The 115,343-nt window shown below is 43.4% G+C and carries 100 protein-coding genes (2 of these 100 cut by a window edge); 55 read left to right on the plus strand and 45 right to left on the minus strand.

All coding sequences use genetic code 11. The annotated features are described in order from the left end of the window. Positions 1–1,103 carry the 3' portion of a TolC family protein gene (locus KI659_RS03420; RefSeq protein WP_213943925.1) on the plus strand. Its footprint begins 310 nt before the window's first position, so only the last 1,103 of its 1,413 coding nucleotides appear in the window; its start codon lies beyond the left edge, outside the window; the stop codon is at positions 1,101–1,103. A 72-nt stretch (positions 1,104–1,175) separates the two neighbouring features. On the opposite strand, the gene KI659_RS03425 is transcribed toward KI659_RS03420, so the two are convergent. Continuing rightward, complete coding sequence (locus tag KI659_RS03425) at positions 1,176–3,668, minus strand: outer membrane beta-barrel family protein (RefSeq protein ID WP_213943926.1); 2,493 nt, start codon at positions 3,666–3,668, stop codon at positions 1,176–1,178. A gap of 123 nt (positions 3,669–3,791) precedes the next feature. After that, positions 3,792–4,598: a hypothetical protein gene (locus tag KI659_RS03430; RefSeq protein WP_213943927.1), complete on the minus strand. Its 807-nt coding sequence runs from the start codon at positions 4,596–4,598 to the stop codon at positions 3,792–3,794. Between the two features lie 225 nt (positions 4,599–4,823). On the opposite strand from KI659_RS03430, the gene KI659_RS03435 reads away from it, so the two are divergent. Beyond that, positions 4,824–5,693: an SDR family oxidoreductase gene (locus KI659_RS03435; protein WP_213943928.1), complete on the plus strand. Its 870-nt coding sequence runs from the start codon at positions 4,824–4,826 to the stop codon at positions 5,691–5,693. Between the two features lie 51 nt (positions 5,694–5,744). Here the strand turns inward: KI659_RS03435 and KI659_RS03440 are convergent, their stop codons facing one another. The 4 genes from KI659_RS03440 to KI659_RS03455 all read right to left on the minus strand — a co-directional run bounded on the left by KI659_RS03440 (position 5,745) and on the right by KI659_RS03455 (position 8,080). Continuing rightward, positions 5,745–6,257 (minus strand): hypothetical protein, encoded by a 513-nt coding sequence (locus KI659_RS03440; RefSeq protein WP_213943929.1) that lies wholly within the window; start codon positions 6,255–6,257, stop codon positions 5,745–5,747. Between the two features lie 84 nt (positions 6,258–6,341). Continuing rightward, positions 6,342–6,527 (minus strand): CPXCG motif-containing cysteine-rich protein, encoded by a 186-nt coding sequence (locus KI659_RS03445; protein WP_213943930.1) that lies wholly within the window; start codon positions 6,525–6,527, stop codon positions 6,342–6,344. Positions 6,528–6,582: 55 nt separating this feature from the next. Next, entirely contained in the window at positions 6,583–7,002 is a 420-nt protein-coding gene (locus KI659_RS03450) for a DUF2141 domain-containing protein (protein ID WP_213943931.1), read from the minus strand. Between the two features lies 1 nt (position 7,003). Beyond that, positions 7,004–8,080: an AMP-binding protein gene (locus KI659_RS03455; protein ID WP_213943932.1), complete on the minus strand. Its 1,077-nt coding sequence runs from the start codon at positions 8,078–8,080 to the stop codon at positions 7,004–7,006. A 110-nt stretch (positions 8,081–8,190) separates the two neighbouring features. Between KI659_RS03455 and KI659_RS03460 the strand changes: the two genes are divergently transcribed. From KI659_RS03460 to KI659_RS03495, 8 genes are all read left to right on the plus strand, one after another. Further along, positions 8,191–8,577 carry an HYC_CC_PP family protein gene (locus KI659_RS03460; RefSeq protein WP_213943933.1) on the plus strand — a complete coding sequence of 129 codons (387 nt, stop codon included), beginning with the start codon at positions 8,191–8,193 and terminating at the stop codon, positions 8,575–8,577. A 90-nt stretch (positions 8,578–8,667) separates the two neighbouring features. Continuing rightward, positions 8,668–12,531: an efflux RND transporter permease subunit gene (locus KI659_RS03465; protein ID WP_213943934.1), complete on the plus strand. Its 3,864-nt coding sequence runs from the start codon at positions 8,668–8,670 to the stop codon at positions 12,529–12,531. Beyond that, positions 12,531–14,036: a TolC family protein gene (locus KI659_RS03470; protein ID WP_213943935.1), complete on the plus strand. Its 1,506-nt coding sequence runs from the start codon at positions 12,531–12,533 to the stop codon at positions 14,034–14,036. Before KI659_RS03465 ends, KI659_RS03470 begins: the two co-directional genes overlap by 1 nt. Positions 14,037–14,044: 8 nt before the next feature. Further along, positions 14,045–15,811 (plus strand): efflux RND transporter periplasmic adaptor subunit, encoded by a 1,767-nt coding sequence (locus KI659_RS03475; RefSeq protein WP_213943936.1) that lies wholly within the window; start codon positions 14,045–14,047, stop codon positions 15,809–15,811. Positions 15,812–15,840: 29 nt separating this feature from the next. Next, positions 15,841–16,440, plus strand: coding sequence for a DUF3347 domain-containing protein (locus KI659_RS03480; protein ID WP_213943937.1), 600 nt, complete (start codon positions 15,841–15,843; stop codon positions 16,438–16,440). 73 nt (positions 16,441–16,513) lie between these two features. Beyond that, entirely contained in the window at positions 16,514–17,098 is a 585-nt protein-coding gene (locus KI659_RS03485; RefSeq protein ID WP_213943938.1) for a DUF2911 domain-containing protein, read from the plus strand. A 195-nt stretch (positions 17,099–17,293) separates the two neighbouring features. Continuing rightward, complete coding sequence (locus tag KI659_RS03490) at positions 17,294–17,614, plus strand: hypothetical protein (RefSeq protein WP_213943939.1); 321 nt, start codon at positions 17,294–17,296, stop codon at positions 17,612–17,614. Positions 17,615–17,704: 90 nt separating this feature from the next. Then, on the plus strand, positions 17,705–19,147 hold the full coding sequence (locus KI659_RS03495) for a tetratricopeptide repeat-containing sensor histidine kinase (RefSeq protein ID WP_213943940.1): 1,443 nt from the start codon (positions 17,705–17,707) through the stop codon (positions 19,145–19,147). Positions 19,148–19,151: 4 nt separating this feature from the next. Here KI659_RS03495 and KI659_RS03500 read toward each other — a convergent pair whose 3' ends face one another. Together KI659_RS03500 and KI659_RS03505 are read right to left on the minus strand one after the other, a co-directional pair. Further along, positions 19,152–20,447: an acetyl-CoA hydrolase/transferase family protein gene (locus KI659_RS03500; protein ID WP_213943941.1), complete on the minus strand. Its 1,296-nt coding sequence runs from the start codon at positions 20,445–20,447 to the stop codon at positions 19,152–19,154. 26 nt (positions 20,448–20,473) lie between these two features. After that, on the minus strand, positions 20,474–21,580 hold the full coding sequence (locus KI659_RS03505) for a site-2 protease family protein (protein ID WP_213943942.1): 1,107 nt from the start codon (positions 21,578–21,580) through the stop codon (positions 20,474–20,476). Positions 21,581–21,984: 404 nt separating this feature from the next. On the opposite strand from KI659_RS03505, the gene KI659_RS03510 reads away from it, so the two are divergent. From KI659_RS03510 to KI659_RS03530, 5 genes are all read left to right on the plus strand, one after another. Next, entirely contained in the window at positions 21,985–25,365 is a 3,381-nt protein-coding gene (locus tag KI659_RS03510; protein ID WP_213943943.1) for a methylmalonyl-CoA mutase family protein, read from the plus strand. Between the two features lie 82 nt (positions 25,366–25,447). Beyond that, the gene (locus KI659_RS03515) at positions 25,448–25,864 is read left to right on the plus strand and encodes an OsmC family protein (RefSeq protein WP_246535271.1); all 417 of its coding nucleotides are present in this window, start codon (positions 25,448–25,450) and stop codon (positions 25,862–25,864) included. Beyond that, positions 25,861–26,091 carry a hypothetical protein gene (locus tag KI659_RS03520; protein WP_213943944.1) on the plus strand — a complete coding sequence of 77 codons (231 nt, stop codon included), beginning with the start codon at positions 25,861–25,863 and terminating at the stop codon, positions 26,089–26,091. The genes KI659_RS03515 and KI659_RS03520 overlap by 4 nt, the downstream gene beginning before the upstream one ends. 36 nt (positions 26,092–26,127) lie before the next feature. Then, positions 26,128–27,132 (plus strand): cysteine protease, encoded by a 1,005-nt coding sequence (locus KI659_RS03525; RefSeq protein WP_213943945.1) that lies wholly within the window; start codon positions 26,128–26,130, stop codon positions 27,130–27,132. A 131-nt stretch (positions 27,133–27,263) separates the two neighbouring features. After that, a complete protein-coding gene (locus KI659_RS03530; protein WP_246535272.1) occupies positions 27,264–30,005 on the plus strand; it encodes a PAS domain-containing sensor histidine kinase in 2,742 nt (913 codons plus the stop codon). Positions 30,006–30,041: 36 nt separating this feature from the next. On the opposite strand, the gene KI659_RS03535 is transcribed toward KI659_RS03530, so the two are convergent. The 6 genes from KI659_RS03535 to KI659_RS03560 form a co-directional block, all read right to left on the minus strand. Then, positions 30,042–31,361 carry a dihydrolipoamide acetyltransferase family protein gene (locus KI659_RS03535; protein WP_213943946.1) on the minus strand — a complete coding sequence of 440 codons (1,320 nt, stop codon included), beginning with the start codon at positions 31,359–31,361 and terminating at the stop codon, positions 30,042–30,044. Between the two features lie 83 nt (positions 31,362–31,444). Then, a complete protein-coding gene (locus KI659_RS03540) occupies positions 31,445–32,701 on the minus strand; it encodes a competence/damage-inducible protein A (protein WP_213943947.1) in 1,257 nt (418 codons plus the stop codon). Beyond that, a complete protein-coding gene (locus KI659_RS03545; RefSeq protein ID WP_213943948.1) occupies positions 32,698–33,192 on the minus strand; it encodes a dihydrofolate reductase in 495 nt (164 codons plus the stop codon). The genes KI659_RS03540 and KI659_RS03545 overlap by 4 nt, the downstream gene beginning before the upstream one ends. Positions 33,193–33,255: 63 nt before the next feature. Further along, entirely contained in the window at positions 33,256–34,176 is a 921-nt protein-coding gene (fmt, locus tag KI659_RS03550; RefSeq protein ID WP_213943949.1) for a methionyl-tRNA formyltransferase, read from the minus strand. A 120-nt stretch (positions 34,177–34,296) separates the two neighbouring features. Continuing rightward, on the minus strand, positions 34,297–35,490 hold the full coding sequence (locus KI659_RS03555; RefSeq protein WP_213943950.1) for an ATP-binding protein: 1,194 nt from the start codon (positions 35,488–35,490) through the stop codon (positions 34,297–34,299). Between the two features lie 149 nt (positions 35,491–35,639). Next, positions 35,640–36,839, minus strand: coding sequence for an exo-beta-N-acetylmuramidase NamZ family protein (locus tag KI659_RS03560; protein ID WP_213943951.1), 1,200 nt, complete (start codon positions 36,837–36,839; stop codon positions 35,640–35,642). Positions 36,840–36,879: 40 nt separating this feature from the next. Here KI659_RS03560 and KI659_RS03565 point away from each other — a divergent pair, with 40 nt between their 5' ends. Continuing rightward, positions 36,880–38,097, plus strand: a complete 1,218-nt coding sequence (locus tag KI659_RS03565) for an ABC transporter permease (RefSeq protein ID WP_213943952.1) — start codon at positions 36,880–36,882, stop codon at positions 38,095–38,097. A gap of 8 nt (positions 38,098–38,105) precedes the next feature. On the opposite strand, the gene KI659_RS03570 is transcribed toward KI659_RS03565, so the two are convergent. After that, the gene (locus KI659_RS03570) at positions 38,106–38,852 is read right to left on the minus strand and encodes a polyprenol monophosphomannose synthase (protein WP_213943953.1); all 747 of its coding nucleotides are present in this window, start codon (positions 38,850–38,852) and stop codon (positions 38,106–38,108) included. Positions 38,853–38,949: 97 nt separating this feature from the next. On the opposite strand from KI659_RS03570, the gene KI659_RS03575 reads away from it, so the two are divergent. Further along, a complete protein-coding gene (locus KI659_RS03575) occupies positions 38,950–39,840 on the plus strand; it encodes an ATP-grasp domain-containing protein (RefSeq protein WP_246535274.1) in 891 nt (296 codons plus the stop codon). On the opposite strand, the gene KI659_RS03580 is transcribed toward KI659_RS03575, so the two are convergent. The 5 genes from KI659_RS03580 to hisG all read right to left on the minus strand — a co-directional run bounded on the left by KI659_RS03580 (position 39,824) and on the right by hisG (position 45,032). Continuing rightward, positions 39,824–40,618, minus strand: coding sequence for a tetratricopeptide repeat protein (locus tag KI659_RS03580; protein WP_213943954.1), 795 nt, complete (start codon positions 40,616–40,618; stop codon positions 39,824–39,826). The genes KI659_RS03575 and KI659_RS03580 overlap by 17 nt on opposite strands. A 97-nt stretch (positions 40,619–40,715) precedes the next feature. Continuing rightward, complete coding sequence (gene hisB, locus KI659_RS03585; protein ID WP_213943955.1) at positions 40,716–41,810, minus strand: bifunctional histidinol-phosphatase/imidazoleglycerol-phosphate dehydratase HisB; 1,095 nt, start codon at positions 41,808–41,810, stop codon at positions 40,716–40,718. Further along, positions 41,807–42,871 carry a histidinol-phosphate transaminase gene (hisC, locus tag KI659_RS03590; protein WP_213943956.1) on the minus strand — a complete coding sequence of 355 codons (1,065 nt, stop codon included), beginning with the start codon at positions 42,869–42,871 and terminating at the stop codon, positions 41,807–41,809. Before hisC ends, hisB begins: the two co-directional genes overlap by 4 nt. Beyond that, positions 42,868–44,163 carry a histidinol dehydrogenase gene (gene hisD, locus KI659_RS03595; RefSeq protein ID WP_213943957.1) on the minus strand — a complete coding sequence of 432 codons (1,296 nt, stop codon included), beginning with the start codon at positions 44,161–44,163 and terminating at the stop codon, positions 42,868–42,870. The genes hisC and hisD overlap by 4 nt, the downstream gene beginning before the upstream one ends. Positions 44,164–44,171: 8 nt before the next feature. Beyond that, positions 44,172–45,032 carry an ATP phosphoribosyltransferase gene (hisG, locus tag KI659_RS03600; protein WP_213943958.1) on the minus strand — a complete coding sequence of 287 codons (861 nt, stop codon included), beginning with the start codon at positions 45,030–45,032 and terminating at the stop codon, positions 44,172–44,174. 676 nt (positions 45,033–45,708) lie between these two features. On the opposite strand from hisG, the gene KI659_RS03605 reads away from it, so the two are divergent. Genes KI659_RS03605 through KI659_RS03615 form a run of 3 tightly spaced genes read left to right on the plus strand, consistent with a single transcriptional unit; the run spans position 45,709 to position 51,612 of the window. Then, entirely contained in the window at positions 45,709–48,945 is a 3,237-nt protein-coding gene (locus KI659_RS03605) for a SusC/RagA family TonB-linked outer membrane protein (RefSeq protein ID WP_213943959.1), read from the plus strand. Positions 48,946–48,964: 19 nt separating this feature from the next. Continuing rightward, entirely contained in the window at positions 48,965–50,614 is a 1,650-nt protein-coding gene (locus KI659_RS03610; RefSeq protein WP_213943960.1) for a SusD/RagB family nutrient-binding outer membrane lipoprotein, read from the plus strand. 17 nt (positions 50,615–50,631) lie between these two features. After that, positions 50,632–51,612, plus strand: coding sequence for a hypothetical protein (locus KI659_RS03615; RefSeq protein WP_213943961.1), 981 nt, complete (start codon positions 50,632–50,634; stop codon positions 51,610–51,612). A 240-nt stretch (positions 51,613–51,852) separates the two neighbouring features. On the opposite strand, the gene KI659_RS03620 is transcribed toward KI659_RS03615, so the two are convergent. From KI659_RS03620 to KI659_RS03645, 6 genes are all read right to left on the minus strand, one after another. Further along, positions 51,853–52,209 carry a translation initiation factor gene (locus tag KI659_RS03620; RefSeq protein WP_213943962.1) on the minus strand — a complete coding sequence of 119 codons (357 nt, stop codon included), beginning with the start codon at positions 52,207–52,209 and terminating at the stop codon, positions 51,853–51,855. A 39-nt stretch (positions 52,210–52,248) separates the two neighbouring features. Then, a complete protein-coding gene (locus tag KI659_RS03625) occupies positions 52,249–53,103 on the minus strand; it encodes a universal stress protein (protein WP_213943963.1) in 855 nt (284 codons plus the stop codon). Positions 53,104–53,132: 29 nt separating this feature from the next. Then, on the minus strand, positions 53,133–54,053 hold the full coding sequence (locus tag KI659_RS03630) for a 1,4-dihydroxy-2-naphthoate polyprenyltransferase (RefSeq protein WP_213943964.1): 921 nt from the start codon (positions 54,051–54,053) through the stop codon (positions 53,133–53,135). A 135-nt stretch (positions 54,054–54,188) separates the two neighbouring features. Continuing rightward, positions 54,189–54,788, minus strand: a complete 600-nt coding sequence (locus tag KI659_RS03635) for a glutathione peroxidase (protein WP_213943965.1) — start codon at positions 54,786–54,788, stop codon at positions 54,189–54,191. 78 nt (positions 54,789–54,866) lie between these two features. After that, positions 54,867–56,657, minus strand: a complete 1,791-nt coding sequence (gene argS, locus KI659_RS03640) for an arginine--tRNA ligase (protein ID WP_213943966.1) — start codon at positions 56,655–56,657, stop codon at positions 54,867–54,869. 45 nt (positions 56,658–56,702) lie between these two features. Then, positions 56,703–57,653, minus strand: a complete 951-nt coding sequence (locus tag KI659_RS03645; protein ID WP_213943967.1) for an arginase — start codon at positions 57,651–57,653, stop codon at positions 56,703–56,705. 170 nt (positions 57,654–57,823) lie between these two features. On the opposite strand from KI659_RS03645, the gene KI659_RS03650 reads away from it, so the two are divergent. The 5 genes from KI659_RS03650 to KI659_RS03670 all read left to right on the plus strand — a co-directional run bounded on the left by KI659_RS03650 (position 57,824) and on the right by KI659_RS03670 (position 63,505). Beyond that, entirely contained in the window at positions 57,824–58,582 is a 759-nt protein-coding gene (locus tag KI659_RS03650; RefSeq protein WP_213943968.1) for a metallophosphoesterase, read from the plus strand. Positions 58,583–58,797: 215 nt separating this feature from the next. Further along, the gene (locus KI659_RS03655) at positions 58,798–60,186 is read left to right on the plus strand and encodes an arginine decarboxylase (protein WP_213943969.1); all 1,389 of its coding nucleotides are present in this window, start codon (positions 58,798–58,800) and stop codon (positions 60,184–60,186) included. A 333-nt stretch (positions 60,187–60,519) separates the two neighbouring features. Beyond that, positions 60,520–60,771, plus strand: a complete 252-nt coding sequence (locus tag KI659_RS03660) for a hypothetical protein (protein WP_213943970.1) — start codon at positions 60,520–60,522, stop codon at positions 60,769–60,771. A gap of 144 nt (positions 60,772–60,915) precedes the next feature. Continuing rightward, positions 60,916–61,488, plus strand: a complete 573-nt coding sequence (locus tag KI659_RS03665; RefSeq protein ID WP_213943971.1) for a DUF4199 domain-containing protein — start codon at positions 60,916–60,918, stop codon at positions 61,486–61,488. 220 nt (positions 61,489–61,708) lie between these two features. Further along, positions 61,709–63,505, plus strand: a complete 1,797-nt coding sequence (locus KI659_RS03670) for a DUF2207 domain-containing protein (RefSeq protein WP_213943972.1) — start codon at positions 61,709–61,711, stop codon at positions 63,503–63,505. Between the two features lie 20 nt (positions 63,506–63,525). On the opposite strand, the gene KI659_RS03675 is transcribed toward KI659_RS03670, so the two are convergent. Continuing rightward, on the minus strand, positions 63,526–63,891 hold the full coding sequence (locus tag KI659_RS03675) for a DUF2200 domain-containing protein (protein WP_213943973.1): 366 nt from the start codon (positions 63,889–63,891) through the stop codon (positions 63,526–63,528). Positions 63,892–64,019: 128 nt separating this feature from the next. On the opposite strand from KI659_RS03675, the gene KI659_RS03680 reads away from it, so the two are divergent. After that, positions 64,020–64,406 (plus strand): VOC family protein, encoded by a 387-nt coding sequence (locus KI659_RS03680; protein ID WP_213943974.1) that lies wholly within the window; start codon positions 64,020–64,022, stop codon positions 64,404–64,406. Positions 64,407–64,580: 174 nt separating this feature from the next. Next, the gene (locus KI659_RS03685; protein WP_213943975.1) at positions 64,581–65,075 is read left to right on the plus strand and encodes a cupin domain-containing protein; all 495 of its coding nucleotides are present in this window, start codon (positions 64,581–64,583) and stop codon (positions 65,073–65,075) included. Between the two features lie 5 nt (positions 65,076–65,080). Here KI659_RS03685 and KI659_RS03690 read toward each other — a convergent pair whose 3' ends face one another. Continuing rightward, on the minus strand, positions 65,081–66,223 hold the full coding sequence (locus KI659_RS03690) for a sensor histidine kinase (RefSeq protein WP_213943976.1): 1,143 nt from the start codon (positions 66,221–66,223) through the stop codon (positions 65,081–65,083). Positions 66,224–66,483: 260 nt separating this feature from the next. Between KI659_RS03690 and KI659_RS03695 the strand changes: the two genes are divergently transcribed. From KI659_RS03695 to KI659_RS03710, 4 genes are all read left to right on the plus strand, one after another. After that, positions 66,484–66,912, plus strand: a complete 429-nt coding sequence (locus tag KI659_RS03695; protein WP_213943977.1) for a DUF1801 domain-containing protein — start codon at positions 66,484–66,486, stop codon at positions 66,910–66,912. A gap of 463 nt (positions 66,913–67,375) precedes the next feature. Continuing rightward, positions 67,376–67,909 carry an RNA polymerase sigma factor gene (locus KI659_RS03700; RefSeq protein WP_213943978.1) on the plus strand — a complete coding sequence of 178 codons (534 nt, stop codon included), beginning with the start codon at positions 67,376–67,378 and terminating at the stop codon, positions 67,907–67,909. Further along, positions 67,909–68,706 carry an anti-sigma factor gene (locus tag KI659_RS03705; RefSeq protein WP_213943979.1) on the plus strand — a complete coding sequence of 266 codons (798 nt, stop codon included), beginning with the start codon at positions 67,909–67,911 and terminating at the stop codon, positions 68,704–68,706. The genes KI659_RS03700 and KI659_RS03705 overlap by 1 nt, the downstream gene beginning before the upstream one ends. Before the next feature lie 459 nt (positions 68,707–69,165). Then, complete coding sequence (locus KI659_RS03710) at positions 69,166–70,704, plus strand: DUF4394 domain-containing protein (protein ID WP_213943980.1); 1,539 nt, start codon at positions 69,166–69,168, stop codon at positions 70,702–70,704. A 66-nt stretch (positions 70,705–70,770) separates the two neighbouring features. On the opposite strand, the gene KI659_RS03715 is transcribed toward KI659_RS03710, so the two are convergent. The 3 genes from KI659_RS03715 to KI659_RS03725 all read right to left on the minus strand — a co-directional run bounded on the left by KI659_RS03715 (position 70,771) and on the right by KI659_RS03725 (position 72,760). Continuing rightward, a complete protein-coding gene (locus KI659_RS03715; protein WP_213943981.1) occupies positions 70,771–71,286 on the minus strand; it encodes a hypothetical protein in 516 nt (171 codons plus the stop codon). A 104-nt stretch (positions 71,287–71,390) separates the two neighbouring features. Further along, positions 71,391–71,744: a hypothetical protein gene (locus tag KI659_RS03720; protein ID WP_213943982.1), complete on the minus strand. Its 354-nt coding sequence runs from the start codon at positions 71,742–71,744 to the stop codon at positions 71,391–71,393. A 59-nt stretch (positions 71,745–71,803) separates the two neighbouring features. After that, positions 71,804–72,760 (minus strand): calcium/sodium antiporter, encoded by a 957-nt coding sequence (locus tag KI659_RS03725; protein WP_213943983.1) that lies wholly within the window; start codon positions 72,758–72,760, stop codon positions 71,804–71,806. Between the two features lie 617 nt (positions 72,761–73,377). Between KI659_RS03725 and KI659_RS03730 the strand changes: the two genes are divergently transcribed. The 6 genes from KI659_RS03730 (at position 73,378) to wrbA (ending at position 79,162) form a co-directional block, all read left to right on the plus strand. Continuing rightward, a complete protein-coding gene (locus KI659_RS03730) occupies positions 73,378–74,127 on the plus strand; it encodes a hypothetical protein (RefSeq protein ID WP_213943984.1) in 750 nt (249 codons plus the stop codon). Between the two features lie 89 nt (positions 74,128–74,216). Next, positions 74,217–74,756 carry a DUF4136 domain-containing protein gene (locus KI659_RS03735; protein WP_213943985.1) on the plus strand — a complete coding sequence of 180 codons (540 nt, stop codon included), beginning with the start codon at positions 74,217–74,219 and terminating at the stop codon, positions 74,754–74,756. 387 nt (positions 74,757–75,143) lie between these two features. Further along, positions 75,144–77,126 (plus strand): hypothetical protein, encoded by a 1,983-nt coding sequence (locus tag KI659_RS03740; RefSeq protein WP_213943986.1) that lies wholly within the window; start codon positions 75,144–75,146, stop codon positions 77,124–77,126. A gap of 70 nt (positions 77,127–77,196) precedes the next feature. Further along, positions 77,197–77,982: a DUF2490 domain-containing protein gene (locus KI659_RS03745; protein ID WP_213943987.1), complete on the plus strand. Its 786-nt coding sequence runs from the start codon at positions 77,197–77,199 to the stop codon at positions 77,980–77,982. A gap of 26 nt (positions 77,983–78,008) precedes the next feature. Next, complete coding sequence (locus KI659_RS03750) at positions 78,009–78,482, plus strand: hypothetical protein (protein ID WP_213943988.1); 474 nt, start codon at positions 78,009–78,011, stop codon at positions 78,480–78,482. Positions 78,483–78,544: 62 nt separating this feature from the next. Further along, positions 78,545–79,162 carry an NAD(P)H:quinone oxidoreductase gene (gene wrbA, locus KI659_RS03755; RefSeq protein ID WP_213943989.1) on the plus strand — a complete coding sequence of 206 codons (618 nt, stop codon included), beginning with the start codon at positions 78,545–78,547 and terminating at the stop codon, positions 79,160–79,162. Between the two features lie 119 nt (positions 79,163–79,281). On the opposite strand, the gene KI659_RS03760 is transcribed toward wrbA, so the two are convergent. The 7 genes from KI659_RS03760 to accC all read right to left on the minus strand — a co-directional run bounded on the left by KI659_RS03760 (position 79,282) and on the right by accC (position 86,560). Further along, positions 79,282–79,746 (minus strand): hypothetical protein, encoded by a 465-nt coding sequence (locus tag KI659_RS03760; RefSeq protein ID WP_213943990.1) that lies wholly within the window; start codon positions 79,744–79,746, stop codon positions 79,282–79,284. Between the two features lie 73 nt (positions 79,747–79,819). Then, positions 79,820–80,296 (minus strand): IS200/IS605 family transposase, encoded by a 477-nt coding sequence (gene tnpA, locus KI659_RS03765; protein ID WP_213943991.1) that lies wholly within the window; start codon positions 80,294–80,296, stop codon positions 79,820–79,822. Between the two features lie 827 nt (positions 80,297–81,123). Continuing rightward, positions 81,124–82,479, minus strand: coding sequence for a hypothetical protein (locus KI659_RS03770; RefSeq protein WP_213943992.1), 1,356 nt, complete (start codon positions 82,477–82,479; stop codon positions 81,124–81,126). A 93-nt stretch (positions 82,480–82,572) separates the two neighbouring features. Continuing rightward, the gene (locus tag KI659_RS03775) at positions 82,573–83,133 is read right to left on the minus strand and encodes a YdeI/OmpD-associated family protein (RefSeq protein WP_213943993.1); all 561 of its coding nucleotides are present in this window, start codon (positions 83,131–83,133) and stop codon (positions 82,573–82,575) included. A gap of 21 nt (positions 83,134–83,154) precedes the next feature. Further along, positions 83,155–83,736 carry a Maf family nucleotide pyrophosphatase gene (locus KI659_RS03780; RefSeq protein WP_213943994.1) on the minus strand — a complete coding sequence of 194 codons (582 nt, stop codon included), beginning with the start codon at positions 83,734–83,736 and terminating at the stop codon, positions 83,155–83,157. A gap of 3 nt (positions 83,737–83,739) precedes the next feature. Next, the gene (locus KI659_RS03785) at positions 83,740–85,065 is read right to left on the minus strand and encodes a DUF1015 domain-containing protein (protein ID WP_213943995.1); all 1,326 of its coding nucleotides are present in this window, start codon (positions 85,063–85,065) and stop codon (positions 83,740–83,742) included. Next, entirely contained in the window at positions 85,058–86,560 is a 1,503-nt protein-coding gene (gene accC / locus KI659_RS03790; RefSeq protein WP_213943996.1) for an acetyl-CoA carboxylase biotin carboxylase subunit, read from the minus strand. The genes KI659_RS03785 and accC overlap by 8 nt, the downstream gene beginning before the upstream one ends. Positions 86,561–86,735: 175 nt before the next feature. Between accC and KI659_RS03795 the strand changes: the two genes are divergently transcribed. Together KI659_RS03795 and KI659_RS03800 are read left to right on the plus strand one after the other, a co-directional pair. Beyond that, a complete protein-coding gene (locus tag KI659_RS03795) occupies positions 86,736–87,986 on the plus strand; it encodes an aminotransferase class I/II-fold pyridoxal phosphate-dependent enzyme (RefSeq protein WP_213943997.1) in 1,251 nt (416 codons plus the stop codon). Between the two features lie 102 nt (positions 87,987–88,088). Continuing rightward, positions 88,089–88,271, plus strand: coding sequence for a histone H1 (locus KI659_RS03800; RefSeq protein WP_213943998.1), 183 nt, complete (start codon positions 88,089–88,091; stop codon positions 88,269–88,271). Between the two features lie 116 nt (positions 88,272–88,387). Here KI659_RS03800 and dapA read toward each other — a convergent pair whose 3' ends face one another. The 3 genes from dapA to ligA form a co-directional block, all read right to left on the minus strand. Then, positions 88,388–89,248: a 4-hydroxy-tetrahydrodipicolinate synthase gene (dapA, locus tag KI659_RS03805; protein ID WP_213943999.1), complete on the minus strand. Its 861-nt coding sequence runs from the start codon at positions 89,246–89,248 to the stop codon at positions 88,388–88,390. Between the two features lie 65 nt (positions 89,249–89,313). Continuing rightward, the gene (locus KI659_RS03810) at positions 89,314–89,802 is read right to left on the minus strand and encodes a DUF6913 domain-containing protein (protein WP_213944000.1); all 489 of its coding nucleotides are present in this window, start codon (positions 89,800–89,802) and stop codon (positions 89,314–89,316) included. A gap of 145 nt (positions 89,803–89,947) precedes the next feature. Next, entirely contained in the window at positions 89,948–92,401 is a 2,454-nt protein-coding gene (gene ligA, locus KI659_RS03815) for an NAD-dependent DNA ligase LigA (protein ID WP_213944001.1), read from the minus strand. A gap of 219 nt (positions 92,402–92,620) precedes the next feature. On the opposite strand from ligA, the gene KI659_RS03820 reads away from it, so the two are divergent. The 8 genes from KI659_RS03820 to KI659_RS03855 all read left to right on the plus strand — a co-directional run bounded on the left by KI659_RS03820 (position 92,621) and on the right by KI659_RS03855 (position 99,692). Continuing rightward, positions 92,621–93,253: a TetR/AcrR family transcriptional regulator gene (locus KI659_RS03820; protein ID WP_213944002.1), complete on the plus strand. Its 633-nt coding sequence runs from the start codon at positions 92,621–92,623 to the stop codon at positions 93,251–93,253. 311 nt (positions 93,254–93,564) lie between these two features. Then, complete coding sequence (locus KI659_RS03825) at positions 93,565–94,236, plus strand: bifunctional isocitrate dehydrogenase kinase/phosphatase (protein ID WP_213944003.1); 672 nt, start codon at positions 93,565–93,567, stop codon at positions 94,234–94,236. After that, positions 94,233–94,865 carry an NUDIX hydrolase gene (locus KI659_RS03830; protein ID WP_213944004.1) on the plus strand — a complete coding sequence of 211 codons (633 nt, stop codon included), beginning with the start codon at positions 94,233–94,235 and terminating at the stop codon, positions 94,863–94,865. The genes KI659_RS03825 and KI659_RS03830 overlap by 4 nt, the downstream gene beginning before the upstream one ends. A gap of 71 nt (positions 94,866–94,936) precedes the next feature. Continuing rightward, a complete protein-coding gene (locus KI659_RS03835; protein WP_213944005.1) occupies positions 94,937–96,190 on the plus strand; it encodes a DUF819 family protein in 1,254 nt (417 codons plus the stop codon). A 5-nt stretch (positions 96,191–96,195) separates the two neighbouring features. Continuing rightward, positions 96,196–96,432, plus strand: a complete 237-nt coding sequence (locus KI659_RS03840) for a (2Fe-2S) ferredoxin domain-containing protein (protein WP_213944006.1) — start codon at positions 96,196–96,198, stop codon at positions 96,430–96,432. 244 nt (positions 96,433–96,676) lie between these two features. Further along, positions 96,677–97,222, plus strand: a complete 546-nt coding sequence (locus KI659_RS03845) for a cupin domain-containing protein (protein ID WP_213944007.1) — start codon at positions 96,677–96,679, stop codon at positions 97,220–97,222. A 220-nt stretch (positions 97,223–97,442) separates the two neighbouring features. Beyond that, positions 97,443–98,267 carry a hypothetical protein gene (locus KI659_RS03850; RefSeq protein ID WP_213944008.1) on the plus strand — a complete coding sequence of 275 codons (825 nt, stop codon included), beginning with the start codon at positions 97,443–97,445 and terminating at the stop codon, positions 98,265–98,267. Between the two features lie 36 nt (positions 98,268–98,303). Further along, entirely contained in the window at positions 98,304–99,692 is a 1,389-nt protein-coding gene (locus tag KI659_RS03855; protein WP_213944009.1) for an amidohydrolase family protein, read from the plus strand. A 5-nt stretch (positions 99,693–99,697) separates the two neighbouring features. Here KI659_RS03855 and dprA read toward each other — a convergent pair whose 3' ends face one another. From dprA to KI659_RS03870, 3 genes are all read right to left on the minus strand, one after another. Beyond that, entirely contained in the window at positions 99,698–100,816 is a 1,119-nt protein-coding gene (gene dprA, locus KI659_RS03860; protein ID WP_213944010.1) for a DNA-processing protein DprA, read from the minus strand. Next, positions 100,797–101,150 (minus strand): MerR family transcriptional regulator, encoded by a 354-nt coding sequence (locus KI659_RS03865; protein ID WP_213944011.1) that lies wholly within the window; start codon positions 101,148–101,150, stop codon positions 100,797–100,799. The genes dprA and KI659_RS03865 overlap by 20 nt, the downstream gene beginning before the upstream one ends. 260 nt (positions 101,151–101,410) lie before the next feature. After that, a complete protein-coding gene (locus tag KI659_RS03870) occupies positions 101,411–102,388 on the minus strand; it encodes a M23 family metallopeptidase (RefSeq protein ID WP_213944012.1) in 978 nt (325 codons plus the stop codon). A gap of 130 nt (positions 102,389–102,518) precedes the next feature. On the opposite strand from KI659_RS03870, the gene alaS reads away from it, so the two are divergent. The 8 genes from alaS to KI659_RS03910 all read left to right on the plus strand — a co-directional run bounded on the left by alaS (position 102,519) and on the right by KI659_RS03910 (position 114,773). Further along, complete coding sequence (alaS, locus tag KI659_RS03875) at positions 102,519–105,149, plus strand: alanine--tRNA ligase (protein WP_213944013.1); 2,631 nt, start codon at positions 102,519–102,521, stop codon at positions 105,147–105,149. A gap of 75 nt (positions 105,150–105,224) precedes the next feature. Further along, entirely contained in the window at positions 105,225–106,682 is a 1,458-nt protein-coding gene (gene gatB / locus KI659_RS03880) for an Asp-tRNA(Asn)/Glu-tRNA(Gln) amidotransferase subunit GatB (protein WP_213944014.1), read from the plus strand. A 1-nt stretch (position 106,683) separates the two neighbouring features. Next, positions 106,684–107,802 carry a TlpA disulfide reductase family protein gene (locus tag KI659_RS03885; RefSeq protein WP_213944015.1) on the plus strand — a complete coding sequence of 373 codons (1,119 nt, stop codon included), beginning with the start codon at positions 106,684–106,686 and terminating at the stop codon, positions 107,800–107,802. 286 nt (positions 107,803–108,088) lie between these two features. Next, positions 108,089–108,556 carry a nucleoid-structuring protein H-NS gene (locus KI659_RS03890; RefSeq protein ID WP_213944016.1) on the plus strand — a complete coding sequence of 156 codons (468 nt, stop codon included), beginning with the start codon at positions 108,089–108,091 and terminating at the stop codon, positions 108,554–108,556. A gap of 37 nt (positions 108,557–108,593) precedes the next feature. Further along, a complete protein-coding gene (locus KI659_RS03895) occupies positions 108,594–109,172 on the plus strand; it encodes a hypothetical protein (RefSeq protein ID WP_213944017.1) in 579 nt (192 codons plus the stop codon). Beyond that, positions 109,169–110,008: a hypothetical protein gene (locus KI659_RS03900; RefSeq protein WP_213944018.1), complete on the plus strand. Its 840-nt coding sequence runs from the start codon at positions 109,169–109,171 to the stop codon at positions 110,006–110,008. The genes KI659_RS03895 and KI659_RS03900 overlap by 4 nt, the downstream gene beginning before the upstream one ends. Beyond that, on the plus strand, positions 109,995–112,442 hold the full coding sequence (locus KI659_RS03905) for a leucine-rich repeat domain-containing protein (RefSeq protein ID WP_213944019.1): 2,448 nt from the start codon (positions 109,995–109,997) through the stop codon (positions 112,440–112,442). The genes KI659_RS03900 and KI659_RS03905 overlap by 14 nt, the downstream gene beginning before the upstream one ends. 162 nt (positions 112,443–112,604) lie before the next feature. Next, entirely contained in the window at positions 112,605–114,773 is a 2,169-nt protein-coding gene (locus KI659_RS03910; RefSeq protein WP_213944020.1) for a cation:proton antiporter, read from the plus strand. 139 nt (positions 114,774–114,912) lie between these two features. On the opposite strand, the gene KI659_RS03915 is transcribed toward KI659_RS03910, so the two are convergent. Beyond that, positions 114,913–115,343, minus strand: the 3' portion of a protein-coding gene (locus KI659_RS03915) for a Dps family protein (RefSeq protein WP_213944021.1). 61 nt of this gene lie beyond the right edge of the window; 431 of the gene's 492 nt are visible here — the last part of the coding sequence; its start codon lies beyond the right edge, outside the window; the stop codon is at positions 114,913–114,915.

Genomic DNA, 115,343 nt, shown 5'->3' on the forward strand with positions numbered 1-115,343 from the left:
ATACTGGGCAATACCTAAACCCGGAGAGAAGGGTTCCCACAGAAGGCCTGATGACGGTTGGCGCTTCGGTAAATTTGGGCCAAGGCCTGATGATCGATAGCAGAAGAAGGGCACTGCGTCAAGCTGAAATTTACAGAGACGCCACACTTTCTGAGCAGCAATTGATGCTCAATAGACTTTACCTTGATGCTAACCAGGTTTATTGGCGATGGGCGTCTGCATATCAGGATGTGGTGGTGATGCGAGAGGCACTTGAATTGGCAAAAGTTCGGTTTAGAGGAATCCGTGATAGTTTTATATATGGGGATCTTCCTGCTATTGATACCTTGGAAGCCCACACCCAGGTGTTGAACCGTGAATATAGGCTACAGGCCAAGGAGATGGAGTATTTTGAATCCCAGCAGATGTTGGAAATCTACCTTTGGGATGAATATAACGAACCCATGAATTTAGGCAATCAAGTGGTTCCGCAGGACCTTTCCGAGGGAATTGACATTTCATATAGTTTGGAATTGCTTAGGGCAAACCTAAATCGACACCCAGAGCTTCAACTCTTGGATTTTGATCTAGCTTCTTTGGAAGTTGAGCGACGATGGAGGGCTGATCAGCTTAAACCTGTGGCCCAATTGCATTATAATATACTGACCAATACCACGAGCGGTTTCGAAAATAGTAATCATACATTTTTCGAAAACAACTACAAATGGGGGGCCACCGTAAGGATGCCTTTGTTTCTGAGAAGGGAGCGTGGAGCTTTGGGGATAGTCAAGTCCCAAATCAATTTTACCACCCAAGATAGGGACCTGAGATTCGTGAGGTTAAAAGCCAATTTGGAAAGTGAGCTGAACAATATGGAAACCCTGCAAAACCAGTACAGGACCTTCAATGAAAATCTCTTAGGACTTGAGCGGTTGCTAGAAGGTGAGCAGATGAGGTTTGATATGGGGGAAAGCTCCCTATTCCTAATCAATGCCCGTGAAGTGAGCGTGATAGAGGGGCAGCTGATTCTCAATGATGTCATAGCCCGCCGCAATATAGCCCATGCTCGGCTGTTGTTCGCCGCAGGTTTAGGATTTGAACAGGAATTGGAGGAAGAAGAATAATCAATAAACCCAAATATACAAAAAGGCTGTCCCTGAAAAGAGACAGCCTTTATTTTTGGTATCGGTTCTGAATTAATTGTTCATCACCGGGGCGCTGCTTTCGCCTTCTTTCATATCCTCATTGTTGATAGATCTTTTCTTCCGTCTCGACTGCTGAGCTACGTTCATTTTTCCTATTCGGTAAGTGAAATTAACCTTGAAGTTCATATTTCTCATGACCGTGGTGGAGGTTTGGTTGATGGTAGGAGAGTTGATCTCGCTGTTGATCACCATTCCGCGGGTCAGGAAGTTGTCGGCACCAATTCCTATGCTGCCTTTCTTCTCATTGAATTGCTTGTTGAGATTCAAGCCGTAGAAATACATGCCACCCTGATAGCCTTGTAGCTGTACCTGACGGCCCCTCATGAAACCAAAACCTTGCAGCATCCAAGATTCCGCAAAGTTGTAGTTGGCAAACATTCTACCACTTACCACAAAGCCTTCATTGGAGGAATTGTATAGTGGGTCTGGCACATTGTTGTCCAACACCGCATAGAAGGCATCTACACTACCGTTGACAGAGAAGTTTTTAGAGAACTGGAAGTTGGTGAACAGGTTCAAACCGTATGCATCCTCACTACCGATATTTTCAAAAGTGGTCAAGATACCGTTGTTTTCAAGTGGTGTTCTGATGGCTTGGATAGAACCTGTACTCTTTCTCATAAATGCCGACATGTTGATGGTGGCAATTTTATAGAAAGTATTGTAGCCCACTTCAAAGTTGTCCGTGAATTCAGGATCCAGTAGCGGGTTACCCTGAGTTACAAAAAGCGGGTTGGCTGCTTGCAAGTTTGGATTTAAAAACTGCAAGGAAGGCCTTTGAATTCTTCGGTTATAAGCTGCTTTTAGCATGTTGCCGTTTTTCAGCTTTCTGCTAATATTCACACTCGGTACCAATACTCCATAAGAAGGAATTTCCACCTGTTGTTCATCTCTGAAGTCTGCATCAATCACCGTGTACTCATATCTTGTTCCAGCTTTTAGGGTATAATTGTCAAGAAAATTCAAAGTGTAAGACAAATAGGCCGCAGATACATTCTGGTTATAATTGAAGACGTTGTTTAACTGTGCGTTGTCGATTAGTTCATATTCTCCATCGCTACCATCAGCCGTGAAATAACGGAAATCACTGACTACTTGACGCAAAATGTTCTTGGCTCCAAATTCAACAATCTGGTTCTTGTTAATTGGTGTCTGATAGTCAAGCTGAACAGTGAATTCTTGATTGTTCGAGCTGTTTTCGTTGAGTGTCCTGCTGGCAATAAATGCCTGAGTAGGATCGTAGTTCAGATTGATGAAATCATTCACCCTGTTGTTTCTACTGAACAAAGTCATTACACTGAACTCTTTGGAGGGAGTGTCATAAGTTCTGGTATAGTTCAAGCTTGCATCAATCGTGTTGCTTAGGTTATCTATTGAAACCTCTCTAAGAATTGAATTGATTAATTCATCTTCCTGAAAAGTATTGGACAAAAGGTTGTCCTGACGGTTTCTGAAATTGAACATCCCAAAGTTGATAGAAGCTCCAACCCAGTTGTACTTATTGATATCATAATCCCAACCCAGGCTATAGCGGCCCATCAACATGTTTGTTCTGGTATCGGCCGTCTGGTTGGTTCTGGTCATCGGTCCTTCAGGATTGTTGACAAATTGGTCATTGTCAAAGCTTCCCAAAATATTGTAACCAGCTCTACCGAACCCTCCCAAGGAAAAGCCCATTTTGCCTTTTCTGGCGTTGGCGTTGATGCCAAGGTTTGAGCCTCTCACCCCGACACTGCTATTTACGTTCATAGAGGCGCCCTGGAGGTTGTTTTTCTTGGTTACAATATTTATAATACCTCCGGCACCCTCCGCGTCATATTTTGCCGAAGGCGAAGTGATCACTTCCACAGTTTTAATTTGGTCAGCAGGAATCTGCCTCAAGGCATCCGCCACACTGCTGGCAGTGATGGTAGAAGGCTTGTTGTCAATCAAAACCTGAATGTTTTGGCTACCTCTTAGGGAAACATTTCCATCCAAATCCACTGACAACATAGGCACTCTTCTCAACACGTCAGCCGCATCACCACCTACAGTGGTTCTGTCATTTTCGGCGTTGTAGATAGTTCTATCCACTCTTTCCTCAATTAGGTTTCGTTGACCCTGAACCACCACTTCCTGCAAGGCCACAGATTCTTCAGTAAGTTCAAGTTTACCAAGATTCACTGATGGTCTTTCAGATGTGATTTGGATGTTTTCTTTGGAAAGCGTTTGGAAGCCCATGAAGCTAGCTTGGATTTTATAGTTTCCGTTTCCAAAACCGGTGATGAAAAAATAACCCTCATCATCAGCCACTGCACCGGCCTTGTTGTTTCCTTCCGCGTCGAAAAGCACGACGTTGGCATATGAAACAGGCTCTCCCGAACCCTCACTTATCAACTGACCTGATATTTGATAACTGGGTTTGTCTGAGGATTGCTGTGCCGAAGCGCTCCATCCAAAAAATGAGAGGACGGCAAGCAATAATAAATGTTTTCTGATTTTCATGTGTCTTTTGCAAATTATCCTGCAAAAGAACCACAGTGAATTGAAATTAAAAAGTTAAATAAATCTTGAGGCGGAAATAATGGATAGACAGTAAAATTTAGGGATAAATAATCCTTTAGTTTTTTAATTGGCAGTTGTCAAAATAATACGTTGGCCATTGTCCAAAGTGACCTCTGCTTGCTCATCACAGTCGTCTTGGTTTCCATAGGAAATCTGGTGACGAACGGTAAGGCCTTGCTGCCGCTCAATGTTCCAGTTTTCTCTTCCCACAGAAGCCAAGTTTATGCCTTGGGACCAGCATTCTAGAGTTTGGATTTTCTCCTCTGCCACTTGCATGTTAAAAGGTCTTCCGGCCAAGTTTCGGCCCGTAGCTTCCCCTCTGGTTGCGATCTGAGATAGTGTGTCGGTTAGGTAAATCAATTCATGATGAAAGATTAGATTCAACCGTGTGCTGGAGCCAAACGAGTCAAATACCAAAATATCTTCCGAATTTTCGGTGATCAAGGAGCTATCCCGAAGATAGCTCCTTGAGCCCTCAATGGTGTTTTGACGTACTTGGTAATTTTGGTAGGTCAACATGGTGGGCAGGCTATCTTCGGCAAAGCTTATTTCAAAACCACCCCTGCGGGTAGTACCGTCTGGACATTCCTGATTAGTGAAAATCAGTGTCACTTTTCGATCATTTTCTTCTACGTTTATGATCGGGCAACCGGGTAACTGCAAACTATCGGAGGATGCCATTTGAAAATCCTCAAAACCCATCGTGAGGAAATACAGATGCTCATCCAAGGCAGCGGATGCATTGAAAATTTCCTCGGCTTCAAATTCAGGATCAGTCTGAAGTTGGTTGTCAAACTCATCGCTGCAGGCAAACAGCAGGCCTCCGAAAAGGCAGCACCATATTATTAAAAATGGAATTATATTACGCATGTCTGTAACTATGCAAATTCGGTGCAACTTTCTCCTTTTCCCCTTTCGGTTCTCTTTTTTAACATCTTCAACAAAACATAGTCTTTGATTATCAGTAGTTTGTGTTGATGTTATGTATTTGGTTTTGGTTACGGTACATTAACAGTTGGCTAGGGTTGGCAAACAAAGGATCAATTAAGAAGATTAATGCTTATATTCAGTTTTTTAACAATCTAATTTAGAATCATGAAATATACCGAAGGAATGCTCCGGGATGGAGCCATGGAAGGAAAAAACATTTTGATCACTGGGGGAGGCACTGGACTGGGCCGTTCAATGGGTGAGTATTTTTTGAAGTTGGGCGCCAACCTCATCATCACCAGCCGACGACTTGACGTCTTGCAGCAGACCGCCGATGAAATGCAGAATTCCTTTGGAGGAAAGGTGCTTGCCTTGCGCTGTGATGTAAGGGAAATTGAGCAGGTAGAAAAAATGTGGGCCGAGGCCAATGCGGAGTTGGGCCAGATCCATGGGGTGCTCAACAATGCCGCCGGAAATTTCATCAGTCCAACCGAAATGCTTTCAGCAAATGCTTTTCAGACTGTCGTAGACATTGTGCAGAAAGGCACTTCCAATGTTACCTTGACTGCAGGTAAGCATTGGATCAAAAATAAACAACAGGGGACGTTTTTGAATATCGTGACCACATATGCCTGGACCGGCTCAGGCTATGTGGTACCCAGTGCGGTGGCCAAAGCCGGAGTTCTGGCTTTGACAAGATCTCTGGCAGTGGAATGGGCCAAATTCCAGATCCGTTCCAACGCGATAGCTCCGGGACCGTTTCCTACGGAAGGAGCCTGGAGTAGGTTGCTACCTGGGGAGTTGGTCAAGAAATTTGACCCAGCCAAGAAAATACCTGTGGGCAGGGTAGGGGAGCATCAGGAGCTTGCAAATCTTGCGGCCTATCTCATGTCTGATTTCTCAGCTTTTGTCAATGGAGAAGTAGTCACTATTGATGGAGGGGAGTGGCTCAAGGGCGCAGGTGAGTTTAGCCACCTCGATCAGATCCCTAATGAAATGTGGGCCCAGCTTGCCGAAGCACGGAAGAAAAAGTAGAATTAAAGAAAAAGACCGAGCTGGATGCTCGGTCTTTCTTTTTCTTAATAATTAATCCTCTTTAAAAATAGGGGCTTTTTTATAGGGGAGGATTAATGTGTTATTCCAATTGGGAAGCACCTTTGCTAGATTTCTTTCCGTAAGAGATGCTGTCTCGACAAAATACCATTTGCTCTTCCCTTCAGCTGCCACGGCAATCAAAGTGTTTTCAGAGGTCAATCTGCCTCCCTTTACCTTTGTGACTGACTGGTAAGGCACCACTACGTGCCATTCGTCACCGGCTTTCACTTTATCCAAAGGCTCTTTCACAATAAAGTCGCTCAAGCTCATTCCCCTGTTTTTTTGCAGTTCATTCATCTGGAGCAAAACTTTTTTGTAAGCTTCGCGCCCGCCTGCTTGTTCAATGACCTGCGGATAGGTGAAGTCGAGCAATAGTTCGTAATCCTCATTCAAGTTGGCCAAAGCGTATTGATTGGCTGCTTCCCAGATTTCGTCAGGTGACTGGGCTTGTAAGGAACCAAAAATTAGGAGGAAGCTGAATGCGAGAAGTATAAGCTTTTTCATGTTGCGCTGATTTTTGATAACTATTAAAATCAGGCACAAAATTATCAAAATCCAGTTTACTTGTAGCTATATAGTGCTGAAAAATCACTGTTCGATAGACTGTGCAGAGAAAAAGGATAACTCTCCATTTTCTATAAAGAATTTGATCTCAATGGGTTTGCAGCAAATTTCGCAATCCTCAATGTAGGTTTGAGCTGCAATACTGGGGTCAAGCAGCACAGAGATATTTGAAAAGCAATAAGGGCAGGTAAAGAAATGTTCCTCGAGCATCGATGTTCTTTTTTTGGAAAACATCCATGCCGAGGGGATGTTTGATAATCTAGTCTTATTTTTTGAGGCTCATGACGTGAACATCATTCTCATCGTCAACTTTGAAAGCTGCCGAAGAGAAAGAGGGCGGGCCAAATGTACCGCTTGCGTTGTTGGAGAAACCATAGGCTTCCTGGGGAACTCCAAGCAGATTCTTGTTCAGCTTACCGTCCTCGTTTTCATCGTGAAAAGCAGAGATGGCATAGTTGCCGTCGGCCATGTCTTTGAACTGGTAGAGTGCTCTTCCGTGTTGGATTTTCACCACCGCACGGCCCACTGCCTTTTTATCGTTGTCGGGGAATCCGTCAGGGGAATTAAAAAGCAGTATCCGCACTACTCCCTTGTCGTTTTCTAAATTGTCAATAGTGACCGTGAGGTCAGTTTTGGAAGGTCTGATCATGATGAGCAATACCAATAGTACCAGGATGTTTTTCATTTTACGCTAATCGTTCAATAGTTGCTCGCCTATTGATTTTCCCGGATGCTGTCACTGTAAATGGTTCTAGAAAAAAGAACGCTTTCGGAACTGCATACTTGGAAACAAGGGCTTGAATCTGCATTTGCAAATCCCTTGCCTGATTTTCACCGACTTGGCCATTTTCTATGAGCAAACAGACTTTTTGGCCCAGGGTGTCATCGGGAAGCCCAAAAATAAAATAATTTTTTCCAGGAAATGTTTTCTCCAAAACAGGAAGTATTTGATTTTCAATTTCTTCAGGATGAATTTTGACCCCGCCGGAGTTGATTGCAAAATCCGCGCGGCCTATCCAGATAAATTCCTCGTCAGATATAAGTTGCACAATATCATTGGTTTCGAGTCGGTTTTCCCTGCCCATTGGGGAAGATATCACCAATCTGCGGTCTTCAGTTTGACCAAACTTCACACCCGGCAAGGCCTTATACACAGGGGATTGCTGGAGCCCCACTTTGGCCAAAGCTACATGGCTGACCGTCTCAGTCATTCCAAAAGTTTGATAAATGGAATTAGGGTAGGCTGAAGCTCTTTTTCTTAAGATTTCGCTCATGGGAGCGCCGCCTATGATGAGGTAAGTAATGTCACTTAATTTTGAGCTTGTGTCGGCGTTGTTGATCACATTTTCCAGTTGCAACGGAACCATAGCTGAAAAATCAAATCTTGCCTCCCCAATCTCGGCCAAAGGATTGGCGATTGGTTTTAAGAGCATTACATCTGCATCCCATTCCATTCCTCTCACCAGCATCATTTTGCCAGCAATCATTTCCGTGTTCAGGCAGCATAGCAGGCTTGCACCTTTTTGTATATTGAAAAATTGTCCTGTTCCCTTGGCACTCGCTTCCATCTGGATTCTGGCAACGATAATTGTTTTGGGTTTACCCGTAGATCCTGAGGTTTGGAGTTCAAAGGTTTCTTTTCCCAAAAGCCAAGCCTTGCAAAAATCAAGTGATTGTTGAAAATAAGGATCGGTCGACTTATAAGAACCTGTTGCAATGTCAGTAAATGGGATCTTTTCCCCGTTGATTATTAAACTTCCCATGGTCAAATATTACACCCCAAATTTAGGTAAGTCTGGGTCCTATTAAAAATTACCAAAAAAATATAAAGCGAAGTAATCAGCATTTGTTATATTTGTTTCAATAATTTATCATGGACCGCTTCATAAAGATATCGTTTTTAATGATTTACCTGCTCTTCAACGCAGGTTTGAGCTATTCTATGCATTATTGCGGGGAGAAGCTTGAGACGGTAAAAGTGTCCCATGAACATTCAAAGTGCTGTTCGGAACAGGATGTTGATCCCGATTGCTGCCTAGATGTTGATTTTCAGGATCAGCAAAACAGAGATCAGGTGCTCTTGGCTTTGGTGGACTACCAGTTCCAAAAAGTGGACTTTTCCTTTGCCATCTCCGATTTTATCGCATTGCTTCAAAAGCTTTCTGTTGAAATAAAACCCGATAGGGAGGTCTTGGATGAAACGGACTTGTTTGCCTGGAAGACGCCCATTCATATCCAGAACCAGACTTTTTTGATTTAAAAATTGGCTCCCAGCCAATTGTTGACTTATTGTGCCATTTGAATTTATAGGCACTTCCTTACAGATTTCTTCATTTGATCATTCTTATAAATGCTCAATTCTATTATCAAATTCTTTCTCGAGAATAGGCTCGTGACGGTTTTGCTGCTACTTATAATAGTGGCTTGGGGAATTATCGTAGCCCCATTTAGATGGGATACTGGGTTTTTGCCCAGTGATCCGGTGCCCGTAGATGCCATTCCCGACATAGGTGAAAACCAGCAAATTGTCTTCACCGACTGGATGGGCAAATCCCCTCAAGACGTAGAGGACCAGATCACCTATCCGCTCACCACGGCCTTACTGGGCATGCCCGGAGTAAAATCCATCCGGAGTACTTCCATGTTTGGCTTCAGCAGTATTTACCTCATTTTCGAAGAAGATGTGGAGTTTTACTGGAGTCGAAGCCGGATTTTGGAAAAGTTGAACTCTTTGCCAGCTGGGCTTCTTCCAGAAGGGGTACAGCCCCAGTTAGGTCCCGATGCCACGGGATTGGGTCAGGTTTATTTCTATACCCTAGAAGGCCGAGATGAAAAGGGCAATCCGGCAGGAGGCTGGGATCTACATGAATTGAGGACCATCCAGGATTTCTATGTGAAATACGGACTTTCAGGAGCAAAGGGAGTTGCGGAAGTGGCCAGCATAGGTGGACACGTCAAGGAATACCAGGTGGACCTTGACCCCGATGCTATGAAAGCCAACAATGTGTCCATGATGGAAGTAATGGACGCGGTCCGGAAATCCAACCTGGACGTGGGGGCCAATACCATGGAGGTCAACAAGGTGGAGTACATCGTCCGCGGTTTAGGCTATGTGAAGAGCTTGGACGATATTGAGCAGGCGGTTGTGAGAATGAACAACAACGTGCCGCTTCGAATAAAAGACGTTGCAAAAGTTAACATTGGACCCGCCAGTCGGGCAGAGCGTGCCATTTTGGATAAAGGCGGAGCCGAAGCTGTAGGTGGGGTTGTAGTGGCCAGGTACGGTGATAACCCTTTGGCAGTAATAGATGAGGTGAAAAGGAAAATCGATGAGATTTCCCCAGGTCTTCCAAGCAAAACCTTGGAAGATGGCACGGTGTCAAAAGTGACCATAGTCCCTTTTTACGACCGCTCCGGTTTGATCAATGAAACCCTATATACGCTCAATGAAGCGATTAGCCTGCAGATATTGATTACAATCATAGTTATTATTGTGATGGTGGTCAATCTAAGAGCCAGCTTGTTGATCTCTGCATTATTGCCCCTGGCTGTGCTGATGTGTTTCATTATGATGAAATACATGGGGGTAGATGCCAACATCGTGGCCTTGTCCGGTATTGCCATTGCGATTGGGACCATGGTGGATCTGGGGATTATTCTGAGTGAAAATATCCTGAGGCATTTGGGGATTGGGGATACTACCAAATCCAAGCTTACGATTATTTATGAGGCCACTACGGAAGTAGCTTCAGCAATTTTGACCGCTGTGATGACCACCATTGTCAGCTTTTTACCTGTCTTTACTTTGCAGGCGGCAGAAGGTAAGCTATTTGGGCCGTTGGCTTATACCAAGACGTTTGCCTTGGTGGCAGCTTTGATATTTACCTTGGTATTTATGCCAGCCTTTGCCCATTGGTTGTTTGGAGCTCAATTGAAATCCAGAAAAGCCAAAAGAATTGCCAACTTATTGATGACACTGGCAGGGTTGGCTATCTTGTTTGTCTTACCTTGGGCAGGTTTAGTTTTGCTTGCATTGGGGTTAAATAACCTGTTTCATACTTATTATCCTGAGAAGTTCTTTGATGGCAAATTCAAAGATGCCATTACGATTACCATTGTAGTAATTGCAGTATCCTTCCTGCTGGCATTGGAGTGGCGCCCATTGGGTCTATCTCAATCGGCCCTAGTTAACTTTATCTTTATTATAGCAGTGATAGGTTTGATATTGGGCTTATTTAGAATTTTTATCAGATTCTATAAATCTATTCTTATATGGTGCTTGGAATATAAAAAGACTTTCATGGCTTTGCCTTTAACCATAATGCTGCTAGCGTTGCTCATTTGGATGGGATTTGCCAATGTGTTTGCTTTTGTGCCAAGAGCCCTAGATGAAGTAGGGTATAATGTGCGGACGAATAAGGTTTGGTCTTCGATGGCGCATGCATTTCCTGGGATGGGTAAAGAATTTATGCCGGCACTGAATGAAGGCTCATTTTTGCTAATGCCAACTTCCATGCCCCACTCAGGCGTGGAGGCCAATATGGAAATCCTCAAACAGCTGGATATGTTGGTTCAGGCCATTCCAGAGGTAGAGACAGTGGTAGGGAAAGCTGGCCGAGCCGAAAGCCCCCTTGATCCTGCACCAATGTCCATGTATGAAAATGTGATCAACTATAAAACAGAATTCATACAGGATGAGCGGGCCAATAAATTAAGGTTTGCCGTGAATGGTGATGGGCATTTCCTGCTTAACGTGGATGAGCAGGAGTGGTTATTTGACCGTTCGGAGCAAAAGATTTTTGATGGGGAAGAGCGGCCAATGGAGGATAGAAGAGCCAGGGGTGTTCAGCGCAATATCCAACGGTACCTAGTGCCGGATAGCAAAGGGCTTCACTTTAGGCAGTGGCGTGATGAAATTAAGAGTCCAAATGACATCTGGAATGAAATCCAAAGCCGTACATCCAATCTCCCAGGGGTGACATCCGCACCAAAATTACAACCGATCGAAACTAGGTTGGTCATGTTGCAGACTGGAATGCGAGCACCTATGGGAATGAAAGTGTATGGCCCTGATTTGGAGACTATCGAAGCGTTCAGCTTGAGTCTGGAAAATTTATTAAAGGAAGTGCCGTCAGTAAAACCTGCCGCTGTATTTGCGGATAGGTCTCTAGGAAAGCCATATCTAGAGATTAACTTGGATAGGGTAGCCATGGGTAGATATGGGTTGAATGTGTCGGACGTGCAGGAATTTATTGAGATTGCCGTAGGAGGCATGACACTGTCGACCACTGTGGAAGGAAGAGAGCGATATGCCATCCGTGCAAGATTTGCACGTGAATACCGCGATGACCCTGATGCAATTTCCAGACTATTGGTCAACACCCCTTCAGGTGGGCAAATTCCCCTTCAACAGATAGCTGAGGTAACCTACCGACCTGGTCCGATGATGATCCGCGGGGAGGATTCCTTCTTGGTTGGATATGTTTTATTTGACAGACAGGATGGATATGCCGAAGTGACGGTAGTGGAGGATGCAGATAGGTTTATTAAGGAGAAAATAGCCTCTGGAGAGCTTGAGGTGCCGGCTGGGGTAACATATAACTTCAGCGGAAACTATGAAAATCAGGTCAGGGCCGAAAAAAGGTTGGCCATTGTCATTCCATTGTGTTTAACGGTGATTTTCCTTATTCTCTATTTCCAATTCAGATCCACAGCCGTGGCCCTAATGATATTTACAGCTATAGCGATGGCGTTTGCGGGAGGTTTTCTGATGCTTTGGCTGTATGGGCAAACCTGGTTTTTCGATGTCAACCTACTGGGCACCAATTTGCGTGAGCTGTTTCAAATGAGTACGGTCAACTTGAGTGTAGCCGTATGGGTAGGGTTTATCGCTCTTTTTGGGATAGCCACGGATGATGGGGTGGTCATGGGGACTTACCTCACGCAAAGCTTTGAAAGGTCCAAGCCAGAAAATAGAGCTCAGGTGAGAAAAGCAGTAGTAAGTGCGGGCTTAAAACGTATCAGGCCATGTTTGATGACCACTGCTACTACTATTCTGGCTCTATTACCAATCCTTACTTCTACCGGTAGGGGTTCGGATATCATGATCCCTATGGCCATTCCGGCATTTGGGGGGATGAGCGTTGCATTGATTTCATTATTGATCGTTCCGGTGCTTTATGCTTGGAATGAGGAAAGAAAACTTAAGGATTAATGGAAAAAGTCATATCAATTCGTAAGATTCAAATAGCTGGCGCTTCCCTTAAGAAAGCATTTCTTTCGGTAGTTCTAGTATTGCTGGCTGTGCTAGGTCAAGCTCAACAAATAGAGGAATATTTGATCCAGGCTGGGGAAAATAACCCGGAAGTAAGAGCGAATTTCCAGCGGTATCTAGCCAACCTGGAAAGGGTGCCCCAAGTGGGCAGCCTTCCCGATCCAGAGCTTTCCTTGGGCGTATTTCTTCAGCCTATGGAGCGACTGATGGGAAATCAGCGGGCGGACATCAGCATCATGCAGATGTTTCCCTGGTTTGGCATGTTGCGCACCCAAAAAGATGAAGCCAGTTTAATGGCTAATGCTTCCTATGAGCAGTTTCGTGAATCCAAAAACCAGTTGTTCTTCGAAGTGAAGTCCACTTACTATGAGCTTCATCTCTTGCAGAAAGAGATTGAGATTACGGAAGATAACTTGGAAATTCTACGCACCATGGAAAGACTTGCACTTATTCGCTACCGAGGAGGTAATATCGGTGGTGCCACCTCCAGTGCGTCCACTGCCGTAAGGGCGGCTGGTTCCAATGTGAGCAGTCCCCGTAGTAGCGGGATGAGCATGGGTCAAGCTGGGGCAGGTTCATCTGGTGCGGCTGATCGACGAGATATGGGCGGTTCCGGTGGAGGCATGAATGAAATGGGAGGTGGTAGCTCAGGAGGAAAACTTTCCGACGTACTCAGGCTACAGATTCAGATTAGATCCATGGAAAGTCAGCTGGAGACGCTAGCTGATAAAAAGCGGCCACTCATGTTCCGCTTCAACAAGCTTCTGGGAACAGAGTCAACTGCCGAAATCCAACTTGAGCAGGATCTTAGCCCAAGAATTTTAGCCTTTAATGGGGAAAGCTTCATCGACAGTGTTATGCAGGACAATCCCATGTTAAAAATGCTGGAAGCAGAGGCTGAAGTATTTTCAAAGCAGGAACAGATGGCCAAACTGGATGGAAGACCAATGATCGGGGTTGGGGCCAATTATATGGTGTTCTCACCTAGAGCGGAAATGGGTTTTCCAGGAGGTTCAGGATCCATGGAGTACATGCCATCGGGGATGGGCAACAATATGATCATGCCCATGGTGACGCTTTCATTGCCTATCTACAGAAAGAAATACAAGGCCGCTCAGAGCGAAGCCCGGTATAATAGGGAGGCAATTCAATATCAGAAGGAGAATGCTGAGAACGAATTACTTGTTCAGTTAGAAGAGACTATACGGGAAATCAGGGACTCGGAGCGCAAGGTTCTGCTGTTGGATGAGCAAGTAGAGTTGACCCAGCAGGCGCTGGATCTCATGGTGACCGCATATGCAAATGAAGGATCCTCATTCGAGGAGTTGCTTTCCGTTCAGCGGGAGCTTTTGGATTACAGACTTGAATTGATAAGTGCCATTGTGAACCAGCATACGGCCTATGCTATGCTGGACATGCTAGTGGCTAAAGGAATAAGGGAATAATTACCGATATGGAAAATATAAATAGAAAACAGATTCTGATCATTGCCTTGGGTTGCCTCTTTTTTGGGGCGATCATTGGCTGGAGCCTGAGCCCCTCGGGCAATGACCACGAGGGACATGCCCACAGTGGTGATGCAGCGAGTGAATACACCTGCAGCATGCACCCGCAAATCCGGCAAGAGGGGCCGGGTCAATGCCCCCTCTGTGGAATGGACTTGACTCCTGTGGCCTCCAGGAATGGCGGTGCCTCCGATCCAATGGTATTTGAAATGACACCTGAAGCTGTGGCCTTGGCCAATGTGGCCGTAGTTAGGGTTACCGAGGGCGGTACCGCTCAGCAGGTGCGCCTAAGTGGTAAGATCCAGCCGGATGAGCAGCAAGTCAATAGTATTGCCGCTGATTTTTCGGGAAGGATCGATAAGCTTTATGTCAGTTTTACCGGCCAAGAAGTAAGACGGGGAGAAAGGTTGGCGAGTGTTTACTCTCCTGACTTGATAAACGCCCAAAAAGAGCTTCTGGAAGCCAGCCGGATGAAGGAGAGACAGCCGATGCTGTATGAGGCGGCTAGGGAAAAGTTGCGGTTGTGGAGAGTTTCCGATAAGCAAATTGAAGAAATAGAAGCACAGGGAGAAGTGAATAGCACTTTTGAAATCTACGCCAATGCCAGCGGATACGTCACTGCTCGGAATATAGCCGTTGGGGATTTCATTTCCCGAGGAACGGTCCTTTTTGAAATTGTTGATTTGAGCCGAGTTTGGGTTATGCTTGATGCCTACGAGTCAGACCTTGGTTGGCTTAGCAAAGGAAACCAATTGACCTTTACCGTCAATGCAATTCCCGGAAAGGAGTTTAAAGGAACCGTAAATTATATTGACCCCATCATCAACCCTGAAACCCGTACAGTATCAGTGAGGGCAGAGGTCTCTAATCCTGGTCAACAACTAAAACCGGAAATGTTTGTGAATGCCACCGTACATGGTGGACAGCAAGCACAAGGGGAAAGCACCCTAATGATTCCAAGGTCTTCGGTGCTTTGGACGGGCAAAAGATCGGTAGTGTATGTGCAAAGGGGTACTGCTGATGCACCAGCCTTTGAAATGGTAGAAGTGCAATTGGGATCAAGAGTTGGAGACCAATACCAGGTTCTATCCGGCGTAAGCAGCGGGGATAAAATTGTGTCCAATGGGGTATTTGCCATTGGTGCTGCTGCTCAATTGTCGGGCAATTACAGCATGATGGGGAGGCCGGAGGCCAAGACCTTGGAAGTGCCTGATGCTTTTAGAAAGCAGATTGGGGCATTGGTGAATAGTTATTTGGAGCTAAAGGATACTTTGGTAGAAACAGAGCCTGATGCTGCGGCTAAATCCTCCCTTCGTGTCACCCAAGCCTTGGGTGCAGTGGATATGAAGTTGCTCGATGAAAAAGCCCATAATATTTATATGCCGTTGCATAAATCCATGCAGACAAGTTCACAATCAATCGCAGAAAGAAATGATGTGGAATTGCAAAGAGAGGCCTTTGAAATACTTTCAGAGCACCTTATTGAGACTGTGGAATATTTTGGAATAGAGCAAGACAAGCTCTACAAGCAGTTTTGCCCTATGGCATTTGATGATCAAGGTGCTTTCTGGCTTAGTGCCGAGAGCGAGATTAAAAATCCATATTATGGGGACATGATGCTTTCATGTGGGGAAGTGAAGAAAACATATGAAAAAGGTAAGTTGAACTATGCCGACAAGAAGGCTGCTTCAGCAGAAGCCCAACACCACCATTAAATTAATTTTAAACCAATAATTATAAACTCATGAAAAAAGTATTCATCGCCGCAGCCCTAATGGGCTTATTTATCGCTTGTGAAAACAAACCTCAAGAAGATGATCACCAGGGTCATGCTCACCATGATGATGGAAGTTCCCATGTTGCAGCAGAGGATGCTGGAGATGCCACTGAGGTTCACGCAGATTTCGCGATTTCTAAGCATTCAGAAGTTGAGCAGGTAAAAGCGTTTTACTCAGAATACCTAAACCTCAAAAATGCTTTAGTAGCAAATGACAAAGAGGCATCTGATAAGGCAGTTCAAAACCTTCAAGGATTATTGAACAATGACAACTTCAATTCAATGGAGGGGAGAGCTTCGGCAGTCGTATCGCAAATGGGATCAAGCCTGAGAAGCATGGATGGTGAATCAGTAGAAGGAAAAAGAGAAGAGCTTAATACTTTGAGTATGTCTCTGTTCACCATGCTGAAGGCTGCTGACCATGGTGTGGAGAATGCCCACCTGCAATATTGCCCGATGGCATTCAATGACCAAGGAGCCTATTGGGTGAGTGATGTGAAAGAGATCAGAAACCCATATTTTGGTGACAAAATGTTGAAATGTGGTTCTGTAAAAGAATCAATTTAAAGATAAACGGTTGTTTAATTCCCCAAAACCTGACAGGAGACCTAGTGCTCCTGCAGGTTTTTCAATTTAGCATATGAAGAAATTATTTATATACAGCCTAGCCCTTTTGCCTATTCTTTATGGATGTGGACAAGGTGAAAATAAGGAGGGTTCCGCCCATGACCATCATGAGTATGTGGAGGAGATTACAGAGGAGGATTTGAATAGCCCCAAAAGTATCCCTCGTGAAGTACACGGTCAAGTGGGGACTAACCATGTCACAATAAAATACCATTCCCCTGGTGTAAGGGGTAGAACAATCTGGGGTGGCTTGGTGGCTTATAACCAAGTTTGGGTAGCAGGTGCCCACCAGGCCACAAGTGTGGAGTTCTCAATACCGATTGAAGTGGAAGGGCAACAGATTCCAAAAGGAAAATATGCTTTTTTTGCTGTGCCGGGAAAAGAAACTTGGCACTTGATCCTCAATAAAAACTGGGAACAACACTTGACCGATGAATATGCTGAGGAGGATGATCTTGTGAGAATCGAAGTTACTCCTAATCAGGTTTCAACTGTGGAGCGCTTGGAATATGAAATAATTGATGCGCAAGGTGAGGCAGGTGAAATAGTGATGAGATGGGATACCTTGGAGGTTAAATTGCCTTTTACCAATAAATAACGGATAGATTAGTATAATTTGATAAATGGCCTCTTATGGTTTGAATTAGAGCCATTTATCATTTTTTTTTTAAAAGGCTTTGAAATAAAAAAATGCCTATAATTTTACGGATGGAAATCGTTTGCAAAGGAATCCGTATGTATAATGGGTAGGTTGGTTTTTGTTAGAATTGCTTTATTATCAGTCTTTTTAAGCTTGAGCCTGAAATCTGTTGGCTCTGAACAGATAACTTTTGAACAACTGCTTGAAAAAGCCCACGCCTTTCAATATCAGTCTAAAGATTCAGCATTTTATTATATAGAACAAGCCAAAGTTCTTGCGAAAAACATAGGCCACCGAACCTTGAAAGGAAAGGTAGCCAATAGGGAAGGAGCGGTCCACTATGTGGCAGGCAATTACCAGCTTGCTTTGGAGAAGTTCCTTGAGGCTGAAGAGATCTTTAGGGGTTCTAAAGCTTCGCTTGATTACATTTTTGCCCTCAACGGGCGAGGCCTAATCTATTTGGGCCAAAAATAGTACAGGGATGCCATCGAGATTTGGGAAACCACACTGATCCTGAATGAAGACATAAAGGACACTAAGGCCCTTTCCAAAAATCTTTTCAATATGGGAATTGCCTATGCTGAGCTGAAAGAGTTTGACACTGCCTTGGAAAAACTTATCGGTAGTTTGGAAAAGGTGCTCAAGGATCCTTCAGATCATCTTAAATACATGATCCAAAACCGCTTGGCCAAAACCTATTTTGATACCGGCAATATTCCTATGGCTGAGAAATACTATCATCAGGTATTAAAAGATTCGGCCATCATCAACAATTGGGAGAAAACATTTGCTTTTACGGGCTTGGCTGAAGTGAGACAGATGCAGCACAAATATGACGATGCTTTGGTGATGGCTCAGAAAGGGTATGAATACGGGTTGTTTGTAGGCGCCTACTGGGATTTGTGTAGGGTCACCGTGTCCTTGGCCAATATTTATGAAGCCAAAGGTGATTATGAAAATGCCTTGGCCTTTAATAGGCTTCACAAAAGCTATAGCGACAGCCTTTACTCAGAATCGAAGGATCTTCAGATTTCGGCTCTGGAATTAAAGTTAGCCAAGGCCGAAAATGAGGTTTTGCGAACGGAGAAGGATTTGATGGATGACGTTGTGATCCGAAAGAATTTCATCCTGTCTCTACTAGTGATGGTTTTGATGGGCTTTGTTTTTATTGTCTTTATTTATCGGAAAAGTTTAAAGCATAAGGAAGCTTTTAATAAGACCCTCAAAAGAAAAAACAAAGCCATACAGAAGCAGAAAAAGGAGATTTCGACAAAAAACAAATCCTTGAACCAACTGAATGAAGCGAAAACAAGGATTTTCTCAGTGCTGACCCACGACCTTCGCTCTCCGATCAACTCCATCAAGCAACTTTTGGAGCTGCAAAAAGAAGGGGTGTTCACCCAAGAAGAAACCGATCAGGCCTTGGACTTGCTGTATGAACAGATTGTGAAAACGGACCAGATGATGGCTCAATTGCTACAATGGGCTAATCAGCAGCTTGAGGGCGCCAAGGTGAATCAGCGAAAGTTGGATCTGACCCAAGAGATAGAGAATGTTATAGATCTATATGAATTTCAGGCCGGCGCAAAGAAAATCAGCGTGAGGCACGATAAATCTGAGGAGATTCATATCTTATTTGATATAGGTGACCTGAAGATCATCCTTCAAAACTTATTAAACAACGCCATTAAATTTACCCCGGCAGAAGGGCATATTGTCTTTTTCTATTCCTTTGCTGATGGTAATCTGGTAAACCTCCATATTAAAGATTCCGGATTAGGTATGGAGCAGGGTCAGATTGAGTTTTTGAAAGGAAGTGACCTGAAAATGATGGATTCTGTTTTGGGCACTGAAAACGAATCCGGCTCTGGCCTCGGTCTTTTGTTGGTAAAACAATTTATGACCAACAATGGGGCTTCTTTGGAGATCATAAGTAAAAAAGGAGAAGGTACAGAGTTTATCCTGACCTTCTCCTTGGTTGACGAGTCAGTATTACAGGTAAAATAGCAACCTACTGGAAAGCGTATATAAATTGGCCAAATCTTTCATGAATGGCTTTTTCGAGGTCTTCCCTGTGCTCAGGGGCAGCGATTTTCATCAATTCGTAAGCCCTTTGTCTCAAGTTTTTCCCATACAGGTAAGCAACCCCGTACTCGGTGACCACATAATGCATATGTGCCCTTGTGGTCACCACACCCGCGCCTTGCTTGAGGAAAGGGACGATTTTGGATTTGCCGCCTTTGGTGGCCGCATTGAGTGCCATCACAGGTTTTCCACCTTCTGAAAGAGCCGCTCCACGCATGAAATCCATCTGTCCACCTACACCAGAGTAGTGGTAACTTCCAATACTATCAGCACAAACCTGCCCGGTAAGGTCAATTTCAAGACAGCTGTTGATGGAAACCACTTTCGGGTTTTTCCGTATCACTGCGGTATCGTTGACATACGCCGCCTCATGGAAGGTAAATTCAGGGTTGTCATTCACCCTATTGTATAGTTTCTCGGTTCCGATGGCAAAGGAAGTAACTATTTTGCCTGGATGCTTTTTCTTGTATTTGTTGGTAATTGCACCTGTGTCCAAAAGATCAACTACTCCATCCGAAAACATCTCGGTGTGAATGCCCAAGTCCTTGTGAGTAGTGAGTGCCTTTAAAACCGCATCCGGGATGGCGCCGATTCCCATCTGGAGGGTAGAACCGTCCTCAATCAGTTCAGCTATATATTTTCCAATGGTAAGCTCTCTTTCTCCCAACTTCAATCCGTAATTTACTTCAGGTAAGGCCTCGTCTACCTCTACGGCAGCGTGAAATCTACTAAAGTGGATCAAGCCGTCTCCATGCGTTCTGGGCATCCTTTTGTTCACCTGTGCTATGATGATCTTGGCCTTCTCAATTGCAGGTTTCGCAATGTCAACTGAAACTCCCATGGAGCAGTATCCATGTGCATCAGGTGGGGAAACATGCAGTATGGCCACATCAATAGGCAGGATGTCCCTTCTAAACAACAACCCGATTTCACTCAAAAATATTGGTACATATCCTCCTTGTTCGCAATTCACCGCCTGTCTCACATTTTCGGACACGAAAAGAGAGTTAATAAAAAAACTGCCTTTGCAGTCAGGTTGGGCAAGAGGCATTTCTCCCAAGGTGGAGATTGACACCACTTCCACATTTTCCAATTCCTCTTTACGATTGGCTAGGGCTTTTAACATGACAGTCGGTGTCGCCGCACTTCCATGTACAAAAATTCTCTGTTGGCTTTTTACGATTTTGACAGCTTCTTCAGCTGAGGTATAAGAGTAATACATAGGTGATAGTTGATTTAGAATATGAGTTACATTGCGATGTTTTCAGCCTGTTGTTTATTGATTAAGGCAGATTTTACCATGATAAATTCAGAAATGTTTTCTTGGTCCAGCATGCCCAAGAAATGGTGGTTTTCATATACCAGGGCGACTTTTTGGTTTTCGGCGGCCATTTTCTTCATGGCCTCCTCCAGTGGCATGAATATCTCTAGTACCAAAGGCGTCAAATTGGCCACTTTTTCCACCAAGATTTGATCATCGGCCTCATTGAGCCCCTTGATCATCTCCTCCCGGCTCAAGGTCCCCACTGGTTCATCGTCACGCACCACCACAAAATGGGTAGCCTGACCATCCAGAAGTTTTTCAATTGCCTTACTCAAGGGGGCGTCAAAACTTATCACGGGAAACCGACTCATCAGCACATCGCTGACCTTGAAGCCATGTAGCAAAGATTGGTTTTTCGTTTGGGTCACTTCTGCGGATGCTCCAAGGAAGATGAAAATACCAATTAAGACGAGAATGGGGTTGTAGAATAGGCCTAGAAAGACAAAGCCAATAGCCAATATCTGGCCTATGCCTCCAGCGATCTCGGTAGCCCTTACCCTTGGTACCCTGATCGAAAGCAAGGCCCTCAACACCCTGCCGCCATCCATTGGAAATGCCGGTACCATATTGAAGATGGCTAAAAAAAGATTGGCGGTGGCTAGATATAGCCAAATTGTCTGCCCATTTAAGCGTATATCCTCCATTTGGTTCAGGTCGAAGCCTACAAAGCTGATGGCGACAGTCAGCAACAGAAAGATGACGATATTGACTAGTGGACCGGCTATAGCTACCCAAAGCTCCTGCTTGGGGTCTTCTGGGAGTTTTTCCAGCCTCGCCAAGCCTCCAATAGGTAGTAAGATAATATCCCGCGTCTGGATTCCGTATTTCTTAGCAGTGAGGGCATGGCCAAACTCATGGAGAAGCACACAGAAAAAGATAGCCAAAATAAAAGCAATTGTCCAGGCGGTGTCCTCCATTGTCAATCCTGAACGCATGCTGGAGATCAAGATCCAAATCAAAAGCAAGCTGAAAGTCCAGTGGATAAAGACCTTGATGCCGCTATATTTTCCAAGATATAAAGAGAATTTCATGCTCTATTTTTGGCTGTTAAGTCAATGGTTATGTGCCTACTACATGCTGAATGGCAAAATGTTTAATGTCTTGCCCTTTGGATCAATTTACAATTTTTCCTTTGATTTCTCTGCAAAGAACGCCCACCGAGTGTCTTAAAATAATGACCATTGTCAGGTTTTTTGATGATTGTAATTAGGAGATACTTATAATTCTTTATAAATAAACTCCTTTCAATATTTTTAATAAGTAAAAAAAGATAAATAAAAGTATGGTTTTATGGGTTTTGACCATTGTAGAACAAAACAATGTTTTGAGTCAGTAGGGTTTTTGATTTATAGAAATACATATATTTTAGTATATTCGCAATTCCAGAACTTAGAACAGTTCTGCTCGGTTGAAATAGAAGCAAAAACCCAAATATATGTCAGTTAGTCAAACGTTGTACAAGCCAAACAATCATATCAGAATTGTGACGGCTGCATCCCTTTTTGACGGCCATGATGCCGCTATCAACATCATGAGGCGAATCATCCAATCTACCGGCTGTGAAGTGATCCATTTAGGACACAACCGGTCGGTTCAGGAGATTGTGGATTGTGCCATCCAAGAAGACGTGCAGGCCATTGCCATTACATCCTATCAAGGTGGGCACGTCGAGTTTTTCAAATATATGTATGACCTTTTGAAGGAAAAAGGTGCTGGGCATATTAAGCTTTTTGGTGGGGGAGGGGGGACCATCCTTCCGGAAGAAATTAAAGAATTGCATGAATACGGCATTACCAGAATCTATTCTCCTGATGATGGGCGCTCATTAGGCTTGCAAGGGATGATCAATGACTTGGTGAAGTTGGCCGATTTTCCTGTTGGGAAAGATCTTTCCGATGATCACAAGATCACCAGATGCGACAAGCAGTCTATTGCCAAACTGATATCTGCCGCTGAGAATTATCCTGAAGAAACCAAGGGAAAACTTGAGGAGGTAAGAAATACGAGTCATCAATCCAAAACCCCAGTATTGGGGATTACCGGAACAGGTGGCGCCGGTAAGTCCTCTTTGGTGGATGAGTTGGTACGAAGATTTTTGATAGATTTTGAGGATAAAAACATTGCGATCATCTCAGTAGATCCTTCCAAAAGGAAAACCGGTGGAGCACTTCTTGGAGATAGGATCAGAATGAACGCCATCCACCATCCAAGAGTGTATATGCGCTCGTTGGCTACGAGACAGTCCAATCTTGCCCTTTCTAAATATGTGCAGGATGCTGTGGATATTGTGAAAGCTGCGCAATTTGACCTTATCATCCTCGAAACTTCCGGTATTGGCCAGTCTGATACTGAAATTATCGAGCACTCCGACCTTTCCTTATATGTGATGACTCCAGAATACGGGGCGGCCACGCAATTGGAAAAGATCGACATGCTGGATTTTGCAGACATAATCGCTTTGAATAAATTTGACAAGCGTGGTGCACAGGATGCCCTTCGTGATGTCAAAAAACAATATAAGAGGAATCACAACCTCTGGGAAACTGCCGATGAGGATATTCCGGTATTCGGAACCATCGCCTCACAGTTTAACGACCCGGGAATGAACAACCTGTATAAGGCTATCGTTTCAAAAGTAAAAGAGAAGACCTCAGCCGACTTGAATTCCAGCTTTGAGATCACTGGGGAGATGTCTGAAAAGATCTTCATCATCCCTCCGGCTAGAACCCGTTATCTGTCTGAAATTGCGGAAAATAACCGTCAGTATGACAAGTGGGTTGAGGAGCAGAAAGAGGTTGCCCAAAAGCTTTTCAGCCTCAAAAAATCCATCGAAGCGATCAAAGGTGCAGGCGTGGAGGATCAGGACCGTTTGGTGAAGGAGCTGGAAGAAATATACGCCAAGGTTGAACTTGAGCTTGATCCAAAAAATAAGAAATGGCTGGAAGAGTGGGATACCACTGTGGGCAAGTATGGAGAAGATTATTATACCTTTAAAGTAAGGGACAAGGAAATTAAAGTTAAGACTTTTAGCAGCTCGCTGGCCAATACCCGTATTCCAAAAGTAGCCCTTCCAAAGTACGAGGCTTGGGGTGATTTGCTGAAATGGGGATTGAAGGAGAACGTGCCGGGTGAGTTTCCTTACACCGCGGGAGTTTTTCCATTCAAAAGAGAAGGGGAGGACCCAACCAGGATGTTTGCCGGTGAAGGCGGACCTGAGAGAACCAACAAGCGTTTCCATTACGTTTCCAAAGGCATGCCCGCCAAAAGGCTATCCACTGCCTTCGACTCGGTGACGCTGTACGGTGAAGATCCAGATTACAGACCTGATATTTATGGGAAAATAGGTAACTCCGGAGTGAACATTTGTTGCTTGGATGATGCCAAGAAGCTATATTCCGGATTCAATCTGGCAGATCCGATGACTTCTGTCTCAATGACCATCAACGGGCCAGCGGCTACCATGACTGCCTTTTTTATGAACGCTGCTATTGACCAGCAGTGTGAGCTTTATATCAGAGAACACGGGCTGGAAGCAGAAGTCAACCAGAAAATCGATAAAATCTACTCTGAAAAAGGTGTAGAGAGACCTCAATACCATGGTACCATTCCTGAAGGAAACGATGGGCTTGGGCTGATGCTTTTGGGTGTCACTGGTGACCAAGTTTTGCCTGCTGACATTTATCAAAAGATAAAGTTTGATACCATTGCCAAAGTTAGAGGGACTGTTCAGGCTGATATCTTGAAGGAAGATCAGGCCCAAAACACCTGTATCTTCAGCACAGAATTTTCCTTGAGGTTGATGGGGGATGTTCAGCAGTATTTTATTGAAAACAACATCCGGAACTTCTATTCGGTTTCTATTTCCGGCTATCATATCGCAGAAGCAGGTGCCAATCCGATTACACAGTTGGCCCTGACACTTTCCAATGGCTTTACCTATGTGGAGTACTATGTGTCAAGAGGTATGGATATCAACAAGTTTGCGCCAAACCTTTCCTTCTTCTTTTCAAACGGGATTGACCCGGAATATGCGGTAATCGGCCGAGTAGCCAGAAGGGTTTGGGCCAAAGCCATGAAGCTTAAGTATGGCGCCAATGCCAGGTCTCAGATGCTGAAGTACCATATTCAGACTTCCGGTAGATCATTGCATGCCCAGGAGATTGATTTTAATGATATTAGAACTACTCTTCAGGCTCTTTATGCTATATATGACAACTGTAACTCACTTCACACCAATGCCTATGATGAGGCAATTACCACGCCTACAGAAGCCTCTGTAAGAAGAGCTATGGCCATTCAATTGATCATTAACAAAGAACTGGGGCTTGCCAAGAATGAAAATCCAATCCAAGGTGGTTTTATCATTGAAGAGTTGACTGATTTGGTGGAAGAAGCAGTTTATGCTGAATTTGACCGAATCACGGAGCGCGGGGGCGTGTTGGGTGCCATGGAGACTATGTACCAGAGAGGTAAGATCCAGGAGGAAAGCCTTCATTATGAAATGCTGAAGCACACAGGTGAATATCCAATCATTGGTGTAAATACTTTCCTTTCTTCAGATGGTTCGCCTACGGTGACTCCAGGTGAAGTGATCAGAGCCACACAGGAAGAAAAAGAAGCACAGATATCAACCTTGCAAAACCTTCATAAGAAATATGAAACCCTTTCGGGTAAATTGTTGAAAGATTTGCAGAAAGCAGCTGTACAGAATGATAATCTCTTTGATAAGCTTATGGAGGCTGCAAAGCATTGTTCGTTAGGGCAGATTACACATGCCTTGTATGAAGTGGGAGGGCAGTACCGCCGCAATATGTAAAACTTATTTAGTATATTAGCTAAACATTTAGAAATGGGTCGTTCTGGAAATGGCCCATTTCTGTTGGAATAAAATTTCTATCATGTCTAATAAAAGAACAATAAAGATCAGCATGCTGGCTGATCACGAGTATGAAGCCGTAAATGCTTTTGGCAACAAAGTGAGCATTGATATGTATGATGGCGAAGAAAAAAAGCATCAATCCCCTATGGAGCTGTTGCTTTCTGCTCTAGGGAGCTGTGCGGTCGTAGATGCTGTGTCAATGATGAAGAAGAAAAGGAAGGAAGTAGTGGACTTCACAATTGATGTGGAAGGGGAGAGAAATGATGGGATTCCGGCTTTCTATAGAACCATCCATATGCACTTTACTCTGGTCTCTTCTGATGCAAAGGAAGAGGAGTTGGCCAAGGTAATCAAATTATCCGTAGATAAATATTGCTCTGTGGCCTCTTCTCTGAAATCAGAGATCACGTATAGTTCAGAAGTGAAGCGGCCATGAGAATAGTAAAAGAGATGACCGTTAGTGATGTAAGGGTTAGCATCTTTTCTTGGAATAACAAATACCTGCTCAAATTTGAGCAGGGTATGGTTGAGCAAACCTTTAAAGTCAGCGAAACAGATATTTTGGAGGAGTCAGACCTTGATCAGTTTTTGGGAGGGCCGTTTTTTGACGCTGTTCAAAAAAGATTCGAGGAAATGCACCAATCGCTTTATAATCAGTTATAAAATCTTTAATTTTGGCGCTGATTTGATAATTTTAAGATGAAATATAGTTATTTATTGTTGATTTTTGTGGCAATGTTATTCTTCCAATGTGAAGATAAGGTGAGTAAGCGAGATATAGATAACTTTGCCCAAATCGACAGCGTCATTCAGGAAATCGAATCTGAGCTTACCCCACTGGAGACTGAGATTGCAGAGTTAGCAACCTTCACTACTTATTTGTATGAAAACCAAAATGACCTGGTTGACAAAGCAAATAGGAATAAGTTTGCCTTTAGTGACTCTGGGGTTTTTTACAATCCCGACCCACAGGCGGAGGAAAGTGCCGTGTATATCTCCACACTTACCTCCAATAGGCAAGAGGCTATGCGGCAGGCTTATTTCACGGAAAGCCAGGATTCCCTTTTCTCCCGCTTGGTTAATAGCAATCCTATTGTTTCTCAGGTGTTTTATAACACCAAAAACCAATTCTCCAGGGTCTATCCCAATTACAGTGTATTGACCATGGTAGACCCTGATCTTGACCTGACTACCTTCAATTTTTACTATATGGGTGATGAGGTGAGAAATCCCCAAAAGGGGGCTAAATGGCTTGAGGAAGTTTATATTGACCCTGTGGGAAGGGGATGGGTGCTTTCCTTGATTCACCCAGTTTACTACCAAAACAAACTCCAGGGGGTTTTGGGATTTGATATCACCGTAAATAATTTAGTCGGGAATTTTCTGGATAAATCGGCCAAAAATTTGGTAATTGTGGATGCGGGAGGCACTATTATAGCCGGCAAGGCCAACGCCATCGAAGCATTAGATATGCCGCCACTGAAAAATCATACGTATATTCAGACCATCAATACTGATAACTTCCCGGTAGAAGATTTTAACCTATTCAAATCCAAAAACAAAGAAGTCAGAAGGATGATCTCAAGATTTTTGCTTGAAAAAGATAACAGCTTTGAGTTAAGTCTGGATGGTAAAACCAACCAAGTCTACTGTAAAAGGCTCAATATTTTAAACTGGTATATTATTGATATCAATAATTTGTGAAAGGGAGCATTTTAGACCAAAATATTGATCGCCCCCAACGATTTTGGGTGTTGACAGGCTTGTCCCTCGTCTCTGTCCTATTAATTCTATTTTTAGGCTACCTGTTCTATGCTGCCCTTTCCTCAAACCTTTTGGAAACCAAAGAGGAGCTGCTCAAAAAGCAGTCGGAAGTAGCCGCCAACGAGGCACAGCGGAAATTCAATTCCCTTGAAGAGGATATTATTTATTATGCCAGCATTTTGGAAAGCATGCATGGCTCCACAGTGGCCGATGGCGCCAACGAGGTGAGAACGCGGCGGCTACTAAACAATTATTCAAACCTAATTGATCAGCTGGTTATCCAACATCCAACGGTGGATGGCCTCATCATATATTCTACCCAACAGGATAATCATATCACCAGGGAATTGTCCAATGAGGTGTTGAAGTATGACCCCCGGGAAAGCTTTATCATTACCACGCCGGTCCATAAGATTAGGGTGATCGTCAAGGTCAATCTCGAGAATTATTTCCAGAACCACGTTGACAGTTATTATTTGGGAAGTGATGGTTACAAGGCATTATATGCCCAGGACACGTTTCAGATATTGAATGGTCAATCCGAGCAGCATGAAATTAATTATTCGCCATCCCTTGCCCAAAAAATATCCTATGATGTGGTCGCTGGATTAAAAGGAAATTATGAGGGAACAATCATTAAGGACGGCGAGGAAATAAAGGTACTGGCTGCCCAATATCCCTTTAAAATCAGGCAGCTGAATCATCAGTACGCTTTTGTTTTCTTTTTGGAGAAGCGTACCATTGTATCCGGTATCTATGAAGCGTACTTTTACCTCTTTGCACTGTTATTCTTACTATTATGTGTTTTGATGGTCATGCTCTTTAAGTTCTCCAAAGAAACCACCGAAAGCTATCAGCTTCTTAGCAGTACCACTTCTGAACTCAACCAGCTCTTCAGGCAGCAAACCATGTTGCTACAGGAGTCCAATAGCTTTGTGTATTATCATGATGCAAAGGGCAAGATTTTCAAGGTAAGCGAAAATATTGAATCGGTGCTAGGATATACAGAGGAGGACTTCATGGATAATTTCCGAAGAATTTTCCCGCATAACGAACTCCGTCACGTACGTCAAAAAGCCAAAGAGGCAGTTAGAACTCGAAAGGACTATCTGAACTTTGAGTGTGATCTGGTTAAAAAGAATGGGGAAGTTATTCGGACTAAAAACTTCGAAAGATTGTATTACGATGAGGATGGCAAACTGTCAGGTAGTGTAGGTATCTGTACCGATATTACAGAGAAGCACCTTGCCGAGCAGGATATTATCAAGAGTGAAAATACCCTGAGATCGGTATTGGAAAGCATACCGGATATAGTTTTTATTTATGACAATTATGGAGTGTTCCAAGATTATCATGTCAAGGACGCCAGCATGCTGCTGATGCCGCCTGAAGAAGGTTTAGGCAAAACTATTTTGGAAGTGCTTCCAGGGCCATACAATGTTCAAATGATGGAAGCATTGGAGAAAACTGCAGAGACTGGTGAAATGCAAACTCGAGAAATGCAGGTTTATCTTCAAGGCGGCAAGAAGTATTTTGAAATTAGATTCATAAAACTTGATGAGGAAAGGGTGATGTCACTTGGGCGTGATGTGACCAGTCAAAAGCTTCTTGAAAAAGGTTTGCGCGAGGCAAAAGAAGCAGCGGAATCGGCCAGTAGGGCTAAAAGTGACTTCCTTGCCAATATGAGCCATGAAATCAGAACTCCTATGAATGGGCTTTTGGGCATGATTGGATTGTTGGCCAACACCAACCTCTCTCCAGAGCAAAAGCGGTTTATCCAGGTGATTCGGGATTCCGGAGACAGCTTGTTGACCATAATTAAGGATATCCTTGATTACAGTAAAATTGAAGCGGGTAAACTTGAACTCAACCTTACCGACATCAATTTCCGTGAGCAAGTAAATAAGGTGGTCAATATTTTCTCCGCTTTAGTGGCTGAGAAAAAAATCAATCTTAAGCTTGAGATCGAAGAATCTACGCCTAATTGGATTTTGATGGATAGGGACAAGCTATTCCAGATTCTATTCAATCTAGTCGGAAACGCGGTGAAGTTTACTCCAAAGGATGGGGATATTACCATCAAGGTGACCAGTGAGCAGATCCTTAATTCCAACATCATGCTTTACTTCACCGTGAGCGATACGGGGATTGGTATACCAGAGGATAAGATTTCTACCTTGACAGATCCATTTACCCAAGTGGATGGATCGAAAAGCAGGGAATATACTGGCACAGGACTGGGCCTGGCTATTGCCAACAAGCTTATCGAATTGATGGGTGGCAGTCTTCATATAGAAAGTGAGGAAGGCAAAGGTTCCAGTTTCTCCTTTACACTTTTTGTGACCGTGGGCGAAAAGCCAATAGATAAATCCGAGGTGGGAAGCCCTACAGAAGTGAGCTTGCCAGAGGAAAATCTCAGCGCTCTATCGGATAAGTATCCGCTTAAGATCCTAATGGCTGAAGACAATGAAATCAACATTCAGTTCATGTCCATAATTTTTAAACAGATGGGGTATATTCCTGATTTTGCCAAGAATGGGGTGGAAGCTGTGGCCATGTGCAAAAGTAAGCGTTACGACCTGATCTTTATGGATAATCAAATGCCCAAGATGAATGGACTGGAAGCTACAAAAGCCATCCGAGAAATTGAAGGGGACCATAAGCCTACCATTATTGGGTTGTCAGCCAATATATTCAAGGATGAAATTGAAAAAGCATACGAAGCCGGTATGGATGATTACCTGACCAAACCTGTTAAGATTGACCAAATCGCTGAAAGAATCAAAATAAGTTATCAGAATATTTATGGATAAAAAAAAACCGAGATTCAAATCTCGGTTTTTTTATTCTTAAATATTGGTATCTAGATCGAAAGCTTCCAGATAATCTGCTACTCTTCTTACAAATTGTCCCCCCAAAGAGCCATCCACAACTCTGTGGTCATAGGAGTGGGATAGGAACATTTTGTGTCTTACCGCGATCACATCACCAGTTGGGGTTTCTACCACAGCTGGCTTCTTGGTAATCGCTCCTACGGCCAAGATGGCTACTTGAGGCTGCATGATGATAGGCGTACCCATCACATTGCCGAAAGATCCCACGTTGGATACTGTATAGGTGCCACCTGATAGTTCGTCAGGAGAAAGCTTATTGATCCTTGCACGGCCGGCCAGATCGTTAATCTTTTTAGAAAGTCCTGTCAGATTAAGCTGATCGGCATTTCTGATCACCGGCACAATAAGGTTGCCTGATGGAAGGGCTACAGCCACACCAACGTTGATGTTTTTTCTTTTGATGATCTTGTCTCCATCTACGGAAATGTTGATCATAGGGAAATCCTGAATGGCCTTGGCTACCGCCTCAATGAAGAAAGGAGTGAAGGTCAATGGCTCGCCATGCTTTTGCTTGTAGCCGTTTTTTACTTTGTTTCTCCAAAGAACAATGTTGGTAACATCCGCTTCTACAAAGGAAGTAACGTGTGGGGAAATGCGCTTGGAATCCACCATTCTTTCAGCGATCATTTTGCGCATTCTATCCATTTCAATGATTTCATCCCCAGCATTCACACTTACACTAACTTTCGGCGCAGGTGCGGTAGCTTGTTTTGAAGAGGCTGCCTGTTCAGGCTGAGAAGTAGCCTGGGAAGCAGTCCCTCTTTGCTTCACATAAGCGAGCATGTCGTTTTTGGTCACTCTGCCTGATTTGCCAGAGCCCGTGATTGTGGCAAGTTCCGACTTGCTGATACCTTCTTCTTTGGCAATAGAAAGAACAAGAGGGGAATAGAATCTATCGTCGCCTGCACCTGAGTCATCCGGCTGTGCTACGATGGTTGAGGTTTGGCTTGGCGCAGCGGCTAAAAGTTCCTCTTTTTTCTCCTTTGGTGCTGGAGCGGTAGAGGTTACAGGAGCGCCAGTCCCGTTGGATTCGCCTTCTACCTCAATGATGGCAATAGGGGCGCCGACGGCTACTACATCGCCTTCTTTTACTAAAATCTGTTTAAGTGTGCCGGCGTGAGTGGCTGGAACTTCTGTGTCGACCTTATCGGTAGCCACTTCCAGTACGGATTCATCTTGCTCGATAGCATCTCCCTCGCTCTTCAGCCAGGTGAGGATGGTACCCTCAATAATGCTCTCACCCATCTTGGGCATCACCATTTCTACTGTTGCCATATGAAAATTATTTAATTGGGTTTATTTCTGAATTTTAAAATTAAATTTTAATTCCTGCTTTGCAAAATCATTCAGGTAAAAATTCATTCGGTAATTTTATTTATTTCCAATCTTAACAAATTCAAAACCGAAATTCCCGAAAGCTGAATGTTTATCATCCTGTCATCGGTTAATTGAAGTTTCTTCGTCCTGACACCATCCTCTGACGCGCAGGCTATCCAAACGGTTCCAACGGGCTTTTCATCCGATCCGCCACCCGGCCCAGCCACACCACTGCTGGCCAGTCCATAATCAGAACCAAAAGTTTTGCGAACCGCACTGGCCATTTCTATTACCGTTTCTTCACTTACGGCTCCGTGGTCAATTAAGGTATCCTTTTTTACGCCTAAAACCTGTTGTTTAAACTGGTTATGATAAGGTATGATACTGCCGTTAAAATAGGCGCTGGACCCGGCCACGCTAGTGATCAGATGAGAAATATAGCCGCCCGTGCAGCTCTCGGCTAAAGCTACAGTTTTATTTTGACTCCTCAAAAGTTGGCCCACAGCATCTTCCAAACTTGTTTCATCAAAGCCGTAAACATATTTTCCTGCCAAAGGCAAAAGTTTTTCAATTTGCTCTTCGACTTCAACCGTTAATTCTTTGATTTTTTCACCAAAAGCTGTTAGCCGGAGCCTCACCAAGCCAATAGAGGGCAGATAGGCGAGTTTGATGTGTGAAGGGAGAGCGTCTTCCCAATCCCTAATTTTATCCGCCAGCCAGCTTTCCCCGATCCCAACGGTTTTGACCACTTTATGGTAAATCACAGGCAATGAAAAACGCTCTTTCAACTGAGGAAACACAAAGGTTTCCATCAGTTTTTTCATTTCATGTGGTACCCCTGGCATCGACATCCAAAGGGTGTCATTTTCCTCAAACCACATTCCGGGAGCAGTACCCATGGTGTTAGGCACATAGGTGCATTTGGTGGGCAGGTGGGCCTGAAGAATATTTAATTCTGTCAATTCTCGGCCCCTTCTGGCAAAATAGGATTTTACTGCTTCCAATGCTTCAGGGACCAATTGAATGTCACAATCAAAATATTTTGCTAAAAGAGGCTTGGTCAGGTCATCCCTTGTAGGGCCAAGTCCCCCGGTGATCAATACGATGTCTGCCCGTTGCTGTGCGGCTTTGAACGCTTCCAATATGGCAGGTTCATTATCACCCACGGTGGCCCTATGTACCACCCTTACCCCAATATCTGTCAACTGCTGGCTAATCCACAAGCTATTGGTATCCATAATCTGGCCGTAAAGCAACTCATCGCCTATAGCCAGTATTTCAGCTTTTACTTCTCTCATTTTCTTTTATAAAACGCAATGTCAAAAGCATACTCATTCTTGTCATTTTTTTCAAAATGCTCCCGTTTTGTTTCTTGCCATTCCGACCAGTTGATTTCAGGGAAAAAGGTGTCGCCTTCTGGAGTTACTTTAACTTCAGTGATAATCATCTCATCTACGTATGGCAAAGCCATCTTATAAATCTCTCCTCCCCCCGCTATTATGATGGTTTCCAAGTTCAGCTTCTTTCCCAAAGCCAGAGCTTGCTCCAGGTTTTGAACGCAAAAATGCTCGTCTGGAACCGAATAATCTTCATTTCTACTGACTACGATTGAAGTCCTGTTAGGCAAAGGCTTACCCATGGATTCATATGTTTTCCGGCCCATTATGAGGTGCTGGCCGGTCGTGGTCTTTTTAAAATGTTTGAGGTCGTCTGAGAGCTTCCAGACTAAATCATTGTTTTTGCCGATGACATTGTTTTCGGCTTTGGCGACTATAAGTGAGACTTTCAAATTAAAAAGGTGTTTGGTAGTACAAATATTCTTCCTTGGGATTATAGCTTAAATCGCTTCTTCCTACAATTTGTTTCCCCTCAAAAACTCCTCAGTACCCATCCGTTTTTTACCCTGCAATTGCAGTTCTTTAATGGCCAATAGGTTGTCCTGAGAATGGAAGTGGATGTAATTTTTGCCGTCAGAATTTATTTTGCCAGGAGTATTTCCTGACGACTTTTCTATAATCTCGCTAGCAAAAATTTTACAGGTTTTTCCATTTATTTCAGTCCAGGCTGCTGGGTAGGGGCTTAACCCTCTAATGAGGTTGTGGATTTTTTCTGCAGGTTGGTTCCAGTCGATCATGCAGGTCTCCTTGAAGATCTTTGGGGCTTCATGGAGGGCCTTGCTTTCGTCTTGTGGAACAGGCTCAACCGTTCCCTCTTGGATTGCCTCAACGGTTTTTAACACAAGTCTTGAACCCTTTTCCATCAGGCGTTCATAAAGCGTTCCAACATTGTCCTCAGGAAGGATGGTTTCTTTTTCCTGAAAGATAAGGTTCCCTGTGTCGATCTGGTGTTTAAGAAAAAAGGTGGTCACACCGGTTTCCTTTTCACCGTTTATGATCGCCCAATTGATGGGCGCTGCGCCGCGGTAATTGGGAAGCAAAGAAGCGTGAAGGTTGAAAGTGCCCTTTGAAGGCATATTCCAAACTGCTTCAGGCAGCATTCTAAAAGCCACCACAATTTGCAGGTCTGCTTTATATGACCGCAATTCCTCGATAAATTCTGGATCTTTCAGGTTGGTAGGCTGGAGGACGGGTAAATTGTGCTTTAATGCAGCCTCCTTTACAGGAGAGGGTATGAGTTTTTGTCCACGTCCCTTTGGCCTGTCTGGAGCAGTAATGACCGCTACTACATTCCATCCGTTTTCAACCAATATGTCTAAAGAGGGCACGGCAAATTCTGGCGTGCCCATATAAATGATTCGAAGTGTTTTATCCATAATTGTGATCCTGCCAAAAAATTGGCAGGTCTTTTTGCTATCCAATATTACGATTTTTTGGGCATAACGCCCTCCTTGAAATCTTGCGATCTCCAGTCTTTTTTGCCTCTATTTTGATCCTCAATACATAAACCCGAATAACCAAAGCGGTATTTTGTTGCCAATCCCATACTCAATCCCGTCTGCAGCCACGAAGCCTGATTTTGAATTCTTGATTTGCTCTGTGGTCTTCGACTTTCCGCCGATTTCAAAAGTGAACTTTCTGTCCACCATGAAATCCCCTTTATCCATATATTCAACCTCATGAAAGTAATTGACCTGATTGAGGAAAAAGGTTTCCCGAAGATTGCCTTGGTCCGCATTTTCTGGGGCAAAAGCAAACTGGAAATTGGTGTTTTCCAAAAATATTTTATCGGGCTTTTGCAGCTGAGTTATCCCGCGTACGTCCTTGTACAAATTTCGGGTGAGATGGGCTTCCTGCAAGAAGAACAAGTAGCTAATAAAGGTGTTTCGATTGATCCCAATTCTTTGGCTAAGCTTGGTGACATTCGGGATAAAAGGCACTGATTCCGAAATGATCTGCAGCAATTGCTTCAGCTTGGGAATGTAAGCTATATCGACTTTGCGCAACAAGGGCAGTTCGATCTCCAAGGACATGTTGACCACCTCTTCAATCCGCTGATGGTACAAATCAGGCACCTCTTGGAAAAAAGGGTAGTACCCATTGTTTAAATAATCATCAAAATGCTGAAGCGGCTTTATGTCTTTTAGAATACCCCTCGCCAACTCAGAATGATTGTCAAGCAAATCCTTCAATTTAAATATGGGAAGATCTTTTCCCAACTTCAAGTTTAAATACTCCCTAAAAGATAGCCCCTGCATTTGGTAAATGATTGCCCTTCTGCTCAGATCTGCACTTGCATTTAGAATTTCCAGCATAGAGGACCCTGTAAATACAGTTTGGAGTTCAGGGTAATCATCGTAGATATTCTTGATTTCTTGGGACCAATTCGGGTATTTGTGTACTTCGTCCAAAAATAGATGCCTGCCTCCTTTTTTCACAAACTCATCCGCCAAGTCGTATAAGCTATTCTTGGCAAACCATATGTTGTCAAGGCTAACATATAAGGTCGCTCCGTCAAGCGGGAGGTGCATCTTTATGTATTGGAGCATTAAAGTGGTTTTACCGACCCCTCTAGCTCCTTTGATTCCTATTAGCCTAGCCTCCCAATGGATTCTATCCATGGCGCTCCTCAAGAAAGTAGTTTCAGTGGCTTCTATTTTCCTAAAAAATTTTTCGAACAATGGTCCCATGGTCTATTGCTTGTTGCAGTTAGCAAATATAATCAATTATTGCTTATTGTAGTAAGCAGTTTTATTAAATTATGTTTATCGTAATAAGCAATATGTTCTTGGCAAAAAAAAATGGGCTAATATAGCCCATTTTAAATGTTTTGTGATTTTTAGTATATAAGGTACTTTTCCCTTAGTTTTTCATATTCTGCCAAATCCTTGTCCCAAGAAGCTCGAATATCACTCTCTGGCTTTCCTGCAAGAATGTCTTTCCTAAGTTGGTCAGTCCCGGCAAGTTTGTCAAAGAAAGCGTTAAAGAACTTCTCCTTCTTGCCTGATTTTTTATAAGCGTCAAGAAGGTAAGTTAATGTAAACTGGTGGCTCAGATCCTCGTTTCTCAAATCCTTACCATAACAGGTTTTGTCCTGATGGGGAGGGTTTTTGGACATACCAGGGATGCTGGTCGGGGTAAAGCTGAATTCGCCGAAGCTTTCATCAGGGTATCCATAAACCTGAAAAGGGAAGGTTGTACCTCTGCCCAAGCTAATATCAGTCCCTTCAAAATAGCAAAGAGAAGGATATAACCTTATAGAAATATCATTCGGCAAGTTTGGAGATGGCTTCACAGGTAAAGAATAGGGCTGGGAGTGGTCCCAATTTTCAGTTTTAACTATTTTGATGTCAGCTTTTACCTTGTTTTTCAGCCAGCCCTCGCCATTAATCATTTGCGCTAATTCGGCAACTGTCAGTCCATGCACAACAGGAATTGGGTGCATGCCTACAAAGCTGGTAAATCCTTCCTTCAATACTGGACCATCGACATAGTCCCCATTAGGATTTGGCCTGTCCAAAATGATAACGGGAATGTTTTGCTCGGCTGCGGCTTCCATCACGTAATGGAGGGTGCTGATATAGGTGTAGAATCTCACCCCCACATCCTGGAGGTCATAGATCAAGATGTCAATTCCTGATAAGGCTTCTTTGCTGGGTTTTTTATTGTTGCCATAAAGGGAAATTACGGGAAGGCCGGTTTTCTGGTCCACTTCATTTTCCACCTTTTCTCCGGCATCGGCATCACCTCTGAAGCCATGCTCGGGGACATATACTTTCTTAACCTTTTGATTTTCACCCAGAAGAAAATCAACCAAATGAAGGTTGTCTTTTTGAGGTAGAATAGAGGTTTGATTTACCACAAGGCCAATGTTTTTGCCTTCGATCATAGGCAGGTATTCCGAATGCCTGTCGGCGCCGGTGATGGCGGAGGTTTTAGTTTTCTGGGTTTCCTCTTCCTGATAGTTTTCCGCGGGGCTGCAAAATGCCAGGGTATTGGCTAAAAAACCTAGGATTAATATTAATTTCAAATGCTTCATGTTAATTTGCAATGGATTTTAAACAAAATAAAACAACTCCTTGAACCTTTCCTATTTCATTGCCAAAAGAATTAGCTTTAAAAGGACCGGCGGTTTTACGGGTACTATTCACAATATCGCTGTAGCCAGTATATCAATAGGTTTGGCCATTTTGCTGATAGCATTCTTGATTTTGGGTGGTTTTCGGCATGTAATAGCTGAAAAGGTCTTCTCATTTACAGGGCATTATCAGGTGCACCGCTTTTCTGCTGGAAATATCCTAGACGATACTCCCACCTCAAAAAACAGCCAGTTTTACAACAATTATCAGGACATTCCCTACATTTCCCATGTTCAGGAATTTGCCCAAAAACCTGGTCTATTGAAAGGTGATGAGGAGGTAGAAGGCGTTATACTCAAAGGGGTGGGGGAAAGCTATGATGTGGCGACTTTCTCGACATCCCTGAAGGAAGGGCGCTTCATCAATTTTGATGACCAAGCGGCCTCAAACGAAATCCTGATCAGCCGAACTATTTCCAATAAACTCTTACTTGCGGTGGGGGATAAGATTACCATGTATTTTGTACAGGACCCGCCCAGGTTTAGAAGGTTTGAGGTGGTGGGAATTTACGAGACTTTTCTGGAGGACTTTGATGATAGAATCATTATTGGCGACATACAAACTATCCGAAACCTGAATGGCTGGAGTAAGGACAAAGTTGGAGGGTTTGAGGTCTTTATAAACGATCCCAAAAAGATTGATCAATATGCGGATGATTTTTACGACTGGGTGGATTACGACCTCAACGTAGTGAAGGTCACGGATAAATATATTCAGATCTTCGATTGGCTGTTGCTGTTAAACAATAATGTTTACGTCTTTCTGGTTTTGATTCTTTTCGTGGCAGCCTTTAACATGGTTTCCATTCTTTTTATCCTGATTATGGAGAGAACTCAAATGATTGGAATCCTAAAAGCCTTAGGGTCTCGAAATAGACAGATCCGAAGGATTTTTGTGTGGAATGGTATCCGGATAATCGGTAGGGGGATGTTGATCGGTAATTTGGTGGGGTTGGGATTTGGCTTCCTTCAGGACCACTTTCGCCTAATCAAGCTTGACCCTGAAAATTACTACATGGATTATGTGCCGGTGCACTGGGAATGGCCCTATCTAATTGGAATCAATATCCTCATCTTGGTTGTCACTACAGCTGTCTTATTCATTCCGGCAATGATGATTGCAAATGTGAAACCCATTAAGGCGATAAGGTTTGATTAATCGCTGATTTAGGCCGCTCTTCGGTATTTTTTAGGTTTAATAACGCTCTTGACCTTCATATAGATAACGCCCAAAACGGCCTCCTTAAAGATGTTCTTGGACATTTTGGAGGTGCCTTTGGTGCGGTCGGTAAAAATGATGGGGATTTCAATGATCTTGAAACCTAGCTTCCAGGCTGTGAACTTCATTTCAATCTGGAAAGCATACCCTATAAATTTGATCTTATCGAGCTTTATGGTTTCCAGCACCCTTCTGTGGTAACATTTAAAGCCAGCCGTGGTGTCTTTGATAGGGATGCCGGTGATGAATTGCACATATTTGGAGGCGAAAAAGGACATCAATACACGCCCCATGGGCCAGTTGACCACATTGACTCCGGTGATGTATCGTGAGCCGATGGCCATGTCATAGCCATCCTTTGAGCAAGCCTCAAATAACCTCACCAAGTCCTCGGGATTGTGGGAAAAGTCGGCGTCCATCTCAAAAATATATGTATAACCTTTATCAAGGGCATATTTGAAACCTTCGATGTAGGCTGTTCCCAAGCCCAGTTTTTCGCCCCGATTGAGTAAGAAAAGTCTATTCTGATATTTTTCCTGCAATTTTTCCACCTCCCGGGCAGTTCCATCGGGACTCCCATCATCGATAATAAGCACATGAAAATCTCCGGGCAAACTCATCACCTTTTCAATAAGGTCATGGATGTTTTCCATTTCATTATAAGTAGGAATAATTACGAGCTTGCTGTCAGTCATTTTTCACAATTAAAGACCAAAATTATAACTAAATGATAATTTACCCGTTTTTTACGGAAAAAAATACCAAATTTAACCCCCTAAAACTTATGATGACATGTCGGTGAAAATAGGTGTAGTGACTTGCCAATCTTTGGGAAACTATAACAATAATGCGGAAAGCGAGGACGCTATTGTTTCTGAACTTCTTGCTGCCGAAGGATTTGACTTCAAATTTGAGGTCTGGTCTGACCCCGCTGTAAACTGGAATCAATACACCCACCTAGTCGTCAAATCACCTTGGGATTATTTTGACCGATACCTTGAATTTAAAAACTGGTGTGAAAACATGATCGTATCAGGAATTCCTGTTTTCAATGATTTAAAAACAGTTTTGTGGAATTCCGACAAGAAATACCTGCAGGAAATTCAGGGAAAGGGCCATAGGATCATCCCGACTCGTTTTTTAAAGCAAAATCAACCGGTTCACATCGAGCCGATGTTTGATGAGTTTGCCACTGATAACCTTATTTTTAAGCCCTCCATAAGTGGTGGGGCCAAAAATACCCTAAGACTCATCAAGGGCAGCACTCACTCTTTAAGTGATAGTCTAAACGAATTGGTGAAAAATGAAGACTTTTTGCTTCAGCCTTTCATTCCCGAGATAATCGCGGAAGGGGAGTATAGCCTTATTTTTTTCAATGGAAAGTTTTCTCATGCAGTCCTGAAAAGCCCGAAAGAGGGAGATTTTAGAGTACAACATTTCTTTGGAGGTAAAATCAGCAGTATTCAGCCCTCAGATTCGCTTATGGATAGCGCTACAAAAATAGTTGAGGATTTTGCCAAGGACTGCCTATACGCCAGGGTTGACGGTGTTCTGATTGAAGGCGTATTTTATTTGATGGAACTTGAACTTATTGAACCCTATCTGTTTCTTTTCACCCATCCAGAGGCAAAAAAGAATTACATGGCAGCATTGAAGGAAAAATTGGCTATTGGCAGTATTTAGTCAAGTTTTCCTGTGCATACTTGCTCCCGTTTTTGGCTGCCAGTGATAGGTCGGCGCACGCTTTGGAGGGGTTTTGCTTTGCAAGGCAAACTCCCCGCCGGGCCATCGCTTCATAGTGCTTTGGGTTTAATTTAAGCACTTTGTCAAAATCTTCCAATGCCCATTCTTTCATTCCAATAGTCATGTAAGCAAACCCGCGATTATAGAGCCCTTGAATATTTTCGGGCTCCAAGGTCACATACATATTAAAAGCTCCGGCGGTGCCAGCTGGGTCACCAAGTTTTCCCCTAGCAATGCCCTGATAATAATAAACCATCGGTTCTTTGGGCCGGAGGTCTCGGGCTAGCTCCAGAAATTCCTCTGCAGATTTATAATTCTCATTCACAATCATTGCCCTTCCTAATAAAAAAAGGATGTCAAAATCCTCGACATCATGATAAGAAGCAATTAATAGGTGCTTTTCCGCGGTTTTATAATCCTTCAATTTAAAAGCTAAACTACCTAAGCCTGCATGGGCCTGTGCATAGGTAGGTTTTAATTTGATAATGGTTTTGTAATCTTTTGCACTGTTTTCAAAGTCGCCGATTTCCTCATAAGCTCTGGCTCTTAAATGTAAGGCTTTGAGGTCGGTGATATTGAAGAAAAGGCTTTTGTTAAGGCTAGAGATGGCTTTTTCATAATTGCCACTTTGATAATAGGCCTCCCCGCTTTCAAAGGATGAGCCGCATGAACAAAGTGCTAAAGCAAAAATGCAGAATAGGACGGAAAGGTGTTTCATGGCTGTGGTTTTAATCGAAACTAATGAATAAGTTTTTCAATTAAAAGCCTTAACTAAAAAATATTTCTGGGACCCGGCTCATTGGGCCCCAGAAGCTTTATAATACCCCTTTTGTGCTTGGTAGCTGGTCTTTGCTTTTTGGGTCGTAGGCTACAGCCATTTTTATCGCACGGGCTAGGCCCTTGAAGATTGCTTCAATTTTATGGTGCTCATTTTGCCCTTCCGCTTTGATGTTCAAATTGCATTTGGCTGTATCGCTAAAAGACTTGAAGAAATGGAAAAACATTTCCGTTGGCATGTCACCGATTTTTTCCCTTTTAAATTCAGCCTCCCAGACCATCCAAGGTCTTCCTCCGAAATCAATGGCCACTTGAGCTAATACATCATCCATAGGAAGTAGAAATCCATAGCGGTAGATTCCTTTTTTGTTCCCTAATGCTTTGAGATAAGCCTCACCGAGGGCCAAGGCAGTGTCCTCGATAGTATGGTGCTCATCGATATGCAAGTCGCCCTTCACCTTGATCGTGAGGTCAGTGCCTCCATGTTTCCCGAGCTGCTCGAGCATATGGTCAAAAAATGGCAAACCGGTGTCGATATCGCACTTTCCCGTTCCGTCAAGGTTGACTTCTATTTTAATTTCAGTTTCAGAAGTTTTCCTTTCCACTGAAGCTTTTCTGGAAGGATTTTTAAGGAAATTATAAATTTCCTCCCAGGATTTTGTGGATAGGGCGGCAGAGTCGACAGGGTCGCCGATAAAAATCGATTTGGCGCCTAGATTTTCAGCAAGCTTGACATCAGATAGTCTGTCACCGATCACGAAGCTGTTTTCCAGATCGTAGTCACCATTCAGAAAATGTTGCAAAAGGCCAATTCCAGGTTTTCTGGTTGGTAAGTTTTCATGTTCAAACGATCTGTCGATGTGGATTTCCCTGAAGAAAATACCCTCTTGCTCTAATATCCGAAGCATCTTGTTTTGTGCTGGCCAAAAGGTTTCTTCAGGAAAAGAGGACGTTCCCAAACCGTCTTGATTGGTAATCATTACCAGCTCAAATTCGGTGTCGTCCACAATTTTTTTCAAATTGGAAATTACTCCCGGATAAAATTCCAGCAGTTCCAAGCTATCTATTTGAAAGGTAACCGGTGGCTCAATGATAATAGTGCCGTCACGGTCTATAAATAATACTTTTTTCATTTTGTAGTTGGTTTGGTGTACGAGGCAAATGCAGTAAGGAAGGCCTCGTTTTCTTCAGGAGTGCCCACAGAGATTCGTAGGCAGTCTTCGCATAAGGTGACTTTGCTTCTGTCCCGAATGATGATTTTTTCCTCAATCAAATAATGGTAAATTTCCTTGGCTTGTGGGATTTTTACTAGAACGAAATTGGCATCTGAGTGGTAGACTTGGATCACTTCATCCATTTCCTCAAGTTTTCTAACCAGTTCATTTTTTCCTTCCATGATTTTCCCCACCATGCCATACACGGCGTTTGGAAGTGATAGTGCTTCAAGGACTTTTTCCTGAGTCAGACCGCTAATGTTATAGGGCGGTTTGATTAGGTTTAGGATGCTGATGATCTGCGTTGAGGCGAACCCCATTCCGATCCGCAATGCAGCCAGTCCCCAAGCCTTGGAGAAAGTCTGAATGACCACTAGGTTAGGATACTTTTCAAGTTCGGCAACCATGCTGACTTCCGGCGCAAAATCTATATAGGCTTCGTCAACTACTACTATCCCGTTGAAATTTTCCAACACCTGATAGATGTCTTTCTTTTTCATCAAGTTTCCAGTCGGATTATTAGGGCTGCAGATGAAGATCACTTTGGTGAAATCATTTACAGCTTCTAAAATCTTCCGGGGCTGCAGCTGGAAATCTTCGCTTAATGGAACCCGCTTAATCTCCACATCATTTATTGACGCACTTACCTCATACATACCGTAAGTGGGGGGGAGGATGATCATGTTGTCTTTTCCAGGGTTGCAAAATGCGCGCAACAACAAGTCAATGGCTTCATCGCTGCCATTTCCCAAAAATACCTGATCTGGCTTTACCTTTTTGATTTCAGCCAGCTTCTCTTTTATTTCAATTTGATAGGGATCAGGGTATCGGTTAAAGTTTCCCGGAGCTGTGGAGCCATATGGGTTTTCGTTGGCGTCTAGGAATATGCCTTCTTTGCCGGCATACTCGTCCCTTGCTGAGCTATAGGGCTTAAGGCCTGCAATGTGAGGTCTTAAAAGGCTTTTTAAATCAAAACTCATGACTCCTTTTCCTTTAAATATTTCAGGCGTAAACTGACGGCATTTTTGTGGGCTTCCAACAGTTCAGCCCCTGCCATTACTTCTATAGTCGGCCCTAAATTTTGGATGCCATTTGCATTCAACTTCTGATAGGTGATTTTTTTTACAAAACTGTCAAGCGATACGCCGCTAAAGCTTTTGGCGAAACCGTAGGTGGGTAGAGTATGGTTGGTGCCAGAAGCATAATCCCCAGCGGATTCTGGAGTGAAATTACCGATGAAAACAGAACCTGCATTCTTAATCTTCAGGGCAACCTGGTCACTGTTTTCAACTACCAAAATCAAATGCTCAGGAGCATATTCATTGATCAAGGCTAGGGCTTTATCCTCGTTACTCATCACAATAGCTACAGAATTATCAAGTGCTTTTTCTGCAATGGCTTTGCGGGGGAGTTTTTCAAGTTGCTTGTCTACTTCTATGATAGCAGCTTTGGCTACCTTTTCGGTGTTGGCTACCAAAATTACCTGTGAGTCCACACCGTGCTCTGCTTGGGATAATAGGTCGGCCGCCACAAAGGATGGGATAGAAGTTTCATCAGCATACACCAACACTTCCGAAGGTCCAGCTGGCATGTCGATGGCAACGCCCTTTTTGGTGGCCAGTTGCTTTGCAGCGGTCACGTATTGGTTTCCAGGACCGAAAATTTTATCCACCTTGGGGACAGACTCGGTGCCATAAGTCATGGCAGCTATTGCTTGTGCGCCGCCTGCCTTTACGATTTTATCAATACCGATTAGATCCGCTGTATACAATATGGCCGGGTGAATTTTTCCTTCCTTGTTGGGGGGTGTACATAGCACAATTTCCTCACATCCCGCAATATTTGCTGGTACTCCCAGCATTAAAACTGTAGAGAACAAGGGGGCAGTACCTCCTGGGACGTAAAGTCCTACACGCTGAATGGGCACACTTCTTCTCATGCAGGTCACCCCTTCCATGGTCTCCATTTTGAGATCCGGAATTTGTTGTGCCTCGTGAAATTTCTCAATGTTTTCCAGGGCAACCTGAATGGCCTGCTTCAGTTCGGCAGAAACCTTTTCTTTAGCCTGCTCAATTTCCTTGCGACTTACCAAAAGGTCAGTAATCTCTACATGATCATATTCAAATGCAAACTTCTGTAGGGCTTTATCTCCTTGTCGTTTGACTTTGCGCATGATTGGCTTGACCAGCTTTTGGATTTCCTTGGACTTAAAGACAGGCCTTGCGATTTCTTTTTTCCAGTCCTTTTGGGATGGGTTGTTGAGTATTTTCATCTTATGCGTTAAATCACCATTTTTTCAATCGGTACTACCAATATGCCTTGGGCCCCGGCACCCTTCAATTCTTCAATAACTTCCCAAAACTGATCTTCTGGAATTACGGAATGAACCGAGGACCAGCCTTCTTCAGCCAAAGGAAGAATGGTGGGACTTTTCATTCCAGGGATCAAAGCTGTAATTTTTTCAAGCGATTCATTGGGTGCATTCAAAAGCACGTAACGGTTGCTTTTTCCGGTTTGCACGGCATTGATGCGGAAAAGCAACTTCTCAATGATGGCCTGTTTTTCGGCGGTCAGGTCTTTATTACTGATAAGTACTGCCTCTGAGTTGAAGATTTTTTCAACCTCCTTCAACCCGTTCATCATAAGCGTAGAACCCGAACTCACAATATCACAAATTCCCTCAGCCAAACCAATACTAGGGGCGATTTCTACAGAGCCGGATATTTCGTGTATTTCTGCCTGGATGTTATTTTCTGAAAGGTAGTTGCCCAGAATCCTGGGGTAAGAAGTGGCGATGTTCTTTCCGTTAAAGTACTCCAGCCCTGCGTAAGCCTGACTTTTTGGGATGGCGAGGGAAAGGCGGCATTTGGAAAAGCCAAGTTTATGAAGGGTTTTGACCTCTTTGTTTTTCTCCACCAGTTCATTTTCTCCAACAATTCCAATATCTGCTACACCATCGGCCACGTAGCCCGGGATGTCGTCATCGCGTAAAAACAGGAATTCTATGGGGAAATTGGTGGATGGGGATTTTAGCTTTCCGCCACCATTGTAAAACTTAATGCCGCACTCTTTTAGCAGGGCGAGGGAATCTTCACTTAATCTACCGCTTTTTTGGACGGCTATACGAATAATGGTCTCCATAAGGATTTTATCTGATCAATTGTAAAATTGGATTAGGGGGTCTTTTGTTGGAAAGACAAGGGACAAAAGCTAAGCTTAAGCCCACGAAGGGGGCGATATGTAAATAATATTCCTCTTAAGAGGAATGATGGAAGTGATGAACAGGGGCAGTAGCCACTGGAAAAGTGAAAGTGGAAATATGTGTGTCTTTCTTGTTCATCTGTGCCAAAATTAAGGAAGTGATTTGGTTTTTCAAAACGCATAGCGGTTTAGTACATATAAATCTCATAAAATGCCGATTGTTTGTAATTGAAGGCACTTTTTAATTTGAGGATGCTTCTGCTTAATTGATGTATTTAACTTGAAAAATACTATTCCTTAAAATAGGTATCCCCGTATGCGGAGCTAAATTTCCTGATATTGGAATCTTATCTGGAAATTTTATCACTATAAACCCTCAATAAACACCCTCTTGAGAAAAAACCAATTAAATTAAAAATTTACCGTCTATACCTAAATATAGGTTAATAAATAACTATTCAAAGAATAAATATATTTTAACCAATTTTTTACCGTCTGAAATTGTACAAAATATTTAATTTGGTATTAGTTATTTTGCCAGAACTCAAGATGTTAAATTTTGATAAATGCAATAAATAATTTTACTTTATACCATAACTAAACTATAAACAACCTTATGAGAAAAGTTTTACTCTTTGTCCTTGCGTTTCTCGTCATGACCGTCAACGGTCATGTCTTTGCGCAACAGCAGCGGGTAGTTACCGGTACGGTAATATCCGAAGAGGACGGGGAGGGGTTGCCTGGGGCAACTATCCTCGTTAAAGGGACATCGATCGGGACCACCACAGATTTGGATGGTAATTTCTCGATCAATGTTCCGGCTGGCTCCAATGTCCTGATTATCTCATTCGTGGGTTTGACCACCCAAGAGATTCCAATCGGAGACAGGAACAACATTAACATTACCCTTGCTCAGGATGCCGCGCAGCTATCGGAAGTAGTGGTAACGGCCATCGGTATCGAAAGGGATAAAAAAGCCCTCGGCTATGCGGTGACCACTGTGGGGGATGAACTGATCGCCAACAGACCAGAGGCTGACGTTTCTAGGGTATTGCAAGGTAAAGTGGCGGGTGTAAACATCACAGCCACCAACGGAACCTCAGGTGCTGGTACCAACATCATCATCCGGGGTTACTCCTCTGCGACCGGATCCAACCAGCCTCTTTTTGTAGTGGATGGTGTGCCGTTCAACTCTGGAACCAACGCTCAAAATGCCTTCAACCAAGGTGGTGCGACTACATCTTCCAGGTTTTTGGATATAGATCCAAATAACATTGAGAGTGTAAACGTACTGAAAGGTCTTTCTGCAACCGTATTGTACGGTGACCAAGGCCGTAACGGGGTGGTGTTGATTACCACTAAGTCTGGTGCTGCCAAGAGGAGACCTTCTGAAATCACGCTTAACCAAAGCTACTTCTCGAACACGGCGGCTTCCTTGCCTACGTATGGAATGGAGTACGGTAACGGTTTCCAGCAGCAGCCAGGGTTCTTCTTCTCCAACTTTGGACCTAGATTGGATCAAGGCATTACAGTAGCTCACCCAATAGCTGCCTCCTCAGTGGCCAATATCAGAAATGCGTTCCCTCAATTTTTTGATGCGGACGGTAACCCCGTAAGGTATGATTTTAGAGCTTATCCGGATCCAAGTGAAGTTTTCTTTAGAAGAGGTAATGTCCACAACACATCCTTGCAAATGTCCGGTTCTTCTGACCGTACAGGCTTTAATGCAAGTTTTGGTTACACCAATGAAGAAGGTTTCATACCTAACAACACGTTGGAGAAATTCAATTTTGGCTTGGGTGTTTCATCTGCGGTGACTGATAGGATGACGATCAATTCCTCTTTTACTTACGCCATAACAGATGTAAAATCGCCACCTGTGAATGCGGCGTTTGGATCTGGCCCTGATGGTGGTATACCATCCATTTTTGCCCACGTACTTTATACACCGCGTTCAGTGGATTTGGGGGGCTTACCATTTGAGAACCCCTTGGATAGGAGCTCTGTGTACTTCCGCTCTGGTAACGATATCGTAAACCCGCTTTGGGCTGCAGAGTATTATAGAAATACCTCCAGGGTAAACAGGTTCTTCAATTCAACTTCTTTGAACTACGATTTTACAGATGACTTCGCGGTGACCTACCGTATCGGTTTGGATACCTATACTGAAGGTCAAGAAGTGATGCTGAATAGGGGAGGGCCTTCTGACAACGCTAATGTTCAAAATGGTCTTTTCAGAAGTATAGATATCCGTAATACCATTTGGAACCAGGATTTGGTATTTAACTACAATACCAGATTTGGTGATGCTTTTGGTTTCAGTGCCTTGCTAGGTGGTAACTACCGTTACGACGTATACGAGCAGAACGGCATTGCATCTGTAGGCCAGTTGACTTTTGACCTATTCCGTCACACCAACTTCGAAAGTTCCGCTGCTCGAGATCCATTTAGCAACCTTCCTTTGAACTTTACAGAAGAGCAAAGAAGAATGGGAATTTATAGTCAGTTAACCTTAGATTATAATGATTACTTATTCTTAACTGTGCTAGGTAGAAATGACTGGACATCCACTGTGGAGGCACCAAATAGAAGAATCCTTTATCCAGGTGCTTCCCTTTCTTTCCTTCCGACTGATGCCTTTGATATCTCCTCCTCGACTTTGAACAGCTTGAAGTTCAGAATTGGTTATGGGACTTCGGCAGGTTTCCCTGATCCTTATAGAACCAGAACCATCATCGGTCAAAACACCAGAGGTTTTGAGCAGGGGGGGACTTTATTCCCAACACAAGGTTTGGGCACCATATTGGGTAACCCAGAATTGAAGCCTGAGCTTCATGAGGAAGTTGAATTCGGTATCGAGTCGGCTCTATTTGATAACAGATTGAGATTTGACCTTTCCTTGTATCAGAAGAACACGAGAGACTTAATCACTTTTGCTCCAATTGACCCCTCTACTGGATACCTCAATACGGCTTTGAATATCGGTAGAATGCGAAATAGAGGTATCGAATTCCAGGCTACTGCAGTACCATTGCAAACCGCAACTGGTTTCAACTGGGAGTCCATCGTAAACTTTGGTCTGTACAGACCAGTGGTGACTGAGCTTGGTGGAGGTTTGGATGAAATTGTGGTTGCTGGTTTTGCTGACCTTGGAAACTTTGCCATCGAAGGAAGACCATTTAACATCATCAAGGGAACCGGGTTTATCCGTGACCCTGACACAGGTCAGCCGGTAGTACTTCCGACAGGGGATTATGGCACTGCATCAGAACTGGTAGAGTTAGGCGATCCTAACCCAGCTTGGACTGGCTCCTGGATTAATACTTTCCGTTATAAGGGGTTCACTTTGAATGTAATGATGGAATACCGTCATAAAGGGGTAATCATGAGTAATACCGTTACCGCTACCTTGGCGCGTGGGGTGACCAAAGACCCAGTGGTGGATAGAGAAATGACTTTTATCCTTCCAGGAGTGAAACAAGATGGGGTTAACGAAGCGGGAGATCCTAACTATGTCCAAAATGATATCCAGGTGACAGCTTCCAATTATTTCTTCAACAACTACCACACTGGTCCAGACGAAGCCAACGTGTTTGACGGAAGTACGGTACGTTTGAGAGAGCTGTCATTGGGTTATGATTTGCCTGAAACACTCCTTGGTCGTACACCATTCAAGCGCGCATCTTTTGCCATCAGCGGTACCAACCTTTGGTTTAGAGCACTGAATTTTCCACCAAACATGAATTTTGACACGGATGTGTTGGGACTCGGCGTGGGTAACGGTTTAGGGTTTGACTTTGTGACAGGTCCTAGCTCAAGAAGAATCGGTGGTACGCTAACCCTTACTTTCTAACCAGTAAATGAGCATGAATATGAAATCGAAAATACTAAGTTTAGTGATGGCTTTTTCGCTTGTGCTGGTAAGTTCATGCGATCTCGACCTACTCGATGATCCTAACGTACCAACCAGGGAAAATGCCTCCCCGGAATTCCTGCTAAATCAGGTTCAAGTTGATTTTGCAGATTTCTTCAACACTACAGGAAATATAGGCATGAGGCTGACAAGGATGATCAACCAGCCGTCTAATACCTACCAACAGGCCTGGATTCCACAATCCTTCAACCCCATATGGAGTACGGGATATGTGAATGTGTTGAATAACATAGCCCTAATCGAAACGCTAGTGGCCGAAGGTGATGTGCCTAACGAGCGGACTTTGGCTATTGCACAGACGATTAAAGCCTATACATTGATGACTTTGGTTGACCATTTTGGGGAAGTGCCTTGGTCAGAAGCTCTGAGCGATACCAACTTCAGCCCTGTGGCCGACGATGGTGCGTCCGTTTATCAGGCAGCGTTCGATGCCTTGCAGGAAGCTAGAGCTAACTTCACTACAGACCCAGCGCCACCGGTTCAGCCGACAGATTTGTATTACGGTAGAAATTATGCAAGATGGTTGAGGTTGGTAAATACCTTGGAATTGAAGTATCACCTTAACAGAAGGCTGATTGATGCAGCTGGTAGTACAGCAGCCATCAACGCATTGATTGCTGGTGGAGAATTGCTGCAGGAAGGGGATGATTTTTACTTCCAGTATGGCACAAGCTTGAATGACCCTGATAGCAGGCATCCCAGATTTGCTACTGATTATACATCAGGTGGTAACGATTATCAATCCACTTGGTACATGTGGCACTTGACTGAGGAAGGCTTTAAGGGTTTCAATGACCCTCGAATAAGATACTATTTGTATCGTCAGGTAACGGCAAACCCTACTGACCCCGATAAATTAAGATGTATCAGCGAATTGCCACCAGCACACTATTTGGTTGGAGGCTTTCCTTTCTGCCTTCCTGGCAACAGAGGCTATTGGGGTAGAGACCACTTGAATCCTGAGGGTATTCCACCGGATAACTTGGAAAGAACTGTTTGGGGACTCTACCCAGCGGGTGGTAGATTTGACAACAACTCTGCCTCTCCAGTGAACAACCCACTATTGGGTAACCAGGGTGCTGGAATCCAGCCTATCATGCTGTCGGCATTCGTAGACTTCATGTTGGCCGAAGCTGCTCAAACCTTGGGTACTACAGGTGATCCAAGAGAATACTTGACCTCAGCCATTACCAAACATATGAATTTTGTGAGGTCATGGGCTTTGACTACCAATGAGGCTGAGGTGGTGGAGACTTTCCAAACTCCAGAGGCTTTCGCCACGGCAGTTACCAACTATGTGAATTTTGTAGGTGGACAGTTTGACGCCGCTTCCGGTGAAGGAAGAATGAGAGTTATCGGGCGAGAGTACTGGTTGTCCCTATATGGAAACGGCGTGGAGGCCTATAACCTTTACAGAAGAACTGGTCAGCCAGATAACATGCAGCCGGGCTTGCTGCCAAACTTTGGTACATTCCCTCGCTCATTCCTGTATCCGAACAATTATCTGACTACCAATGCCAATGCCTCACAGCGTGCATTTACAGATAAGGTGTTTTGGGATAATAACCCTGATGGCTTCATTGACTAAACTTAAATAGAACAACGATGAAAAAAATATTATATACAAAAGGGTTATTGCTGGCTTTGATAGGAGTGATGGCCTCTTGCGTGGATTTCGTTGACCCCAACATCCCTTATAAGGATTTTGATACGGGGGCGTATCTGCGGACCATTGAAAGAAGCAGCATTACATTCTCCTATGACGACATCAATGATGTATTTGATGCGGCCAACTCCAGTTTCTCTCTGATCCTGGAGGCTGTAGATGCGCAAAATGGAGGGACAGTGGAATCTGTGGAAATCCGTGCTAGGCACAGAAGGCTGATACCGGGTGTAGGATTGGAATATAGACCAGTTTTGGAACAGGAGGATCCTATTGTTAGAACCCTTTCCCAAGCTGACTTTGCTCCTGCTGATGGAACAAGGTTCTTGAGGACTAATTTCACCATTCCTGCAGATGAGGTGTTAAGTGCCTTGGGTATGACTGCGGCGGATGTAAATAGAGGAGATGTGTTTGAGATGAGATTGGTGCTAGTGGACAACCAAGGGCGTCGCTTTTCCAACAACAACAGAAGCTCCGATGTGGCAGGGGGGTTCTTCTATGATTCCCCTTTCCAGTATAACGTAAACGTGGTTTGTCCATCTGATTTGGGCGGTACTTTTGCCTTCACTACTACCAATGCGGTACCAGCTGCGGCGGGATGCGCCCCATCAGTTTCCGGTGAGGTGACCATCACTCCAGTGGCGGGCATTCCTGGTCAATATTCGGTATCGGATGTTTCTTTTGGGGTATTTGCCTGCGCCTATGGCGATACACCTCCAGGTGGATCGGTAAGGCTATCGGATTCTTGTGGATCGTTGAGCTTCACAGGGACGGATAAGTACGGAGATGCATATGATATCGTCTTTGTTAGCAACGACGGCACAAACTTAACCTTTAACTGGACCAACACCTGGGGTGATGGGGGAACTACTACACTCACAGGACCGGAAGGATTCTGGCCAGCTAACTTGAGAACAGACTGAAACTAGTAAACTTTTCTTCTATCAAAAGGCAACTCCACTTGGGGTTGCTTTTTTTTCATGTACCAGGGTACTAAGTACTATGTACTAAGTAAAAAAAAACGCCTTTCTCTGATTAGAAAAAGGCGTTAAAACTATAGGACTGTGCTGGCTATTGTCTTCGGTCTCCCGTCTCCGGTCTTAACCCTATAAACTTTCCGCGCAGCGGAAAAATAAACCATAAACCATAAACCATAAACCAACCTAGCCTCCAGATTTTTTGGCCTTATATCCAGCGTCCTGCAAGACCTGAAGGATTTTGTCCCGATGGTCTCCTTGGATCAAGATCTCACCGTCTTTTACGCTCCCGCCTACACCGCATTTGTTTTTAAGCATTTTGCCCAAATCCTTGAGGTCATCTTCAGAACCCACAAATCCAGCCACCAAACTCACCTGCTTGCCGCCTCGAGATTTCTTGTCCAGCATTACCTTGAGGTTCTGCTGTTGGGGAGGTAAGGTTTCTTCTTCCTCATCACCACCATGGTCAAACTCAAAGTCCTCATTGGTGCTGTACACCATGCCTCCTCTGTCTTTCCAATCGTTCTTTTTTTTCTTACCCATAATCCATGTACTAGGTATCTAAGTACTATTTTCTATGTTTTATTTCCTTTTCCTCATCGTCCATACAGGTCTTCTGGCGTGGTTGACTACGTCTTCGGCGATGCTGCCGGAGATCAGATGCATAAAGCCTGTCCGGCCATGTGTGGCCATGGCGATCATATTAGCGTCGATATCGTCTGCATACTCAATGATGCCTTCTTCTTCAGAAGAGCTGTTGTATATTTCCACTTGAACATTGGAAATCCCCAGCTTTTCCACGAATTTTTTGATCCTGCTTTTCGAATCCCTGCTGTTTTCAAACAGACTAGGGGTGTTTACCTTAACCATACAGATCTCTGCTCCTAGAATAGTCTGGAGATCCTTAAGCTCTGTGATGATATCGGAATCCTCCTCATCGTTGAAATCACTTGCGAAAACAATTTTCTTAATTTCTTCTGCCTTGACAGGGTTCTTTACTGTGATAACTGGGCATTTTGAATGCCTCACCACTTTTTCCGTATTGCTGCCAATCAAGAGTTCCTCAATACCGCTCGAGCCTTTGGATCCCATGATGATCAAATCTGCCTTAACCTCGGTGACCTCATTGCTGATCCCGGCATAGGGGTTTCCAAACATCAAGCGGGTTGAAAATTCAAATGGGGAATTTTTATGCAGGGCCTCAATTTCTGCTATCTGCTTTTTGCGTTTTTCTACCAGCTCAATCATGAAAACGTTATTGAGCTCATTGTCACCCATATTTACTTCCCCCATCGTGTTGAAACTCTGGGTGGTGGGAAGTTCCACTATGTGAAGTAATTTGAGCTTACAGTTGGCTTTGGTGGCAAGCTCTTTGGCTAATTCAAAAGCGTTGATTGCCTCTTGCGAAAAATCGTAGGGTACTAGAATCGTTTTCATTAGGTTGTGTTTAGTGTTACAGCCTTAATTTACAATAATTCTACCAAATTTACCCCAACTCCAAATGCCAAAACCCAAAGTAAGGTAGAAATCGCCATTTTTTTCAAGTAAGGATCCACTTTCTCAGCGCTAGTTTCCCTACTCACCCCGCTGCCCACCTTTAGCATAAATGGCAAAATCACCAATGCGGCTAACCCGCCCCAGGCATTTTCAAGAAAAACGTACAGTATCAAACTCACATTTCCCCCAATTATCAGCATCCAATTATACCGCACTGCTGCCTCACGGCCAATTCTTACAGGAATGGATTTTTTCCCAGCCTGCTTATCGCTTTTGATATCCCGGATGTTGTTGATATTCAATACGGCCGTGCTAAATAGCCCGAGTGAAATAGCCGGAAAAAGTATTGGCAGGTGGATATTAAGCGAATGGAGATAATAGGTGCCCAATACGCCTGTCAATCCGAAAAATAGGAAAACCGAAATGTCGCCTAGTCCGATATAGCCATAGGGATTGGAGCCAGAAGTATAAGTGACAGCCGCAAAAATGGCCAGTAGGCCAAGACCTACAAAGGCTGCTATCAGTAGCCAGCTCGCCAAGGCAACGTAAAGGAGCAAAAGCCCACTTAAAAAAGAAAGCCCAGCAAATAAATACATGGCAACCTTCATTTCAGCCAAGGGGATGATTCCCGATTGGACGGCTCTAATTGGACCTTCCCGGTCGGTACTGTCAGCTCCGTGGACGGAGTCCCCGTAGTCATTGGCCAGATTGGATAAAATTTGAAGTAGGGTAGTGGTAAGGGCCGCCAACACAAATACTTCCCACCTGTAGATACCATAAAAATAAGCCAGAAAACTGGCCATTAAGATGCTGGATAGCGCTAAAGGTAGGGTTCTAAGCCTGAGTGCGTATAGCCAAGCCTCTCTCTTATTGGTTAATTTTACTTCCACTGTAGATTAAGACTTAAACCTGCTAAGTCCATTGTTACAAACTAGACCATACAGGTTTTTGATGATATAGATAAACCTGCCAGATCTATGATTTTACAAGACCCGGCAGGTTTTATTGTTGTTCTTATTTCGCAATTATGCGTCCAAATGCTTGGTGATTTCCTTGTCCATTGGGCTTACGGAGCTTGGATAGAATTCGATCAATTCGCCATTCTCGTCGACAAGGTACTTGCAGAAATTCCAGGATGGCTCTTTATCATTCCAACCATTCATGTCCTTGTCGGAAAGCCATCTATAAAGCGGATGTTTGTCAACACCTTTTACTGACACCTTTTCGAACATTGGGAAAGTAACACCGTAGTTTTCAGTACAAAACGCCTTGATATCCTCTTCCGTGCCTGGTTCCTGACCTCCGAAGTTATTTGCTGGGAATCCTAAAACAAGTAGTTCATCCCCATGCTTCTCATGAAGCTCCTGTAATTCGGCATATTGAGGGGTATAACCACACTTGGATGCAACATTCACAAGCAGTACTTTTTTGCCTTTAAAATCGGCAAAATTTACCTCGTTGCCATCAATGTCGTTCAATTTGAAATCATGAAATTCTTTTGCCATAATCATATCATCTAAACTGACCACCGATGCTTCCACCGTTTCCGCAGTGTCCTCTGCGGTGGAGGTATTCCCCTGACAGCCAAAGGCCAAAAGAGCGAATAGGATAAGTAATTTGTTCATATATTAATCAAGATCCATTCTCGTAAGTATACCATACTATGAGCAGTCTGCTTAGTACATAGTACTTAGTACAGCTTTTTACATCCGATCCGGTACCCTCACACCCAACAACTTCATTCCGGCTTTAAGTGTTTTGGCCACTTGGTTGGAAAGTGCTACTCTGAAAGACTGAACCAGTGCATCTGCCTCATTAAAGATAGGCAATTCGGCATAAAAACGGTTATATTCCTTAGCCAAATCAAACATGTACTGGGCAATGATAGATGGTGCTAGATCTTCTCCAGCCTGTCTGATTTTCTTCTCAAAATCGTTGAGTAAAATAATCAAATCCTGCTCAGAAGTCTCAATTTTTTCCAATTGGGTGAAGTCTGCAGTTTTGAAATCCACCCCGATTTGGTCAGCTTTTCTCAAAATGGCGGAAATCCTTGCATGGCTGTACTGGATGAATGGCCCTGTGTTTCCCTGGAACTCTATCGATTCCTGAGGGTTGAACAGCATGCGCTTTTTGGGATCTACCTTTAACAAGAAGTATTTCAAAGCACCCATTCCAAGGATTTCATACAGCTCTTTGGCCTGTTCATCGGAGAATCCGTCGATTTTGCCAAGCTCCTTGGTATGGCTTTCAGCCGTGTCAATCATTTCCTGCATCAAATCATCCGCATCCACCACAGTGCCCTCTCTCGATTTCATTTTGCCAGTAGGAAGATCCACCATGCCGTAAGATAGGTGATACAAGCCATCACCGTAAGGTCTGCCCAGCTTTCTCATGATTTTGAACAAGACATCAAAATGATAATCTTGCTCATTGCCCACCACATATACCGATTTGTCAAGCGTGAAATCCTTGTATTTCAAATCGGCCGTACCCATATCTTGGGTAATGTATACTGATGTGCCATCTCCTCGAAGAACAAGTTTTTCATCAAGTCCTTCATCGGTCAGGTCTACCCAAACGCTTCCGTTTTCTTTTTTATAGAAAACACCCTTCTTCAAACCTTCTTCTACAATGTCTTTACCCAATAGGTAGGTGTCGGATTCGTAGTAAAACTTGTCGAATAGCACACCCATACGCTTGTAGGTTTCATTGAAGCCCTGGTAAACCCACTGGTTCATCTGCTTCCATAGGTCCACGGTTTCTTTATCTCCCGCTTCCCACTTGCGAAGCATTTCCTGAGCCTCCATCATCCAAGGCGCCATGCTTTTGGCCATATCCTCTGATTGGCCGCTTTCTTTGAGTTCAGCTACCTGTCTTTTATATTCTTGGTCAAAGGCCACATAGTATTTACCCGCCAAGTGGTCCCCTTTGATTCCAGCCGAATCAGGGGTCTCCCCATTGGCAAGATGCTTATAGGCCACCATTGACTTGCAAATGTGGATCCCTCGGTCATTTACCAAGTTGGCCTTAATCACCTCATAGCCATTGGCAGCAAGGATTTTCGAAATGGAAAAGCCTAGAAAGTTATTTCTCAAATGCCCCAAATGAAGGGGTTTGTTGGTATTAGGGCTGCTGTATTCCACCATCACCTTCTGACCATTGGAGGGAAGCTGCCCGATTTTTTCCTTGGTGTAAAGTTTTTGGAACACATCCACCCACAGATTTTCCTCTACCACCAAGTTCAAGAAACCCTTTACCACATTGAAATTTTTCACAGCAGTGCTGTTTTCTTTCAAGTATTGGCCAATCATGGTGCCCGCCTGTTCAGGATTTGTTTTGGTCACTTTCAAGAAAGGGAACATCACAAAAGTGTATGTGCCTTCAAATTCCTTTCGGGTAGGCTGCAGTGATAGGGTGGAAGGTTCTACTTGGTGGTCAAACAATGCCTTGAAGGCAAGGGAAATGTCTTGTAAAATCTGTTCTTGAATTGTCATGGTGATTAATTCCGCTTTCGGTGCGGTGATTATAGCTATAAAAAATTAAAAGTTTTTCTCTAGTGATTTGGTAGTGGCTTCCAATACATCAAATGCATTCTCAGCCATCAGGTTTTCAGAATCCAGGGTTGGGTTTACCTCTACGATTTCCCAACAGCATACGCGCTTATCTTTAATAAGCTCTACATTTAAGGAAATGGCCTCCTCAACATTGATGCCATTGGGAACAGGTGTGCCGGTACCAACGGAAATTGAGCTGTCCATAGAATCCACATCAAAGGAAATGTAGATCTGGTCACAGTCCTTCAGACGTTCCAAGGCCTTTTTGGCAGTTTCTTTTATCCCCAATTTTTTTACCTCATCCGTCTTAATATTTAAGATATGGTGTTTCTTGATCAGGTAGTTTTCAGGCTCCTCGGTATCTCTCACGGAAATGAAGACAATATCTTCAGGGGCGATTTTAGGTTCAGATCCTCCGATGCTTTTGATTTTTTCCCAGTAAGCGATTGTCTCCTCGGAAGGGTCATTCACTTTGCAATCCAGATTGTCAATGCCCATGCACATGGCCAGCGGCATGCCGTGCATGTTGCCCGATGGAGTAGTGTAGGGGGTATGCATGTCGGCGTGGGCGTCAATCCAGATTACGCCCAGGCGTTTTTCAGGTTCGGCAGCCTTGATTCCCATGATTGTGCCCGCTGCTGTGGAGTGGTCTCCAGCCAATACTATTGGGAATTTCTTTTCAGCCCTTAAGGACTTGATGGTTTTATATACGTTGTTCAAAACTTCATGAACCCCATCGATATACCTTGCGTGAGGAAACTTGTTGTTTTTCCAGAGATAATTATTGGCGTCTGGAACATTGATGGGGTCAAACTGGGTGAAAAAATTAGAATGCTTGTCTAGGCTGGCGATTTTCAAGGCATCAATTCCGAGACTTGCGCCTCTGGTTCCTGCTGCGATCTCCGATCTTACCTCAACTAATTTAATGTTACGCATATAAATGGGTTTAAATTCAAATCCTATCCCACAGGGTGGAATATAAGTGCAAAATTAACTAAAATAGTTAGGAAATGCATATGTAATCATGACCTAGAACTATCTTTTTCCCATTTGAGTTATAAGGGTGGAAAACTGATGTTTAACCTTAATTGAAACCACCTATTCTTATGCGGGTCCAATATCTGTCTGATTTACATTTGGAATTTCCGGAAAATAGAGAACATCTTAAACAAAACCCCATCAAGCCACTCGCCGAATATCTAATAATAGCCGGCGACTTGGTGCCTTTTCGGATTATGGATAGGCACACGGATTTTTTTGATTACCTGTCGGATAATTTTGAGCAGGTCTACTGGCTTCCTGGTAACCACGAATATTATCATAATGATCTTTCTCATCGTAGCGGGCAGCTACATGAGCTGATCCGTTCCAATATCCATTTGATCAATAACCGGGTAATCGGCAAAGGCAATGTCAAATTGATTTTTTCGACCATGTGGTCAGCCATAAAACCTCAAAATGCCTTTTATCTTCAGCAAGGTTTGATGGATTTTCAGACAATTAAACTTAACGGAAAGCCTTTTAATGTGGAGGATTTCAATCAGCTCCATACCCAATCCCTGAATTTTATTAAAAAGGAAATTCCGGATGGATACAAGGAAAAAATTGTAGTGGTGACCCACCATGTGCCCACCTTTATCCATTATCCTGAAAAATATAAGACCAATATCCTCAACGAGGGATTTGCTACAGAACTGTTCCCTTGGATCCAGACCCATGGCCCCAATTACTGGATCTACGGCCACCATCATACGAATACGGAAGATTTCCTGATTGGCGACACGCTCATGCTTACCAATCAACTGGGCTATGTGGCCAAAGGGGAACATAAGTGTTTCCAATCGGGTAAGGTGTTGGTGTTGTGAGATTAGTCCACTGATCACAGTCGGTTGTCAGCCGTGGTCAGTGGACCTATATTATTTTGCCCAAATGATAACCGATCTGCTTTCTTTTTTATTTATTTTGTGCCCCGATTGGCCGGATAAGTTTAGATGCTGGTCAGTTGGATAATTTCTGTATGGTATTTGTGGGCCTAAAGGCTTTCAATCCCGTCCAAACTTTCAAATCATAAACACTGATAATGAACAAATACAAAGACCTCATCCAACAAACCTTCGATTTTCCCACCAAGGAATTTAAAGTAGAGGACAACAAGCTATTCTTCAATGGTGTAAACCTGATGGACATCATCGAGGAATATGGAACGCCCCTCAAGCTCACCTACCTGCCGAAAATCAGCGAAAACATACAGAACGCCAAGACAATTTTTAACAATGCGATCAAGGCCCATGACTATCAGGGAACCTATACGTATTGTTATTGCACAAAGTCTTCCCACTTTAGCTTTGTGATGGATGAGGCGCTTAAAAATGATATTCATATCGAAACCTCCTCATCCTTTGATATTCCGATCATTCGCAACCTGTTTGAAAGAGGGAAAATCACAAAAGAAACCTTCATTGTATGTAATGGATTCAAAAGACAGCTTTACCGTGAATTGATCACCGGACTGCTCAATGACGGATTTGTAAACTGTATTCCGGTCTTGGATAACCTGACGGAAATTGATTACTACTTGGAGCATGTCAAGGTGCCATTTAAGGTGGGGATCAGGATCGCTTCTGATGAGGAACCTAAATTTGGTTTTTATACTTCCCGATTGGGCGTTAGGTACGCGGATATCATCAAGCTGTATGAAGAAAAAATTAAGGGCAACCCCAATGTAAGCCTAAAGATGCTTCACTTCTTCATCAACTCAGGTATCAAGGATACGGCTTATTACTGGTCGGAATTGACGCGATTTATCCAGAAATATGTGGACTTAAGAAAAGTGGCACCAGAACTCGATACCATGGATATTGGGGGTGGTTTTCCAATCAAGACCAATGTGTTTTTCGACTATGATTACCAATATATGGCAGATCAGATTGTGAAAAATATTAAATGGATGTGTGCTAAAAACAACACGGTTGAACCAAATATTTTTACCGAGTTTGGTAGCTACACAGTAGGGGAGAGCGGTGCGGTTCTTTATTCCATATTGGATGAAAAGCTGCAGAACGACAAGGAGTTATGGTATATGATCGATGGATCATTCATCACGCAGCTGCCCGATAGTTGGGGACTTGACCAAAAATATATCATGTTGGCAGTGAATAACTGGGATGAGGAATACCACAATATCTCGCTTGGTGGGTTAACCTGTGACAGTATGGACTATTATAATAGTGAAGCCCACCAGTTCAATATCTACCTGCCCAAAATCGAGCAGGGCCGTAAGCAATACATAGGTTTCTTCCACACCGGTGCTTATCAGGAATCCCTGGGTGGCTACGGTGGAATCCAGCATTGCCTAATCCCGGCTCCGAAACATGTGCTGATTCAGCGAGATGAAAATGGCAATATTACCCATGAGCTTTTCGCTGAGGAGCAGACTAGCGATTCGATGTTGAAGACTTTGGGGTATTAATGTACTAGGTACTATGTACTAGGTACTATGTACTAGGTACTATGTACTATGTACTATGTACTAGGTATCATGTACTAAGTGCTAGGTATTAAGTAAATTATCGTGGTACTTGGTGTGCTTGGTACCAAGTACCACGTACCAAGTATACCGGCAATTGGGGTTTGATTTTAGTCTTTAGGCTAGGATATAATCCTACTGATTTAGGCCTGCGGCCTAAAAGAGAGCGTATGTTGCCCATGTATAGAGGCTGCTGCCGTGTGGGTTCGCCACAAATACTTGGTGCCTGGTACTCTTTGTACGTGGTACCCAAACTTTTACCCAACTAAAAACAAAATGTTCGACAGCCCCGACTATCCAAAACCCCTTGCTGAATCAGATTTTGAAAATTGGCTCGAAGAAGGCCGTAACAGCCCGATGCCCTATAGCTATTTGCTGATCGTGTGGGATGAGCTGGAGGCAAGATACATTCCTGTCTATGTAGAAAGTAGGGAGGAACTTCAAAGTTATCCGAAATATGGCAGCTCACCCGAAAGGCAGTCATTGATTGCAGCTTACGATATTTATTCGGAAAGCAAGGTTGGTTGATAAAGAGGTAAGAGGAAAACGGTAGGCTCTCATTACCTATTTTCCATCTCCCGTCTCCGCTCTTCCGTCTTTTTTTTATTCTCCTAAATGTTGCATTAAAAAAAAAAGTTTTATTTATTTAACATGTTTTAAAACTTTTACACAATGGAACAGATAAAGACAGTTAATGAATTGGAAGAGACTTCTTCACTTTCTCAGTCGGCTATTAGAGCAGGCGTTATTTTAGGTTTGATCAGCACATCCCTCACCTTCTTGCTATATTTCGTAGATTATACCCTACTTGCAGCCAGTTGGATGGGGTTGGTGAGCATGGCCTTGATGATCGGTGTGGTAATCTATTTTGGGTTTGATTATCGGAAAGAAATTGGAGGGTTCATTAGCTTTGGAAAAGCGTTTCAGTTTTCTTTCATTGCTTTGGTAATGAGTTCTCTTATTGCCTCTATTGGAAGTTTGCTGCTCTTCAATGTGGTAGACCCCAACCTGCCTGTAGCGCTTGGCGATGTGCAGTTTGAAAATGCCCTTGCCATGATGGAGCGCTTTGGTGCCGCGGGAGCTATGAACGGTGATCAGATGGATGAAATGAGAAATGGCTTATATGATAATTACAGTGTCATGGGGGTAATTAAAAGCTTTGGTGTGCTTATCATCATTTCCGCCGTTCTTTCTTTGATTATAGGAGCTGTCATAAAAAAGCGTGATAAGTCATTAGATATGTGATTTTTGTGATGATGGCAGGACGGAAGACCGAAGACCGAAGATGCCGGCAATTCTAGCATCAGACCAAAATATTGGTAATTTTCCCTCATGTCGGTGCGATTGCGGAATTACAGATAAATAAATAAGAAAAAGAAAAAGGCCCAGAATCGGGCCTTTTTTTTATGGGTGCAGGACTATTTACGATTATACTTTATATCATTGAATGAGTTATATTTAAATTATGATGCGTAGAATAACAGTGTTTATGTTGCTTTTGACCTGCCTGTCAATAGCAAAAGTTCATGCGAAAAAAAGCTATAAAATCGACCATGTAAGAATCGAGGCTGTTGTTTTTCCGGATGGTGAGGTTCAGGTGGTAGAAAAGCGGGCTTACAATTTTAAGGGCAAGTTTTCTTACGCGTTCAGGAATTTTCCCCATCAGGAAAACGTCACCTTCGCGGATTTTGAGGTCATGGAAGGCGAGGTGCAATTTCCATTCTCAGGAGAGGAGGAAGAAGGATTTGCGGTGCTATTGGACAAGAAAAATCACCAGGAGTTGGGCTGGGCCTTTGATGCACGGGACGAAATTAGGGAGTTTACCATCGCCTATACCGTCAATGGGCTGGTCGAGAGGTATGAAGATGTAGCGGTGCTTTACTATAAATTCATAGATAGCCAATGGGATGTGCGGCAGGAGAACGTATCGGTCACTATTCGGTTTAAAGGTAAAGGTGATGAAGAAGGAGAGGTGCTGCACTGGCTCCATGGCCCTGCGCAGGCCTTTTCAGAAATGCAGGATGATGGTGCCATCAAACTTGAAAGCAATTTTTTGACGAAAAAGGACATGCTTGAGGTTCGGGTTCTTTACCCTGAAGCTTGGTTTGAGGAAGTTCCCCAGCGATCCGGTATGGTGGCTGTTGATATTAAGACTGAAGAGCAGAAATGGGCCGAGGAGGCTAACGCAAAAAGGCTGGCCGCTAAGGAAAGGGAAGCATTTTTTGCTGATATATATGCAAAAGCCCCATTTATCGCGATGGGTCTATTTCTTGTAGGATTTGGGTTTGCCCTTTTTATATACCGAAAATTCCGCCCAGAGTACCCTAAAGCGGAGTCTAGCCAATCCATAGAAAACCGGCCTCCTTCCAATCTTCACCCGGCCTTTGTTAACTACCTGCTATATGGGTACCTAATCGGCAGGGAATTGACTGCAGTGCTTTATCAACTTGCGTATAAAAAAATGTTAAGGTTGGAAGACAGAAATGAAGATGGGAAAAACAGCAATAAAAAACTGTTTTGGATATTGGACCGGGAAAGGTTCAAAGGTGATGAAAATACACTGTATCCTTTTGAACACTTAGTCATCCATCAAATTTTCACAAAGATTTCCAAAGGTGCCAATGAAGTCAGCTTTTACGAGATGCAAAAGGCCAAACACAATTGGGCTTCCTTCATGGCAAAGTTTAACAAAGCAGTTGCGGAGGAGGGCAAAGGCTTGGATATTTGGAATGCCAGAAGTATCATTGGAATGTATTGGATGGTTGGGCTGTCAATTTTCATGTTTTGCACGTTTGCCTTGGGATTGGCTTTTATTAAAGAATGGTCTCTCCTCTTGGTGCCCTTGCTGGTAATTTTGATAGTGTTGTGCATCCGCCTTCCTAGGAGACAACCTAAGTATCAGCAGGAATATTTCAGGTGGCTGAGCTATCGGAAATATCTCAAATCAGCCTTGAGGAGGAAAAGTGATGAGAAGTTGGATTATGAGCTTCTGAATGAGCATTTAATTTATGGGACCACCCTGGGGTTGACCAAAAGTAATATTGATAAGCTGCTCACGAATGTTCCAAATGGAAATTATTCCCACTACCTTTTCTGGTATGTGGTACTTTTTAACAATGGATCGGCCCCATCTTCCAAAACCATTTCCAATATGGTGAGCAATTTGTCCATAAGTCCCATGAGTTCGGGAGGCGGAACAGGTGGTGGAGCATCTTTTGGCGGTGGAGGAGGCGTGTCGGCCGGTGGAGGCGGGGCCAGATAAAAAGCATAATAAAACTGTCCTTATTGGCCACGTATGATTTTCTCCATTTTCCTTCCTTTGGCCAGCTCATCCACCAGTTTGTCGAGATACCTTACCTGTCGGGTAAGGGGAGTTTCGATGTCCTCAATTCTGTAGCCACAGATCACACCAGTGATAAGGTTGGCATTGGGGTGGAGTCTGGCTTGTTGGAAGAAAGTCTCAAATGTAGCTTTCTCATTGATGAGGTCCTGCAGCTTTTTGTCATCAAAGCCAGTCAGCCACTCAATTACCTGGTGGAGCTCTTCCTTTGACCTGCCTTTCTTTTCCACTTTGGTAAGATAATGCGGGTACACGGAGGCAAATGTCATTTTTGCCATACGCTCGTCATGTTCCGGTGTAGTGATCATATCAAAATAAGGTTAAGCTTTCTGTAATTTACGTTTTTTGAAATAAATATCCGAAGCAGGATGAGGAATTAGAGGAATGTCATGCCCTGTCTTTGTAGATTTGCCATGAAATTATAAATAAAGCTAAGATGAAACTGTATAGAATTATATTTCCTGTCAATGATATTGAAAAAGCAACCGAGTTTTATACTGGGGTTTTCGACCAGCAGGGAGAAAGGGTGTCTCAAGGCAGACATTATTTTGACCTGGAAGGGACAATACTGGCCTTGTATGACCCCATTGCGGATGGTGATGGGGTGGAAAAACCATGGTCTTTTCATGAAAATCAATACATCTACATCTCCACGGATCAGATAGAGCTCGTGCATCAAAAGTTTTTAAATGATCTGAACGTAAAATATGTAGATGAAAATATAGAAATTATGCCGTGGGGAGAAAGGATGTTTTATGCCAATGATCCCTTTGGAAACCCCGTTTGTTTCGTGGATAGCCAAACTGTTTTTACCGGTAGATGAATGAGGTCTTTCGGAAAACAGGTGTGCATATATCATTTATTGCATTTTTAATCAGTTTTGGGTATAGTTTATGCTGAGGTTAAAAATAGTATGGGCAATGTTATCAATCATAAAGAAGGTCACTCTATAACTTTTCTGAAAACATCAGGAGAGACACTAGGGGAGTACACTAAAATGAGAGTGAAACTGTACCCCAACTCAGACAACCCACTACACTTTCACAAAAGTTACACCCAGGAAGTAAAAGCTACAGATGGAACGGTATGCATCAAACTTAAGGGAGGGGAAAGGACTTTTTTGAAGAGTGGAGATTCTTTCTTGGTTGAAAAGTCAATACCCCATGCCGTAATTAACCCCAGTCAGGTACCCATAGAGTACGAAATCACTTGTCGTCCCGGACAGGCTAATATCGAGAAAGGATATAGGCTGAAATTCGAACTTGAAAATCAAGATATTAAACCGACGCTGCTTGATGATTGGCTGTTGATGGATCTACGCGGTACCTATCCCATTGGTTTTCGTTACAAGGTTTTTGCTAAACTTAAAACAATCTTCTTGTTCAAGTGGATGCTTTACAAGCGTCTTGACCAATTGGAGAAAAAAGTACGCCCCCAATTCAACACCTTTCATGAAAGCCAGGCAAGCACTGGGGATTTGGAAAGCGGATGAGGGATTTAAGACCGTATGTGTTGTTTGGAGGAGCTGTAATCCATTGCTATCTCAGGTAAGGTAAAATAAAAGCTGCTTCCATTGCCATAACGTGTATTTACCCCAATCTTACCTTGGTGGATTTCCACGATTTTTTTGCAAATGGTCATGCCAAGCCCAGCCCCCAAGGTGCCGGAATTGTCCACCTGAAACATGAATTCAAAAATTTTGTCGGCCTCAGTTTTTTCAATGCCCTTGCCGTTGTCCATCACATTGATCAGTGTCATTCCATGGTCCGACTTTTGAGCAAATATCTTAACCACAGGAACGGCAGCAGACCTGAATTTCATCGTGTTACTGAGTAAATGGTAGAAAAGTAAGTGCAATTGCTTCCGGTTGCCGTACACGGTAGGGAGTTCGGCAACATTCACGGTGGCTTGATGCATTTCGAGCTTTGAATTCATATCTCTAACCACCTTATGAACCAATTCCTGCAAGCTTATTTTCTCCATTCTTGGTGCAGTGTCCAAGTGGTAGTATGTTGAAAAATCCTGAATCATCCTGTTGGAAACTCTGCTTAAGTTCTTGATTTTGTTAGCCAGGTATTGCCCCTCATTGCGGAAAAGTGCTTCACGATGCAGCAATTCTATTTCTTCCTCCAACTCCGCGATCCTTGGATGTAACCCGACTTCCTGACTAAAGACAAACTTTTCAAACTCCTCAAGTTTTTTGCTTAAGGTTCCATTGAAAATACTTAATCCCTCCATCTCAAAATCAAACCCCTTTTTTATATTTACGGGAGCGGTTTGATCCAGTAAGCTGAAAAAATAGAGGTGTTCTCCAGTGGTGAAATCTTGAATAACTTGTCCGCTAATACTACACTCTGTGCCTGTACCATTGGCGGTAAAACAAAGATAGGCTTCTTTGATGCTGCCTTGGGCTTTTAAAAGGGGAAGATAGTGGTTGGTCAAAAACACCTGTGCAGCCCGATCCACCAAATCATCTAAAAAGAGCCCCTGTATAAAGTCTTTAGGCCTGTGCAGCCAGTTGGCAAAGGTTTCGTTTACCGACTTGATCTGCCTATTGAAATTACAAACCATGTAGCCACAGGGTGCATGGTCGTAAAGTAATTTTTGATCGAAAATATTGACGCTTTGTTCCAATCTCATTTAATTCTGATGATCTAAATATGCCAGATCTAACCGAAATGCTTTTGGTAGTCACACCTAGCAGACTTACAAAAATAAATAGATTCAATTTTAAGTTAAAATAGTTATATTTATATTTTTATCTGCTTAACATTTTAGCTTATTTTGGACCACTTTCTCAAAATGTGTTTAACGTGAATTGCCTATGCTTACACGGGTTTTTAGGGTTCTGATCCACTGACACTATAACTTTATGTATATTTAATCTAAAACACTAAAGAATGGCTGAGATCAAAACCAAGCAAACAGATGCAGATGTGCTGGAATTTATAGAAACTTTTGCGAATACTGAGCAAAAGAAGCGCGACAGTTATGACCTGATCCAAGTCATGAGCGAATGCTCGGGCTTTGAACCCAAAATGTGGGGCCCCACTATTATAGGGTTTGGTAAATATCACTACAAATCCGACCGAAGTAGACAAGAGGGAGATTGGCCTCTAGTGGCTTTTTCCCCACGAAAAGCTGCCATCTCTTTATATGTATATATGGGAGGGGAGCAACAAAATGAGTTGCTCAAAAATCTAGGGAAGTACAAAATGGGTAAGTCTTGTATCTACATCAAAAAGCTGTCAGACATAAATGTGGAGGTTTTGAAAAAATTGATGTTGACTACTATGCAAATGTTGGAGTCAAAATATGGAGTTGGTTAAACCAAGCCATTGACCAAAAAAAAAAGCTACGCAGTAAACACCGCGTAGCTTTTTGCATTAACAATAAACCCAAAATAACCTAGCTGTAGGAGAAGGATTCGAACCTCCACAGGGCTGTTAGGCATGACTTGAGCTCTAAGTCTGCTTTATCCTATCATCTAAGACGACCTCCCTACCCCCGAGACAGGAGGGCTTGTCTGCCAGTTCCAACACCCTACAGTGTGAAATTGAACTTTCAATACGATAAAGGTAATGAAATAATGTTTTTGTTGTCAAGTTTTTAATGTAAAATATTTAAAATTATTTTATTTGTAATAAGATTAGGGGTTTGGTATAGAATCAGCATTTCGTTTTTTGAGGATTATAAGGTCTCGAGAAGAAAATTATAATGGTTTACAGTTACATGGTTGAACAATTTGTGGAGATATTGCTTTTAAGGAAAGTACTTTTTAAATTCAACTAATTGCAGGAAAAGCAAATCATCTCGGGACTCAAAGCACGTAACAAGGCTGCCGTGGACTATCTCTATGAGAAATATTCCAGGGCTCTTTTTGCTGTGGTGTCTAGAATAATCCTGGATAGGGATCTTGCTGAGGAGGTGTTTCATGATGCTTTTGTCAAAATAGTGGGAAAGATCCATACCTACCAGGAGGATAAGGGATCTCTATACACATGGATGGCCAACGTTTGCCGAAATGCCGCCATTGATAAAACAAGGTCCAAAGATTTTTCTAAGACTGGGCAAACCAACAATATCGACGATCATATATCAGCCCTTGAGGGGCAATCTGATACCAGTGATTATGTGGAGGGAATCGGTGTGAGAGAGCTTATTACAGAACTCAGCGATGACCAGAGATTTATAATAGACTGCATTTATTTTAAGGGCTATTCCCATAGCGAAATTGCCGAAGAGTTCAACATACCTCTTGGTACCGTAAAGTCTAGAGTGAGGGCTTCCTTTGCTGTGCTAAAGAAAAAAATGGAGAAAATATAGTGGATATTAAAGGCTACATATCGTCAGGCATACTTGAACTTTACCTCTTGGGTGAGCTTTCAGAAATGGAGCGCCGGGAAGTGGAGAACATGGCTGCGCAATATCCAGAGATTAAAGAGGAGCTCCGGCAGCTGGAGTCTGCTATGTTTGCTTTTGATAATAAAACCGGTGTTGAGCCTTCACAGCTTACCAAGCAGAAGATTTATAAAGATTTGGGATTTGAATCTCCCAAAGGTTCGATGAAGACCTTAGATACCCCTCAAGACAAGGAAACCTCCCGGTGGAAAAGTTTTGCTATTGCTGCTGGCTTGGCGGCTGTGCTCGCTTCCGTTTTTGCCATTTATTTTGCCAACAGATACTATGCTACTCAGGAAGAGTACAGGGTCTTGGTTTTGGAGAGGTCTGTGCTGGCAGAGGAAGTAGAAATCAACCGGGCCAGATATGAACAGATGGAAGAGTTTTTAGCGGGAGATTTTGACCGTATACCACTGGAAGGGGATGCCTTCGAAATCCAACAGGATGCCCAAGTGGATATCTTCTGGGATAGAAGTGAAGCACGTGTCTTAGCTTCCGTCCGAAATCTCGGCGTGTTGGATCCTGACCAAGACTATCAACTTTGGGCTATTGGAGAAGATGGGCCTGTGGGTATAGGTTTGATTAATGCCACACAGATTGGATTGCTTCAACAAATGGATGCCGTGACCGCAGCAGGTGCTTTTGCCATCACCATAGAGCCGAAAGGTGGAAGTGAAACTCCTACGCTTGAGAAACTGGTAGTCTTGGGTGAGGTAGTTTAAATAAGGCTAACATAATTTTTTTGATTCTATTATCCTATATATAATGCTATTATATACCGCTATACAATCTTCTTATCAAAATTTATTAAATTTTTTTGGATCAAGTAGATCCAGTTCCACCTCTTGCCTCGTATATCTCCCAAACGACTTAACATCATAATTTATTTATTATTCTTTATTCGGTTGAGGTGGTTGATTTTTTCAAAGGGATGCCCAAAATGGGGCGTCCCCTTTGAAAAAATGGTATTCAGCTTCGGTTATGTGTCTTCCATCTTCCGTCTTCGTTCTTCCTACCTAACAACCAAGGATACGAGGATATTGGTGATAAAGCTGAAAATAAATTGAAATTATATGAGGTTTTAGCAAACATAGGTATTCAACAAACTGTTGGGAGATCTATTGCTAAAATTTTAATTATTAACTTATTAATTATTATTTAATCTAACTAAACCACTTATTATGAAAAAACCATTTAATTACAATGCTTTAATAGCCCTAGTCTGCGGAGCAGTACTTTGGAGCTGTACAGATGAGATCGATTCCCCTCCGGGAATGGATGGGGATCATGACAATGATACGGCAATGCCGGGTGATGCCCCGGAAATTGCGTTTACGGCTCTTTCCAGCGACAATCAGCTGGTATGGTTCCAGGCACGTGATCTTTCGAGTCCTTTAAATACGGTATCCATTACCGGGCTTGAAGATGGAGATGAGATTGTCAGCATTGACTACAGACCTGCGACAGGCCAACTTTACGGCTTGGGGTCTTCCAGTAGACTTTATATCATCAATGAAAACAGCGGAGAGGCTACCGCCCTTGGTGACGGACCTTTCTCACCTGCATTGGAAGGTGAAAACGCCTCCCTTGACTTCAACCCGACGGTGGATAGAATCAGAGTGGTGACCAATTCTGGCCAAAATCTCAGACTTCACCCTGAACTTGGGACTGTTGTAGCTGAAGATGGGGCCATATCAGGGGGTGATAACCCTATGATCGGAGCTGTAGCCTATACCAACAGCATGGCTGGAGCAGAGTCAACAGAATTATTTGACATTGATTTTAGCACCAATAAACTATATGTCCAGGACCCGCCTAATGACGGAGGACTCAGAGAAATCGGCGACTTAGGCGTAGATTTTAACGGTACTGGTAACTTTGACATCAGTCCCGACAATTCCGCAGCATTGGCGGTGGTTTACAATGAGCAGCGAAACAATCTCTATACGATCAACCTTACCACGGGTGCGGCACAGAATGTAGGCGAATTTAGCCATTCTATCATTGGTATCGCTATCAAAACCAACCCTATAGCTTTTGCCACTTCTCCGGACAACAGGCTGTACAGATTCAATCCACTATCTCCTTCTGATAATTATGTGGACTTGGATGGTCTTGGTACTGGTGAAACGGTAGTAGGCCTTGATTTCAGACCTGCCAATGGTCAATTGTATGCCATTACATCCGAAAGCAGATTAATGACAGTAAATACCGCCAATGGTGAGCTTATGGAAGTGGGTACGCTATCCCCTTACCTTGATGGAACTTCATTTGGCTTTGACTTTAACCCAACAGTGGATAGAATCAGGTTGGTCAGCAATACGGGACAGAATCTAAGACTACACCCTGATGAGGGTACTGTTGTGGAAGTGGATGGGGACCTTAATCCAGGTAGTCCATATGTGAATGCTGCGGCTTACACTAACAATATCCCGACTGCTACTGAGACCATGTTGTTTGTTTTGGATAGTGAAACCAACGCATTGTATACGCAAGATCCGCCAAATGACGGTGTGTTAAATATGGTGGGTGAACTTGGCATCGCATTTACCTCTGAAAATGGCTTTGATATAGGAGGAACGTCAGATAACGCTTATGCACTTTTGGAAGTTGACGGAGCAATGGGCGTCTACCAGATTGACCTTTCCTCAGGTGAAGCGAGTAAAGTTTCAGACTTCAATATTTCGGCTACGGCCATGGCTCTAGGATTAGGGTTCTAAAAATAAGGTGTTTGCTTTAGTATAATTGAAAAACCATCCCGATACATACGGGATGGTTTTTTTAGTTTAGACCTCCATTTCGCTTTTTTCCCTTTGAGCCAAAATCCCCTCAACCTTCTGTTTCCATTTGTTGACCAGCTCAAATTCATTCTGAAGGCTGATGAATTTTTCACTGGAAAAGAAGGTGAGATTAATTGGCGTTTTGCCCGGCATATTAGGAATGAAACTCAACTGTAAATCCGTAATAATGCTGGATCCTCCATTTTGGGATGATTTTAGTTTTGAAACCTGCACATCCACGCGTTCGACTTGTTCTAAGTCAATAGTGATAACTTCTGGATTTCCATCCTTTTCCATATAAATCAATTGGGAAGCGGAATTATCCAATCCGATCCCATAGGTAAATCTCCAAGTGTCAAGTTCGTCGAGGTTGAGCCCTTTTCCCGCAGCATAGTGCCGCAGCAAGCTTTTGGTAGCCTTACGTTTTTTTCCGGCTTTTATGGCATAGTACACTATCGGTAGTGCAAACACCACCATTAAGATCAGGGAGGTAATTAACCCTGAGATATTGATGTCGATCATAATATTTGAGGTAGGCGACCGCAGTGCCCGTTTTTTCGTGCTTGCGGTCAGATTAGAAATAAAAGGAATGCCCAATCAGGGCTAGTCAAAAGTTTAAAAATATCCTACCAGAAATAGTCAAACGGAAAGATGAGTTCTTTGATGTTAAACACTATCCAGATATTATTCTGGATAGTTTGAAGGGTGATTGCCGATTGGGAATGGAAGCTTTGAAGTGCTTTGGAACTGGCAAAGAAGCCAGGTTCCAGATTTACTTCTCCCTGGGAGGGCAGAGGTTCCGAAGAAGCTGAAGAAGCCAGGAACTGCCAGTTCCCCAAGGCATCCAGTTGCTCTTCCAACTGAAAATTGGAGTCAGACTTAACAGAGGGGGCCTCGGCAAAGCAAAAGGGCAATCCTACTGTCAGGTAGAATGCAATGGCCAAAAGGCCCCTGGATATGCTTTGCTTATGTTTTCTCACTTCCTTCTAAGGCTGATAAGTTTCTAACGTAGTTGGAGAATTATTGGTTTGCCATCCTCTTATTTAAATATCAGAAAAAGGATATACCCTACATACACCGCAAGCAATAACCCTCCTTTAAACCTTCCCAAGGTATGGGTTTTATTTAAAATTAAGAAAACCCACAGGATCAAGCAGGCCAAAAAGTTGGCCGCAAGATCAAAATAATAGGCCTGGCTAAAGGGTAGGGGATTTACCAGTGCACTGGCCCCCAAAATGAGGAGGGTATTGAAGATATTGGAACCTACCACATTGCCGATGGCAATGTCGCTCTGTTTTTTGTAAGCGGCAACGGCCGAAGTGGCAAGTTCCGGCAGGGAAGTACCCACCGCCACCACCGTAAGCCCGACTAGGGCCTCGCTCATCCCCATCCGCATGGCAAACTCTACGGCTCCATCCACAATCCATTTCCCACCTAAAACCAATCCTGCTAATCCTATTATTACCAGACCAACGGCCTTAGGGAAAGATGCCGCCGGTACACTTTCCGAATCAAAAGCATCGTACTCCTTAAGGGGGATCCTGAAAGTATATACCAGAAAGCCGAGGAAAAAGGCCAGCAGAATCAACCCATCCCAGATTGATAGGCCTGTAAAGATATAATTTCCCCAAATATGGTCACTTACCAAAAATATCAAGAGCGTTGCGACGAAAAGGGCAAAAGGGATTTCCTTTTTTACCGTGGATCCCATTGCTTTTAAAGGATAGATGATGGCCGATACGCCCAAAATCAGAAAAACGTTGGCAATGTTGCTGCCCAAAATATTCCCTATGGCAATATCGGTATTGCCCGTGTATGCGGCATAAATGTTCACCGTAAACTCCGGGGCAGAGGTCCCGAAAGCCACTATGGTAAGTCCAATTACAAGAGGGGTGACCCTTAAGCGGTAGGCAATCATACTCGCCCCCGTCACCAGCCATTCCGCCCCTTTCAGAAGGAGAATCAAGCCCAGAGCAGAGAATATGTATAATATCATAAAGAAGGTATGAGGAATTAAAGACTTTAACTCGATATATGGAGTATAGGTTTGGTTTAGGTGTTTAGTCGTTCCGACTCGCATAGCTGCGCTTAATGCGAGTCGGAACTGTTTAGGAGTTTAGGATTAATTACCTGGTTGTCCCAAGGCAGAGCAAAGGGGCTGTGAAAGTAGAGGCTGTACCTCTATGCTGAGCAAAATCCCACCTCAAAGATGAAAAGAAGCGCAAAGAAGGGGGATGTCTGAGTCTGGGATTATTCAGGCTGGCAAGTACCACACTTTCCCCCAGCTTCACAGACTGTGTGAAAACTGTTTGCTTTATTTTATTGGGAGGTGGTGTATTTAGAGATTAAGACAGGTATGTATAAGATAGTAAGTAGGTGTTAAACCAATGAGGTTAATTTATAGAGGAGGACTAGATGATCACTAGCTTTCCTGTAAGCATGGCCTGCGTATTATTTGCGTATTACTTTGCTTTATCTTGCGTATTACTTGCCTTTGATATACTTGTATTTCAATATTTTATTTATATTAGCTTGATATATAAAGGTTTGTGTAGTGTATAGTGGCGGTTAAAACAGGTTTTTTTTAAGGATTTCATATAAATTACATCTTTTATGAGCAAAGCAGACAGTTCGGGTGATTTTTTGGGACGGAATGGAGATTACATTTATTATAAGGTAAATGGAGAGCTAAGGAAAAGAAAGGCTCCAGGGAAGTCATTTTCAAAGAAGGTTAAAAAAGCTTCTGAATTCTCAGAATTCAGGCAATATGGAAAAATAAAAGGGAAGTCTTCCTCTTTAGGCAAAATGATCAGAAAAAGCCTGATAGGTATTGAAAGGGGGTTCTTTGATCATAAGACCCATTTTAGGCTTTCCGGAGTGATACATCAAGGGATGCTGGGTGATAAAGAGCGTTTTATGTCTGGGAAGCCATTTATATTCCAGCATGCCAAATATTTGGCCGGGTTCAAATTTCACGAGGGAATGAATTTATCAGTGTATTTTTCTGATCCGGAATTTGTAAAGGAGGATGGAAGAAATAAGATCAAGTTTGAATTTATAGAGGAGAAGTTGTCTAATCTGTATGACTATATAGGTGTCAGCGTTTTAGTTGGTGGATATGATTTTAACAAGGTGGAAGGAGAATTACTGGGGGAGTCCAGTGCCATTCTTCATATAAAGAATCGACAAAGTGGTTTCTCGCTAGATTTGCCAACAATTGACCTTAATCCGGGCTTGATTTATTTGGTGATGCTAAAGATTGAACCTTATCAACTGGTCAACGGCAAATATGTGAGACTTTACAATAGGCAATACCAATACCTTGAAATTATAGATGTATTTAAAATGCGGTCGCTCAAGTAAGAGTTTGGGATACATGAAATGGGACATCCCCCAATCCATAACCGACCAAAGATAATCCCGTAGACTATAATATACCAACATAGCTTATCATGTATCGATTCGGTCTTATAGTATGCGTAGCTTTATTGTTTTCCTGTAGAACGGCCCAGGTGGAGGTGCTGGATCGGCATCAGGACTTTTCGCTAGTGCAATATTCCAGTTTTAGATTTATAGAGAACGATGGTGAGGCCTTCAGCAGGGATTATAGGGAAAAGATCAATTTTTTAAAGGATCAGATAGTGCGACAAATGGAAGCCAGGGGACTTACACATGACCGCGAAAACCCGGAATTGTTGGTCAACATCGGTATTGCCGTGGAGGACCGGGTGCAGACCCGTCAAACCGGCTTGGTCACCGATCCGGGAACTTTTAACTATATAGGACAGCGGAGGTACACCTGGAAGAGCGAAACCGTAGAAGTAGGCCGGTATCAGCAAGGCACCATGACCATACATCTCGTTGACCCAGTAATGGGGGAGGCCGTCTGGATGGGGACGGTGGAGAAGGTTTTGCCCCGCGGCGCAGGGCATCTTCAGGAGACTGTGATCAGGGGAGTGGAGAAGCTGTTTAAGCAAATTGATAGGGACTAATTTATTTCTTAAAACTGCATTTAAATGAGCATTTATTTACTCACTTTGTGGAAAAAATCACCATCATGCGTTTATTTTGCGATTTTGGGTACGGTATTTGAAATTGAATTGGGTTGCTATATTCATTAATTTCGAAAAAATCTACTCAACTGGTCTTAAGCTTTAAGAGTGAAAGGGTTGGGGGAGTTGTCGGCAGAAATTTAGGGCAATGAGATGTAGCATAGATACCTTCATTTAATCGAGATATGTGGGAATTGTTTTTTAACAGGATAAATTGGCTTATTTTTGGATAAATGTTTTGGAAATATTTTCAGTTTTATTTCCAACATTTTTTTATGATCTCGGCTTTCACTTTAGTACACGTATTTGGAAATAATTAACGTTTGGATGAATAGTTTTATGTTTAGGTTACTTAAAGCAAGCCTCAGCTTGTTTTTTATTTTGGTCATCTCACACCACCTTACTGCACAGCAGCGGGACCGCTACGAGGGTGAATACACCTATAATAACGAAGACGGTACGGCTGTTTTTTCATTTTATGAAGGCAGGGATGGGGAGATTATCATTGATGGCAGTTTTAATTTTTCGAAAAGAACCATTGATACCGTGGACCGCACGGTTCTGAATAAGTTAAACGTTATAGGACGTTACATAGAAAACCAAAAGGATGGGGTATGGCGCTACGACAATGAAACGCACCGTGTGGAATTGCGTGACGTAGTGGATTTTGAAGTGATCACTGACCTGGAAAGTGAGGATTATGAACTTACGGCAGAATACCAAAAAGGCATCCTTCAAGGGACTTGGCAATACCGCGAAAACAAATTTGAAAGAAATAGGATCGAACCACTTTTTAGATCTGAGCCTTTCACTTTCCAAAACAACAAAATTGTTGGCAATATCAGTTTTGAACAGTTTGGCGATTACTTGTCTTACAACATCAATGGCCGCCTAAACAACCAAGGTGTTATGGTAGGGGAGTGGGAATTTACCTACATGGAAGATACGGTATATGTAAGGGAAACCCGTCGATATGAAGACGGATTTTTGCTTGGTATCCGAAGAACCAATATTGATACCCGTGAGGTGATTCAGGAAGTTATTTATTATGACATCATTAATAGGCTAGATAGAATCAATCAAGGAGAAGAAACCGAAATTGGCATTGCTGAGGAAAGATTCGGACTTGAGTTTAGCGACGGTTACCGCGAGGGTTTTCAGGAAATGCAGGGACAGGCTTTGGGCAATGAGTTTCTGCGCCATGTACTTTCTCGAATCCTCCAATATGATGAAGGATTTGTCAATGAAGATGGAGAATTAATTCAATATCCCATTCATACCAGAAGATTTGAATACCCAGTTTCTAAAGAAGATAGGAATAATATTGGCGAGATAGGGGAGGTGTTTGAAAACCTCCGTGAAGAAATTGAAGGGTTTTCGACCATGAATGCCTTAGCTATTAATAGATTTAGGGACGATTCTTTGGCATTTGCCTATGAATATTATCAGAGAAGGGATTCAACTCTCAATCAACTTGAACCCATCGTTGAAATGTTGACCTCTGATCAAATCAGGTTTATCAACCAAGAAAACTTCACCAGAGAAGGCTTACCTTTCTTGCTAGAAAGTGATACAATCCGATATGATTACAGTGAGGAAGTCAGGGAGAAAGTAGTAGAGTATAGTTATGAAGAAGATGCCTCTCTTACCTCACGGGTGTTAAGTTATATCCAGCAGGAATTGGAGAAGTCAAGCCAAATAGGTGGCTATATCACCAGTGAACTTGAAGTTTTGGAACAGACGGATGATTTGGCTACTCTGGAAGCAAGAATTTTGGAGAGAAAGGCTGAGGTGGATTCCATCTACCTTAACCATGAAGCTATTTCAGACAGGGATCTTCAAATGTTTGAAAGTGTTTACAGCAATATCTTGCAATCAGAATTTAACAGGATGAGCCAATCCTACTCCGAATTGGATACTTACTTGGATAGGATGCAAAAAGGAGAAGTAATCCTGGATTTGATTAATGAAATGCAGGAGCAGTTTGATCGATTGGCAGCCGTCTACCCGACCATTGCAGATATCGATGAACTATATCAAGAAGAAACCTTTAATCCCTTTACCTATACTAGATATAATGTAAGAGCGAAAGAGCGCTTGTTTGACAATGGAGGAATGGTGTTGTTTATCCATTACGTGAGGCAGCTTGAGCAAGAAGAGGACTATACCCAGATCAAGTCCCACCTTGACAATATAGAAAGGCTGCAGGAAAGGCTGATAGAGCTTAGAGACCAAGATACGCGTAGAATTGAGCGTAGATTGGGCAGAAGAACCTCTATTAATAGAATCGAAGCCGCTCTGGATCTTTAAAAAACACACAATGCAATTAGAAACTTATTTTAAAAGGAGCCTTTTAGTTCTCGTTTTAAGTATCATTACTATGTCTTTATATGCTCAGGAGCAGCCACCGGCGATGCCGGCTCCTGAGCCTTTTATCCCCAGCGAACGTACCAACTTGGCCCCCACCACAGAGTCTTGGAACGGTTTGTACGTGAAATTGAGGCTTGCAGACCGCTGGTTTTGGTATCAGGAGAACCATTACAGAAGGAGAAACAGTATCGATAACAGGGCGGATTTTGTAGGCCGTATGAGTCAACTGTATAACCGATTTGGGTTTACCTATTTGGTCAATGAGAATTTCGAAGTAACATTCGGTCCGACCATGGTGTGGAACTTTACCCCTGAGCCTGGAAACCCCAATTACGTAGAATCTACCCTTGAACCCCGTTTTTGGCACCAGTGGTTGCTTATCCAGCCCTTCGGCAGGGTTAAGCTATTTCATCAGTTCCGTTTTGAGCACAGGTTTAAAAGAGACAATGATTTTGGGGCCGAATATCAATATACCGATCGATACAGGTATAAGGTTTATGCCTACATTCCGATTAACAAGCCTAGAATGGGAAATAGAACGTTTTTCTTCTCACCCTCCAATGAGATTTTCTTTGAAACGGGGTCCCACATCACCAACATTTTAGAGGAAAACAGGATTTACACCGCTGTCGGATATACGCTCAATAACTTTATGTTTTTTGGTGGGCACATGTGGACGTATGGCCCTACCAATATTCCAGCAACATATAGAAATAGACATATCATCCGACTGAATTTATTTTATACGCTCGACTTTAGAGATAGAAGAAACTTAAGAAGATCACTAGCCAGGTAATGAAGAATTTAATGAATGCAAACTCGATGAAAAAAGCTGCGCTTGGAATATTGTTTCTGCTATTGACGGTCTCTTTTGGCTATGCTCAGGGGCAAGGGGAGGTGAGAGGTTATTATGGGAATCTATATGGATTTAATAGTAACCTTTTTGGCCAAACTTTAGGCGGGGAATATTTTGTAATCGACCGGGTTTCTGTTGCTCCTGCAATTGGGATCTTTTTCCCGGCCACAGGTAAAGCCAGTAATTTGGAGATAGATGCGAGGTATTATGTGCTTGATCAAACCCACCAGGTTTACGGTACTTTTGGTCTTAATTACCGCCGCAGAAGACTTGAGTTTGCACTGCCGGAAAATGAGTTGGTGACCAATACCGGGATCAATATTGGAGTAGGGTACGGGTATAAGGTAAGTGAAGAATTTATATTGGGTTCTGAAATAAAATATCAGCCCCATGTGAATGATACTATGCTGAGAATAGGACTTTTCTATTTAATTAATTAAAGAAAACAATCCTGATAATTATATGTTGTAACATTGAATTTTTAACCCTAAAAATCATAGTTATGACACAAGTAAAAGTAGCCGTAATTTATTATACCAGCACCGGAGCCAACCATAAAATGGCCCAATGGGCCAAGATGGGTGCCGAAGAAGCAGGTGCTGAGGTGCGCTTGTTAAAAGTAAAAGAAACCGCCCCCCAATCGGCCATTGATGCCAACGAAGCCTGGAAGAAAACCCATCAAGAGCTTCAGCATGAAACCGAAGCGACCATGGATGACTTGGAGTGGGCTGATGTAATCATATTTAGTGTGCCTACCAGGTATGGTAATGCAGCTGGGCAGTTCCAAGCCTATATTGACCAGACTGGAGGCCTGTGGGCTAATGGCAAAACTGTCAACAAGGTAGTCTCTGCCATGAGTTCTGCCATGAATCCCCACGGTGGTCAGGAATCCACCATACAGTCCATATATAAAACCATGTGCCACTGGGGCGCCATCATCGTGCCTCCGGGATACTCTGATGAGTCCGTCTTTGGAGCAGGAGGTAACCCATACGGTGCTTCTGCGACCGTCAGCCAAAGTGGTGAAATCACAACCGAAAACCTTCAAGCCGCCGTTGTTCACCAAGCCAAACGAACCGTTGAGGTCGGCAATTGGGTGAAAGCCGGAATGGGAGGTTAAGGTTTATTGTTCCGCCTAGGCGGAACGTTTATTGTTTAAAAATAGGGGCAATTGAATATCAATTGCCCCTATTTTTTTTCCTTAAGCCTTAAACCTCAAACTTCAAACTTCAAACCAACTCAAAGTCCGCCGGGGACGTTAGGATCGGTGGACCCCAGGTATCCGATGCTTAGGTGATTTTGTAGGCTGTCCTGGCTTTCATGTACCAATACCAACCCATCCAGACTTAGCCACTCTTCAATGCTTGTTTGCAGGCCATTGATTTGCGTGACGTTGGTTTCGCTTCTACCTTCCCCGTCTATTGGGTTCAACTCGATCACATCTGGCCAGTCTAGATGCTCGGAGGCATTGTTAATTGATAAGGGGTAGCTTCTGCCTGCTTCGGTACCCTGAAGCTGGACGGTGATATAAATATCTCTAATGAGGTCATTGTTAATGGTAACAGTTCCTGATACCCCTGAGTCATCCACGGGCACCATATCATAGGAGACTTCAAACTGCTCTGGAGCGGGATCATCATCGGTCTCACAGGCTGAAAAAATAAACAAAGCTAAAAGCAAACTAAGCGGATACAGACTTTTCATAAAATTAATCTAACATGGTGATTATTCATCTATTCAACTTGTATGCTAGATTAATGTTCTGATGAAAGGAGATTTAGACTTGTATGTCTTCAAGTGGGGGATGGAAGAGGTAGTTTTGGTCATATTCTACTTTGTATTTTTGTAGCATGTAGCGGTATTCATTGATAAAAGTTTGAGATTGGTGGTGTGCTTCTTGGTTTTTGATGTACCTGTAGACTTTTTCCACTTGACCATGACTGTAAGAAAAGGCCGAAAAACCGTTTTGCCATTCGAATCTTGTTTGGAGGTAACTTGTTTCATTCAGCCATTTTGAGGATTTGGATTTCACTGACTGCATGACGTCTGAGAGACAATGTACAGGCTTAAAGCCAAAAAGGCAATGGACATGGTCTGATACCCCATTGACGATATAGGTCTTGCAGTCGGTTTCATTGATAAGATTACCAATTACCCCGAAAAGCTCCTGCCTCCAAGCCTTGTCCAGCATGGAGCTGCGATACTTCACCGCAAAAACTGTCTGTACCACAAGGGAAGTATATGTGTTAGCCATAAATAAAAAAGTTGAGAAGTTTACTTAAAAAGTATTGATCAAATTTAGAACAAATGATGGTAAAATCCTTGATCCTCAGTCTAATTAGTCGTTTAATTTTGTATGGCTGTATATGATTTGATTACCTGGGTTGTTGTAGCCTTATAGGGCTCTGCTAGGAGCGGCCGATGTACTGGCCCTTTGGTTCACCCCAGGGATCGCAGAGCGGGAAGGGGTTTTATAGTCCCATGGGGACGGCCGATATGTGCACGTTTCTATATGGCTCGTCCCTCTGGGACTCCGTGTGGTGTTGTGATGGTTTGAATCCCCAGGTTGTCACCTGGGGTTATTATATCGGTCGTCCCTCTGGGACTGCTAGTTGCGGATGGTTGCTTAGGGAAATGGCTGGCTTCTTAGAGAACCGCTATTCTTCCGATGATGGGATGAGTAAGGTGCGCCATGAGAGGACGTGCTGCATCAAAGCTCCGCTAGGAGCGGTCGATGTACTGGCCCTGGGGTTCACCCCAGGGATCGCAGAGCGGGAAGGGGTTTTATAGTCCCATGGGGACGGCCGATGTGTGCACGCTTCTATATGGGCTCGTCCCTCTGGGACTCCGTGTGGTGTTGTGTGGGTTTGATTCCCCAGGGTGTCACCTGGGGTTAGTATATGGGTCGTCCCTCTGGGACTCCGGGTGGTGTTGTGTTGGTTTGAATCCCCAGGTTGTCACCGGGGGGTATTATATGGGTCGTCCCTCTGGGACTCCGTGTGGTGTTGTGTTGGTTTGATTCCCCAGGTTGTCACCTGGGGTTATTATATGGGTCGTCCCGCTGGGACTGGGAGTTGCGGTTTAATCAATCGAAGCCTCATATTCCACTTCGCCGTTGAGGCGGTGTTTGAACATGATTTGGTTGATGCTTTTGAGCTCTGAGTTGACGTTGTTGCCTTTTTCCTGGAGCTTTATGAGGTTGTCGCGGTAGGCTTGGAAGGATTTTTTGGCGTTTTCTTTGTCATTTTGGCGAAGGTAGAGGAGACCGGCTTCTTTGTCGATTTCAATCATAGGGGTGATGGCCAGCTTTTGGGCCTCTTTAAGGTAACCCAGCGCCAGGTTGTTTCCTTCTTCGGTATTGATGGTTTTCCGATAGACTTTGGAAAGTAGCAAGAAGTCTTCCTCTGTAGCCAGATGATTTACATACAGCCGGTCAACCAAACTCAAAGCATAATCATAATTTTTCAAATGGTACTCCTGCCATGCCGTATAGGAAATGGCTCCCGAAATATTTGCCAAAAACGCTTCCTTTTCATTATCAAACTTTCCAGGGTGCTGCTGCAGATATTGATCGGCAATCGAGGAAGCCAGTTGATATTGCTCACTGGAATACTTGGCCCCTATGCTCTGCAAGATGCTTCCGGAAATAAACTGTGCGGAAATGCCCATATCTAAGGCATCATAGGCATCAAAATAGGTTCCATACCGATTGTTGGTATAGGCCATGGTCGCCGCCGAGGCCACGGTAAACAAGTTGCCCCACATATTGGCGCGCCTTTCTGCTCTAATGGCTTTTTTCGTGTTCAGTAAATTATGTTCCAAAACCACATTTGACACCCGCTCAGTCAACAATTTAACCAATTGCTCCTCATTTTCCATTTGGGCCAATTCTGCTGTCGTCAACACGATCATGCCATTGTCAAAGGAAAAAGATTCCGGGGTAGTAGATTTGACGACGACTACACTAAGGTTTCTGTTTCGGTGCTTGATCAAATCCTCCGGGAATACATTGTAGACAATTTGATACAGGTAGTCTGTCAGCATATCATCCTCAAAGAGCATGTCGTTCTTTTTGGCATTCGAATAATATTCAATGGCGTCCTCATTGAGCTCATCGCGCAGGTCCCGGTCCCAACCATCCTTTTTGATATCAGCGGCCCGGTTAGCAAACCACACCGACTCCCAATAATTAAAAGAGGTAGGCAGAAGCTCTACGCGGTCTTGACTCACGAAATGAAAAACCTGGTTTTCCCCCTGGATGAAATACTGATACTTCTTTTTGTTCATTTCCTTCATGCCGTAAACCGGGATGGTATCGCCGGTACGATAAGGCAGGACTTCTCCTTTTACAATTCCCCAGGCTGCTAATTGGGCTATGGAAGTTTGGGGTTGTGAAACAAGAACAACAATAAGGAGGGAAAATAACAATCTTTTCATATGAGGAAGGATTAGTTGATGGGCTAATATAAGAAAAATGTACTAGGTACACGGTACTATATACTAAGTATTTTAAATCAGTAGACTAAAATCTTACTTTTTGTATTTATCATGCAAGCCTTCCCCTCTCAAGACCAAAGGCTGCATCTTTTCGATGCGGGAAAGCTGGGTGGCTTCCCTTTTGGCTGATGTGATGTGTTCGATATACTCTTTTTGCTTTCCTGGTGTTAAGGCAAAAAAAGCATTTTTAAAATCAGGGTTCTTTTCAAATGCATCCTCCAAAATTGCGGGGAGATCAACTTTGCTGTTTTTCTCTGGCTTCCATGTTTTCCCCATTTTTGCGTTTTGGATTGCTTCCAATACATATTCTCTTACCTTATCAACATCAATTTCTTTGGCAGCGTAAAATTTCCAATGCCGCAAAGCTTTTGTCTTCCCCTCTTGGGAATTGCCCAACACCCCTAGGGGATCAGTTAAAAATACGCCATCGTAAAACCAAATAGATACATAGTTTTTGAATGCGCCAACACTGATTACATTGATATTATTGATCACATACACATCAGCTCCCCATTTGGTTGTTCTTTCAAGCTCCGTTTCTTCTATGATGGATTTTAGCAGGTCGACTTCGGCATTCCAGGCTTCGTTTTTCATTAGGCAAAACAGTTTAATAATTTAATTCGAATCCCAATTCTTTAGCTCTTTATAAACCTTGTGCACAGGAAGGCCCATTACCGTGTAAAAACTGCCGATGATCTTGTCCACCCCCACATAGCCAATCCATTCCTGGATACCGTAGGCACCGGCCTTATCAAAGGGTTTGTAGCGCTCAATGTAATACTGGATTTCAGCATCGTTGATTTCTGCAAAATGGACCTGGGTGACATCATCAAAGCTGATGGTTTTATGAGAGTCCATCATGCAGACGCCAGTGATTACCTTGTGAATTCGGCCTGAGAGGTTGCGTAGCATTTGGTGGGCATCTTCCTTTGTGGCAGGCTTTTCCAGGATTTTATGATCGGTAATCACTACGGTGTCAGAAGTAATAATCAAGTCCTCCTCCTTTAAACTGGAGCGGAAAGCCTCTGCTTTTTTTCTAGCCAGGTATTCGGCCACCTTTTCATGAGGCAGCTCGGGAGGATAGGACTCATCCGTGTCCTTGCTTTTTACCTGAAAGGCAATATCCAACCCCTTAAGAAGTTCTTGCCTTCTGGGAGATTTGGACGCCAGGATTACATTTTTTTCCAAGATCAACATGGCCTAGTGACTGCTGATGGTGTTGACGTGATTTTCAAAAAGCTCATAAGGAAACTCGAAATCATCCTGTAGGACGGATCCAAAGATCAATCCCGACAAAGCCTTAGGATAAAAATAAGTGGATTTCTGAGGCATAACCGACCCGCTTTCACACACTGCGATTACCTCCTTCATGGAGATTTCCTTGGTGATCACTGCGAAGTTGGCTTCTCCCTTCGAAACCTTTAAATGGCACCGGCTTAAGTTGCGCTCATAGTCGATGTTGTCTGAGAAGCGCTGTTTTTCCATGGGTATTCCCAAAATCCTTTCAATGAAAAAGTAGTGCAATATGGAAAGGTCCAAATGCTTCACCGCATCGGGAAGGTTGTGGTTAAATTCCATGAATTTTTCCGGCTTTAGGCGGATTTTATAGGCGGATTCTGGGAAAATGAGCCCGAATGCCCATTGTTTGTGCAGAATCAGCTCTTCGATTTCCTGGGGGTCATTGAGGGTTTTGATGATGAAGTCGTTTTCCAAGCGGGAAAGAATTTCTTCCTCCGAGATCTTGAGATTTTGAAATACCCGGTGCGTTGGCAAGATCCTTAAATCTTTGGTTTCCGCATTTGTAAGGTACATCATATGATAATTGTAAGCCTCTTTGCCGGTGTGAGCCGGGTTGTTGGCCATCATCTCCTTGCGATAGGAGAGGGCACCTTCATAGCGGTGGTGTCCATCGGCAAGTATGATTTTCTTATCCCGAAGGGTCTGAAGAAATTCCGAAATAATTCGCGCATCATGGATAACGCCCAGCTTTTCCCTTACCCCCTGATAATCCTCAATATCATAAAGCGGGTCGGCTACGGCCTGATCCATGTATTTTTCCAACACATGGTCTGGATCCCGATAAAGGCCATGCGTGGGGCTGGATTGAAAGCCAGTCTCTTTTAACAACTCAATTCGGTCATTGACGGCCTTTGCAATGGTGTTCTCATGACGGAGAATTACATTCTCATCCCAATCGTATGCCTTGACGTTGATTATAAACCCCTTTCGGCACATGTCCCGGTCCTGTCCAGGCAGTCGAAAGTATTGGTAATACACATAAATGCCCGGGATGCGGTCCTGTTGGATCACACCGGTGCTTTTCCATACCTCCAATGTGGCCTTGGCCTGCTGGGCCGGGTTTTCACCTTTGGGTACAGATAGGTGTATGCTGTTATGAGGGTTTTTGTATAAAGCCTCCCTTTGCTTGGGCGATACCACATCAAATAGGGGAGAAGAGAGCTCCTCTATCTGCGAACTCAATCCGGGGTTATACCGCCAAGCTTTAATAGGTAGGATTTCAGCCATGTTTTAGTCTGTTTTTCCAATTGGAGGTCACACTTCCCGTGCCGCTCTCCGCAATTTGGTGTTTGGGTTTCTGTTGTTCCAATAAGAATACACCGGCCGCTGCCAATATTTTCTGTTCTTCGGAGGTGAACTCTTCATCAAGAATCTCCGGGGAGAAATGCTTTTCCACAAACTTGGTGTCAAAATCCCCGCTGGTAAAAGCCTGGTGCTGCAACACAAACTTGCAGAATGGCAAGGTGGTTTCGATCCCTGTGATTTGGTATTCATCTATTGCCCTTACCATTCTCTCGATTGCCTTCTCCCTGGTTTCCCCATGGGTAACCAATTTGGCTATCATTGGGTCATAATAGATGGGGATATCCATGCCCTGCTCAAACCCATCATCTACCCTGATTCCAGGGCCTTGTGGTCTTTTGTAGGTTATCAGCTTTCCGATATCTGGGAGGAAATTGTTTTTTGGATCTTCCGCATACACCCTCACTTCCACAGAATGCCCGTTGATCTTGAGCTCATCCTGCTGAAAGGATATGGGCTGGCCTTCGGCAATGTGGATCTGCTCCTTCACCAAGTCGATGCCGGTAATGAGTTCCGTTACGGGGTGCTCCACCTGCAGTCGGGTGTTCATTTCCAGGAAATAAAAGTTGAGGTTTTCATCCACGATAAATTCCACGGTGCCTGCACCATAATAATTACAGGCTTTTGCCACACCGATCGCCGCCTCGCCCATGGCTTGGCGCTTTTCTTCGGTGATGACCGCGGACGGGGCCTCTTCTATGACCTTCTGGTGGCGGCGCTGCACGGAGCATTCACGCTCAAAAAGGTGGACTACGTTGCCAAGTTGATCTCCCAAAACCTGAATCTCAATGTGTCTTGGGGAAGTGATAAATTTCTCTATAAATACGGCACCATCACCAAAGGCGGAAACAGCCTCGGAAATAGCCCTTTGCATCTGCTCTTCAAACTCTTCTTCGTTTTCAACCACTCTCATACCTTTTCCGCCTCCACCAGCACTGGCTTTGATCAGGATTGGGTACCCGATTTCGGCGGCAGTTTTCTTGGCTTCCGGTATGTCGTCAATGGCTTCTTCGGTACCCGGTACCATGGGGATGTCATACTTGCTAACGGCCTGCTTGGCAGCCAGCTTGCTTCCCATTACTTCGATTGCTTCGGGAGAGGGGCCTATAAAAATTAGGCCTGCGTCCGTCACTTTCTTGGCAAACTGGGCATTTTCGGATAAAAAGCCGTATCCGGGATGGATGGCGTCCACATTTAATTCCTTACAGACCTCAATAATCTTGTCGCCTAAGAGGTAGGATTGGGCCGATGGGGCAGGGCCCAGGCATACGGCTTCGTCGGCATATCTTACGTGCAGGGCGTTTCGATCGGCTTCGCTATAGACGGCAACGGTCTTGATGCCCATCTCGCGGGCAGTCCTCATTACCCTTAAACTTATTTCCCCTCTGTTGGCTACTAAAATTTTATTGATTTTTCTCATGTATGGGTAGGCTTAAACTAAGAATCACACGAATTAAGCAAATAAATATGAGCTTTTGAAAGAATATTTGATTTGTAGGCTTTTTTTTGTTGTAACAGTCAAAATGTATTAGTTTTGGGCGTTTGTGGGCGTTGTAAAGCCAGCAAGGAGTTATTACCTAAACCTTTTAAAAGCTTTGGATATATTTGAGAAATTAAATACCAATCTTGGCCCATTGGGCAAGCATTCGGAATTGTCAGAGGGTTATTTCATGTTTCCCAAACTGGAGGGAGAAATCGCCCCTAGGATGAAATTCAAGGGTAAAGAGGTGTTGACCTGGAGTTTGAACAACTACTTGGGTCTTGCCAACCACCCTGAGATCAGGAAGGCCGATGAAGAAGCTGCAAAAAGGTGGGGTGCTGCCTACCCCATGGGGGCACGTATGATGTCGGGCAACACGGATTTGCATGAGCAGTTGGAAAATGAGTTGGCGGAATTTGTAGGCAAGGAGAAATCCTACTTGCTGAACTACGGTTATCAGGGGATCATGTCGGCTATCGACGCTTTGGTGGACCGTAAGGATGTAATTGTCTATGACAGCGAATGTCACGCCTGTATTATAGACGCATTGAGAATGCACATCGGTAAGCGGTTTGTGTACCCTCACAATGATATGGACAGCTTTGAGAAGCAACTTCAAAGAGCTACAAAGTTGACAAATGAGACTGGAGGCGGTATCTTGGTAATCACCGAGGGCGTTTTTGGTATGACTGGCAACATGGGTAACCTCAAAGGAATAGTTTCCTTGAAGGAGAAATACCAGTTCAGACTTTTGGTCGATGATGCGCATGGTTTTGGTACCATGGGTGCCACTGGCGCAGGCGCAGGTGAGGCACAGGGAGTACAGGATGGCATTGATCTTTACTTCTCTACTTTTGCTAAGTCTATGGCCAGCATCGGGGCGTTCATTGCCGGTGATGAGAAGATCATCCATTACTTGAAGTACAACATGCGTTCTCAGATCTTCGCCAAGTCCCTGCCGATGTTATTGGTGGAAGGGGCCTTGAAGCGTCTGGAATTGTTGAGAAACAGGCCGGAATTGAAAGAAAACCTGTGGAAAGTGGTGAATGCACTTCAAAACGGATTGAAAGAAAAAGGCTTTAATATAGGAACAACGACATCTCCGGTGACACCAGTGGTATTAAATGGTACAATTGGTGAAGCGGCTACTTTGAGCAAAGATCTTCGTGAAAACTATAACATCTTTTGTTCTGTAGTTATATACCCGGTAGTGCCTAAAGGGATGATTATTTTGAGATTGATCCCGACGGCCGTACATACTTTGGAAAACGTCCGTGAAACTATAGCGGCGTTTGAGGCCGTTAAAGACAAGTTGACAAGCGGATTTTATAAAAAATCAGCCCTAGCAGTCTCCTTTGGGGAATAATTTTTAGATCAAAAAATTTGGCAGGTCTGTTGTTTTATAAACATTTTACCTATATTCAACGAAAAATTAAACTTATCATCAACCAACAAATTAATTTTTATTATGAACAGATTTAATGAAATCAAGGATCTAGTAATGGGCATGGAAGCTGATTTTGAGAAATTTTATGACAAGAAAAATCAAGCAGCTGGTACTCGAGTAAGAAAAGGCATGCAAGATCTTAAGAATATCGCTCAAGATATTCGCAAAGAAGTTCAGGACATAAAAAATGCTGAAGCAAAGTAATAAAAAAGGTGGCCATATCGGTCACCTTTTTTGGTTATCGGCCTGGGGCCTAGTTTAAGGTTTAAAGTTTAAAGCTTAGACCTTAAACTTTAAACCATAAGCCCTTAAACCACCATTCAAACTTTCTCCATTGCTGTATTGATTTTCAAATCCAGTTCCTTGGATGCTCTGAGGAGTGGTAGGCGGACTTGGTCACCGCAAACGCCTAGGTGCATCAGGAGGTTTTTGACGCCTACAGGGTTGCTTTCCGCATACATGAGTGGATTGATCTCCAGAAGCTTGAAAGTGGCCTTTTTGGACTCTTCCATGCTGCCGTGGCAGATGGTTTTGAAGATTTCGGGATAGGCATTGGCCAATACTGAGATAACCCCGTCAGCTCCGATTGCACGCATAGAGGTGGTCAGCAGGTCATCTCCAGAAATCAGCAGGAAGCCATCAGGCCGCTGGGCTGCTATAGACATGCATTGTTCCAGATTTCCGCTTGCCTCTTTTATCCCAATGATATTCTCATGAGCCGCTAATGCTAATGTGGTGTCGGCCGTCAGGTTTGACATGGTTCGGCCCGGCACATTGTATAGGATCACCGGCACTGGGCTGGCATCGGCGATTGCGGTAAAGTGTGCAATAATCCCCTTCTGGCTTGGTTTGTTGTAATAAGGGCTGACAGATAATATGGCAGCAATGTCCTTAAAATCAGTTGTCTTGATCTCATCCAGCACAGCTTGGGTGTTGTTTCCACCGATGCCGTATACAATTGGTACACGTCCTGCCGTGATTTCGATGGCGTGCCTCAGCACCTCTTTCTTTTCCTCTTTTGTCAGGGTGGCGGTCTCGCCAGTAGTGCCTTGGATTACCAAGTAATCCGCACCGCCTTTGATCAGGTGGTTGATCAGTTGTTCGGCTTCCCCGTAATTGATGCTATAGTCTTCATTGAAAGGCGTGACCATGGCTACGCCCGTGCCTTTTAATTTTTTCATTTCGTATATATTCGGGTTATGATTCAGAATTAAATCCGAAACCAGACCAGGGTCTGATTTTGGGATTAATTGATCTTTTTGAGATACTTGATCAGATTATCAATGTTTTCGGTCAGGGAAATGTTTTCCTTTTTAAGCATAAAATCCAGGTGAACTTGGTTAGCTTCATTAAAGAACCCCACCCGGTAAACCTTGGGCAACATCTGAAGCAGGTGGGCTGAGAGTGGGTCCATTTCCTCCTGCGTGACCAGTACCAAGTCTGTAGTATGGCTGGCAAATTCCCTTATCTTTTCATTAGGCTTTCCCAGCAGGTTAAAATCCATGTAATCAAAACATTCCGTTGCAGGATTTTTCTCCTTGTAAATGAAATGTAGGTTCAAGGCATGGGGCCAATGGCTTGGGAGAGCCTTTTGGGCTTCCGTGGCTTCGGCCTCATTGGCCGCTATGATGGATATGTTTTTGATTCGGTCAAACTTGACCAAATTGTGCTTGCCTGGAACCCTGCTTTGCTTGGAAACCCTGTGCCCAATAAATATCTTTTTTATCCACTCCATGGCTTAAATTTAAAGCAATTTATGGTTTTTTTGCTTTATTCAAATTAAAATCTGCTTTTACTGAGATATGTTGTCCGCATTAATGTTGACTGGACGGAAGACCGAAGACCGAGGACAGAAGAATTTACATATTAGGGGAAATTGATTAGCTGATCAGATCCATAAACTCCTGCTCTGATATCAGTTTTACTCCCAATTTCTCGGCTTTTTCTTTTTTACTTGGGCCCATGTCTTCGCCTTCGATGATGAAGTCAAGGCTTTTGGATACTGACTTTACGTATGTGCCTCCATGGCTTTGTACTACCTCGATGATCTCATCACGCTTGAAATGGTTGAGCTTGCCGGATGCAAGTATCTTCATGCCTTCCAGTGATCTGCTTTCCAGCTTCTGCTCTTTTTCCTCGATTTCAAACCGAAGCCCATGGTTTTTTAGCCTTTCGATGGTGCGGTTGTTTTCCTCATCTTGAAAGAAGGCCTGTAGGCTGGTTACCAAAGTTTCTCCGATTCCATTTATCTCCAACAGCTCTTCTGGACTAGCAGCTTTGAGCTTTTCAATGCTTTTGAAATGTTTGGCCAGTAGCTGGGCCGTGTTTTCACCAATATTGCGGATGCCCAAAGCGAAAAGCACCTTTTCAAAGGGTTGCTTTTTGGATTCCTCGATGCCTTTGACCATGTTGCTGACTACGCCTTCTTGGAAAGTGTTTCCCTTGATCCGGTTTATTTGCTCAGTTTGAGCTCCATCTACATTGCCTTCATATTTGAGCATGATATCGTGCACGGTATTTTCCTTTCTACAAATAGTCCTAAAATCCTCGGCTGGTTTTTTAAATATCACGGCTAGTACCACCGGTACGGGTAGGTAATCTTCTATATGGTCAAAAGAACTGTTCTGTAGGGCATCTTTCAGGCGCCAAATAACTGGAACATTGTAGGCTATGTTCTTTTTGGCTTTTCGCACATAGTTTTCAAATTTCTCCAGCAATTCCCTTTGCTCTACACCTTCATTTTCTGCCAAGAAATTATCTATTTGGGCTAAAGGGATAGTCTTGGTGATGGCATAAAGGGCCTTCTTCAAGGACACGAATAAATACCCCTCGCTGCTTTTGGTGTACTGATCGCTGTTGACCTCCAAGCCCAGGAGTTGCTCCTTTTTCTCGGGGAGCTCATAGATGTCTGCTGGCGACACGATAAGGTGCTGCTCAATCAATGCCCGGATCCGCTCGGTACCCATAGTGTCAATATCCATGGCCCGTTTGTGGGTAAAGTGTTCAATTCTACCCAAGGCCTGTGGCGGGCAGGTTTGGGCGTTGGGGCAATAATGTTTGGCCTCTCCTTCATTTCGGATCAGCGATGTGCCACACTCAGGGCACTCTGTGATGTAGGAAATGGGTTTTGTGTCAGATCTTCTTTTGTCAAGAGAAACTCCCGTGATTTTAGGGATGATTTCGCCGCCTTTTTCAACAAACACAAAATCCCCTTCATGAAGGTCCAATCTCAATATCTCATTGGCATTGTGCAGGGAGGCACGCTTCACGGTGGTCCCCGCCAGAGATACGGGCTTCAGCTGGGCTACGGGCGTGATGGCACCTGTTCGACCCACCTGATAGGTGATGGATAGAAGTTCAGTCTCGGCACTTTCTGCCTGATATTTATAGGCAATTGCCCATCGTGGGATTTTGGCGGTAAAGCCAAGCTCCTCCCGCTGGTCATAGGAGTTGATTTTTAAAACCACGCCGTCAGTTTCAAGGGGCAATTCAAATCTTTTCTCTCTCCAAAGCTCGATGTATTGCAATACTTCTGTTACATCTTGACACTTTTGGTAGGTAGGTGAAACGTTAAAGCCCCACTTTTCCAGTAAGTGTATAGCCTCATCATGCTGAGATACTTGAAGGTCCTCTCCAAGAAGTTGATAGAAGTAGCAATTCAAGCGCCTTTTGGCCACAATGCTGCTATCCTGCATCTTTACGGTGCCTGAGGCGGCATTCCGCGGATTGGCGAGAAGGGCCTCTTCATTTTGAGCACGTTCTTGATTTATTCTATCAAATTCTTTTCTGGGAAGAAAAATCTCTCCACGTACTTCAAAGCTGTCTGGGATATCCTCACCTATTACGGTAAGGGGAATATTTCGGATGGTCTTGATATTTGCAGTCACATTGTCGCCTTTGTAGCCATCACCCCGAGTGACTGCTCTGACCAGTTTGCCGTTTTCATACACCAAACTGATCGCTACCCCGTCAAACTTGAGTTCACAGAAGTAGCTATAGTTCCGGTGACCGAGTCCTTTGGCCACCCGCTCATCAAATGCCTTGAGTTCTTCTTCGGAATAGGTGTTGCCAAGAGACAGCATTTTATAGCGATGCTCCACGGTTTCAAAATCCTTGGTGATGGTGCCACCTACCCGCTGGGAGGGGCTATCCTCCTTTAAAAATTCAGGGAATTCGGTCTCCAGTGCGATGAGTTCCTCAAGCAGTTGGTCAAATTCAAAGTCGGAAATTTCAGTGCGGTCTTCTTGGTAATAAAGGTGGTTGTGATAGTTTATCTGCTCCGAGAGGGCGGTTATTCGATCCTTGGCAGCTGATTTTTTATCCGTTTGGCTCATAAAAGATAAGGGTTGGGGTTTGCCGAAAACTCAATTCCCAAAACTAGCGCTTTTGGCTGAAAATTGCGGACAATCGGTCTGATTCTTGATTAATTTCGGACAGTGAAAGGCCGAGTTTCCTATATTTGTTGCAAAATTGGTCATTGAGCTACAATTTTGAAAGCGGGTAGAAAACTTAGTTTCTGCCTATTGCTGAATTCAAGAGCTAAAAATCTAATTATGAGTAAAAAGGCGGACATAGAGGCCAAAATCCTGGCAGAGGCGTACAAGCTGTTTTTGAACAAGGGGTATAAAAACACTACCATGGACGATATCGCCCAAGGCTTGGGGATGAGTAAAAAAACGCTCTACAAATATTTTCCAGGAAAGTTTGAACTGCTTTCGGCTGCTTTTGATCTTTTGCGGAGCAAGCTTTCCATCAAAGTTGAGGCTTTGATTAGTAACACCCACATTCCCTTCCCCATTAAGCTCAAATCGTTTTTGACCATTATTGCCAAAGATTTGGCCCCGATCAATCCGGAGCTTTTGGCCGATCTGAGGGAACATGCTCCAGAGATTTGGACCGAATTGCAGGAGTATATCCGGGATTCCGCATTTTTGAGATTTCAGCGCTTGATAGAGGAGGGGGTAGAAAAGGGATTTATCGGGTCGCACATCAATAAGACTATTGTGGTACTCATCTACAGTTCAGCCATCCAAAACCTGATGGATCCGAAGTTTTTGGATCAATTTCCGGATCAGATGATGAGCGGGTTGGTGACAAAGCCTGCTGATATCTATGACCAGACAATTTCAATAATCTTCGAAGGCATACTGACAGACGAGGCGAGGGGGAGTTTTAAGGAGGCCTAATAACTAAAATTTCCGAAAAATTTACATCCGAATAAAATAAACCAGCCAATAAGGATTTTTGGAATAAGTTTTGGTAGTTATGGGTAGGTGTGCTTGAAAATACACCAAAAGTAGGGTGGAAATATATCCCTCCAAAGTTGCCCAAAAAATTCTATGCAAACGTTTGTTTGACGTTTAAAAAAATCTTTATACCTTTCCGACAGGTTATTCAATCGATTGAATAATGCACAATAGGTTTAATAGGTTTGATAGAACAAGAAAAGGTTTGGGCAATGCTCGAACCTTTTTTTATTTAGGATTTTTATCTAAATATGACCAAGTTAAACTTTACATATTTTTTAGTTTCGCTATTTTGCCTGCTGCTAGCCTTTTGCAGCAGCCCGCAAGAAGAACATCAGGACAGCGAGGAGCAAACAGAATCTCTTGCCAATCAACCCAAATATGAACAGATTCTACACATGGGCATTCAGAAGATGCCCCGCTGGATTGAGCATTGGCAGATGCAGGGGCGGGAGTTTGATAAGATGGCATTTAAAATGCATAGGCAAACGGAATATGAAGTTTTTGAATGGCCTGAAGAATATGGGATGAACAGCGATTACCCTCTAAAGGCACACCAATTTGTGCACCCGGAGGACAAAGGAATAGTCGATCTATATGATTATAAGATTGATTTAGACGCTGATGGAAGAGTAGGATTCAACCCGGATAGTGAAGTGGCATATTTTCGGGCGAATGGGATGAAGGAAAGACTGCTTTTTATGGGGCCCATGGGCATCTTTGAAGACGCGGTGTGGGTGACAGGTTCTCATTTGTTGGTTGCGGGGCATGTGCAGGAGGGGGAGTATTTTCTTCCCAGGATCTGGCTGATCATTCCTGATGAACATCGTTATGTAGAATTTCACCATCCATTTAGCACGACCAAATACCAATCAGAGCAGTATTTAAGAAAAAAGCTCTCTAATTTAAATTTTCCTCAATGAAGCTTCAAGATGTTATTAGAAGATTTGAACGAAATTTGAAAAAACCATTGCCGGGAAGAGAGGGACAGATATTGATGGCGCCAGAGCCTTTGGATGAAGCCAGGTTCTATACCAAAGAGCCAAAAGGTGCCAAGAGGGGGGCAGTTCTCATTTTATTTTACCCAAATAAAAACGGCGTGGCCATTCCTTTTATCAAACGGCCAGTGTACAGGGGCGCCCACAGTGGGCAGGTTTCTTTCCCAGGTGGTAAGTGGGAGGAAAATGACGAAAGTCTGGAGACCACTGCGGTAAGGGAAACCTATGAGGAGATCGGAATTAATATGGAAAAGGTCAAAGTCTTTGGCCAGCTTTCCAAACTCTTTATACCGCCTAGCAATTTTGTGGTGGCACCTTATTTAGGTTTTATAGATGAAAAACCCCAGTTTCAGCCCGATCCTAGGGAAGTGAAACGGGTAATCGAATGTGAGTTCAGTTATCTCATTGACAAAAACATCAAGAAGCGCAAGGTCATGAATTTCAGGGATGACCTCAAAATGGATGTACCCTATTATGATATTGATGAGGAAATGGTTTGGGGAGCTACTGCCATGATGCTCAGTGAGTTGATGCTCGTGTGGGACAGGGTATAGGAAAGCTTTTATTTCTTTGGCTTGTGGTTTTATCTCATTTGACGTAATTATGTGGTCAAATAAGTAAGACCATGCAGGAAAACACCCCTTTGATAACCAACGATGCCGTAGTGTTAGGCATTTTGGTAGCCATATTAGCCTTAGTTTTTTCTACTAGTGCCAGCAAGCGAATTTTCTGGACAAAGTTTTACAGGGTGGTCCCATCCATATTGCTGTGTTATTTCATTCCTGCGATACTGAATTCTTTTGGCCTTATATCAGGTGAATTTTCCAATCTTTACAGAGTGGCGGCAGATTATCTGCTGCCTACATCCTTGGTATTGCTTACGCTGAGTATAGATTTTAGGGCCATCATGAAGCTTGGTCCAAAAGCCTTGGTGATGTTTTTGGCGGGGACTTTAGGGATTGTCTTGGGTGGACCGTTGGCCGTGTTGATTGTATCGTTTTTTGCCCCTGAAGTAATTGGCGGTGCCGGACCTGATGAGGTATGGAGAGGACTGGCCACCATTGCTGGTAGCTGGATCGGTGGGGGAGCCAACCAGGCGGCCATGCTGGAAATGTTTGGGGCGAGCCCAGAGCTGTTTAGCCAAATGATTGCCGTTGACGTGCTAGTGGCCAATGTTTGGATGGCGGTATTGCTTTACTGGGCTGCCAAACCCAAGGTGATTGACAAGCTTTTCAAGGCGGATAGCTCAGCCATCCATGAACTGCAGGACAAGGTGGAAAAATACCGGGCCGGGATCATGAAAATCCCAACCATGGTGGATACCATGAAGATCTTGGGGGTGGGTTTTGCCCTTACTGGTTTTGCCCATTTGGTGGCGGACTTCATGGCACCGTTTATTGCTACAAACTTCCCTGCCTTGGGTGATTATTCTTTGGACAAACCCTTTTTCTATATCATCGTGGTAGCCACCACGGGTGGATTGGTACTTTCATTTACCAAGGCTAGAAACCTTGAAGGCGCAGGGGCATCCCGATTGGGAAGTGTGCTATTGTACGTCTTGGTGGCAACAATCGGGATGCAGATGGATTTATTGGCCATTTTTGATAACCCTACTCTTTTCTTGGTAGGACTGGTGTGGATGTCCATGCACGTGATTATCATGTTGGTGATTGCCTATTTGATCAAGGCGCCGTTTTTCTTCGTAGCTGTGGGCTCGCAGGCGAATGTGGGTGGAGCAGCTTCTGCCCCGATTGTGGCTTCAGCATTTAATCCATCTTTGGCGCCGGTTGGTGTACTTTTGGCTGTGTTGGGTTATGCAGTAGGTACCTATGGAGCTTACATCTGTGGATTGCTGCTGCAATATGTTTCCACTAACTAACTAGCATGGGAGAATATCGGGAATTCGTCTTCGTCTGTACAGGATCTGATTGCAAATCGGCCGGATGCAAAAAGCTTATCGGTGACCTAAAAGAGGCGACCAAATCGACTTATAAAGGTAGATTTAAAATCATAAAGACCAAATGCATGGACTTCTGCAAAACAGGTCCAATGGTCATATACAAAGAGGAAGTGGTTAAAAAAGCCTCCCTGGCATCCTTGCGCGAATTGTTTGATAAGTGATTTTACCTAGAATAAGGTGAAAAGGATACTGTTTCTTTGAGATTTTAAGTTGGATTTTATAATTTCATGATTACCCGCAATGATGCCATTCGCTAATTACTTTTTTCTTTTGGGGACGGAAAACCGAAGACCGAAGTAAGGATCATTCTAGCATCAGACCAAGAATTTGGCAGTTTTTGCCATCTTATGGGTGCAATTGCGGGTAGGCATATTTAAATTAAAGTTGAATTAAAATCCCAAAGAAATGCAAAGAACGATCACCAATCCCATTTTTGACGATAAAGTTACTTTTTTAAAGACCTCCGAGGAAACAAATAGGGAATACACGCTCCTGGAAATTGAGCTGGCTCCAAAAGGAGGCAACCCTCTCCATTTCCATACCTGCTATACTGAAACCTTCACTGCCAAAGAAGGCCAATTGGAAGTGAAACAGGAAGGAGGCAAATCCAAAATCCTCCAACCCGGAGAAAGCTATAAAGTGGCCATCATGGAGCCACATGGTTTTCATAATCCCAATGATGATAAAATCACCTTCCACGTAAAACTTGAGCCCGGGCAAAAGGGCTTTGAAGATTCCATCAGAATTATGTATGGGCTTGCACATGACGGTCTGGCTGACAAGCGGGGGTTGCCAAAAGACTTGGCCACCAACTTCATTTTGGCCGAGATGGGCAATATGGAAAGCCCTGCGTTTATATTCAAGCTGCTGTCACCTTTGGGAAAATATATGGCAAAAAAAGCCATTAAGAAGGGGAAGAAGAAGGAGCTTTTGGAAATGTATTGTAAGTAGTTTAAATAACCTCAGAGGATCAGAGGGCTCAGAGATTGCCGAACAATAGGATAGGTTTGATTTAGTTTGATGTTAAGTCATTTAGTTAACCGCAGAGGATCAAAGGGCTCAGAGATTGTCTGATTTTAGTTTAAGTTGGATTCAGGTTATAGTCTTGAAGTGATAAACTTTTGATAATTAATTGTTTGTGCGTAAATTGATTATAGTTAATCAATGAGCTATGGGCCGGTTTGTCAAATTTTTTGTAGTGGGCTTACTGTTTTGGGGGTGTGCCGATTGGGAAGAGGAGCATGGGAGCCCGGAAGCCGAAATTGAATGGTTTGAAGAAGTAAGGGAAATGCTGCGTGGTGATCTTCGGCAACTCGAAGGACAGTTGAGCAAAACGCTATATTACCATAATATGGATAACTCCTCTCTGCGCAATTATGTGGAGCATCTCTATAATTCGGTAGGTAGAGAAGCATTAAGGTTTCAACTTTCCCCAGAACTGGATACCATTTCAGTTTCAGTCTTAAACTATGACCATCAAAATCTGCTTAGCGAAATAATAACTTATTCACATCCCAGTGCAGTGGGCAGTCCGGAACCAACAGGTGGCAGAATGGATAAGTTAGTATGGACTCGTACAGTGTATCAGTTCTTTGATGACAATAGAAGGTTGAGTTCAATCGAATTGGAAACGCATTACCGGGAGCGGGAACTGTGGAGGACCTTTGCTTATGAAAATGATCTTTTGAAGAGAACGGATTATTATAATCAGGAAGAAATCATAGCTTATTATCAGTATGAATACGAAAATGGCCTGAAGATCAAGGAGAGCCTTTATGAATCTCCATTTGAAGCAGTAAGGCAAGATTGGTTCATCCACTATAATGATCAGGGGCTCATGAGAGCCAAATCGACTTTGCTAATGATGCCTCCCGGAGAAATGGGGGATGTATTTGAGTACGAATATGATGAATTGGGCCGGCTTACGGAAGAAAGGGAATACGGTATCAATTGGGGATTGCCACTGCTAGCCAGAAAGCGGTTAGAATACTTTTAGCTTAAACCGTACTTACATTCCTTGGTTATAATAAACATGTATAAATCAGGATTTGGAAGAAGAGAATTTTTAAAGGGGATGGGCTTGGTCAGCCTAATGCCATTGGGGATGGTCAAAGCCCTTGGCAACCAATTACAGGGGCAATTTACGAGCAATAGCTTTTTGATTATCAATGCCCAGATTATTTCTATGGATAAATCTGTGGGCAACCTAAAAAGAGGAGATGTCCTGATAGAAAACGGTCAAATCTCCCGAATAGGTAATGGGTTGACTTCTGAAAAAGAGGTGGAAGTAATCGATGCGAAAGGTAAGGTTTTGCTGCCGGGTTTTGTGGAGACCCATTGGCATATCTGGACTGGGCTATTCCGGAGTATGTCGGTAAAGCCTCCTGGTAATGGGTATTTTGAAACCCAACAGGAAGTTGGGCCCCACTTTACTCCTGATGACATGAAGGTCGCTTGTGAACTCGCAGGCGCTGAAGCCATAGATTCCGGTATTACGACCCTGCATAACTGGTGTCATAACGTTCGGAGTTTTGAGCATGCCGTGGCCAGCCTGGAAGGGGTTGAGGCCTCCGGTGTCCGTGCCCGATATTCATTTGGGAATGCTGTGGGCAGAGGCAGTGAGGAGGCCATTGATTTTGCACCGTTAGAAAAGCTGAAAGCTGATTGGGATAACTATAATAACTCGGGCTTATTTGATCTGGGGTTTGCCTGGAGGGGGATAGAAGGGAATATTGAAATAGGGACTTATGATTACCAGAGGGCCAGTGAATTGGGGCTGCCCATCACTACCCATGCTTCCAGGGAAGGGGTTATCGCTAGGCTCTCCAAGGCAGGCTTCCTGAATGAAAAGCTGCAGCTTATTCACGGCATGCAGGCAACTGACTGGGAAATTGAAGCCATGGTGGATGCAGGATCTTCCATCAGCATTTCACCTTTTAGCGAGCTAAGAATCGGTTATGGTTTTCCTGAAATGCTCAAATTGCTCGATAAGGGGGCGACGATAGGCTTGTCAGTAGATACCACCACGATTTCTGGAAATGCGGATATGTTTGCCATCATGAAAAATATCCTCAATATTACCAATGCCATGGCTCAGGATGAATTTCAGATCGGTGCGGAAAGGGTATTGGAAATGGCTACTATTGAAGGTGCAAGGTCTCTGGGAATTGGGGATAGGGTAGGTTCCATCACGCCAGGCAAACAGGCGGATTTGATATTAATAGATCCCAATGCGCTCAATCTGGCACCATTCACGAGTGCGGTGGATATACTTGTTGAAGCCGGCCAACCTAGAAATGTCAGCATGGTGATGGTGAATGGGGAGATTCTTAAAAAGGATGGAAGGCTACAGAAGCAAGACGCACAAGATATAGTCAATAAAGCCAATTCTGCTTTTGAAAGGATAAAAAGTAAAGTTTAAAGCTTTTACTTTACCAGTTTATATGTCTTCCCCGGTAGGGATCTGATCAGTCCCATAAACTCCAATTGCAATAAAGAAGAAGCCAACATGGAAATAGGGATATTGGTGATCCAAGACAATTGGTCAATCTGCTGCTCGGGGTTTTCTAAAAATGCTGCAATTATGGGCCTGTGTTCATCGGAAATGTTCTCAAGCGAAAAGGCTACAGGTTGATTTTCTTGGTCCTCAGAACCTTTTGACCATGACAGAGCTTCCTCCAGGTCTTTGGTGCCAAGGTAGATATTGGCTTTCATGGTTTTGATCAGCTGGTTGCACCCTTCGCTATAGGGCGATTGCAGGTTCCCTGGGACGGCAAAAATCTCTTTGTTGTAACTGAAGGCGATTTCAGCGGTGATCAAGGCTCCTCCCTTTTTTGCGGCCTCAACTACGATAAGGGCATCGGAAAGTCCTGCTATAATTCGGTTTCTTTGGGGAAAATTCCCCGGTACCATATCGCTGCCTGGTCTGAATTCACTGATCAGTCCTCCAGTCTCAAGCATCTGCTCTGCGGTATTTTTATGTTGGTAGGGGTAAATCTTGTCAATGGGCGAGCCCATCACCGCCACAGTAGGCAAATCATGCTGCAGGGCCGCCCGGTGCGCCTCAATATCGATCCCATAGGCCAAACCGCTCACAATGACAGGCTGGAAGGGAGCCACTTCCTCAATAATCTTTCGCGTGACGGTTTTTCCGTAATCAGTGGCATTTCTGGTGCCAACAATCCCCAGTAGTCGGTTAGCGTTTAGATCAATGTTTCCCTTTACAAATAGAACTGAGGGGGAATCCTCTATGGATTTGAGCCTCTTGGGGAATTCCGTTGAGGCATAAGTTAAGATCTTGACGTTTAATTTTTCGGCTTGCAGGATTAGCTTTTCTGCTTGGGCCAAGTATTGATTTTTCTGTCGAAGCAATTCTAAGAGCTTGGATCCTATGCGGGGGATTTTGGCGGCTTTGCCAGGTGCAAGGTTGAAAAAGTTTTGAGCGGAACCGCTGTAACTGATGATGTTTTTATAGACTGACGGCCCGATCTTGGGGATCAGGCTAAGTGCTAGACTATAAAGGTGCTCATCGTTCTTGGTGTTCATTTATATTATCCCGGATTTCAATTAAAAAGTTTTTGATCTTGTGGAGCCTTTCAATCATGGCAGCCTTGTCGCTCACCTGATGGAGGTCCTTTTTGATAATATCTTGGGCTCCCTGCAGGGTATAGCCCTTTTCTTTTACCAAATGATAAATTAGACGGATCTTCTCGATATCGTCTTTGGTAAAGCGCCGGTTGCCTTTCTTGTCTTTTTTGGGCTTGATTATCTCAAATTCGCCCTCCCAGTATCTTATCAAAGAGGTGGCTACTTTGAACATAGCGGCCACTTCTCCAATGGAATAATACTTTTTCTCTATTTCTTTTTCTTTGTAAGGCACTTTACTCTTATAATAAAATTGGCCCGATACACAGGGCAGGTTTGCCAAAAATAACAATTAAAATTGGAAAATAGAAAGTGATTTTGAGCAATGAGGGGAGGAATGTTTTGGAGACGGAAGACCGGAGCCGGAAAGCTCCTATGCGGAAGGAATTGGTCACAAAGGGCACCAAGTTAAAAAGAAGGGGCACAAAGGCTTCTTCGCGGACAAATTTAAAAAAAAACTGCCCAGAGGATTTTATTCTCTGGGCAGTAAGTGGGTTAAGATAGGGATTGGTTTTCCCTGGAGGCCAGTTCGAGGATTTTGTCAAACTCGGCCGGGTTGAGGTCTTTAAAGAAGTAATGAACAGGGTTGACAAATTTGCCATCTTTCTTTACTTCGTAATGTACGTGAGGAGCAGTAGAGCTTCCTGTGTTTCCTACATATCCAATGCAGTCGCCACGTTTTACTTTCTGTCCTCTCTTGACGTTGAATTCGTTCATGTGGGCATAGCGTGTGGTAAAACCAAAGCCATGGTTGATGATGATATTCTTTCCATAACCGCCGAAATCAGTTTTTACCACTTCTACCACCCCGTCGCCTGTGGCGTAGATTGGAGTTCCCTTGGGAGCTGAGAAGTCAATGCCGCTGTGCATTTTGCGCACTTTCAATATTGGATGCAACCTCATGCCAAAACCGGATGCCAACCTGCTTAATTCCTCGTTATGAACGGGCTGGATGGCTGGGATGGATGCCCAGTACTCCTCTTTGTTCATGGCCGTTTCAGAAAGCTCATCATAGGAAACCGACTGTACATAAAGTTTGCGTTTGAGCTGGTCTACCTTTCCCATCACGTCCAGGATCATTTTTTCCTGATTAAGGCCCTTCGCTTTGATGTTTCGATACCGGTCGGTACCGCCATACCCGGCATTCCGAATGGAGGAGGGAATGGGTTCGGATTCAAAAATGACACGGTACAAATTGTCGTCACGGTCCTGCAAGTCGGCCATCATTTCATTGATCACTTCGACTTCTTCCTCCAAAAGGGAGTAGTAGAGTTTGAGCTCTTTATTCTCATTGATGAGCTTCAGCTCTTTGGGGCTGTCAAAGAAATGGTTGAACATCATGATGAAGGCGATGGCCAGAATGGAGGCCAGGGAGATTATGCCTAAAATGTTGATGCCGACATCCCATTTGCTGGGGGTGTACCTTTCGTACTTGCAGCTCTTGGGATCATAGTAATATTTTATCCTACTCATTATTAATTCCTTGGTAATTCTTATAATTTTGTAGCCTTATTATTAGGCAGGACACAGCATTACCGTGATGCCTGCTAAGATAGACAGAGTAAATTTTATTTCCGAATATCGGTTACAATTCACCTAATATATGCGCGCCAAAGAAATTAGAAATACTTTCATAGAATTCTTCAAAACCAAACAGCATTCCTTTGTCCCTTCCTCACCCATCGTAGTCAAAAACGACCCCACCCTGATGTTTACCAACGCCGGGATGAATCAGTTTAAGGATTATTTCCTTGGAAATGAGACGCCTAAAGTCAATAGGGTGGCTAACAGCCAAAAGTGTCTAAGAGTTTCCGGGAAGCACAATGATTTGGAAGAAGTGGGGGTGGACACCTATCACCACACCATGTTTGAGATGTTGGGAAACTGGTCTTTTGGGGATTATTTCAAGAAAGAAGCCATCGAGTGGGCGTGGGAGCTATTAACAGAGGTGTATAAATTGCCAAAAGACAGGCTTTATGTGAGTGTTTTTGGAGGTGATGCACAGGATGGGTTGGATAAGGATATGGAGGCCTTTGATCTCTGGAAAGGAATAGTGGATGAGGACAGGATAATTTTTGGGAGCAAAAAGGATAATTTTTGGGAGATGGGCGATACAGGGCCTTGCGGTCCCTGCTCAGAAATTCATATAGATTTAAGACCGGCAACTGAAATTTCTGAGGTTTCAGGAAAATCGCTTGTCAACGAAGACCATCCTCAGGTCATAGAGATCTGGAACTTGGTCTTTATGCAATTCAACAGACAGTCCGATGGCAGCCTCAAGCCGCTTCCTGCCACGCACGTGGATACGGGAATGGGCTTTGAAAGGCTGGTACGTGCCATCCAAGGGAAGTCTTCCAATTATGACACAGATGTGTTTATGCCCTTCATTGCAGCGTTGGAGAAAAAATCAGGCAAGCAATATGGGCAAGAAGAAAAACTGGACATCGCCTTCCGCGTCGTGGTGGACCACATCCGTGCGATTGCATTTACAATTGCCGATGGGCAGTTGCCTTCGAACAATAAAGCAGGCTATGTAATCAGAAGAATACTGAGAAGGGCCGTAAGGTATGGGTATACTTTCTTGGGTTTCAATAAGCCATTCATATATGAGTTAATGCCATTGTTGGCTGAAAATTTTGGAGAGATGTTTCCAGAGATTGCCAGCCAGCAGGACTTTATTGCCAAGGTGATTTTTGAAGAAGAGAGCTCGTTTCTGAGGACTTTGGAAAACGGCTTGAAGAGGTTGGAGCAAATTAGAGCTGAATTAAAGGAAAATGGGCAGCAGGTGATCGATGGCAAAACTGCATTTGAGCTTTATGATACTTATGGATTTCCATTGGATTTGACTTCGCTTATCGCTAGGGAAAATGAGCTTTCAGTAGACGAGCAGGGTTTCCAATCCGAAATGGAAAAGCAGAAGACCAGGTCCAGATCCGCTGCCGAGCAGGAAACGGGCGACTGGGTTGTGGTGAATGAAGACAACGGGGTGGAGTTTGTCGGTTATGATGCCTTGGAGGCAGATACCAAAATCCTGCGATACAGAGAAATAAAAGAGAAGAAGGGTACCAAATATCAGGTAGTGCTTGAAACCACTCCTTTCTATGCAGAAAGCGGTGGGCAGGTAGGCGATAAGGGTGTGCTTCAAAGTGAAGAAGAAACCGTAAAGGTGATAGATACTAAAAAGGAAAACGACCTGATCGTACATTTTGTAAACAAGCTGCCATCAAACCCAAGTGCAGCGTTTACAGCCAAAGTGGATGGGATCAAGCGTGCCCTTACTATGAATAACCACACGGCTACTCACTTGCTGCAATCAGCCTTGAAGAAGGTTTTGGGTGACCACGTACAGCAAAAAGGGTCTTTGGTTAATGATGAACTGTTAAGGTTTGATTTTGCACATTTTTCCAAAATGACGGATGAAGAAATCCAGCAGGTTGAAAAACTGGTGAATGAAAAAATCAGGGAAAACATACAACTGGACGAAAAAAGAAACGTGCCTATACAAGAAGCTGAATCCATGGGGGCTACAGCCCTGTTTGGAGAGAAGTATGGTGATTTTGTTCGAGTTATTACTTTTGGGTCGGATTATTCAGTGGAACTTTGCGGAGGGACCCACGTACCTTCCACAGGGAAGATTGGCTATTTCAAAATCATTTCTGAAAGCTCCATCGCTTCAGGAGTGAGAAGGATTGAGGCCATTACAGCCAATGCCGCTGAGGATTTTATTAATCAGCAAATGGAATTGGTGAAGGAGGTCCAGGAAATGCTTAAAAATCCTAAAGACCTCAAAAAAGCCATTGAGGCACTTGTAGCGGAGAAAAATGAACTTAAGAAAGAAATAGAGGCGTTACACCTTAGCCAGGCGGCCGGAATAAAAGATGAGCTTAAAAAGCTGGTCAAAGTGCAAAACGGGGTGAATGTAATGGTCGCCCAAGTGACGTTGCCTTCTGCGGATGCCTTGAAGAAGCTTTCCTTTGAGCTGAAAAACGAGCTGGCTCCGATCGTGGCTGTTTTGGCAGCGGATATTCAAGGAAAGCCACAAGTGGCGGTGATAATCGATGAGGAGTTGGTCAAGGAAAAAGGCCTGAATGCAGGGCAGATCGTCCGAGACCTTGCCAAGGAAATTCAGGGTGGAGGAGGCGGACAGCCGTTTTTTGCTACCGCAGGCGGCAAGAAGCTTGAGGGTTTGCCGGCAGTAATAGATAAGGCCAAGAGTTTATTTGCCGAATTATAGTAATCTAATAAGATTTGTTTTTGTAAAAATAGAACTTCAAATTTGAAGGGCTATATTTAACCATAGATATAAAGAATGCTTTCAGCAGAAATCAAAGATAAATATGAATTGGTAGTAGGACTTGAGGTCCACGCCCAGTTGCTCACCCAGAGCAAAATGTACAATTCTGACTCTACGGAGTACGGCAATATGCCAAATACGAATATTTCGGTCATCACCCTAGGTCACCCGGGCACCCTTCCAAAGGTCAACAAAAAGGCCGTGGAATTTGCCATGAAAATGGGTATCGCCTGTGAGTCGGAGATCAACAGGACCAACATTTTTGCGCGTAAAAACTATTTTTACCCAGATCTTCCAAAAGGCTATCAGATCACCCAGGACAAAGGACCGATCTGTAAAGGTGGAAAGGTCTATATCACTTTAAACGGTGCGGAAAAATCCATTGCCATCACTAGAATCCATATGGAGGAAGATGCCGGTAAGTCTATGCACCTTGCAGGGGAAGTGGATACATTGGTAGACTTCAACCGGGCCGGGGTGCCACTTATCGAAATCGTGTCTGAACCGGATATGAGGTCTTCAGAAGAGGCTTATGCTTATTTGGCCGAGATCAAGAGATTGGTAAGGTATCTTGATATTTGTGATGGCAATATGGAAGAGGGTTCATTGAGATGTGACGCCAATATTTCGGTGATGTTGAAAGGCTCGGACACCTTTGGTAAAAAGGTGGAGGTGAAAAACATGAACTCTTTCCGTAACGTAGCCAGAGCTATCGAGCACGAGTTTGAAAGGCAAATTCAAATGATAGAAGCAGGGGAGGATATTCCTTCCGAAACCAGGACTTTTGATGCGACTACTGGTACTACTTCCAGTATGAGAAGCAAGGAAGACCTGAATGACTACCGTTATTTCCCTGAACCGGACCTGAGTCCCGTTTTGATTTCTGAAGAATGGCTTCAATCCGTAAGATCCGAGATGCCTTCTTTGCCAAGGGAGTTGTTCAAAAGGTTTGTAAATGAATATGGCCTGCCTGATTATGATGCGGGTGTATTGACCGATTCTAAGGAAATAGCTTTATATTTTGAGGAGCTTTGCCAGAAAACCAAAAATTACAAAGCTGCGTCTAACTGGATGATGGGGCCTGTAAAGTCATATCTAAACGAGCTGACCCTGCATATTTCTGATTTTCCAATTTCTCCGGCACAATTAGCCGAGCTGATTGCCCTGATAGATGAGGGGAAGGTTAACTTCTCTGTTGCTTCGCAAAAGATCTATCCGGTGATGATTGAGCAAAACGGAAAGACTCCTCTACAAATCGCCGAGGATCTGAACCTGATTCAGGAAAGCGATGAAGGATCGATTAGGCCTATCATCGAACAAGTGATAGCTGCCAATTCTGCCAAAGTGGAGGAATATAGGGCCGGTAAGAAAGGACTTTTGGGAATGTTTATGGGTCAAGTGATGAAACAGTCCCAAGGAAAGGCAGACCCCAAGGTGGCCAGCAAAATTTTGACTGAACTATTAGAAAATTAATATGAGTACATTCAAGAACAACGTATTATTTGCAGCCATTATCCTATTGGCATTTGCCTGCTCCACCGATAAGGAGAAATCCTTTGACGGGGAAGTGGTGATCAGCGGGAGCTTTCAGAATCAGCCCGAAGGAGCTTTGATTTTGTCTCAATACAAGGATAATTCCAAGGAAACAATCGACTCTATAGCGGTTGGCAGTGACGGGAAATTCGAATATACGTTGTCTTTGGATGGTCCAGGGTTCTATGACCTGAATCTGATGAACCGTCAAAATATTCGTTTGGCGCTTTACAATGAGGATGTGGAGATCAAGCATGATTTCAACTCCAGTGAAAAACCAGACATTAGTGGATCAACTGATACCGACCAGCTGAAAAAAATCGACCGCCTGACTGAAGAATATCAGGAGGAAGTCAATCAGTTGAACTCCCAGTACTATGAGGCCATGAATGCCAACAACCAGGAACGGATCAAGGAAATCCAGGAAAAAGCCATGGGACTTGAGGGTCGGCAGAGTGAAAAGGTAAAGGCGGCTATTCAGGATATGGATGGGAGTTTTGCTTCACTGGCTGCAATCGGGATGATCAACCCAAGAAGCGATTTTCAGTTTTTGGACAGTGTGGTCAATGATCTTGACCAGCGATACCCCAATACGCGGATGATTACCACGCTTAAATCCCAATTGGATGACATGCGAGCCCTTTCAATAGGACAGCCTGCCCCAGAGATTTCACTTCCTAATCCCGAGGGCCAGACGGTGAATTTATCCGATTTGAGAGGTAATTACGTGCTAATTGATTTTTGGGCTGCTTGGTGTAAGCCTTGTAGAGAGGAGAATCCTAATGTGGTGAGATTGTACAATAAGTACAATGAAAAGGGTTTTGAGGTATTTGGGGTGTCTTTGGATAGAACCAGAGAGGCATGGCTGAGAGGTATCAAAGAGGACGGCTTGCCCTGGACTCAGGTTTCGGACCTTCAATATTTTAATTCTGAAGCAGCCTCCCTCTATCAAATCAATGCAATTCCAGCCACTTATTTGATCGATCCGGACGGAAATATCATAGCCAAAGACCTCCGTGGACCTAGCTTGGAGAACAAGCTGAGCGAGCTCTTTGATTAATACAACTAGTTATTGAACACCTAAGCCTTTCTTTAAAATAAGAGAGGCTTTTTTCGTTATTACTTAAGAACTTAGACCAATACTTAAAATATGTTAAGAGGTGTAAAAATAATTATATCAACACCTTTTTTTATCGATTTATTCCTTGCAATATTGCATCGAAATCTAAGCACATCTGCCGACTGCAAACAAACTTCCAAAAATGGATTATTTCCAGATATGGAATGGTTTTTGCAAAAGGTGGGACAACGAAAAAAACAATTTAAACAATCCCTCTAAATCAAACATGAAAAAAAGAACTGCAAAATCCCCTTTGAGCAGGTTAATGACCCTAGCTCTATTTTGCCTATTAGCAATGGGTGCTTGTAAAAGTAAGAAAAAAGTGACTGAGGCGGCTCCTGAACCGCAGCCAGTAGAAGAGCCGGCTCCAGCTCCTGCACCAGCCCAGCCAAGTGCTGAAGAGGAAGCTGTAAGTAAGCTTGAAAACTACTTCAACTCAATTGCTAATTCTTCAAACGTAAACAGTGCTAATTCATCTATTCAAGAAGCCCTTTCTATGTTTGCAAATCAGCAGACCCCAGTATTGATTGTGATCTATGAGGAAAACGGTATGAAGGATTATGATGAGCCTACCACCATCGAAAAGTATCTCAACTACTTAAAAGACACCAAGAAGAACCTCAACTTCATCAGTGACGTACGTGTGGACAACAACGGTAGAGTGACTGAATTAGAATTACGTCGTAGACGATAAATAATCCCAACCCTTATAAAAAATAGAATCTTACAAAATGAAAAAATACTTCCCTTCATTTATCCTAATGTTTTTGCTGACTTCAGCAGTAGCCGTTGCTCAGTCTAACGACATTAGCCCTCAGAGAAAACAAGCCATAGATTCATTGGCATTGGAAAAAGTAAAGGATCTTAGCAAGTACATCAGCATCATCGGAAGCAAAGAGACGCAGTTTTCTGAAGCTAACCGTGTAATGGATAGAGCTGAAGAGCTTTTTGCTCCAGGTGCTGAAATGGGTGTTTCATCTATCAACACCAAAGAAGTGGCTTACTACAAAGTGAGAAGATACTTCGAAAGGTTGATGGCATTGAACTATGATAGGGTAAATATCAGTTGGTATGATATCCATTACATCAGTGACTTGGAAAGACAGCCTGACGGTAGATTCGTAGGTGTAGTTACCGTGTACCAAAGATTTGAAGGTACATCTCAAGAAGCTGGTCTAAACTATAGAGATACCACCAAAAAAGACATCACCATCTATGTGGAAAGAAAATCCACTCAGGTTGCGGGTAGAACGATCGAGTTCTGGGACGTAATGCTAGGTGATATTCGTGTGACTGAAACTACCTCATGAGAAAAACAATCTTATTAGTACTATTAGTTATTTCATCCATTCAGTTTGCGCCGGGGCAGGGTTTGTACTCCCCCGGCCAACCTGCGGATGATGGCAGATTTGCCGCCTCAACCAAACAAGTAAACCAATTTTTTAGAAGGTTTAATGCTGAAGAAAGCCAGGATGGCAAAAAGCGGTATTACTCCAATGACGCTGAGTACAGAAGTACCGATCTCCGCAAAAAATTCCTCGATATTCTATTTGACAATGAGACTTCCAGCATTGAAGCTGAACTGAAGAAAGAATTTGTCGTGGATGTAATCAATGAAGAGCAGCCTAAATACCTTGATTTTCATCAGGGGGAATGGTTTGCCGAGGTACAAACCACCTTCAAATACCAGGGCAAGTCCGAGAATGTGACTTTGTTCATGAAGCTCCAGCCTGAAGGCTTGGGTTACGAGTGGGTAATTGAACGGGTAGGTTTTGAACCATTCAAAAAATATTTCGACAAGGACACTGGTTCCAAGAAGCAGTTCCTTCACCCGTTAAGCCATGAATTGGATTTTATGAATCTGAGAAGGGCTTTTCAAGAAAACCCTAAGCCGGAATCGTATACGCCTACCGATTATGAGCCGGATTATTTGACATTGTTTCTTTATGAAATCAAAAAAGGTCATTTCAAATTTGAGAATGTGACCGACCTGAAGTTTCATTTTTTCCAAATTGACAACTGGTACTTTGAACTCGCCCAGTTCAACAGGCCTGGTTTCAATACAGGGTGGCTGATTTCCAATCTTGTAAAGCTTCAAGAAGGGGATGAAGATGCCGTATTAAAGTACATCTATGATCAGAAATAAGGTAATTTGCTTAGTAATTGCCTTCTGTGGACCCTTAGCGGCAGTGATTGCACAAGAAATGGGTACCTATACCAAGCAGGAGGTAAAGGAGTTTTCATCCAAAGCTGAAGATCAGGTGAAATTCCTGGAGTATTTCCTCAACACAGTTGGAAATAGGGAAACCTCTGCTCGTGACAAAGACGTCATGATCAGGGAGAGCTTTGTCAAAATCTTCAGAGATGGTAAAGTTCAGGTTGAGGACGATCTTTTGCTGGACAGAAAGGTAATTACCAATAAGGATGTGACGGCCTACCTGAAAGACGTGGACTTTTTTTTCCGCCACGCCAATTTCAAATTCAACATCAAGGAGGTTAAACCTTTTCTCAGGGATAATGAGGAATTGTCTTTTATTGTGACCTTGGACCGAATTCTTTCCGCGGAGGGAATTGAAGGTGAAAAAATTGAGAATACCAAACCTAGATTTATTGAGATTAATCTTGATCCCAAATCCAATGATCTCAAGATAGTAAGTATGTATACCACCAAATTGAGCCGTGATAAAGAATTGGCTGAATGGTGGGAAAGCCTTTCTTATGAATGGAGGTCTTATTTCGAAGAGAACTTTGGTATAGCCGAAGGTGATTCGGTGGGGATGGATGTGATCACCAAAATGAGCTCAATTGATAGCATTGACCTATCGGGTAGAGAGCGGATTTTTGATCTGACTCCTATTTATGCCCTGCGTGATCTCAAATACATTAATTTGAGCAACACCAATATTGAGGATTTGGGACCTGTTTCCCACGTGACTTATCTTAAGCATCTGGATATATCGAATACCCCGACTGAGGATATTCAGTTTATCAAATATTCAGAAGCGTTGGAATACTTGGATATTTCCAATACTAAAGTTTACGATATCGAAGTGCTAAGTGTGCTGAGAAATCTTAAAACGCTAAAAGTCGCCAATACTCCAATCCGTAGCTTTGGCGTATTGAACAACTTTAGCAACCTAGAGGAGCTTGATCTGACCGAGAGTGGGTTCAACAATATGGAAAGCATTAATGAGCTTAAAAACCTTCGAAGGTTGAACCTCACGGGCAACTATTTGATCAATTATGAATACGTGTCTGAGCTTTCCAATCTGGAGTATATCAAGCTGGAGGAGACAAATATTCTGGACTTGACGCCTCTGGCTGACTTGGAAAACCTAAGAACAGTAAACATCAATAGGACTGAGGTAAGCAGCTTGTCTCCCTTGGATCAGAAAAAGTCTCTGCAGCGGGTTTATGCTGATAGAAGCAGTATTTCTGAGAAAAATGCCGACGAGTTTACCAGAAGAAATAGAAGTGTGCTTCTTATCCATAATGTGGAGAATCTACAAAGCTGGTGGAGCACCCTTCCTGAGGGCTGGAGAGAGGTTCTTTTGAAAAACTACCCCGGTTTGTCGGACAATCCTTCAGTAGAGGACCTTTCCAGCTTGGTGGGTAGTGACAATTTAGACCTTTCCAACAGTCAGATTGTGAATCTTCGACCAGTGATTAAATTCAAAAAGATCACGGAATTGGATCTTTCAAACACTAAGGTTCATGATTTAAGTCCTTTGGCAGAGGTGAAAACCTTGGAAAAGCTTGTGGCCAACAGTTCTGCAGTGACGAGCGTAGAGGCTTTGGAGAATCTGAATGGGTTAACAATCGTTGAACTCAAAGAAACACCAATCAAATCTATCAAATCTCTGAATTTCTTAAAGAACCTTGATTTTGTGGATGTAGATAAAACAGAGGTGCCTAAGTGGGAGGTTGAAAATCTTTTACAAATAAATCCGCAAACCAACATAGTTTTCCGCTCTGAAGAGTTGAATACCTGGTGGAGAGGTTTGGAAGGCGTTTGGAAGAGTGTCTTCAAGGATCAATTCGGGATTGGAGAGAACCCATCAACCCGCGAACTGCATAAGTTTACTGCTAGCACAACTGTGAAAATCTCAGGCGAAAGGATCAGTGATCTGGAGCCTCTGACGGCTTTTATCAACTTAAAGGAGCTTGAGATCAGAGATGTGCCTTTGCAGGATATCAGTGCACTGAGTAGAATGGAACGCTTGCAGAAAATTAGCATTACGCAGGCCCCAGTGATGTCCGTGGCGCCATTGGTGAATTTGTTCGAGTTGGAAGAGTTGAACCTTTCTAACACGGGGGTTGAGGACCTGAGGCCGTTGGCAAAGTTGACCAAGTTGAAAGAGTTGAACCTATCAGGTACCAATATCAAAAGACTTAATGGATTGGATAACCTTTATGACTTGAGAAGTTTGGATATAGCCAATACCAACGCAAGGACTTTGAAACCAGTAATGGGATTGAGAAATTTGGAAGAGCTTAAATGCTTTAATACTAGAATTAACAGAAGACAGGTGGAGCAGTTTCAGCGTGCCAATCCTGATACCGATGTCAGATATTATTGATTTGAATATCAATGCAGTAATATAAGTTTAAAAGCTCCGGGAATTATTTCTCGGAGCTTTTAGTTTTTAATGCTTATCTAAAACAGATTTCTTCAAAATTAGTAGAAGAACTTTTTTAGAATTATTTTGCGACAAAACTGTGATTCTAACTAAATAAAAGGAATGATTTTACTCAGTGACTTAAATTTTTCTTTACCGTTAAGCAATCCGGTACTGATTTTTTCGATCATTCTATTCATTATTCTCTTTGCGCCTCTTTTGCTCAATAAGCTGAAAATACCTCAGCTAATAGGCTTGATCATCGCTGGAGCAATCATCGGCCCATATGGATTTAATCTGCTGGAGCGGGATAGCAGTGTTGTTCTTTTCGGAACTGTTGGATTATTGTATATAATGTTTTTGGCTGGGTTGGAAATTGACTTGGCAGACTTTAAGAAAAACAGCTCCAAAAGTATCGTATTTGGGCTTTTTACTTTTCTAATACCGATGAGCTTGGGGATCTTGGCGGGGTTGTATGTTCTTAATTTCAATATCATGACCTCCGTGCTGCTTGCCAGTATGTTTGCCTCCCACACCCTCATCGCTTATCCTATCATTAGTAAGATGGGGATTACCAAAAACAAGGCGGTAAATATCACCGTAGGAGGGACCATGATTACCGATACCTTGGCCCTATTGGTATTAGCAGTGATTGCCGGAATGGCAACAGGGGAGCTAAATAATGAATTCTGGATCCGACTGATCATATCAGTTATTGTTTTTGCCCTAATCGTCACATTGGGATTTCCTTTGGTGGGGAGATGGTTTTTTAAAAAGAATGAGGACAACATCAGCCAATACATATTTGTGTTGGGACTTGTGTTCATGGGTGCTTTCTTGGCGGAAGCGGCCGGGATAGAAGCCATTATCGGAGCCTTCTTGGCGGGGCTTGCCTTGAATAGACTTATACCGCATACCTCTCCGTTGATGAACCGGATTGAATTTGTGGGGAATGCGCTCTTTATTCCTTTTTTCCTGATAGGAGTAGGGATGCTCATTGATTACAGCGTATTTTTCAATGATACGGAAACCATCATTGTTGCGGTGACCATGACCGTAGTGGCTACCCTGTCGAAGTATTTAGCAGCTACCCTGACTCAAAAGACCTTCAAGTTCAGTACAGCCCAGCGGGATATTATTTTTGGCTTAAGTAATGCCCAGGCAGCGGCAACTCTTGCGGCTGTATTAGTAGGCTATGAGATAAAAATTGGCGTGGCTCCTGATGGGACTGAAATTAGGCTATTGAATGAGGCCATTCTGAACGGCACCATCTTGATGATCTTGGTGACCTGTACCATCGCCTCCTTTGTGGCTCAACGTGGCGCTACTAAGATTGCGATCCAGGAAAATCAAGGCAAGAAAGATGAAGAGGAGGAGGATGAAGAGGCCAAGGAAAAAATACTTATCCCAATTAATTATCCGGAAAATATTGAAGAGTTGATAAATCTTGGGGTGACGGTGAAATCCCAATCAGCAAAGAATAACCTGTTGGCATTGAATATTATTCCTACAGATTCAACAGATGAAAGCCTGGAGAAAAATGCCAAAAAGCTATTGGAAAAGGCCAGTGTTTTGGCCGCTGCTACGGATAATATTCTGACGGAATTAATCCGTTATGATTCCAACATTGTGAATGGAATAACTAATGTGGTAAAGGAAAACAAGGTTTCTGATATTATTCTTGGCTTGCACAAGCAGGGTGGGATTTCGGATTCTTTCTTGGGTAATCTGACCGAGGGGATTTTGAGCAAGTGTAACGCGACTACGCTAATCTATCGAAATGCCCAGCCGATCAATACCATCCAAAGGCACATCATAGTAGTGCCTATAAATGCTGAAAAGGAAATGGGTTTTCCCTTTTGGCTACTTAGGGTATGGAACATAGGGAGGAATACTGGCGCCAAGTTGGTCTTTTATGCTTCTGCAGCAACCCTTGAGTTTATAAGACAGGTAAATAAGAACCACCCAATAGAAGCAGAATTTGTTGAATTCAGTGAATGGGAGGACTTTTTGATCATTTCTAGGGATATGAAAGCCAATGATGCTTTGCTTATTATTATGAGTAGAAAAACAGGTATTTCTTATAACCAGGTCATGGGTAAAATGCCGAAATACCTGAATAACTACTTCAACAAGAATAATTACATCTTGGTCTTCCCGATGCAATTTGGTTTTGATCAGAAAAACATGTCGGATTATTCGGGAACGACTTTATTTAATCCTCTTCTCAATAACATGGAGAAGTTTGATGATTTGGGTAAAACCTTGTCAAAGCTGTTTAAGAAAAAGTAGGGGTATTATATTATTTATAATGCTTGTAACTTCATAGAGGACCTCTTTTAGTATGTGTGACGGAAGACCGAAGACAGATCAAAAAGAAAGGCTTGTGTGTAACACAAGCCTTTCTTTTTGATAAATTTTACCTACATGATTAATTTTTTTGAAAGGAGGTAAGCATCCAGTGGTGAAGCTCAATGCTTTTGATGAATGCTACCAGCATATCTTCTGTGGCTAGATCGCCTAAATCTCCGACGCTTTCGGCACAGTCATTCATGTTTTCAGCTAAGATTTCGAAATCCTTAAGCACTTCATTTACCATTTCAGCAGAAGAGAGATCAGTTCCGACTTCTTTGATGTCAGAATTTTCCAAATAGTCGGTAATAAGGCTATAAGGTGTATAACCAAATACCCTGATTCTTTCCGCAATCAGGTCAATGTTTTCCATGGCCTCGTCATAAAGCTCTTCGAATTTCTCATGCAGGTCGAAGAAGTCGCCTCCAGTGACATTCCAGTGGAAGTTTCGCAGCTTCTGATAATGCACATGATAATTAGCCAAAAGCTTGTTGAGGGATTTAACGATTT

The organism is Litoribacter ruber (assembly GCF_018449405.1).
GTDB lineage: Bacteria > Bacteroidota > Bacteroidia > Cytophagales > Cyclobacteriaceae > Litoribacter > Litoribacter ruber.

Coding starts and splice junctions, on each gene's coding strand:
- KI659_RS03425 (WP_213943926.1), bottom strand. CDS start 3,668: ATGAAAATCAGAAAACATTTATTATTGCTTGCCGTCCTCTCATTTTTT.
- KI659_RS03430 (WP_213943927.1), bottom strand. CDS start 4,598: ATGCGTAATATAATTCCATTTTTAATAATATGGTGCTGCCTTTTCGGA.
- KI659_RS03435 (WP_213943928.1), top strand. CDS start 4,824: ATGAAATATACCGAAGGAATGCTCCGGGATGGAGCCATGGAAGGAAAA.
- KI659_RS03440 (WP_213943929.1), bottom strand. CDS start 6,257: ATGAAAAAGCTTATACTTCTCGCATTCAGCTTCCTCCTAATTTTTGGT.
- KI659_RS03445 (WP_213943930.1), bottom strand. CDS start 6,527: ATGCTCGAGGAACATTTCTTTACCTGCCCTTATTGCTTTTCAAATATC.
- KI659_RS03450 (WP_213943931.1), bottom strand. CDS start 7,002: ATGAAAAACATCCTGGTACTATTGGTATTGCTCATCATGATCAGACCT.
- KI659_RS03455 (WP_213943932.1), bottom strand. CDS start 8,080: ATGGGAAGTTTAATAATCAACGGGGAAAAGATCCCATTTACTGACATT.
- KI659_RS03460 (WP_213943933.1), top strand. CDS start 8,191: ATGGACCGCTTCATAAAGATATCGTTTTTAATGATTTACCTGCTCTTC.
- KI659_RS03465 (WP_213943934.1), top strand. CDS start 8,668: ATGCTCAATTCTATTATCAAATTCTTTCTCGAGAATAGGCTCGTGACG.
- KI659_RS03470 (WP_213943935.1), top strand. CDS start 12,531: ATGGAAAAAGTCATATCAATTCGTAAGATTCAAATAGCTGGCGCTTCC.
- KI659_RS03475 (WP_213943936.1), top strand. CDS start 14,045: ATGGAAAATATAAATAGAAAACAGATTCTGATCATTGCCTTGGGTTGC.
- KI659_RS03480 (WP_213943937.1), top strand. CDS start 15,841: ATGAAAAAAGTATTCATCGCCGCAGCCCTAATGGGCTTATTTATCGCT.
- KI659_RS03485 (WP_213943938.1), top strand. CDS start 16,514: ATGAAGAAATTATTTATATACAGCCTAGCCCTTTTGCCTATTCTTTAT.
- KI659_RS03495 (WP_213943940.1), top strand. CDS start 17,705: ATGGGAATTGCCTATGCTGAGCTGAAAGAGTTTGACACTGCCTTGGAA.
- KI659_RS03500 (WP_213943941.1), bottom strand. CDS start 20,447: ATGTATTACTCTTATACCTCAGCTGAAGAAGCTGTCAAAATCGTAAAA.
- KI659_RS03505 (WP_213943942.1), bottom strand. CDS start 21,580: ATGAAATTCTCTTTATATCTTGGAAAATATAGCGGCATCAAGGTCTTT.
- KI659_RS03510 (WP_213943943.1), top strand. CDS start 21,985: ATGTCAGTTAGTCAAACGTTGTACAAGCCAAACAATCATATCAGAATT.
- KI659_RS03515 (WP_246535271.1), top strand. CDS start 25,448: ATGTCTAATAAAAGAACAATAAAGATCAGCATGCTGGCTGATCACGAG.
- KI659_RS03520 (WP_213943944.1), top strand. CDS start 25,861: ATGAGAATAGTAAAAGAGATGACCGTTAGTGATGTAAGGGTTAGCATC.
- KI659_RS03525 (WP_213943945.1), top strand. CDS start 26,128: ATGAAATATAGTTATTTATTGTTGATTTTTGTGGCAATGTTATTCTTC.
- KI659_RS03535 (WP_213943946.1), bottom strand. CDS start 31,361: ATGGCAACAGTAGAAATGGTGATGCCCAAGATGGGTGAGAGCATTATT.
- KI659_RS03540 (WP_213943947.1), bottom strand. CDS start 32,701: ATGAGAGAAGTAAAAGCTGAAATACTGGCTATAGGCGATGAGTTGCTT.
- fmt (WP_213943949.1), bottom strand. CDS start 34,176: ATGGATAAAACACTTCGAATCATTTATATGGGCACGCCAGAATTTGCC.
- KI659_RS03555 (WP_213943950.1), bottom strand. CDS start 35,490: ATGGGACCATTGTTCGAAAAATTTTTTAGGAAAATAGAAGCCACTGAA.
- KI659_RS03560 (WP_213943951.1), bottom strand. CDS start 36,839: ATGAAGCATTTGAAATTAATATTAATCCTAGGTTTTTTAGCCAATACC.
- KI659_RS03570 (WP_213943953.1), bottom strand. CDS start 38,852: ATGACTGACAGCAAGCTCGTAATTATTCCTACTTATAATGAAATGGAA.
- KI659_RS03575 (WP_246535274.1), top strand. CDS start 38,950: ATGTCGGTGAAAATAGGTGTAGTGACTTGCCAATCTTTGGGAAACTAT.
- KI659_RS03580 (WP_213943954.1), bottom strand. CDS start 40,618: ATGAAACACCTTTCCGTCCTATTCTGCATTTTTGCTTTAGCACTTTGT.
- hisB (WP_213943955.1), bottom strand. CDS start 41,810: ATGAAAAAAGTATTATTTATAGACCGTGACGGCACTATTATCATTGAG.
- hisC (WP_213943956.1), bottom strand. CDS start 42,871: ATGAGTTTTGATTTAAAAAGCCTTTTAAGACCTCACATTGCAGGCCTT.
- hisD (WP_213943957.1), bottom strand. CDS start 44,163: ATGAAAATACTCAACAACCCATCCCAAAAGGACTGGAAAAAAGAAATC.
- hisG (WP_213943958.1), bottom strand. CDS start 45,032: ATGGAGACCATTATTCGTATAGCCGTCCAAAAAAGCGGTAGATTAAGT.
- KI659_RS03605 (WP_213943959.1), top strand. CDS start 45,709: ATGAGAAAAGTTTTACTCTTTGTCCTTGCGTTTCTCGTCATGACCGTC.
- KI659_RS03610 (WP_213943960.1), top strand. CDS start 48,965: ATGAAATCGAAAATACTAAGTTTAGTGATGGCTTTTTCGCTTGTGCTG.
- KI659_RS03615 (WP_213943961.1), top strand. CDS start 50,632: ATGAAAAAAATATTATATACAAAAGGGTTATTGCTGGCTTTGATAGGA.
- KI659_RS03620 (WP_213943962.1), bottom strand. CDS start 52,209: ATGGGTAAGAAAAAAAAGAACGATTGGAAAGACAGAGGAGGCATGGTG.
- KI659_RS03625 (WP_213943963.1), bottom strand. CDS start 53,103: ATGAAAACGATTCTAGTACCCTACGATTTTTCGCAAGAGGCAATCAAC.
- KI659_RS03635 (WP_213943965.1), bottom strand. CDS start 54,788: ATGAACAAATTACTTATCCTATTCGCTCTTTTGGCCTTTGGCTGTCAG.
- argS (WP_213943966.1), bottom strand. CDS start 56,657: ATGACAATTCAAGAACAGATTTTACAAGACATTTCCCTTGCCTTCAAG.
- KI659_RS03645 (WP_213943967.1), bottom strand. CDS start 57,653: ATGCGTAACATTAAATTAGTTGAGGTAAGATCGGAGATCGCAGCAGGA.
- KI659_RS03650 (WP_213943968.1), top strand. CDS start 57,824: ATGCGGGTCCAATATCTGTCTGATTTACATTTGGAATTTCCGGAAAAT.
- KI659_RS03655 (WP_213943969.1), top strand. CDS start 58,798: ATGAACAAATACAAAGACCTCATCCAACAAACCTTCGATTTTCCCACC.
- KI659_RS03660 (WP_213943970.1), top strand. CDS start 60,520: ATGTTCGACAGCCCCGACTATCCAAAACCCCTTGCTGAATCAGATTTT.
- KI659_RS03665 (WP_213943971.1), top strand. CDS start 60,916: ATGGAACAGATAAAGACAGTTAATGAATTGGAAGAGACTTCTTCACTT.
- KI659_RS03670 (WP_213943972.1), top strand. CDS start 61,709: ATGATGCGTAGAATAACAGTGTTTATGTTGCTTTTGACCTGCCTGTCA.
- KI659_RS03675 (WP_213943973.1), bottom strand. CDS start 63,891: ATGATCACTACACCGGAACATGACGAGCGTATGGCAAAAATGACATTT.
- KI659_RS03680 (WP_213943974.1), top strand. CDS start 64,020: ATGAAACTGTATAGAATTATATTTCCTGTCAATGATATTGAAAAAGCA.
- KI659_RS03685 (WP_213943975.1), top strand. CDS start 64,581: ATGAGAGTGAAACTGTACCCCAACTCAGACAACCCACTACACTTTCAC.
- KI659_RS03690 (WP_213943976.1), bottom strand. CDS start 66,223: ATGAGATTGGAACAAAGCGTCAATATTTTCGATCAAAAATTACTTTAC.
- KI659_RS03695 (WP_213943977.1), top strand. CDS start 66,484: ATGGCTGAGATCAAAACCAAGCAAACAGATGCAGATGTGCTGGAATTT.
- KI659_RS03710 (WP_213943980.1), top strand. CDS start 69,166: ATGAAAAAACCATTTAATTACAATGCTTTAATAGCCCTAGTCTGCGGA.
- KI659_RS03715 (WP_213943981.1), bottom strand. CDS start 71,286: ATGATCGACATCAATATCTCAGGGTTAATTACCTCCCTGATCTTAATG.
- KI659_RS03725 (WP_213943983.1), bottom strand. CDS start 72,760: ATGATATTATACATATTCTCTGCTCTGGGCTTGATTCTCCTTCTGAAA.
- KI659_RS03730 (WP_213943984.1), top strand. CDS start 73,378: ATGAGCAAAGCAGACAGTTCGGGTGATTTTTTGGGACGGAATGGAGAT.
- KI659_RS03735 (WP_213943985.1), top strand. CDS start 74,217: ATGTATCGATTCGGTCTTATAGTATGCGTAGCTTTATTGTTTTCCTGT.
- KI659_RS03740 (WP_213943986.1), top strand. CDS start 75,144: ATGAATAGTTTTATGTTTAGGTTACTTAAAGCAAGCCTCAGCTTGTTT.
- KI659_RS03745 (WP_213943987.1), top strand. CDS start 77,197: ATGTCTTTATATGCTCAGGAGCAGCCACCGGCGATGCCGGCTCCTGAG.
- KI659_RS03750 (WP_213943988.1), top strand. CDS start 78,009: ATGAAAAAAGCTGCGCTTGGAATATTGTTTCTGCTATTGACGGTCTCT.
- wrbA (WP_213943989.1), top strand. CDS start 78,545: ATGACACAAGTAAAAGTAGCCGTAATTTATTATACCAGCACCGGAGCC.
- KI659_RS03760 (WP_213943990.1), bottom strand. CDS start 79,746: ATGAAAAGTCTGTATCCGCTTAGTTTGCTTTTAGCTTTGTTTATTTTT.
- tnpA (WP_213943991.1), bottom strand. CDS start 80,296: ATGGCTAACACATATACTTCCCTTGTGGTACAGACAGTTTTTGCGGTG.
- KI659_RS03770 (WP_213943992.1), bottom strand. CDS start 82,479: ATGAAAAGATTGTTATTTTCCCTCCTTATTGTTGTTCTTGTTTCACAA.
- KI659_RS03775 (WP_213943993.1), bottom strand. CDS start 83,133: ATGAAAAACGAAGCCTGGAATGCCGAAGTCGACCTGCTAAAATCCATC.
- KI659_RS03780 (WP_213943994.1), bottom strand. CDS start 83,736: ATGTTGATCTTGGAAAAAAATGTAATCCTGGCGTCCAAATCTCCCAGA.
- KI659_RS03785 (WP_213943995.1), bottom strand. CDS start 85,065: ATGGCTGAAATCCTACCTATTAAAGCTTGGCGGTATAACCCCGGATTG.
- accC (WP_213943996.1), bottom strand. CDS start 86,560: ATGAGAAAAATCAATAAAATTTTAGTAGCCAACAGAGGGGAAATAAGT.
- KI659_RS03800 (WP_213943998.1), top strand. CDS start 88,089: ATGAACAGATTTAATGAAATCAAGGATCTAGTAATGGGCATGGAAGCT.
- dapA (WP_213943999.1), bottom strand. CDS start 89,248: ATGAAAAAATTAAAAGGCACGGGCGTAGCCATGGTCACGCCTTTCAAT.
- KI659_RS03810 (WP_213944000.1), bottom strand. CDS start 89,802: ATGGAGTGGATAAAAAAGATATTTATTGGGCACAGGGTTTCCAAGCAA.
- ligA (WP_213944001.1), bottom strand. CDS start 92,401: ATGAGCCAAACGGATAAAAAATCAGCTGCCAAGGATCGAATAACCGCC.
- KI659_RS03820 (WP_213944002.1), top strand. CDS start 92,621: ATGAGTAAAAAGGCGGACATAGAGGCCAAAATCCTGGCAGAGGCGTAC.
- KI659_RS03825 (WP_213944003.1), top strand. CDS start 93,565: ATGACCAAGTTAAACTTTACATATTTTTTAGTTTCGCTATTTTGCCTG.
- KI659_RS03830 (WP_213944004.1), top strand. CDS start 94,233: ATGAAGCTTCAAGATGTTATTAGAAGATTTGAACGAAATTTGAAAAAA.
- KI659_RS03835 (WP_213944005.1), top strand. CDS start 94,937: ATGCAGGAAAACACCCCTTTGATAACCAACGATGCCGTAGTGTTAGGC.
- KI659_RS03840 (WP_213944006.1), top strand. CDS start 96,196: ATGGGAGAATATCGGGAATTCGTCTTCGTCTGTACAGGATCTGATTGC.
- KI659_RS03845 (WP_213944007.1), top strand. CDS start 96,677: ATGCAAAGAACGATCACCAATCCCATTTTTGACGATAAAGTTACTTTT.
- KI659_RS03850 (WP_213944008.1), top strand. CDS start 97,443: ATGGGCCGGTTTGTCAAATTTTTTGTAGTGGGCTTACTGTTTTGGGGG.
- KI659_RS03855 (WP_213944009.1), top strand. CDS start 98,304: ATGTATAAATCAGGATTTGGAAGAAGAGAATTTTTAAAGGGGATGGGC.
- dprA (WP_213944010.1), bottom strand. CDS start 100,816: ATGAACACCAAGAACGATGAGCACCTTTATAGTCTAGCACTTAGCCTG.
- KI659_RS03870 (WP_213944012.1), bottom strand. CDS start 102,388: ATGAGTAGGATAAAATATTACTATGATCCCAAGAGCTGCAAGTACGAA.
- alaS (WP_213944013.1), top strand. CDS start 102,519: ATGCGCGCCAAAGAAATTAGAAATACTTTCATAGAATTCTTCAAAACC.
- gatB (WP_213944014.1), top strand. CDS start 105,225: ATGCTTTCAGCAGAAATCAAAGATAAATATGAATTGGTAGTAGGACTT.
- KI659_RS03885 (WP_213944015.1), top strand. CDS start 106,684: ATGAGTACATTCAAGAACAACGTATTATTTGCAGCCATTATCCTATTG.
- KI659_RS03890 (WP_213944016.1), top strand. CDS start 108,089: ATGAAAAAAAGAACTGCAAAATCCCCTTTGAGCAGGTTAATGACCCTA.
- KI659_RS03895 (WP_213944017.1), top strand. CDS start 108,594: ATGAAAAAATACTTCCCTTCATTTATCCTAATGTTTTTGCTGACTTCA.
- KI659_RS03900 (WP_213944018.1), top strand. CDS start 109,169: ATGAGAAAAACAATCTTATTAGTACTATTAGTTATTTCATCCATTCAG.
- KI659_RS03905 (WP_213944019.1), top strand. CDS start 109,995: ATGATCAGAAATAAGGTAATTTGCTTAGTAATTGCCTTCTGTGGACCC.
- KI659_RS03910 (WP_213944020.1), top strand. CDS start 112,605: ATGATTTTACTCAGTGACTTAAATTTTTCTTTACCGTTAAGCAATCCG.